At 67.2% G+C, this 114113-nt stretch carries 115 protein-coding genes and 2 pseudogenes (1 of these 117 running past the window's edge); 71 read left to right on the top strand and 46 right to left on the bottom strand.

The features are described from left to right. The 3 genes from A5764_RS17560 to A5764_RS17550 form a co-directional block, all read right to left on the bottom strand. Positions 1–253 carry the start of a cation-translocating P-type ATPase gene (locus A5764_RS17560; protein ID WP_067114809.1) on the bottom strand. The gene continues 4577 nt to the left of window position 1, outside the view, so 253 of the gene's 4830 nt are visible here — the first part of the coding sequence; its start codon is at positions 251–253; its stop codon lies beyond the left edge, outside the window. A gap of 379 nt (positions 254–632) precedes the next feature. Beyond that, on the bottom strand, positions 633–857 hold the full coding sequence (locus tag A5764_RS17555) for a hypothetical protein (protein ID WP_067114808.1): 225 nt from the start codon (positions 855–857) through the stop codon (positions 633–635). A gap of 43 nt (positions 858–900) precedes the next feature. Beyond that, positions 901–1275 (bottom strand): nuclear transport factor 2 family protein, encoded by a 375-nt coding sequence (locus A5764_RS17550; protein ID WP_067114875.1) that lies wholly within the window; start codon positions 1273–1275, stop codon positions 901–903. A gap of 77 nt (positions 1276–1352) precedes the next feature. On the opposite strand from A5764_RS17550, the gene A5764_RS17545 reads away from it, so the two are divergent. Both A5764_RS17545 and A5764_RS17540 read left to right on the top strand, forming a co-directional pair. After that, on the top strand, positions 1353–2219 hold the full coding sequence (locus A5764_RS17545; RefSeq protein ID WP_067114806.1) for a rhomboid family intramembrane serine protease: 867 nt from the start codon (positions 1353–1355) through the stop codon (positions 2217–2219). Then, positions 2216–2677: an SRPBCC family protein gene (locus A5764_RS17540; protein WP_067114804.1), complete on the top strand. Its 462-nt coding sequence runs from the start codon at positions 2216–2218 to the stop codon at positions 2675–2677. Before A5764_RS17545 ends, A5764_RS17540 begins: the two co-directional genes overlap by 4 nt. Here the strand turns inward: A5764_RS17540 and A5764_RS17535 are convergent, their stop codons facing one another. From A5764_RS17535 to A5764_RS17520, 4 genes are read right to left on the bottom strand one after another with little or no spacing between them, the layout of a single operon-like run. Continuing rightward, positions 2678–3460: an SDR family NAD(P)-dependent oxidoreductase gene (locus A5764_RS17535; protein WP_197501586.1), complete on the bottom strand. Its 783-nt coding sequence runs from the start codon at positions 3458–3460 to the stop codon at positions 2678–2680. 11 nt (positions 3461–3471) lie between these two features. Beyond that, positions 3472–5073, bottom strand: coding sequence for an AMP-binding protein (locus tag A5764_RS17530; RefSeq protein WP_067114794.1), 1602 nt, complete (start codon positions 5071–5073; stop codon positions 3472–3474). A 14-nt stretch (positions 5074–5087) separates the two neighbouring features. Then, positions 5088–5837 carry a GntR family transcriptional regulator gene (locus A5764_RS17525; RefSeq protein WP_067114792.1) on the bottom strand — a complete coding sequence of 250 codons (750 nt, stop codon included), beginning with the start codon at positions 5835–5837 and terminating at the stop codon, positions 5088–5090. A 1-nt stretch (position 5838) separates the two neighbouring features. Beyond that, on the bottom strand, positions 5839–7500 hold the full coding sequence (locus A5764_RS17520; protein WP_067114789.1) for an SMP-30/gluconolactonase/LRE family protein: 1662 nt from the start codon (positions 7498–7500) through the stop codon (positions 5839–5841). Between the two features lie 159 nt (positions 7501–7659). Here A5764_RS17520 and A5764_RS17515 point away from each other — a divergent pair, with 159 nt between their 5' ends. The 7 genes from A5764_RS17515 (at position 7660) to A5764_RS17485 (ending at position 17238) form a co-directional block, all read left to right on the top strand. Beyond that, positions 7660–8535 (top strand): SDR family NAD(P)-dependent oxidoreductase, encoded by an 876-nt coding sequence (locus tag A5764_RS17515; protein WP_067114787.1) that lies wholly within the window; start codon positions 7660–7662, stop codon positions 8533–8535. Beyond that, on the top strand, positions 8522–9886 hold the full coding sequence (locus A5764_RS17510) for an SRPBCC family protein (protein ID WP_067114785.1): 1365 nt from the start codon (positions 8522–8524) through the stop codon (positions 9884–9886). Before A5764_RS17515 ends, A5764_RS17510 begins: the two co-directional genes overlap by 14 nt. Before the next feature lie 3 nt (positions 9887–9889). Next, entirely contained in the window at positions 9890–11065 is a 1176-nt protein-coding gene (locus A5764_RS17505) for an LLM class flavin-dependent oxidoreductase (protein WP_067114783.1), read from the top strand. Beyond that, positions 11062–12915: an NAD(P)/FAD-dependent oxidoreductase gene (locus A5764_RS17500; RefSeq protein ID WP_067114782.1), complete on the top strand. Its 1854-nt coding sequence runs from the start codon at positions 11062–11064 to the stop codon at positions 12913–12915. The genes A5764_RS17505 and A5764_RS17500 overlap by 4 nt, the downstream gene beginning before the upstream one ends. A gap of 26 nt (positions 12916–12941) precedes the next feature. After that, positions 12942–13844 (top strand): SDR family NAD(P)-dependent oxidoreductase, encoded by a 903-nt coding sequence (locus A5764_RS17495; protein WP_067114871.1) that lies wholly within the window; start codon positions 12942–12944, stop codon positions 13842–13844. Beyond that, positions 13837–15033, top strand: coding sequence for a CaiB/BaiF CoA-transferase family protein (locus A5764_RS17490; protein ID WP_067114781.1), 1197 nt, complete (start codon positions 13837–13839; stop codon positions 15031–15033). Before A5764_RS17495 ends, A5764_RS17490 begins: the two co-directional genes overlap by 8 nt. A gap of 111 nt (positions 15034–15144) precedes the next feature. After that, positions 15145–17238: an acyltransferase family protein gene (locus A5764_RS17485; RefSeq protein WP_369807336.1), complete on the top strand. Its 2094-nt coding sequence runs from the start codon at positions 15145–15147 to the stop codon at positions 17236–17238. Between the two features lie 2 nt (positions 17239–17240). Here the strand turns inward: A5764_RS17485 and A5764_RS17480 are convergent, their stop codons facing one another. Further along, the gene (locus tag A5764_RS17480) at positions 17241–17900 is read right to left on the bottom strand and encodes a class I SAM-dependent methyltransferase (protein WP_067114870.1); all 660 of its coding nucleotides are present in this window, start codon (positions 17898–17900) and stop codon (positions 17241–17243) included. Positions 17901–18053: 153 nt separating this feature from the next. After that, positions 18054–18998: an NADP-dependent oxidoreductase gene (locus A5764_RS17475; RefSeq protein WP_067114869.1), complete on the bottom strand. Its 945-nt coding sequence runs from the start codon at positions 18996–18998 to the stop codon at positions 18054–18056. Positions 18999–19151: 153 nt separating this feature from the next. Here A5764_RS17475 and A5764_RS17470 point away from each other — a divergent pair, with 153 nt between their 5' ends. Then, a complete protein-coding gene (locus tag A5764_RS17470) occupies positions 19152–19778 on the top strand; it encodes a hypothetical protein (protein WP_067114779.1) in 627 nt (208 codons plus the stop codon). 122 nt (positions 19779–19900) lie between these two features. On the opposite strand, the gene A5764_RS17465 is transcribed toward A5764_RS17470, so the two are convergent. Then, positions 19901–20656 (bottom strand): L,D-transpeptidase family protein, encoded by a 756-nt coding sequence (locus tag A5764_RS17465; protein ID WP_067114777.1) that lies wholly within the window; start codon positions 20654–20656, stop codon positions 19901–19903. Between A5764_RS17465 and A5764_RS30120 the strand changes: the two are divergent. Then, positions 20655–21471 (top strand): annotated as a pseudogene (locus tag A5764_RS30120) (cysteine hydrolase family protein). The gene A5764_RS17465 and the pseudogene A5764_RS30120 overlap by 2 nt on opposite strands. 51 nt (positions 21472–21522) lie before the next feature. Further along, positions 21523–22455 (top strand): LysR family transcriptional regulator, encoded by a 933-nt coding sequence (locus tag A5764_RS17455; protein ID WP_067114775.1) that lies wholly within the window; start codon positions 21523–21525, stop codon positions 22453–22455. On the opposite strand, the gene oxc is transcribed toward A5764_RS17455, so the two are convergent. Then, positions 22439–24178: an oxalyl-CoA decarboxylase gene (gene oxc / locus A5764_RS17450; RefSeq protein ID WP_067114773.1), complete on the bottom strand. Its 1740-nt coding sequence runs from the start codon at positions 24176–24178 to the stop codon at positions 22439–22441. The two genes, A5764_RS17455 and oxc, sit on opposite strands and share 17 nt — an antisense overlap. A gap of 220 nt (positions 24179–24398) precedes the next feature. On the opposite strand from oxc, the gene A5764_RS17445 reads away from it, so the two are divergent. Continuing rightward, the gene (locus A5764_RS17445) at positions 24399–26015 is read left to right on the top strand and encodes a FadD7 family fatty acid--CoA ligase (RefSeq protein ID WP_067114867.1); all 1617 of its coding nucleotides are present in this window, start codon (positions 24399–24401) and stop codon (positions 26013–26015) included. Positions 26016–26120: 105 nt separating this feature from the next. Here A5764_RS17445 and A5764_RS17440 read toward each other — a convergent pair whose 3' ends face one another. Together A5764_RS17440 and A5764_RS17435 are read right to left on the bottom strand one after the other, a co-directional pair. After that, a complete protein-coding gene (locus tag A5764_RS17440; RefSeq protein ID WP_067114771.1) occupies positions 26121–28280 on the bottom strand; it encodes an elongation factor G-like protein EF-G2 in 2160 nt (719 codons plus the stop codon). Positions 28281–28475: 195 nt separating this feature from the next. Then, on the bottom strand, positions 28476–28883 hold the full coding sequence (locus A5764_RS17435; protein WP_067114769.1) for a TIGR03668 family PPOX class F420-dependent oxidoreductase: 408 nt from the start codon (positions 28881–28883) through the stop codon (positions 28476–28478). Between the two features lie 78 nt (positions 28884–28961). Between A5764_RS17435 and A5764_RS17430 the strand changes: the two genes are divergently transcribed. From A5764_RS17430 to A5764_RS17410, 5 genes are all read left to right on the top strand, one after another. Beyond that, the gene (locus tag A5764_RS17430; protein ID WP_067114767.1) at positions 28962–29414 is read left to right on the top strand and encodes a nuclear transport factor 2 family protein; all 453 of its coding nucleotides are present in this window, start codon (positions 28962–28964) and stop codon (positions 29412–29414) included. Between the two features lie 147 nt (positions 29415–29561). Next, entirely contained in the window at positions 29562–30599 is a 1038-nt protein-coding gene (locus tag A5764_RS17425) for a S1C family serine protease (protein WP_067114862.1), read from the top strand. A 121-nt stretch (positions 30600–30720) separates the two neighbouring features. Beyond that, positions 30721–32499, top strand: a complete 1779-nt coding sequence (gene treS / locus A5764_RS17420) for a maltose alpha-D-glucosyltransferase (protein WP_067114860.1) — start codon at positions 30721–30723, stop codon at positions 32497–32499. A gap of 152 nt (positions 32500–32651) precedes the next feature. Continuing rightward, a complete protein-coding gene (locus tag A5764_RS17415; protein ID WP_067114765.1) occupies positions 32652–34004 on the top strand; it encodes a maltokinase in 1353 nt (450 codons plus the stop codon). 27 nt (positions 34005–34031) lie between these two features. Further along, positions 34032–34745: a YoaK family protein gene (locus A5764_RS17410; RefSeq protein ID WP_067114763.1), complete on the top strand. Its 714-nt coding sequence runs from the start codon at positions 34032–34034 to the stop codon at positions 34743–34745. 35 nt (positions 34746–34780) lie between these two features. On the opposite strand, the gene ag85C is transcribed toward A5764_RS17410, so the two are convergent. The 6 genes from ag85C to A5764_RS28925 all read right to left on the bottom strand — a co-directional run bounded on the left by ag85C (position 34781) and on the right by A5764_RS28925 (position 38915). Then, complete coding sequence (gene ag85C, locus A5764_RS17405; RefSeq protein WP_067114761.1) at positions 34781–35782, bottom strand: diacylglycerol acyltransferase/mycolyltransferase Ag85C; 1002 nt, start codon at positions 35780–35782, stop codon at positions 34781–34783. A gap of 239 nt (positions 35783–36021) precedes the next feature. Further along, on the bottom strand, positions 36022–36852 hold the full coding sequence (locus A5764_RS17400) for an ABC transporter permease (RefSeq protein WP_067114759.1): 831 nt from the start codon (positions 36850–36852) through the stop codon (positions 36022–36024). Then, the gene (locus A5764_RS17395) at positions 36842–37678 is read right to left on the bottom strand and encodes an ATP-binding cassette domain-containing protein (protein WP_067114757.1); all 837 of its coding nucleotides are present in this window, start codon (positions 37676–37678) and stop codon (positions 36842–36844) included. The genes A5764_RS17400 and A5764_RS17395 overlap by 11 nt, the downstream gene beginning before the upstream one ends. After that, a complete protein-coding gene (locus A5764_RS17390) occupies positions 37675–38136 on the bottom strand; it encodes a MarR family winged helix-turn-helix transcriptional regulator (RefSeq protein ID WP_067114756.1) in 462 nt (153 codons plus the stop codon). Before A5764_RS17390 ends, A5764_RS17395 begins: the two co-directional genes overlap by 4 nt. Before the next feature lie 74 nt (positions 38137–38210). After that, positions 38211–38711 carry a metallophosphoesterase gene (locus tag A5764_RS17385; protein ID WP_067114755.1) on the bottom strand — a complete coding sequence of 167 codons (501 nt, stop codon included), beginning with the start codon at positions 38709–38711 and terminating at the stop codon, positions 38211–38213. A gap of 30 nt (positions 38712–38741) precedes the next feature. Beyond that, on the bottom strand, positions 38742–38915 hold the full coding sequence (locus tag A5764_RS28925; RefSeq protein WP_197501581.1) for a hypothetical protein: 174 nt from the start codon (positions 38913–38915) through the stop codon (positions 38742–38744). A gap of 106 nt (positions 38916–39021) precedes the next feature. Between A5764_RS28925 and A5764_RS17380 the strand changes: the two genes are divergently transcribed. Continuing rightward, the gene (locus A5764_RS17380) at positions 39022–39477 is read left to right on the top strand and encodes a MaoC family dehydratase (protein ID WP_067114754.1); all 456 of its coding nucleotides are present in this window, start codon (positions 39022–39024) and stop codon (positions 39475–39477) included. A gap of 82 nt (positions 39478–39559) precedes the next feature. Here the strand turns inward: A5764_RS17380 and A5764_RS17375 are convergent, their stop codons facing one another. Further along, positions 39560–40258 carry a GAF and ANTAR domain-containing protein gene (locus A5764_RS17375; RefSeq protein ID WP_067114747.1) on the bottom strand — a complete coding sequence of 233 codons (699 nt, stop codon included), beginning with the start codon at positions 40256–40258 and terminating at the stop codon, positions 39560–39562. 163 nt (positions 40259–40421) lie between these two features. On the opposite strand from A5764_RS17375, the gene A5764_RS17370 reads away from it, so the two are divergent. Beyond that, positions 40422–41318 carry a manganese catalase family protein gene (locus A5764_RS17370; protein ID WP_067114746.1) on the top strand — a complete coding sequence of 299 codons (897 nt, stop codon included), beginning with the start codon at positions 40422–40424 and terminating at the stop codon, positions 41316–41318. 64 nt (positions 41319–41382) lie between these two features. Here the strand turns inward: A5764_RS17370 and A5764_RS17365 are convergent, their stop codons facing one another. Both A5764_RS17365 and A5764_RS17360 read right to left on the bottom strand, forming a co-directional pair. Beyond that, positions 41383–41967 (bottom strand): hemerythrin domain-containing protein, encoded by a 585-nt coding sequence (locus A5764_RS17365; RefSeq protein WP_067114745.1) that lies wholly within the window; start codon positions 41965–41967, stop codon positions 41383–41385. 97 nt (positions 41968–42064) lie between these two features. Beyond that, the gene (locus A5764_RS17360; RefSeq protein ID WP_067114744.1) at positions 42065–43162 is read right to left on the bottom strand and encodes a F420-dependent hydroxymycolic acid dehydrogenase; all 1098 of its coding nucleotides are present in this window, start codon (positions 43160–43162) and stop codon (positions 42065–42067) included. Between the two features lie 87 nt (positions 43163–43249). On the opposite strand from A5764_RS17360, the gene A5764_RS17355 reads away from it, so the two are divergent. Then, a complete protein-coding gene (locus tag A5764_RS17355) occupies positions 43250–43855 on the top strand; it encodes a GNAT family N-acetyltransferase (RefSeq protein ID WP_067114743.1) in 606 nt (201 codons plus the stop codon). 46 nt (positions 43856–43901) lie between these two features. Continuing rightward, positions 43902–44261 (top strand): hypothetical protein, encoded by a 360-nt coding sequence (locus A5764_RS17350; protein WP_067114742.1) that lies wholly within the window; start codon positions 43902–43904, stop codon positions 44259–44261. 42 nt (positions 44262–44303) lie between these two features. Here the strand turns inward: A5764_RS17350 and A5764_RS17345 are convergent, their stop codons facing one another. Next, complete coding sequence (locus A5764_RS17345; RefSeq protein WP_197501578.1) at positions 44304–44990, bottom strand: TetR family transcriptional regulator; 687 nt, start codon at positions 44988–44990, stop codon at positions 44304–44306. Between the two features lie 58 nt (positions 44991–45048). Here A5764_RS17345 and A5764_RS17340 point away from each other — a divergent pair, with 58 nt between their 5' ends. The 4 genes from A5764_RS17340 (at position 45049) to A5764_RS17325 (ending at position 49011) form a co-directional block, all read left to right on the top strand. Further along, positions 45049–46143: a ferredoxin reductase gene (locus tag A5764_RS17340; RefSeq protein ID WP_067114741.1), complete on the top strand. Its 1095-nt coding sequence runs from the start codon at positions 45049–45051 to the stop codon at positions 46141–46143. Between the two features lie 135 nt (positions 46144–46278). Beyond that, positions 46279–47385 carry an acyl-CoA desaturase gene (locus tag A5764_RS17335; RefSeq protein ID WP_067114740.1) on the top strand — a complete coding sequence of 369 codons (1107 nt, stop codon included), beginning with the start codon at positions 46279–46281 and terminating at the stop codon, positions 47383–47385. Between the two features lie 67 nt (positions 47386–47452). Beyond that, positions 47453–47968, top strand: a complete 516-nt coding sequence (locus tag A5764_RS17330) for an SRPBCC family protein (protein ID WP_067114739.1) — start codon at positions 47453–47455, stop codon at positions 47966–47968. Then, a complete protein-coding gene (locus A5764_RS17325; protein WP_067114738.1) occupies positions 47968–49011 on the top strand; it encodes an LLM class flavin-dependent oxidoreductase in 1044 nt (347 codons plus the stop codon). The genes A5764_RS17330 and A5764_RS17325 overlap by 1 nt, the downstream gene beginning before the upstream one ends. 91 nt (positions 49012–49102) lie before the next feature. Here A5764_RS17325 and A5764_RS17320 read toward each other — a convergent pair whose 3' ends face one another. Then, a complete protein-coding gene (locus tag A5764_RS17320) occupies positions 49103–50215 on the bottom strand; it encodes a DUF1214 domain-containing protein (protein ID WP_067114737.1) in 1113 nt (370 codons plus the stop codon). Then, on the bottom strand, positions 50212–50787 hold the full coding sequence (locus tag A5764_RS17315) for a TetR/AcrR family transcriptional regulator (RefSeq protein WP_067114736.1): 576 nt from the start codon (positions 50785–50787) through the stop codon (positions 50212–50214). Before A5764_RS17315 ends, A5764_RS17320 begins: the two co-directional genes overlap by 4 nt. A gap of 28 nt (positions 50788–50815) precedes the next feature. On the opposite strand from A5764_RS17315, the gene A5764_RS17310 reads away from it, so the two are divergent. Beyond that, positions 50816–52057 carry a sulfotransferase gene (locus A5764_RS17310; protein WP_067114735.1) on the top strand — a complete coding sequence of 414 codons (1242 nt, stop codon included), beginning with the start codon at positions 50816–50818 and terminating at the stop codon, positions 52055–52057. A 27-nt stretch (positions 52058–52084) separates the two neighbouring features. Next, a complete protein-coding gene (locus tag A5764_RS17305) occupies positions 52085–52969 on the top strand; it encodes an alpha/beta fold hydrolase (RefSeq protein ID WP_067114734.1) in 885 nt (294 codons plus the stop codon). Here A5764_RS17305 and A5764_RS17300 read toward each other — a convergent pair. The 3 genes from A5764_RS17300 to A5764_RS17290 are packed head-to-tail and all read right to left on the bottom strand — an operon-like array spanning position 52959 to position 54883. Further along, positions 52959–54002 carry a zinc-binding dehydrogenase gene (locus A5764_RS17300; RefSeq protein WP_067114733.1) on the bottom strand — a complete coding sequence of 348 codons (1044 nt, stop codon included), beginning with the start codon at positions 54000–54002 and terminating at the stop codon, positions 52959–52961. The two genes, A5764_RS17305 and A5764_RS17300, sit on opposite strands and share 11 nt — an antisense overlap. 6 nt (positions 54003–54008) lie before the next feature. Next, complete coding sequence (locus A5764_RS17295; protein ID WP_067114732.1) at positions 54009–54221, bottom strand: molybdopterin-binding protein; 213 nt, start codon at positions 54219–54221, stop codon at positions 54009–54011. 56 nt (positions 54222–54277) lie between these two features. Next, positions 54278–54883, bottom strand: a complete 606-nt coding sequence (locus A5764_RS17290; RefSeq protein WP_067114731.1) for a TetR/AcrR family transcriptional regulator — start codon at positions 54881–54883, stop codon at positions 54278–54280. 142 nt (positions 54884–55025) lie between these two features. Between A5764_RS17290 and A5764_RS17285 the strand changes: the two genes are divergently transcribed. After that, complete coding sequence (locus A5764_RS17285) at positions 55026–56351, top strand: cytochrome P450 (protein ID WP_067114730.1); 1326 nt, start codon at positions 55026–55028, stop codon at positions 56349–56351. Between the two features lie 6 nt (positions 56352–56357). On the opposite strand, the gene msrA is transcribed toward A5764_RS17285, so the two are convergent. Further along, positions 56358–56873: a peptide-methionine (S)-S-oxide reductase MsrA gene (gene msrA / locus A5764_RS17280; RefSeq protein WP_067114729.1), complete on the bottom strand. Its 516-nt coding sequence runs from the start codon at positions 56871–56873 to the stop codon at positions 56358–56360. A 262-nt stretch (positions 56874–57135) separates the two neighbouring features. On the opposite strand from msrA, the gene A5764_RS17275 reads away from it, so the two are divergent. The 3 genes from A5764_RS17275 to A5764_RS17265 all read left to right on the top strand — a co-directional run bounded on the left by A5764_RS17275 (position 57136) and on the right by A5764_RS17265 (position 59107). Continuing rightward, positions 57136–57639 (top strand): nuclear transport factor 2 family protein, encoded by a 504-nt coding sequence (locus A5764_RS17275; protein WP_067114728.1) that lies wholly within the window; start codon positions 57136–57138, stop codon positions 57637–57639. Continuing rightward, positions 57640–58665, top strand: a complete 1026-nt coding sequence (locus A5764_RS17270; protein WP_067114727.1) for an NAD-dependent epimerase/dehydratase family protein — start codon at positions 57640–57642, stop codon at positions 58663–58665. 61 nt (positions 58666–58726) lie between these two features. Beyond that, entirely contained in the window at positions 58727–59107 is a 381-nt protein-coding gene (locus A5764_RS17265; RefSeq protein WP_067114726.1) for a DUF427 domain-containing protein, read from the top strand. Between the two features lie 4 nt (positions 59108–59111). Here A5764_RS17265 and A5764_RS17260 read toward each other — a convergent pair whose 3' ends face one another. Beyond that, positions 59112–59519, bottom strand: a complete 408-nt coding sequence (locus tag A5764_RS17260) for a nuclear transport factor 2 family protein (protein ID WP_067114725.1) — start codon at positions 59517–59519, stop codon at positions 59112–59114. Positions 59520–59600: 81 nt separating this feature from the next. Here A5764_RS17260 and A5764_RS17255 point away from each other — a divergent pair, with 81 nt between their 5' ends. Both A5764_RS17255 and dps read left to right on the top strand, forming a co-directional pair. Continuing rightward, a complete protein-coding gene (locus A5764_RS17255) occupies positions 59601–60515 on the top strand; it encodes a DNA-3-methyladenine glycosylase (protein WP_197501575.1) in 915 nt (304 codons plus the stop codon). Positions 60516–60602: 87 nt separating this feature from the next. After that, positions 60603–61151, top strand: coding sequence for a DNA starvation/stationary phase protection protein Dps (dps, locus tag A5764_RS17250; RefSeq protein WP_067114723.1), 549 nt, complete (start codon positions 60603–60605; stop codon positions 61149–61151). Here dps and A5764_RS17245 read toward each other — a convergent pair. Beyond that, positions 61148–62587, bottom strand: a complete 1440-nt coding sequence (locus A5764_RS17245) for a chloride channel protein (RefSeq protein ID WP_067114722.1) — start codon at positions 62585–62587, stop codon at positions 61148–61150. The genes dps and A5764_RS17245 overlap by 4 nt on opposite strands. A 96-nt stretch (positions 62588–62683) precedes the next feature. Here A5764_RS17245 and A5764_RS17240 point away from each other — a divergent pair, with 96 nt between their 5' ends. The 8 genes from A5764_RS17240 to A5764_RS17205 all read left to right on the top strand — a co-directional run bounded on the left by A5764_RS17240 (position 62684) and on the right by A5764_RS17205 (position 70721). Continuing rightward, positions 62684–63667: a pirin family protein gene (locus A5764_RS17240; RefSeq protein ID WP_067114721.1), complete on the top strand. Its 984-nt coding sequence runs from the start codon at positions 62684–62686 to the stop codon at positions 63665–63667. A 2-nt stretch (positions 63668–63669) separates the two neighbouring features. Further along, positions 63670–64305 carry a TetR/AcrR family transcriptional regulator gene (locus tag A5764_RS17235; RefSeq protein ID WP_067114720.1) on the top strand — a complete coding sequence of 212 codons (636 nt, stop codon included), beginning with the start codon at positions 63670–63672 and terminating at the stop codon, positions 64303–64305. An 81-nt stretch (positions 64306–64386) separates the two neighbouring features. Continuing rightward, entirely contained in the window at positions 64387–65349 is a 963-nt protein-coding gene (locus A5764_RS17230) for a class I SAM-dependent methyltransferase (RefSeq protein WP_067114719.1), read from the top strand. Positions 65350–65393: 44 nt separating this feature from the next. Next, positions 65394–66326, top strand: a complete 933-nt coding sequence (locus A5764_RS17225) for a class I SAM-dependent methyltransferase (protein ID WP_197501595.1) — start codon at positions 65394–65396, stop codon at positions 66324–66326. 68 nt (positions 66327–66394) lie between these two features. Continuing rightward, positions 66395–67261 (top strand): SAM-dependent methyltransferase, encoded by an 867-nt coding sequence (locus A5764_RS17220; RefSeq protein ID WP_082951765.1) that lies wholly within the window; start codon positions 66395–66397, stop codon positions 67259–67261. A gap of 132 nt (positions 67262–67393) precedes the next feature. Beyond that, positions 67394–68830, top strand: coding sequence for an aldehyde dehydrogenase family protein (locus A5764_RS17215; protein ID WP_067114716.1), 1437 nt, complete (start codon positions 67394–67396; stop codon positions 68828–68830). 56 nt (positions 68831–68886) lie between these two features. Further along, complete coding sequence (locus A5764_RS17210) at positions 68887–69747, top strand: SDR family oxidoreductase (RefSeq protein ID WP_067114715.1); 861 nt, start codon at positions 68887–68889, stop codon at positions 69745–69747. 5 nt (positions 69748–69752) lie between these two features. Continuing rightward, on the top strand, positions 69753–70721 hold the full coding sequence (locus A5764_RS17205; RefSeq protein ID WP_067114714.1) for an NADPH:quinone oxidoreductase family protein: 969 nt from the start codon (positions 69753–69755) through the stop codon (positions 70719–70721). A gap of 9 nt (positions 70722–70730) precedes the next feature. Here the strand turns inward: A5764_RS17205 and A5764_RS17200 are convergent, their stop codons facing one another. The 4 genes from A5764_RS17200 to A5764_RS17185 all read right to left on the bottom strand — a co-directional run bounded on the left by A5764_RS17200 (position 70731) and on the right by A5764_RS17185 (position 76582). Then, on the bottom strand, positions 70731–72488 hold the full coding sequence (locus A5764_RS17200; protein WP_067114856.1) for a PE-PPE domain-containing protein: 1758 nt from the start codon (positions 72486–72488) through the stop codon (positions 70731–70733). 216 nt (positions 72489–72704) lie between these two features. Next, on the bottom strand, positions 72705–74405 hold the full coding sequence (locus tag A5764_RS17195) for a PE-PPE domain-containing protein (RefSeq protein WP_067114713.1): 1701 nt from the start codon (positions 74403–74405) through the stop codon (positions 72705–72707). A gap of 115 nt (positions 74406–74520) precedes the next feature. Next, positions 74521–75369, bottom strand: coding sequence for a tyrosine-protein phosphatase (locus A5764_RS17190; RefSeq protein WP_067114712.1), 849 nt, complete (start codon positions 75367–75369; stop codon positions 74521–74523). Continuing rightward, a complete protein-coding gene (locus A5764_RS17185) occupies positions 75362–76582 on the bottom strand; it encodes an acyl-CoA dehydrogenase family protein (protein ID WP_067114854.1) in 1221 nt (406 codons plus the stop codon). The genes A5764_RS17190 and A5764_RS17185 overlap by 8 nt, the downstream gene beginning before the upstream one ends. Positions 76583–76747: 165 nt before the next feature. Between A5764_RS17185 and A5764_RS17180 the strand changes: the two genes are divergently transcribed. From A5764_RS17180 to A5764_RS17165, 4 genes are read left to right on the top strand one after another with little or no spacing between them, the layout of a single operon-like run. Next, positions 76748–77209 carry a nuclear transport factor 2 family protein gene (locus A5764_RS17180; RefSeq protein ID WP_067114852.1) on the top strand — a complete coding sequence of 154 codons (462 nt, stop codon included), beginning with the start codon at positions 76748–76750 and terminating at the stop codon, positions 77207–77209. 58 nt (positions 77210–77267) lie between these two features. Then, positions 77268–78416, top strand: coding sequence for a Re/Si-specific NAD(P)(+) transhydrogenase subunit alpha (locus A5764_RS17175; RefSeq protein WP_067114711.1), 1149 nt, complete (start codon positions 77268–77270; stop codon positions 78414–78416). Beyond that, the gene (locus A5764_RS17170; protein WP_067114710.1) at positions 78417–78764 is read left to right on the top strand and encodes an NAD(P) transhydrogenase subunit alpha; all 348 of its coding nucleotides are present in this window, start codon (positions 78417–78419) and stop codon (positions 78762–78764) included. Next, positions 78761–80185, top strand: coding sequence for an NAD(P)(+) transhydrogenase (Re/Si-specific) subunit beta (locus A5764_RS17165; RefSeq protein ID WP_067114709.1), 1425 nt, complete (start codon positions 78761–78763; stop codon positions 80183–80185). The genes A5764_RS17170 and A5764_RS17165 overlap by 4 nt, the downstream gene beginning before the upstream one ends. A 33-nt stretch (positions 80186–80218) precedes the next feature. Here A5764_RS17165 and A5764_RS28445 read toward each other — a convergent pair whose 3' ends face one another. Beyond that, a complete protein-coding gene (locus A5764_RS28445) occupies positions 80219–80344 on the bottom strand; it encodes a hypothetical protein (protein WP_142281383.1) in 126 nt (41 codons plus the stop codon). 163 nt (positions 80345–80507) lie between these two features. Here A5764_RS28445 and A5764_RS17160 point away from each other — a divergent pair, with 163 nt between their 5' ends. Then, positions 80508–81131 carry a TetR/AcrR family transcriptional regulator gene (locus A5764_RS17160; RefSeq protein WP_067114708.1) on the top strand — a complete coding sequence of 208 codons (624 nt, stop codon included), beginning with the start codon at positions 80508–80510 and terminating at the stop codon, positions 81129–81131. Between the two features lie 7 nt (positions 81132–81138). Here A5764_RS17160 and A5764_RS17155 read toward each other — a convergent pair whose 3' ends face one another. Then, positions 81139–82614: a PE-PPE domain-containing protein gene (locus A5764_RS17155; RefSeq protein WP_067114707.1), complete on the bottom strand. Its 1476-nt coding sequence runs from the start codon at positions 82612–82614 to the stop codon at positions 81139–81141. A gap of 139 nt (positions 82615–82753) precedes the next feature. Next, positions 82754–83647 (bottom strand): alpha/beta hydrolase, encoded by an 894-nt coding sequence (locus A5764_RS17150; RefSeq protein WP_067114850.1) that lies wholly within the window; start codon positions 83645–83647, stop codon positions 82754–82756. A 110-nt stretch (positions 83648–83757) separates the two neighbouring features. On the opposite strand from A5764_RS17150, the gene A5764_RS17145 reads away from it, so the two are divergent. Beyond that, positions 83758–84846: a diacylglycerol kinase gene (locus A5764_RS17145; protein WP_067114706.1), complete on the top strand. Its 1089-nt coding sequence runs from the start codon at positions 83758–83760 to the stop codon at positions 84844–84846. Positions 84847–84864: 18 nt separating this feature from the next. Then, complete coding sequence (locus A5764_RS17140) at positions 84865–85605, top strand: glucose 1-dehydrogenase (protein WP_067114705.1); 741 nt, start codon at positions 84865–84867, stop codon at positions 85603–85605. 17 nt (positions 85606–85622) lie between these two features. Here A5764_RS17140 and A5764_RS17135 read toward each other — a convergent pair whose 3' ends face one another. Continuing rightward, entirely contained in the window at positions 85623–86276 is a 654-nt protein-coding gene (locus A5764_RS17135) for a nitroreductase (RefSeq protein ID WP_067114704.1), read from the bottom strand. Positions 86277–86353: 77 nt separating this feature from the next. Here A5764_RS17135 and A5764_RS17130 point away from each other — a divergent pair, with 77 nt between their 5' ends. After that, positions 86354–87703 carry an FAD-binding oxidoreductase gene (locus A5764_RS17130; RefSeq protein ID WP_067114703.1) on the top strand — a complete coding sequence of 450 codons (1350 nt, stop codon included), beginning with the start codon at positions 86354–86356 and terminating at the stop codon, positions 87701–87703. 91 nt (positions 87704–87794) lie between these two features. Here A5764_RS17130 and A5764_RS17125 read toward each other — a convergent pair whose 3' ends face one another. From A5764_RS17125 to A5764_RS17110, 4 genes are read right to left on the bottom strand one after another with little or no spacing between them, the layout of a single operon-like run. Next, positions 87795–88337, bottom strand: a complete 543-nt coding sequence (locus A5764_RS17125; protein ID WP_067114702.1) for a TetR/AcrR family transcriptional regulator — start codon at positions 88335–88337, stop codon at positions 87795–87797. Between the two features lie 59 nt (positions 88338–88396). After that, the gene (locus A5764_RS17120) at positions 88397–89206 is read right to left on the bottom strand and encodes a thioesterase family protein (RefSeq protein WP_067114701.1); all 810 of its coding nucleotides are present in this window, start codon (positions 89204–89206) and stop codon (positions 88397–88399) included. Between the two features lie 21 nt (positions 89207–89227). After that, positions 89228–90055, bottom strand: a complete 828-nt coding sequence (locus A5764_RS17115) for an SMP-30/gluconolactonase/LRE family protein (RefSeq protein WP_067114700.1) — start codon at positions 90053–90055, stop codon at positions 89228–89230. Between the two features lie 48 nt (positions 90056–90103). Beyond that, positions 90104–90595, bottom strand: a complete 492-nt coding sequence (locus tag A5764_RS17110) for an SRPBCC family protein (protein WP_067114699.1) — start codon at positions 90593–90595, stop codon at positions 90104–90106. Between the two features lie 95 nt (positions 90596–90690). Here A5764_RS17110 and A5764_RS17105 point away from each other — a divergent pair, with 95 nt between their 5' ends. From A5764_RS17105 to A5764_RS17095, 3 genes are read left to right on the top strand one after another with little or no spacing between them, the layout of a single operon-like run. After that, positions 90691–91572 (top strand): acyl-CoA thioesterase II, encoded by an 882-nt coding sequence (locus tag A5764_RS17105; RefSeq protein ID WP_067114698.1) that lies wholly within the window; start codon positions 90691–90693, stop codon positions 91570–91572. Between the two features lie 16 nt (positions 91573–91588). Continuing rightward, a complete protein-coding gene (locus A5764_RS17100) occupies positions 91589–92509 on the top strand; it encodes an LLM class F420-dependent oxidoreductase (protein WP_067114697.1) in 921 nt (306 codons plus the stop codon). A gap of 18 nt (positions 92510–92527) precedes the next feature. Continuing rightward, entirely contained in the window at positions 92528–93703 is a 1176-nt protein-coding gene (locus A5764_RS17095; protein WP_067114696.1) for an acyl-CoA dehydrogenase family protein, read from the top strand. Positions 93704–93734: 31 nt separating this feature from the next. Here the strand turns inward: A5764_RS17095 and mdlC are convergent, their stop codons facing one another. Continuing rightward, the gene (gene mdlC, locus A5764_RS17090; RefSeq protein ID WP_067114695.1) at positions 93735–95336 is read right to left on the bottom strand and encodes a benzoylformate decarboxylase; all 1602 of its coding nucleotides are present in this window, start codon (positions 95334–95336) and stop codon (positions 93735–93737) included. 311 nt (positions 95337–95647) lie between these two features. Here mdlC and A5764_RS17085 point away from each other — a divergent pair, with 311 nt between their 5' ends. Then, the gene (locus A5764_RS17085) at positions 95648–97021 is read left to right on the top strand and encodes a helix-turn-helix transcriptional regulator (protein ID WP_067114694.1); all 1374 of its coding nucleotides are present in this window, start codon (positions 95648–95650) and stop codon (positions 97019–97021) included. Here A5764_RS17085 and A5764_RS17080 read toward each other — a convergent pair. After that, complete coding sequence (locus A5764_RS17080) at positions 97005–97679, bottom strand: DUF427 domain-containing protein (RefSeq protein WP_067114693.1); 675 nt, start codon at positions 97677–97679, stop codon at positions 97005–97007. The genes A5764_RS17085 and A5764_RS17080 overlap by 17 nt on opposite strands. A gap of 197 nt (positions 97680–97876) precedes the next feature. Between A5764_RS17080 and A5764_RS17075 the strand changes: the two genes are divergently transcribed. From A5764_RS17075 to A5764_RS17015, 13 genes are all read left to right on the top strand, one after another. Then, positions 97877–99055, top strand: coding sequence for a CaiB/BaiF CoA-transferase family protein (locus tag A5764_RS17075; RefSeq protein ID WP_067114848.1), 1179 nt, complete (start codon positions 97877–97879; stop codon positions 99053–99055). 123 nt (positions 99056–99178) lie between these two features. Then, positions 99179–99757, top strand: coding sequence for a hypothetical protein (locus tag A5764_RS17070; RefSeq protein WP_067114692.1), 579 nt, complete (start codon positions 99179–99181; stop codon positions 99755–99757). 3 nt (positions 99758–99760) lie between these two features. Further along, a complete protein-coding gene (locus A5764_RS17065) occupies positions 99761–100465 on the top strand; it encodes an NIPSNAP family protein (RefSeq protein WP_067114691.1) in 705 nt (234 codons plus the stop codon). Between the two features lie 17 nt (positions 100466–100482). Continuing rightward, positions 100483–101694, top strand: coding sequence for a cytochrome P450 (locus tag A5764_RS17060; RefSeq protein WP_067114846.1), 1212 nt, complete (start codon positions 100483–100485; stop codon positions 101692–101694). 1 nt (position 101695) lies between these two features. Further along, positions 101696–102673 (top strand): zinc-binding dehydrogenase, encoded by a 978-nt coding sequence (locus tag A5764_RS17055; protein ID WP_067114690.1) that lies wholly within the window; start codon positions 101696–101698, stop codon positions 102671–102673. Beyond that, a complete protein-coding gene (locus A5764_RS17050) occupies positions 102670–103428 on the top strand; it encodes an HpcH/HpaI aldolase/citrate lyase family protein (protein ID WP_067114689.1) in 759 nt (252 codons plus the stop codon). Before A5764_RS17055 ends, A5764_RS17050 begins: the two co-directional genes overlap by 4 nt. After that, a complete protein-coding gene (locus A5764_RS17045; protein ID WP_067114688.1) occupies positions 103425–103832 on the top strand; it encodes a nuclear transport factor 2 family protein in 408 nt (135 codons plus the stop codon). Before A5764_RS17050 ends, A5764_RS17045 begins: the two co-directional genes overlap by 4 nt. Beyond that, a complete protein-coding gene (locus A5764_RS17040; RefSeq protein ID WP_067114687.1) occupies positions 103829–104557 on the top strand; it encodes an SDR family NAD(P)-dependent oxidoreductase in 729 nt (242 codons plus the stop codon). The genes A5764_RS17045 and A5764_RS17040 overlap by 4 nt, the downstream gene beginning before the upstream one ends. Further along, entirely contained in the window at positions 104539–106065 is a 1527-nt protein-coding gene (locus A5764_RS17035) for an NAD(P)/FAD-dependent oxidoreductase (RefSeq protein WP_067114686.1), read from the top strand. Before A5764_RS17040 ends, A5764_RS17035 begins: the two co-directional genes overlap by 19 nt. Next, positions 106062–106991, top strand: coding sequence for an alpha/beta hydrolase (locus tag A5764_RS17030; RefSeq protein ID WP_067114685.1), 930 nt, complete (start codon positions 106062–106064; stop codon positions 106989–106991). The genes A5764_RS17035 and A5764_RS17030 overlap by 4 nt, the downstream gene beginning before the upstream one ends. A gap of 26 nt (positions 106992–107017) precedes the next feature. Next, complete coding sequence (locus tag A5764_RS17025) at positions 107018–108325, top strand: hydroxyacid-oxoacid transhydrogenase (protein ID WP_067114844.1); 1308 nt, start codon at positions 107018–107020, stop codon at positions 108323–108325. Positions 108326–108328: 3 nt separating this feature from the next. After that, positions 108329–108811 (top strand): thioesterase family protein, encoded by a 483-nt coding sequence (locus tag A5764_RS17020; RefSeq protein ID WP_067114684.1) that lies wholly within the window; start codon positions 108329–108331, stop codon positions 108809–108811. Positions 108812–108983: 172 nt separating this feature from the next. Beyond that, the gene (locus A5764_RS17015; RefSeq protein ID WP_067114683.1) at positions 108984–109424 is read left to right on the top strand and encodes an SRPBCC family protein; all 441 of its coding nucleotides are present in this window, start codon (positions 108984–108986) and stop codon (positions 109422–109424) included. 76 nt (positions 109425–109500) lie between these two features. On the opposite strand, the gene A5764_RS17010 is transcribed toward A5764_RS17015, so the two are convergent. Further along, the gene (locus A5764_RS17010; RefSeq protein WP_067114682.1) at positions 109501–110193 is read right to left on the bottom strand and encodes a GntR family transcriptional regulator; all 693 of its coding nucleotides are present in this window, start codon (positions 110191–110193) and stop codon (positions 109501–109503) included. Positions 110194–110342: 149 nt separating this feature from the next. On the opposite strand from A5764_RS17010, the gene fadD5 reads away from it, so the two are divergent. From fadD5 to A5764_RS16990, 4 genes and pseudogenes are all read left to right on the top strand, one after another. Next, on the top strand, positions 110343–111983 hold the full coding sequence (fadD5, locus tag A5764_RS17005) for a fatty-acid--CoA ligase FadD5 (protein WP_067114681.1): 1641 nt from the start codon (positions 110343–110345) through the stop codon (positions 111981–111983). 218 nt (positions 111984–112201) lie between these two features. After that, entirely contained in the window at positions 112202–113017 is an 816-nt protein-coding gene (locus A5764_RS17000; protein WP_067114680.1) for an ABC transporter permease, read from the top strand. A 1-nt stretch (position 113018) separates the two neighbouring features. Beyond that, the gene (locus tag A5764_RS16995; protein WP_067114679.1) at positions 113019–113888 is read left to right on the top strand and encodes an ABC transporter permease; all 870 of its coding nucleotides are present in this window, start codon (positions 113019–113021) and stop codon (positions 113886–113888) included. A gap of 77 nt (positions 113889–113965) precedes the next feature. Further along, a pseudogene (locus A5764_RS16990) lies at positions 113966–114113 on the top strand (MCE-family protein MCE1A); the annotation flags it as partial.

Genomic DNA, 114113 nt, shown 5'->3' with positions numbered 1-114113 from the left:
CGCGCCGCCCGCTCTGCCAGCGCACCGGCGGCGCGACGCCGTTGGAGCTGTCGGAGGTGACGCCTATCCCGATCGCGCGGCCCGTCGTTTGGGCCATCGAGTGAACCACCGGGCCGGCCAGCTCGGCGACCGGGCTGGTGAGCGTCTGCACGGTGCCGGCCGCGCCGGCCGCGGTCGACACGCCGGCCCGCAACACTTGTGCGGCCCCGCCCGCCTCGCCGGCGACGACGCTGGCCACACCAGGAATCTTCACTCCGTCACCCTTCGATTACGTCTACCGCGCCCAATGATCCTGGCGTGTCAGGGGCCTGTCCACAGATGCGCTCCAGGACGGCCACGCGATAACACCAACCATGTGTGGCGGGTCGATCCGCTCAGTTATCAGGGGTGCAATCGCGTCCCTGGCAGCAAGGTTACCGGTTTGAGGGCACGGTCAAACGTGTCGACGGGCACGCGCGGATGCGGACTTCGGGCAACAAGCCCTCGTCACCGGCGGCGGCCGCGACCGGCCGAGCGATTAGTATTGCGCGCCAACGGTTTTGGCATTTGCCGGAGCCGGCGCGCCTCGAATGGCGTGAATGCGCGGTAGCCGTCGAACGGCTACGTGTCGCGGCTTTGCGAGAGGAAAACGGCTACAAAATTCGGTGGTTGGCACGGCCGACGTGGTACCCGGCCGGAAAGGATTTCTCGATAACCTGCAACTGATGGTCCACTCTGGACTCGAGTTCGAGGACCACGCAGCTATCGCCGAGCGCTTTCGATTCGAGAACTATGTACCGCTGACCACAATCGGTGATCGGGTCGCCCGAGTGCAATTTCTCGACCGGCACCGTCTCCGGCGTTCCGTCTGGCTCCATCTATCACACGTTAGGTCAATTCCACGGGCGAGGGAATAGACCGCTAAGTGGGGCCGGCCTGTGGCTGTTTGAAGAAAACGCTGACGCGAGAGATCAGCCCGTCGTCGGCTTGCTCGAAGAGGATGCACTCGGGCCACGCGGCGGGGGCGCCGTCGATCTCAAACGCCTCGGTCAACTCGACGTAGGACAACCGGGCGTTCACGTGCGAAACCCGTTGCACCTGTAGCCGGTGGCCCTCGAGATTGGTGAGCACCTTGCGCAGATAGGCGACGTAGTGCTGCTTGCCCTCGACCACGTCGCAGAACGGGCCCTCACGGGTCAAGCCTTCGTCGGCAATCGTGGTGGCCAGGCCGTCCCAATCGTGTGCGGCCAGGCACTCCAAATAGCGCTCGACGATGCCGGCGCCGACTTCGGTCACCTCGGTGACTCCACGCCACACACAGTAAGGCACCGCGGCGGTCCGCAAAATACCGCGCCGCGGGCGAAAATGGTGCGGTGAGTGCACCCAGCGCGCCGGAATCGCCGGCCGAGGAGCCGACCTGTTACCGGCATCCCGGGCGCCAGACCTACGTGCGCTGCAACCGGTGCGAACGCTACATCTGCGGGGACTGCATGCGCGCCGCTGCCGTGGGTCACCAGTGCGTGGAGTGTGTGGAGGCCGGTGCCCGCTCGATCCGACAGCCGCGGACCCGCTTCGGGGGGCTGCAGCGGTCGGCCACGCCCGTGGTCACCTATGCGCTGATCGCGATCAACGTCGCGGTTTTCATCGCGCAAATGGCGTCGGGGAATTTCGAGCAGCAGCTCAGCCTGTGGCCACCGGCCGTCGCCGACGGTCAGTTGTACCGGCTGGCGACCGCGGCGTTTTTGCATTACGGCGCAACGCATTTGCTGTTCAACATGTGGGCGCTGTATGTCGTGGGCCCACCGCTCGAAATGTGGTTGGGCCGGTTGCGCTTCGGCGCGCTGTATGCGTTGAGCGGGCTGGGCGGGTCGGTACTGGTCTACCTGATCTCGCCGCTCAACACGGCGACGGCGGGCGCTTCGGGCGCGATCTTCGGCCTCTTCGGTGCCACGTTCGTGGTGGCGAAGCGGCTCACCCTCGACGTCCGCTGGGTGGTCGCGGTCATAGTCGTCAACCTGGTCTTCACGTTCGTCGTCCCGGCGATCAGTTCGCAACGGATCAGCTGGCAGGGGCACGTCGGCGGACTCGTCACGGGCGGACTGGTCGCCGTGGCCTACGTCTACCCGCCGCGGGAACGCCGCAACCAGATCCAGGCCGCGGCGACGATCCTCGTCTTGGCGGTGTTCGCCGCGCTGGTCTGGTGGCGCACAGCCGATCTCGTTACGGAACTGTCCCTGTGAGCTGGTGGCTGGCCCATGCCGAGCGGGCGCTGTCCGAAGATGTTCCGGCGCCGCCGGGCGCCGTCCGCGACTTCTACGTCGATCTCGACAACCTCAGGCTGGTGCATCCGCTGATCGTGTCCGTGCAGGCCACGTCGCGCACCGAAACGCCGGGCGGTTACTTGCAGAGCTACCAGGTGGTAGACCGAATTCCATTGGGCCCCTTGTCACTTCGGATCACCTACCGGGCACGGCTGCACGTCCAAGCTCACGGCGACGTCCTGACCGAGGCCGATCAGTCACCCGGCGTGCGCCTGCGCGGAACGGTGAGCTTCACGCCGATCGACGGCGGCACCAGGATCACCGAGCGAATCCGGATAGCCGCGCCCCGGCCGCTGGCGCCGGTGACCACGCGTGAGGCGGTCAAGGGGCACACCGCCATGCTGGCCGGGATCCGCCGGCACTTCGAATCCGCCTGATCAGCGCGGTGTCCACTCGGAATTCAGCGCCAAATCGGAGAGGTACTTCGTCGAGCTCCAACCGCCGTCGACGACGATCGTCTGGCCGTTGATGAAGGCGCCCCCCGGGGAACACAGGAACGCCACGGTGCTCGCAACGTCGTCGACCGTGCCCAACCGCTGATGCGGCGTCATCTCGATATTCATCCGCCGAAAGCGCTCATCCTGCAGACGATGCTCGGTCATCGGCGTCTGAATTACCCCGGGAGCCACCGCGTTACACCGGATTCCCTGTGCCCCGTATTGGCAGGCGATGTGGGTGGTGAGCGCCGTGAGCCCGCCCTTGGCCGCCGAGTAGGCGCCGCCGCGAAGGCCGCCGACGACCGCGAAGGTCGACGTGACGTTGATGATCGCCGAGCCGGGCCGCATGTGGGGCAGCACCTCACGGATCAGTCGAAACGGCGCTCGCAGCATGAGATCGAGGAAGTGGTCCAACGTTTCGTCGTCGGTCTCGTGCACCGGCTTGGGACTGCCGATCCCGGCGATGTTGATCAAGAAGTCGACGTGGCCCCATCTGTGGACGGCGAGGTCGGTGATTCGCTTCGGTGCGTCGTCGTCCTTCAGGTCCACGGCAAGCGTGGCGACCCGGTCCGGATCGCCGATGTTCCCGGCCAATTCGGCGAGCCTGTCCTGGTTCCTCCCGGTCACCAGCACCGCGATGCCCATCGCGGCCAGCTTTGCCGCGCAAGCCGAGCCGATGCCGCCGCTGGCCCCGGTTACGATCGCTACCTGCATTTCCTGCATTTCCGGCATTTTCAATGGCCTGCTTCCATCAGCGCCGCCTTGATCTGGTGCTTGAGTATCTTCCCCGCGTCGTTTTTGGGTAAGACGTCCCAAATGACCACCTGCTCGGGCGTTTTGAAGCGGGCCAAGCCGGCGTCCTCCAGGAAGCCGCGCAAGGACACGACGTCCGGGCCCGGTCTGGCCGTGGGAACGACCACGGCGCAGGCGCGCTCTCCGGTCCGCTCATCCGGCAGCCCGACGATGGCGATCTCGGCGATGCCCGGGTGGGTCGCCAGGATGTCCTCGACCTCCTTAGGTGAGATGTTCTCGCCGTTGCGGATGATGATGTCCTTGGCCCGCCCGGTCACCAGCAAGTAGTCGTCGTCGACCCAACGCCCAAGGTCTCCGGTGCGGAAATATCCCTCGGCATCAAAGGCTTCGGCCTCGTCGTCGCGGTGCTGATACCCGACCAGCATCTGCGGTCCGCGCGCGCGGATTTCGCCCGCGACGAGCTTGATGGCGGCCAGGCCGACGCGTCCGTCGGTGTCGGCGGCGCGATCGACGTCGCGGGGCGACCCGATCGTGGTGACCGGAACCTCTGTCGACCCGTAAACCCGGGTCACCGCCGCCCGCTCGAAATACGATGCGGCCCTGCGGATCAACGACGGCGACACCGAGGCGCCGCCACACACGAACAGCTTCAGGTCGGGCAGCCGCGTGCCGGCGCGCTGCGCGGCGGCGAGCAGTTGCTCTAAAAACGGCGTCGCCCCGGCCATGTGGGTGCACCGCTGCGCGAGCACGAGCCGGACCGCCTCGTCGGCGTCCCACCGGTCCATCAGCACAGCGGTCGTACCGAGCAGCAGCGGGCACTCGAAAGCGTAGATGGAGCCGCCGATGTGAGCGATCGGCGACGCGACCAGAAACGCGTCGCCCGGCTCGACCAGCCAATGATCACGGATCTGACGAATCAGCGCATGAATCGAATTATGGCTGTGCAGCACGCCTTTCGGGCGCCCGGTGGTCCCCGACGTGTAGAGGATCATGCGCACCGCGTCGGGGTCGACGGTGGGCAGCGGTCGCGGCGGCGCCGGTTCGTCGAGCAGCGAGGTAAACGGCGTCTGGCCGGCACCGGCATCCCCGCGGACCACCACCACCTCGGGCGGTGACTCCAGCTGAGCGGTCACCCGGGCCAGCATCGCGGTGTAGTCGTGGCGGCCGAAACGCGAGGGGACAAACACCACGCGGCTGTCGGCGTCCTCGAGGATGAAACGCAGTTCCCGGTCCCGCATCGACGGCAGGATGGGGTTGGCCACCATTCCGGCCAGCGTCGCGGCCAGGTAGACGACCGCGGCCTCATGCCAGTTGGGCAACATGAACGACACCACGCTGCCGGGCGGAACGCGGGCGTGCAGGGCGTGCGCCAGCGTCGTCGCCTGCTGGCACAGGGTGCGGCAGTCCACCCGCCGATCGCCGTCGACCACCGCCGGCCGTTGCGGCGTAAGTCGTGCTGCCTCGCGCAGCGAGCCGGCCAGGGTGCCGCGAACCCACCAGCCGCGCGCGTAGGCGTCGGCGGCGCGTTCGTCGTCCCAACGGACCGAACGTCCGGCGATCAGCTTTCGGTCGTTTCTCGGCATGGCGGTGATGCCAGCTAGCTTTTCATGCGCCGCATCGTCATCGAATGCCGGAAGCGCGACGCAGGATGGGTGTTGATCGTGACCTGGGCCACCTGCCGGTCAGACGTCGTGTAGGTGCGTCGCACCTGCAGCGCCGGCGTCCCGGCCTCGACGTCAAGGCCGCACGCCAACGCGGTTCCGATAAGCACCGCCGCGATTTCTTGATGGACCTCGACGATGCTCAGGCCGAACAGGTCTTCGATCAGGGGGAAGATCGGGCCCTCGTGGCGTTGGAGCAGCCTTCCCACCGCGGCGAACGCGCGGTTGATGTAGTACTCGGTGCGGCACAGCGCGGGCTCGGAAGGCTCCGCGCCGTCGGGCCGGCGAACTCCCCGGACGGTGAGCCACTGCTCGCCGCCGGCCAGCCCGGTCCGGGCGGCCAACTCGTCATCGAGGGTGACCATGGCGACGGATTCGATCGCGAAACGCGTGCCGGTGGCGAACGCCAGCAGGTCGTTGATCGACATGACGTGCTGGACATAGGAATCCGAGGTGGGCCGCGGCACGACGAGGGTTCCGGCGCGCGGCCGCGACGACACCAGATTGTCTTCACGCAACCGGCGCAGCGCCTCGCGAATGGTGTATCGGCTGACCGAAAATCGTTCGCAGAGCTCGTGTTCGGTCGGCAGTTGGGAGCCCACGGGATACACCCCGTCGACGATCTCTTTGCGCAGGGTGCGCGCGACCTGCAGGTAGCGATGGTCGACGACTTTGGCTTCTGACACTTCAGCGGTCCTTGGGTGCGTCGCGCCGTATCGCCAGCACGCTGCCCTCGGCGTCCGCCGAAACGTACAGCGTGCCGTCCGCGCCGGCGGCGATGCCGGCGAACGGCCCCTGCGGCCCGGAGAACGGCGGCATGCCGAGCAGCGGCTTGGGGAGCACGCCGGGTGGCGCGCCCACCGGCAGGTCCGACGCGATCAGGCGCCGCGTCCCGGCTTCCAGGTCGAACGCGACGAGTTCCTTGGCGCCGGCGTCTACGACGTAGAGCTGCCCGTCGAGCACGAGGATGCCCTGGGGCCGCTGCAACCCGTCCAGCACGGGACCGGTGCCGTCGAGCTTGGTCACCCGCCCCGCGGCGGCCTCGGCGACCAGACAGGCGCCGTCCGCAGTGATCGCCACCCCGACCGGGTCGGCGAGCCCGGAGGCCAGCACCTCGACACCGCCGGATCCGATCGACAGCACCCGACCGGCACCCAGTTCGGCGGCCACGACGGCGCCGCCGGGAGCGACGGCCACTCCGTAGAGCTGATCGAAACCCTCTGCCAGCACCGCACTTTCGTTGCTGGCCGGCCGGTAGCGGGCGACCTGGCCGTTGGATGTGGTGACGACGAACTCCCCGGCGCGCAGGCGGGCCAGCCCGCGCAGGAAGCCGGGATAGCCGGGGCTGAACAGCATTCCAGCGGTCCGCAGGATGCCGGGTCTGATGGGCGACGACCCGCTTCGCCCGGCTCCGCCGCGCTCGCGATCGTCGCCGGCGGCACGCAGGACGTAGAAGTAGGTTCCGTCGGCGATGTAGAGGCTCCCGTCGACATCGACGGCCAGGTCCAGCGGCCAATTCAGCCCACCCGGCAGCACCGTCCGGCACTCTCCGTCGCCGAGGATCTCGGTGATCTCGCCGGTGAAATTCGAAACGAACAGTCGTTCGCCGACGAAGGTGAGGTTGTCCAGGCCGGGATTCAGGGTCGCCAGCACGGTGCGCTCGCCGCTGCGGGGATCGATGCGCAGTACCTGGCCGCTGTGCACCTGCGTCGAGACGATGCGGCCGCTCGAATCGAATTTCACCGCGTCCGGGACGCCGAGGTCGCCGGCAACGCGTTGCGGGTCACCGCCGTCGGGGTCGATGCGCCAGATTTCGTTGGCGCCCATCAACGGGAAGTAGAGCATGCCGTCGGGGCCGACCTCCATGGCGTTGGGCGACGGCGCGTGCTCCAGCAGCACCCGCGGCGCGCCCCCGTTCGGGTCGAGTTCCAGCAGCCGCCCGCCCTCCCGGCACTCCCCGATGAACAACCGGCCCCGGTGGAAGGTGATCCCGTTGGCCGACGGCACGTCGTCGCGCAACACCCGGATGCGGCCGCCCGCGTCGAGCGCGCTCACCCGACCGTCCATCACTTCGGTCGCGTAGAGGTTGCCGTTCGGGTCGAAGGCGACGTCGTCGGGTGCCACGATTTCTGAGCCCTTGGCGCTGATCACATCCAGCCGCCCGGTCGCCACGTCGAGCGCGCTGATCTGGCTGCCGGTGACCTGGGCGATGTAGACGCGGCCGTCGGGGCCGGTGCGCAATCCGTTGGCACCGAACAACCGGCTGGGCGGGGTGAGCCTCGTCAGGCTCCAGCCATCCGCAAGGCGCGGCGGCCGCGCGGCCGAGTAGCGACCTGCATCCTGCGACAATCCGGTTCCCGCTCTCACCGCTCGCACGATAGCAACCGCCTATTAGTCCAGACAATAGAACGGGCGAACTAGAGCTTCGCCCTTGACGTGCACGGCATTGCCGGAGAATCATGCTTTCTAATGAGTGCACGTCATTATTTTGTCCGGACAATATAGCCGATGGATCGTAATCCTCTTGCGCTGGACGGGCGCGTCGTCGTCGTCTCGGGCGCTGCAGGCGGCGGCATCGGGACGGCCGTCACGCGCATGGTCGCCGAGGCGGGGGCGACCGTGGTCGCGGTGAGCCGCGGGCAAGACAACCTGGACCGGCACCTGGGCCCCCTACAGGCCGATGGTCTCTCGATAGTGCCGGTCGCGGCCGACGCTTCCACCGACGAGGGGGTGAGCGCCGCGCTCGAGGCGGTGCGGCGGACCGGGGGTGCGCTGCACGGCCTGGTCAATGTCGCGGGTGGGGCGGACCCGTCGACCTGGATGCCGTCGACCCGGGTGACGCGCAGCGACTGGCGAGAGCTGTTCAGCCGCAATCTGGAGACGATGTTCTTCATGAGCCAGGCTGTGGCCGCGGATCTGAAGCGGGGCAAGCGTCCGGGGTCGATCGTTTCCCTCTCGTCGATCAGCGGGATGAACACCGCGCCGTTCCACATCGCCTACGGCACGGCCAAGGCCGCGATCGCGGCGGTGACGCGCACCATGGCGCTCGAGCTGGCCCAGGACGGCATCCGGGTCAACGCCGTGGCCCCCGGCGTCACCAAGACGCCCGCGTCGGGCACCTACGTCGACGAGGATCCCGGGCGTGACCGTCGCGCCATCGCGATGGGGCGCCGCGGCTGCCCGGAGGAGGTGGCCGGCGCCATTGTGTTCCTGCTGTCGGATCTTTCGAGCTACATCACCGGGCAGACGCTGCTGGTGGACGGCGGCCTGAACCTCCGATGGGGGCACCTGGGCGCCGACAACACCTCCCTGTTCCTCAAGGACGAAACGTTCCGCGCGGCCATAACACGTTGGGAAAGCGAGGAATTGGATGGATGTGACTGACGGCCTGACCGCGCCGGTGGTGATCGGGGTGGACGCCTACATCTCCGCGGACTACGTCCGCGCCGAGCGCGACAAGTTGTGGCGCAAGGTGTGGCAACAAGTCGGGCGCGTCGAAGATCTACCCCGGGTGGGCAGTTACCTCACCTACGACATCCTCGACGATTCCATTCTGGTGGTGCGCACCGGACCCGACGCTTTCAAGGCGCACCACAACGTGTGCATGCACCGGGGCCGTCGCCTGGTCGACGCTCCCGATGGGGCCAAAAGTGCGTGCGGCCACAGGAAGTCGTTCGTGTGCGGGTTCCACGGCTGGACCTACGACCAGGACGGCACCTGCATCCACGTGCCGGAGAAGCAGGACTGGCAGGGTGCGCTGACGCCGGAGAACACGCATCTGGCGCCGGTCAGCGTCGACACCTGGGGCGGCTGGATCTGGATCAATATGGATCCGGCGTGCGAACCGCTGCGCGACTACCTCGAGCCCGCCGCCACCATGCTCGATCCCTTCGGGCTGCAGGACATGCGCTGCAAATGGCGCAAATGGCTGCATTTCGGGTGCAATTGGAAGGTCGCCATGGAGGCGTTCAACGAGACCTACCACGTCGCCACCACGCACCCGCAGTTCAACAAGTTCGGCAACTTTCGCGGCTGGGCGATGGCGCAGGGCAAGCACAGCAACATCGGCTACGACGCGCCGAAGGATCTGGAGGAAACGCAATCCAAGATCCGCCTGGGCACCGGAGCCGACCCCCGCGTCTCGACGGCCGAGATGCAGCTCTACACGCTGGCGGAAACCAACGCCACCACCACCAAGACGCTGGTGGAGGCGGCGCGCCGCCTGGTCGACGAGCTGCCCGAGGACGCGCCGGCCGGCCAGGTGCTCGAGCACTGGCTGTCCTCGGCGCGGCGGGACGATGCCGCCCGCGGCGTGGTGTGGCCGAGCATCGACCCCGAACACCTGGCCAAGAGCGGCACCGCGTGGCAGATATTTCCCAACTTCCAGATCGGGCAGGGCCTGACCACCGCGCTGTGCTACAGCGCCCGGCCATACGGCTACGACCCGGACAAGTGCATCTTCGAGGCCTCATGCTACGAGCTGTATCCCAAAGGGGAAGAGCCGCAGACCGAATGGGTGTACGCGCCGCCGGACGATCCGGGCTGGCGCAGCGTGCTGCCCCAGGACTTCTCCAACATGGCCGCCGTTCAGCAGGGGATGAAGTCTTTAGCCTTCGCCGGACCCAGGCCCAACCCCTACATGGAGCGCGCCACCGCAAACCTGCACCGCAACCTCGCCGAATACATGGGCACCGGTGCACCCCGTGAACTAGCTCGCCGACAGGAAGAGGTCTGATCGATGAAAGTCAATCTTGGGTTCGGATCGCACAACTCCCACGACTGGGATCGCGTGCTGGCCGGCGATTTCAGCAGCCCGCCCGCAACACCGGACGCCGAGTGCGTGCAGGCCACCCTCGCGATCGCCGATCTGGCCGAACCGCTCGGGTTCGACGGCATCTGGATGCCGGAGCACTGCGGAACACCATATGGCATGACGCCCAACCCGATTCAGGCGTTGAGCTATTTCGCCGGACGCACCGAACGGGTCAGCCTGGGCACCTTCGTCGTTGTCGCGCCGTGGTGGCATCCGGTCCGGCTGGCGCACCAGATCGCCTACCTCGACATCCTGTCCAACGGGCGCTACACGACGATCGGGATCGGCCGCGGGGTCTCGAAGGGAGAGTTCGACGCCGTCGGCGTGCCCCGTGAGGAGAGCCGGCAGCGGTTCAACGAAACCCTCGACGTCCTGCAGCTGGCGCTGTCGGGGGAGCGGTTCTCCTACGAGGGTGAGATCTTCAAGGTCCCCGAGATGTCGCTTCGCCCGGAGCCGCGCAGCCGCGACCTGTTTTCGCGGATCTACAGCTCGTCGTCGACCGCCGAGTCGCTGGAGATCCTGGCCCGGCGCGGCATGATTCCGCTGTTCGTGGGCAACAAGCCGATCGAGGATGCCGGACGAGAAGTGCAGAAGGTCAACACGTTCCGCAAGAAGGAAGGCCTGCCGCCCTGCCAGCCGAAGAACGTGATGTTCATGTACTGCACCAACGAGGATCCCGCCAGATCCGAGGAATGGATCTGGACCGCCAACCGCGACGTCACCGTGCACTACGGGTTCGCCGACGCGTCGAACTTCAAGGGTGTCAAGGGGTATGAAGCCTACGCGGCGCGGGAGGCCACCGCGACCGCGGTGCTCGCCTCCTCGGTCACCGGTGACCCGAAGGGCGGCCCGTCCAAGACCCCGGGCTACCACGCGTCCAATCTGCTGATCGGGACCCCGGAGGAGATCTTCAACCGCATCACCGCTGCGCAGGAGGCGTGCTCGTTCTGCGAGCTGACGATCGTTCCGCAGTTCGGCACGATGCCCTACGAAGAGGCGATGGCGAGCACGCGGTTGTTCGCGAAAGAGGTGCTGCCCGCCGTCCAGGAAATGAAGGCGCCCTTGCATCCCGCGGCGCTCCCGGAGGACGCCCTGGCATGACGGATCCGAACTGCCCGCCCACGCAGACGCCGGACGACATCGACATCGGCGCGCTGCGCGAAAAGTACCGTCGGGAGCGCGAAAAGCGGCTGCGCCCAGAGGGTTCCAAGCAGTACGTCGAACTCGTCGACGACTTTGCCGGATACTACGAAACCGACCCGCACTCGCCGCCGCTGGTTCGCGACCCCATCGTCCAGGACATCGACGTCGCCGTGCTGGGCGGCGGCTTCGGGGGCCTGCTGTGCGGGGCGTACCTGAAGAAGGCGGGAGTCGACGACGTCCGGATCATCGAGCTGGGCGGCGACTTCGGCGGCGTATGGTATTGGAACCGCTATCCCGGCATCCAGTGCGACAACGAATCCTATTGCTACGTGCCGCTGCTCGAGGAACTGAACTTCATCCCCTCCAAGAAGTTCGCCGACGGCGCCGAGATCTACGACCATTGCCGGCGCATCGGAAAGCACTACGGCCTATACGATTCCGCGATCTTCTCCACTCAGGTCCGCGAGTTGTACTGGGACGAGTCGATCAAGCGCTGGCGCGTCGGCACGGACCGCGGTGACGACATCCGGGCGCGGTTCGTGGTGATGGCGTCCGGTCCCTTCCACCGGCCGAAGCTGCCGGGGATTCCCGGGATCAAGGAATTCCGGGGGCACAGCTTCCACTCGTCGCGCTGGGACTACGGATACACCGGCGGGGACACCTCGGGCGGGCTGCACAAGCTCGCCGACAAGCGGATCGCCGTCGTCGGCACCGGGGCGACCGGCGTCCAGATCGTGCCCTTCCTGGGCCGGTACGCCAAGCATCTGTACGTCTTTCAGCGCACGCCGTCGTCGGTGGGCGCGCGCAACAACGCGGCGACCGACCCCGACTGGGTGAAGACGCTGCGCCCGGGCTGGCAAAAGGAGCGGCAGCGCAACTTCCATGCCTGGACGTTCGAGGGCATGGCGCTCGGTCAGCCCGACTACGTCTGTGACTTCTGGACCGAGCTCGGCCGCAACACCGCCGCGCGAGTCTTGGCCCTGGCCGATCCGGCGGCGATGACCCCGGAGCAATTCATGGCCATCCGGGAGGAAGAGGACTACAAGGTCATGGAGCGGCTGCGGCGCCGCGTCGAGAGCCTCGTCGGGGATCCGGACACCGCCGAGTCGCTCAAGCCGTACTACCGGTTCCTGTGCAAACGGCCGTGCACCAACGACGACTACCTGCAGACCTTCAACCGTCCGAATGTCACGCTGGTCGACGTGTCTTCGACCAAGGGCGTCGAGCGGGCGACAAAAAACGGGCTGATCGCCAATGGTGTTGAGTACGAGGTCGATTGCATCATCTACGCCAGCGGCTTCGAGATCACCACGGAGATCAGCCGGCGCTACTCCATCGACGCCGTCGAGGGACGCGACGGCGTGTCGCTCTTCGACCACTGGCGCGACGGCTACAAGACCTTGCACGGGATGACCAGCCGCGGCTTCCCCAACCAGTTCTTCACCGGATTCACCCAGGTCGGCATCTCGGCGAACATCGCCGCCAACTATGAGCTGCAGGGCGAGCACATCGCCTACATCATCTCCCAGGCGCTGGCCCGCGGTGCGGTCACCGTCGAGCCCAGCCAAGAGGCGCAAGACGAGTGGTGCAAAACGATCCGGGACACCGCGATCGACAACAGCCAGTTCGACTTGGAATGCACGCCAGGCTATTACAACAACGAAGGCGGGGGCGCCGGCATCAAGGATGGCGAGGGCATCCGCTCACACCTGGGCGAACCGTACGGTCCGGGCTTCTACGCCTTCGGTGAGCTGCTGGCGGAGTGGCGCGACAAAGGCGACCTGGATGGCCTGGTGCTGGGATCGTGACCCCTGAACTCAGATTCGACAACCGGGTGGCCGTGGTGACCGGCGCGGGCAGGGGACTGGGACGCGCCTACGCGCTGCTGCTAGCCTCCCGGGGCGCCAAGGTCGTGGTCAATGACACGGGCAGCGACCTCACCGGGGACGGCACGGACGCCGGTCCCGCACAACAGGTGGCGGCCGAGATTGCGGCGGCGGGCGGCGAAGCGGTCGCGTGCACCGAGTCGGTCGCGACGGCCGAGGGCGGCCGGGCGATCATCGACGCGGCGCTCGATCCCTACGGGCGGATCGACATCCTGATTCACAACGCCGGCAACGTGCGGCGCGCGTCGTTGCGGGAGATGAGCTACGAGGACTTCGATGCCGTCATCGACGTCCATCTGCGCGGCGCCTTCCACGTGGTGCGCCCCGCGTTCCCGCTCATGTGCGACGCCCACTACGGCCGCATCGTACTGACGTCGTCGATCGGCGGCCTGTACGGCAATCACGGCGTCGCGAACTATGCCGCCGCCAAGGCCGGCCTGGTGGGCCTGTCCAACGCCATCGCGCTCGAAGGCGCCGCGGAGGGTGTGCTGTGCAACGTGATCGTTCCGTCGGCCGTGACCAGAATGGCCGAGGGGCTCGACATTTCGGCGTATCCGCCGATGGGCGCCGAGCTGGTGGCGCCCGTGGTGGGCCTGCTGGCCCATGAAGCCTGCCCAGTGACCGGGGAGATGCTGGTCGCCATCGCCGGCCGGGTGGCCCGGGCGGTGGTCGCCGAGACGCCCGGGGTGCATCGCTCGTCGTGGTCCATCGAAGACGTGTCCGCACAGCTCGATGCGATCCGTTATCTCGATGCGCCGCTGGTGTTTCCCGTCGTGCCCGATGGCCATACCGACCACATCCGCTACAGCTTCGAGAGCGCGGCACGAAAGGAAGGCGCCCGCCATGTCTAGCCGCGCCAATCGCGCCGGCCCGCTCGCCGGCGTGCGCGTGGTGGATCTCACCGCGATGGTGATGGGACCCTATTGCACCCAGATCATGGCCGACATGGGCGCCGACGTGATCAAGGTCGAGCCCCCGCAGGGCGACGACACCCGCTACATCTCCGTGGGGCCGGTTCGGGGCATGGGCGGCGTCTTCGTCAACGTCAACCGCGGCAAGCGGGGCATCACCGCCGACCTGCAGTCCGAGGACGGAAAGTCGGTGCTGCGAGCGCTCATTGAGCAGGCCGACGTTTTCATTCACTCGATGCGGGCGAAGGCGGTGGCCAGGCTCGGATTCGGCTACGACGAGGTGGCGGCGATCAACCCCAGCATCGTCTACACCAACTGCTACGGGTACGGCCGGCGTGGGCCGAAGGCGGATCTGCCCGCCTACGACGACACCATCCAGGCGGCATGCGGGCTGCCGTACGTCCAAGAGCAGTTGACCGGCGAACCCAATTACGTCGGCACGATACTAGCCGACAAGGTTGCCGGTCTCACGGCGCTCTACGCCACCATGATGGCGCTGTTCCACCGCGAACGCACCGGCGAGGGCCAAGAGGTCGAAGTCGGCATGTTCGAGACGATGGCGTCCTTCATGCTGGTCGAACACGCCAACGGCGCCATGTTTGATCCGCCCCTGGGCCCCGCCGTTTACCCGCGCACGGTGGCCCCGAACCGGCGGCCTTATCGCACCAGCGACGGCTACATCGCCGCACTGATCTACAACGACAAGCATTGGGCCGCGTTCATGAAAGCCGTGCGACCCCCGTGGGCCAGCGACCTGTACGCCACGCTCGAGCGACGCGCGCGTCAGATCGACGCGGTGTACGCGTTGCTCGCCGAAACACTGGCGCAGCGAACCACCCACGAATGGCTCGAATTGTTCCGCGAACTGGAAATACCGGCCGCGGCGTTGTCAAGTCCGGCAACCTTGTTCGACGACGATCACCTCAACGCCGTCGGCTTTTTCGAGACCGTTGACACGCCGCACGGCCCCGTGCGATTCCCGGGTGTGCCGACCTGGTTTTCCCGGACGCCGGGTCGAGTCGCCGGTCCAGCCCCGGAGTTGGGCGCCGACACCGCAGAGGTCCTCGACGAGCTGGGACTGGGCCTCGTCGATGTGAACGTCGACGGGAAGCCGGCGGCACCGATCTAGGACCGCTCGGTACGGGAAAACCGTTGCGTGTCTTCGCGTGTCTTCTCCTGAATCAGGAGGCGTCGCCACTAGGCTGACTGCGATCTAGAGGAGGGGCAGCGACGTATCGGCATGGGCCAGGGCGGGTTAGTAGCGGACATTGAGCCGGGCGGGAGCGACCCCGCACCGGTGCCTTCTGCCGGGCGGCCGCGATGGGTTGCTCCCGTGCGTCGCGCCGGCCGCCTCGCCATCTGGGACCAACCGGAGCGACGCAGCGGCATTCCCGCGCTGGACGGCCTTCGCGCGATCGCCGTCGCGCTGGTGCTCGTCGGGCATGGCGGAATCCCCGGGGTGGCCGGCGGCTTCATCGGCGTCGACGTCTTCTTCGTGCTCAGCGGGTTCCTGATCACCTCGCTGTTGCTCGATGAGCTGCGACGCACCGGCCGCATTGAGCTGACCGGCTTTTGGATTCGGCGGGCGCGACGGCTGCTGCCGGCGCTGGTGTTGATGGTGCTCACCGTCGCCGCCGCCCGCGAACTGCTACCCAGCCAGGCCCTCGCCGGGTTGCGCAATGACGCCATCGCGGCCTTCCTGTGGGTGGCCAATTGGCGGTTCGTGGCCCAGAAGACCGACTATTTCACCCAGGGCGCTCCGCCGTCGCCGCTCCAGCACACCTGGTCGCTCGGGGTGGAGGAGCAGTATTACTTCGTCTGGCCGGTGCTGCTGATCGCGGTGACGCTGCTGCTGGCCGCGCGCGCGAGGCGCTACTTCAGGCGGACCACCGTGGGCGACGTGCGGTTCGTCACCTTCGTCATCGCGACCGTTGGCGCGCTGGCGTCCGCCGCTCTCGCCGTGGTCGTTGCGTCGGACAGCACGCGGGACCGGATCTATTTCGGCACCGACACCCGCGCGCAGGCGTTGTTGACCGGCGCCGCGGCAGCCGCACTGCTGGTGAGGGATTGGCCCTCGCTGAACCGCGGCTGGTGCCTGATCCGGACCCGATGGGCACGGCGGGTCGCCCGGGTGCTGCCGGTGATCGGTCTGGCGGGGCTTGCCGCGGCGACTCACTTCGCGACGGGCAGCGCCGGCGAGTTTCGCCACGGCCTGCTGATCGGGGTCGCGATCGCCTCCGTCCTGGTGGTGGCGCCCGTGGCGCTGGAGCAGCGCGGAGCGATCGCCCGCATCCTGGCCCTGCCCCCCTTGGTGTGGCTCGGCACCATCTCCTACGGCGTGTACCTGTGGCACTGGCCAATCTTCCTGGCCCTCAACGGCGAACGCACCGGATGGTCCGGGCTGCCGCTGTTCGCCGCCCGGTGCGGCGCCACGGTGGCGGTGGCCGCGGCGTCATGGTGGCTGATCGAACAACCCATTCGGCGCTGGCGACCCGCGCGGGTGCCGCTGTTGCCGCTGGCGGCCGCCACGGTGGCCAGCGCCGCGGCGGTCACACTGCTGGCGATTCCGGTGGGTACCGGACCGGCGTTGCGCGAGCCCGGGCTGCCGCCCGGTGTCTCGGCGGTGGCCGCGGTCTCCCCGTCGCCGCCGGGTGGCAGCCGCCCGGGGCCGCGGGATCCCAACCGACCGTTCACCGTTTCGGTGTTCGGCGATTCGATCGGGTGGACCTGGATGCACTACCTCCCGCCGACCCCGGGATTCGCGTTCGTCGACCACACCGTCATCGGCTGCAGCCTGGTGCGTGGCACGCCGTACCGGTACATCGGCCAAACCCTTGAGCAGCGGTCCGAATGCGACGGCTGGCCCATCAGGTGGTCGGCGCAGATGAACCGGGACCGGCCGGACGCCGCGCTGTTGATCATCGGCCGTTGGGAGACCGTCGATCGGGTCAACGAGGGTCAGTGGACCCACATCGGCGACCCGACTTTTGACGCCTACCTCAACGGTGAACTTGAGCGGGCCCTGAACATCGTGGGCTCCACCGGTGTTCGCGTGGTGGTGGCCACCGTGCCCTACAGCCGGGGCGGGGAAAAGCCGGACGGACGCCTGTACCCGGAGGACCAACCCGATCGGGTCAAACTCTGGAACACCATGCTGCGCAAGACGGTTGCCCACCATCCGAATGTCCAGATACTGGATCTGAACAAAAAGCTATGCCCGGACGGCGTTTACACCGCCAAGGTGGACGGCATCAAGGTGCGCAGTGACGGCGTCCACCTCACCCCGGAAGGCGTGAAGTGGCTGACGCCGTGGCTGGAGGAGTCGCTGCGGTAGGGCTAATCGCCTGCGCGGCAGCTGATTTCCATGCTGTCGCTTTCGCGGACCAGGAAGTTGAAGCTCACGTAGCCGTTGTCGGGGTTGCGCACCCGGTCGAGATAGGGCTGGGTGTCGGCGGCGCTGGTGTTGTCGGCGACCACCAACGCGCCCGTCGACAGGCGCGGTTCGAGCAGCTCGATCACCGGTAGGTAGAGATCCTTCCAGCCGTCGAGCAGGACGAACTCGACCGGTCCGTCGAAGCCGGCCAGCGTGGACAAGGCGTCCCCTTCCAGGACGGTGATCACATCGGCCAGACCGGTGTCGGCGAATGTTTGCTTGGCCGCGCTGATCTTGTCGGCGTTCAGCTCGGTGGTCACCACGCGGCCCGCGCCGTTGTCTCGCACCGCCGCCGCCAGATGAAGGGCCGAGATGCCGAACGACATCCCGAATTCCACCACCGTGGTCGGGCGGGTCGCCCGCACCAACGAATACAGCAGGCGCCCGGCCTCGGGTGTTACCGGGATGTAGAACTCGCTCATGGCGTCGGCACGCTCCTTCGCACTCATCGGCCGGTCGAAGTCGCCATGCCTCTCGCGCAGCCGCGACATCTGGTTCTTCGCTTCGGTATACATCCGGTCGAGGACGGTCGAGACCCTGGGATCCTGCAGAGTTATGGCCATGCCCTCGAGGGTAGGCCCTTGCCCCGGGCCGTGTTCGGCGGCGCCGAAGTGCGCGCTGTGGTGCACGTCTCGTTGATGAAACGAGTTTGATGGGCACCGGGTCCCTGTGCCGTCGGGCGGCGCGCGGCCACCGTCATAGTCGGCCAGGCAAGCTCACAACGAACCTTGGGGCAACAGCACGATTTTGCCGCGGGTGTGCCGCTTTTCGAGCTCTTCGAAGGCGTCGGCGACCCGATCGAGCGGATAGGTGGCTGCAATCTCGAAATCGATGGCGCCGGTGACGATCAGGTCGGCCATCTCGGCAAGCACTTCCGGAGTCGACGCGTCGGCGCTGCCTTCCGTCTTGGCGCCGACTTCACCCGCCTTCTGGAACGAGATGATGGTGTCGATTCGCTCCGGCGCCACGCCGAGATCCACGGCGAGCTGGACGTACTCGGGGCCGAACAGGTCGATGAACGCGTCGATGCCGTCCGGCGCCGCCTCGCGCAGCCGCGCCTCGAGGCCGTCACCGTAGGCGATCGGGGTGACACCATGCGCGCGCAGCCAGTCGGCGTTGCCCGGCCCTGCGATGCCGAGCACTCGTGCCTTGCGCGGCACCAACAGTTGCACAACGAGGCCGCCGACGCCGCCCGCGGCCGCCGACACGGCGACCGTCTCACCCGGTTGCGGCGCGACCGCGCGGACGGCAGCATAGGCCGTCACACCGACGACATAGAGCGAACCGGCCACTTCCCAACTCAATTGGGGAGGCTTGCGGATCAGTTGATCCACCGGAACGGCGGTGTGGGTGGCGTGACTGGATCGGCGGAAGCTGAAGCCCAGGACCTCGTCGCCGACGCGGAACTCGGTCACCCCGGGTCCTACGGCGGTCACCATGCCCGCGAGGTCGCTGCCCTCACCGGACGGAAAGGTGGCAGGGAACATCTGATGCATCGCCCCGGAGCGGATCGCAGCTTCGCCGGGGTTGATGCCGGCCGCACGGACCTCGACCACCACCTCACCGGGGCCCGGCGACGGCATGTCGACGTCGGCCACGTACAACACGTCACTGTCCCCATAACGGTCGAACCGCACCGCACGCGCCGCCGCACCCACCATCGTGCACTCCTCACCCCGCAACTCGCCCTGCCGCAACGCCAGCATAGGCACCGACCGGCGGGCATGTTCCCGGCGCCGGCCTTGTCCGGGTCGGCATTTCGCAGTAGCGTCAGGCGCCGCGGCGGAACTGTGCATTGACGTGGAAGGAATCCCATGGAGCTCACGCGGATCACCGTCGCCGGCTGGGCGGTCGCCACCATTGTGGTGGGCACCGCGACCACCGGCTGCGGCGACGACCACAACACCTCCTCATCGACGTCCTCGACGACATCCTCGAGCGCCACCTCGTCATCCGCCGGCTCGAGCGCGGTGACGAGCCCGTCGCCGGGACAACCCACCGACTACAGCTCGTTGCTGATCAAGCCCAGCGATATCGGCGGGGATCTCACCACCCCGCAGCCGCCGGTGCTGAACCCCAATAATGCGGCGGGCGTTGCGCAGCTTTTCGCCAGTGCCGACAACAGCCGCCGCATCGGGGACACGATCTTGATCGTGGCCGATCCCGCTGCCGCGGTGGCCGGCCTGGAGAACACCAAGGCCAATTACCGCGGGAAGGTCACCGGTGCCTGGCAGCCGGTGGATGTAGGTTCCAACGGGTCGATGATTTCCGGTAATTCGCCGGACAATTCGCAAGCGGTTACGGTGATGTTGTTCACCCAGGGCAAGGCGCTGGTCAATCTCGAATTCGACAGCGCGCCCAACGATCCGATCGATCCCGCCGTGGCGACCGACATCGGGCGCAAGCAAGCCGCAGCCATCAAGAACGGGTTGCCCGGCTAGGTCGCGGGCGGGGGCGGATTGTCTTGTCTCTCAACGTGAGCCGAACGTGGAGTTGTCGTGCCCGAATGTCGCGGAATTGCACAACAAGTCGACGCCGGCGGAGGGGTGCACCAGGCAGCGGGTCAGGCCACGACCTCGACGGGATCGCCGACGTTCACCTGGTTGAAGTACCAGGCCGCGTTGTCCGGGCTCAGGTTGATGCATCCGTGACTGACGTTGGCGTGGCCCTGCGAGTCAACCGACCAGGGGGCCGAGTGCACGTAGACGCCGCTGTTGGTGATCCGCACCGCGTACGACGCGGTGATCTTGTATCCCTCGGGTGAACTCAGCGGGATACCGATAGTGCGCGAGTCCATCACCACGGTGCGGTCCTTTTCCAGGGCGGTGAAGCTGCCGATCGGCGTCGGACGGCTGGGCTTGCCCATCGACGCCGGCATGGTGCGAAGAACCTCTCCGTTTCTGCTGACGGTGAACGTGTGCTCGGACAGGCTGGCGACACCGAGTAGCGCGTCACCGGTCTCAAAACCCGTGGTCAGGGCCTGCACCCCAACCGAAACGTGCGAGTGCGCGGGCCAGTAGTGGTTCGGAACCCACTGCACGACATTGTTCTCGACCCACTCGAAGTGTCCCGGCATATTACTGGGCGACGTGACGTGGATGGTCCGTTCGGCGCCGACGCGATCGGTCACCGGCGCGCGGAAGGTGACGACGACCGGGTGCGCCACGCCCACCACCGCTCCGCTAGCGGGCAAAACCGCGGCAACTCCGGGGAATGGCTCGGGTAGCGGGACGGCGGCCAGGCTACGGGTGCCGCTACCCAACGCGGCCATGCCGGCAAAAACCATCATCACGAATAGACAACGAACCGCTCGGCGCATGGCCCTCACCCTTCGCGATGGTGCAGTCAACACAACGGTATTCTACTGCCTGTCTACCCATTACGGCTTTCAGCAAACATTTGGCTGCTTTTTCGACTCGCCCCGGTAACGATCCGACCACCGGTTGCGTCCGATCCCGCCACGGGAGCCGGCAAGGAACAGACATGACCGCAAACGATCCCTGCATTCGTCCATCGGCGGGTTCGGCCGCATTGGTGCTGATCGACTGCAGCGCGATTTCGTGGACATGCCGGGTGGCGATGCCGCCATGCCGGTCGAGGGCACCTACGCCGCGATCCCGCGATGGCCCGGCTGGCGGCGGCCTTCCGGCAGCGGGGGCTTCCCTGTGCACGCAATCCGCCTGCACCGGGCCGATGGGTCGAACGTCGGCTTGGTGCGCCGCCGCTCGATAGAGCGGGGTGCGCGAATTGCGCTGCCGGGCAGCGCCGGTTCGCAGATCGCCGCGGAAGTGTTGCCCCGCGCTGATGAACTGGACTACGAATTGTTGCTGGCCGGCGGATGCCAGCAGATCGGACCTGCCGAGCACGTGATGTAAGCCGAGATGGGGTGCCTTCTACCGCACCGGCATTGAGCCGCACCTTCGCCAAAGCGGCAGCGACACCTTGGTTTTCGCGGGATGCGACTTCCCGACCTGCCCTTGTACGTCGATCTGCGAAGCGTCCGAACGCGACTTCCGGCTCCTGCTGGTTTCCGATGCGATCTCCGGCTTGTATGAGCGGGGCGTTCGAGAATGGCGCGGCATCGGGGTGGACGTCCTGGGATCGTCACAGACACCGGATTGGCTGGCGTCCTAGCGACGCGTTAGCCTCAGCGGGATCGGGACCCGGAGGCCGAGGAGGAGCGGGGTGCTTTTCCGTCAGTTGGAGTACTTCGTCGCGGTCGCCCAGGAGCGCCACTTCGCCAGGGCGGCCGAGAAGTGCTACGTTTCCCAACCCGCGCTGTCCGCCGCGATCGCCAAGCTGGAACGAGAGCTCAATGTCACACTGATCAACCGCGGGCACAGCTTCGAGGGCCTCACCCCCGAAGGGGAGCGATTGGTGGTGTGGGCCAAGCGAATTCTCGCCGAGCACGACGCGTTCAAGGCCGAGGTGCACGCCGTGCGGTCCGGCATCACGGGAACGCTTCGACTAGGCACGGTGCCGACCGCCTCCACGACCGCCTCCCTGGTCCTGTCGGCGTTCTGCTCGGAGCATCCGCTGGCGAAGGTGCAGATCCTTTCCCGGCTGGCGGCCACCGAGCTGTACCGGCGCCTGCGCGAGTTCGACCTGGACGCCGCCATCGTGCACATCGATCCCGACGACGGCCACGACATCAACCTGGTGCCGCTGTACGAGGAGCACTACGTGCTGCTGTCTTCGGCGGACATGCTGCCCTCCGGCGCGTCGACGCTGACTTGGCCGGAGGCCGCGCAATTGCCCTTGGCGTTGCTCACTGCCGAGATGCGGGACCGTCAGATCATTGACAAAGCCTTCGGCCGCCACGCCATCAGCGTTACGCCGCAAGTCGAGACCGACTCCGTCGCTTCGTTATTGGCGCAGGTCGCCACCGGCAACTGGGCCTGCATAGTCCCGCACACGTGGCTATGGACCTCACCGCTGGGCACCGACATCCGCGCGGTCGAAATGGTCGATCCGGTGGTACAGGCAGAAATAGCGCTGGCCACCAACTCCGGCGGGCCGGGCTCACCAATCGCCCGTGCGCTCACGGCGTCCGCGCAACAGCTGGCGCTGAACGAGTTCTTCGACGCGCAGCTGTTGGGCATTACCCGCCGGCGTTGAGCGCCGCCGGCGACGGTGCGGCGGCACTGGTCGGATTCAGGCTCGCCAGATGCCCGCTTTCCACTCCGGCCGCCGGGTCGAGCTGGCAGTCGATGATCGACGGGGCGCGGGCGGCGATCGCTTCGGCCAGCGCCGACCGCAGCTCCGACGGGCGCCTCACGTGATATCCCTTGCCGCCAAACGCCTCCGCGAGCAGCTCGTGACGCGCCCGCGCGTTGAGCACCGTGGGCGCCGGATCGCTTCCGGCCGGTGCTTCATCGCCGCGATAGACGCCGCCGTTGTTGAGGATGACGGCGGTCACCGGCAGCCGGTAGCGGCAGATCGTTTCGATTTCCATGCCGCTGAAGCCGAATGCGCTGTCGCCCTCAATCGCGACCACCGGCTTGCCGGTTTCGACCGCGGCAGCAATCGCGTAGCCCATACCGATACCCATCACGCCCCAGGTTCCGGTGTCCAGCCGGTGCCGGGGCAATTCCATCTCGATGACGTTGCGGGCCAGGTCCAGCGCGTTGGCGCCCTCGTTGACCACGTACACGTCCGGGTTGTCCTGCAGCACAGCGCGAATGGCGCCCAGCGCGTTGTAAAACCGCATGGGGTACGGGTCTTCGGCCAGCCGCTGGCGCATCTTGGCATCGTTGCGGGCCTTGCGGTCGGCCAGCTCGTCCGTCCATGCCGCGGGCGCGGCGATCGGATGGGTGGCCACCGCGTCGCATAGTGCGGCCAGCACCGAGCCGATGTCGCCGGCCAGCGGTGCCGCGATTGGCTGGTTGCTGTCGAACTCCGACGCCGCGACGTCGACTTGGATGAACTTGGCATCGGCCGACCACTGCGGTGACTCCCCGTGGCCGAGCAGCCAGTTCAGCCGGGCGCCGAGCAGCAACACCGCGTCGGCGCGCGCGATCGCCAGAGAGCGCGCGGCCGCGACCGACTGCGGGTGCGAGTCCGGCAGCACACCCTTGGCCATCGACATGGGCAGGAACGGAATGCCGGTCTGCTCCACGAATTTCCGAATCACGCCGTCGGCCTGCGCATAGGCGGCGCCCTTGCCCAGCACGATCAGCGGGCGCTGCGCCCGGCCGAGCGCGTCGAGCGCGCGAGCGACCGCCTCCGGCGCGGGCAGCTGCCGCGGCGCGGGGTCGACGACTCGCCAGACGGTGGCCGCCGCGGCCGAAGCGTCCATCGCCTGGCCCAGGACTTCACCGGGGATATCGAGGTACACACCGCCGGGTCGCCCGGAGACCGCGGTGCGAATGGCGCGCGCCACGCCGCGCCCGATGTCCTCGGCGCGGCCGATCCGATACGCCGCCTTCGTGAAAGGCCTTGCGGCGCCGAGCTGGTCGATGTCCTGGTAGTCACCCCGCTGCAGGTCCACCATCGCCCGATTGCTGGAGCCCGAGATCTGGATCACCGGAAAACAATTGGCGGTGGCGTTGGCCAGCGCCGGCAGGCCGTTGAGGAAGCCGGGGCCGGATGTCGTCAGGCACACGCCGGGCCGGCCCGTGAGAAACCCGGCGGCGGCGGCCGCGTTGCCGGCCGACGTCTCCTGCCGGAAGCCGATATAGCGGATGCCCGACGCCTGCGCGGTGCGGGCGAGGTCGGTGATCGGGATGCCGACGATTCCATAGATGGTGTTGATGTCGTTGGCCTTGAGCGCATCCACGACGAGGTGGAAGCCGTCGGTCAAGCGAATCGCTTCACCGGGAGATGCCGAAACTGTGTTCATGGTGGCGACTCCTCCTCTGCAGGTGGGGCAGTGCTTGCCTTGGTCATCACTGTGGTCCCGGTGCCCGCAGGTGTCCAAGACTAAGCCGCTATGCAGCCATTCACGCGGTCTATCGATAGTCGCCGATTATCGATAGTGAGCGGATCGGTATTGGACTGAAGCGACGCTGACGCGGCATGGTGCGAGCATGAGCTTTCGTGACGACGGAAGGAGCGCCGCGATGAGCACTGATTCGTCCACCGGCCGCGAGGCCGTTGAATCGCAGGGGACACCGGCGGGGAGCCAAAGCCCGCGCATCGCCGACCTTGTCGCGGCGGCGGGCGGCCAGCCTTCGGCGCCCGCGCTGGTGGTGAGCTCCGATCGCACACCGGTCAGCTACGGCGACCTCGCCCGACTGGCCGACCAGGTGGCCAAACAGCTGCGGAAGGGAGGCCTGCTGCCGGGCGAGCGGGTCGGGCTGCGTGCCGGTAGCAACGCCGAATTCGTCGTCGCTTTGTTGGCGGCATCACGGGCGGAGCTGATCGTAGTCCCGCTGGACCCGGCCCTGCCTGTCAGCGAACAGCGCACCCGGGTCGAGGCGGCGGGGGCGCGGGTGGTGCTCGTCGACGGTGAGGGGCACGACGACCGGCGCGAACCGGCGCTGCGGTGCTGGCCGATCGCAGTGACCGTCGGCCGCGACGGAGGCTCACACGAGCGTGCCGTCGAGGTGTCCGTGGACGCCGCGACGCCGCCCGCGCAAGGCGTTTCGGCCCCCGAGGGGCTGCGCGACGGCGACGCGATGATCATGTTCACCGGCGGAACCACCGGTGTCCCGAAGATGGTCCCCTGGACCCACCAAAACATCGCCGGCTCCGTGCGGGCCGTCATCGCCGGCTATGGGCTCGGGCCGCGGGACGCGCCGGTCGCGGTGATGCCGCTCTATCACGGTCACGGGCTCATCGCCGGACTGCTTGCCACCCTGGCATCCGGAGGGACGGTGCTGCTGCCCGCCCGTCGGCGGTTCTCGGCGCACACGTTCTGGGACGACATCGCCGCGGTGCGGGCCACTTGGTACACCGCCGTCCCGACCATTCACCAGATCCTGTTGGACCGCGCCGAGACCGAGCAACCGCCCAACGGTCGGACCGCGCTGCGCTTCATCCGCAGCTGCAGCGCGCCGCTCACCGCGGAAACGGCCCAGGCGTTGCGCGCCGCCTTTTCGGCGCCGGTGGTGTCTGCCTTCGGCATGACGGAGGCGACCCATCAGGTCGCCACTACCAGCGTCGGCCACGGTGAAAATGCCGCTGCCACACCGGGTCTGGTCGGGCGGTCGACCGGGCCCGACATCCGGATCGTAGGACCCGACGGCCAGCCGCTACCCGCGGAGGGCGTCGGGGAGGTATGGCTGCGCGGCCCCACCGTGGTGCGCGGCTACCTCGGTGACCCGGCGATCACGGCCGCCAACTTCACCGACGGATGGCTGCGCACGGGCGACCTCGGGTCGCTCTCGGCGGCCGGCGATCTGACCATCCGCGGCCGGATCAAGGAACTGATCAACCGCGGCGGGGAAAAGATTTCGCCGGAGCACGTCGAGGGCGTGCTGGCCAGCCACCCCAACGTCTTGGAGGTGGCCGTGTTCGGTCTGCCCGACAAGATGTACGGCGAGACGGTGGCCGCGGTCATCGTGCCCCGCAAGGCGCCCGCGCCGACCCCAGGCGAGCTGGCGGTGTTCTGCCGCGAGCGGCTGGCGGCCTTCGAGGTGCCGGCCGCCTTCGAGGAGGCCAGCGCGCTGCCGCATACTGCGAAAGGCTCGCTCGATCGCCGGGCGGTGGCCGAACAGTTCGGCCGCGGGGCGTGATGAGAACGCCCAGATTCCAATGACGGCTGTATTTTGGGCGCCGAGCACGACCATAACGGCAATCTCGTCGCGGTGGGATCAAGCTGCGAGGCGTGAGACGCGCTGTCAGGCAGAGGCTTTCACGCGCGCGGCGGCCGAGTCTGGCATGGGTTCGTAGCGGACGAACGAACGGGTGAACGACGCCGCCCCGTGCGCGAGCGAACGCAGATCGATCGCGTACCGGGTCAGCTCAACCTGTGGCACCTCGGCCTTGACCACCGTGCGTTCATGCCCCGCGGCTTCGGTACCGAGCACCCGGCCGCGACGCCCCGACAGGTCGCCCATCACCGCACCGACGTAGTGGTCGGGCACCAGCACCGAGATCTCGTCGAGCGGTTCGAGCAGGGTCACCTTCGTCGCGGCCGCCGCCTCCCGCAACGCCAGCGCGCCCGCCGCCTGGAACGCGAAGTCCGACGAATCGACGCTGTGGGCCTTGCCGTCGAACAGTGTGACCCGGATATCGACCACCGGATAACCCGCGTGCACACCCTTTTCCATTTGCGCGCGCACGCCCTTCTCTACGCTCGGGATGAAGTTCCGCGGCACCGCCCCGCCGACCACCTTGTCGACGAACTCGAACCCGGAACCCTCCGGCAGCGGCTCCACCTCGACGTCGCACACCGCGTACTGGCCGTGCCCGCCGGACTGCTTGATGTGGCGGCCGTGTCCTTTCGCCTTGCCGGCGAACGTTTCTCGCAGCGGCACGCGCAGGTCCACGGTGTCCACCGTGACGCCGTACCGGTTGGCCAGCGCGTCGAGGACAACGCCGGCATGGGCCTCGCCCATGCACCACAGCACGATCTGGTGCGTTTCCTGATTCTGCTCGATCCGCAGGGTCGGGTCTTCGGCCGCCAGCCGGCCCAACCCGACCGACAGCTTGTCTTCGTCGGTCTTGGCGTGCGCCTGAATCGCCACCGGAAGGAGCGGCTCGGGCATCGTCCACGGTTTCAGCACCAACGGCTCGGACTTGTCCGACAACGTGTCACCGGTTTCGGCCCGGCTCAGCTTGCCGATCGCGCAGATGTCACCGGCCACCACGGCGGCCGCCGGGCGTTGCTGTTTGCCGAGCGGGAAGGACAGGACTCCGATGCGCTCGTCTTCGTCGTGGTCGGGGTGCGAATGCCCATTGCCGTTGGTCGGGCCGAAAAACGACGCAAAATGGCCCGACACATGAACCGTCGTGTCGGGCCTGATGGTCCCGGAGAACAGCCGGACCAGGCTGACCCTGCCGACGTAAGGGTCTGACGTCGTCTTCACCACCTCCGCGAGCAACGGCGCGTCGGCGTCACATGCCAGCGTCGTGTGCGTAGCACCGTTGGGCGTAAAGACTTCGGGGAGTGGGTGTTCCATCGGAGACGGGAATCCCCGGGTGGCAACCTCGAGCAATTCCAGGGTGCCGACGCCGGTGCCGCTGCATACCGGGATCACCGGGAAGAACGAGCCCCGGGCAACGGCTTTCTCCAGGTCTGCGATGAGCACCGACTCGTCGATCGACTCGCCGCCGAGGTAACGGTCCATCAACGACTCGTCCTCGGATTCTTCGATGATCCCTTCGATCAGGGTGCCGCGCGCTTCCTCGACGCGTTCGGCGTCGGACGGGTCCGGCTCCTGCATGGTCCGCTTCCCGTCGGCGTACTGGTAGCGGGTTTGCGACAGCAGGCCGATCAGGCCGGCGCAGTTGTTTTGGGAGGTCGGCAGGTAAAGAGGTAAAACCTTGTCGCCGAAGGCCTCCTGCGCGGCGGCCAGTGCCTCCTGATAGTTCGCCCGGACGTGGTCGAGCTTGGTGATCACCACGGCGCGCGGCATGCCGACCTGGCTGCATTCCTGCCACAGCGACTTGGTCGGCTCGTCGACGCCCTCGTTCGCCGCGATCACGAAAAGCGCGCAATCGGCGGCCCGCAACCCCGCTCGCAGCTCCCCGACGAAGTCGGCGTACCCGGGTGTGTCGACCAGATTGATCTTGACGCCGTTGTGGGACAGGGAGGCCACGGCGACGCCCACGGACCGCTGTTGCCGGATCTCGGCATCGTCGTAGTCACAGACCGTGCTGCCCTCGGTGACCGATCCCGGCCTGGACAGCACCCCGGCGGCGACCAGGAGGGCCTCGACCAGGGTGGTCTTGCCGCCGCCCGAGGGCCCCACCAGGACCACATTACGAACATCGCCCGGCCCGTTCGCGGTGGGTGCGGCTCCGGCGCCCTGGGAAACGTTCGCCTTGTCCGCCATGACTTTCCTCCAGTTCTGCAGGTCGCTTGGCTCGCCCCGCGCGGGGAGCGGGTGCCCTCCCGCGGGGGCGCGGTGTGTTCTAGGCCACACGGCGCTCTAGGCAACTTTTCCCCCAACGGCCGCCTAACACAAGGCCACCGGTCAGCCACAATGGGGCCGGCCCGTCGTGGTTGGGGGCGCTAGACGTCGGGCGGGTCAGGCGTGCCAGCTGGACCAGCGGTCCACCGCGACCGCAATGACCGGTCCGTCCAATGGAACGGATTGGTACTGAGGGTATTTGGCGCGCAGCAAACGGTACCCGGCGTCCAATGCCTCGCCGCCGGAATGAATGGTGGCCACCCCGTCGGCGCGGACCCACCACAGCTGCGTCCAGTCGTCGGCGTAGTGATCGACGAGCACGCTCACCCGGGGATTGTTCTCGATGTTGGCCAGGCGGCGCAGCCGCCGCGTCGTTTTCGGTTTCGCGTCGACGGCGGTGTACACGACGTCACCGTCGACCGCGAACACCACCGGCACCTGGTGCGGCCTGCCGCCGGGCGTGATCGTGGCCAGCCGGGCGACCGGGGACCGCGCGAACCTGGCCTTCGGGTCGAATTCGCCCACCCGGTCAGCTTAGGAGCGCAAGCCGCCGCGGCGGCATCGTCGGCGCGCTCGAGCCGGATTGCGCGCTACGTTAACCGCATGCTGGCGGAGACGCAGATCACCAACCTCCTCTATCGTTACGCCGAATGCATCGACGCCGGGGATCTGGCGGGAGCGGCCGCCCTCTTCGAGCATGCCCGCATCCGCATCGGCGGTGAGGACACCATCGATGCGTCCCGGTTGCTGGGCATCTGGAAGTCACTGATCTTGCTTCACCCGGACGGGACACCGCGAACCAAGCACGTGACCACCAATCCGATCGTCGAGATCGACGAGGAAGCCGGCACCGCGAGTTGCCGCAGCTACTACACCGTGCTGCAGCAAGCCGACGAATTTCCGCTGCAAACCATCGTCACCGGCCGCTACCACGACCGATTCGAACGTGTCGACGGCCGCTGGCGTTTTTCCTACCGCGACCTCACCCTCATCGACATGGTCGGCGACGTCAGCCGCCACCTGGCGTATCCCATTGCGCCCGCGGGTACAGCATGACCGACGCTTCCGCAGGGTATAGGCATGAGGGCCTGACTACTGTGCTGGATAGCTACCTGCATTACGGTTATACGGACTAGGTCGCGCCGCCCAGACCCTCTGGCTGGGCGAGTTCTCGTTCTTATCGGGATGCAGGAGGTGACGGGGATGAGCAAATCGCACCACCGCTCAGTCTGGTGGTCATGGCTGGTCAGCGTGCTGGCCGTGACCGGGCTGGGGCTGGGCCTGGCCACTCCGCCGGCCTCCGCGTCGCCGCCCATGACGCCGCTCGACCCATCGGCGATCGTCGGGCAGGTCGGGCCGCAGGTGGTCAATATCAGCACCAAGTTCGGGTACAACAACGCGGTGGGTGCCGGAACCGGCATCGTCATCGACCCCGGTGGTGTCGTGCTGACCAACAATCACGTGATCTCGGGCGCCACCGACATCAGCGCGTTCGACGTCGGCAACGGCCAGACCTATGCCGTCGACGTGATCGGCTACAACCGGACCGCGGACGTGGCGGTCCTGCAGCTTCGCGGCGGGGGTGGGCTGCCCACCGCCAACATCGGAGGCGGGGTCTCGGTCGGCGAGCCGGTCGTGGCGCTGGGCAACGCCGGCGGCCAGGGCGGGACGCCGAGCGCGGTGGCCGGCAAAGTCCTCGCGCTGAACCAGACGGTCTCGGCAACCGACACCCTAACCGGCGCCGAAGAAACCCTCGGCGGGTTGATCCAGGCAGACGCCGCGATCCGGCCTGGTGACTCGGGCGGTCCCATGGTCAACAACAGCGGCCAGGTGATCGGCATGAACACCGCCGCTACCGACAGCTACAAGATGTCCGGCGGGCAGGGCTTCGCCATTCCGATCGGCACGGCGATGGGCGTCGCGGGGCAGATCCGGTCGGGTGCCGGATCGAACACGGTCCACATCGGCCCGACGGCCTTCCTCGGACTGGGCGTCACCGACAACGGCGGCAACGGGGCCCGGGTCGAACGCGTGGTGACCAGCGGTCCCGCCGCGGAGGTCGGGATTTCTCCCGGTGACGTCATCACCGCGCTCGACAACGCCCGCATCAACGGGGCCACGTCGATGACCGATGCGCTCGTCCCGCATCACCCCGGGGACAACATTGCCCTGCACTGGCGCACCAGGGGCGGCGAGGAGCGCACCAGCAACGTGACGCTGGCAGACGGGCCGCCGGCCTGACATCGAAAAGGATAATGCCCGGCTCCCATCCAATCCCCTTGCGGCACGCAGTAATTCATCGCATGTTGACGCGCGTGATTCCCAACTTGCCGCCTCGGGTACACGTGGCATCGTGGAATTGATGAACGACGCAAGAGACGCTGTCGAGCACCATCCCGCGGGGGGCAGTCACGTCGAGGGGGGCGTGGTCGAGCACCCCAGTTACGAGGATTTCGAGAACGCCGCCGCGCTGCCCGCCGACCCGACCTGGTTCAAGCACGCCGTCTTTTACGAGGTGCTGGTCCGGGCGTTCTTCGACGCCAACGCGGACGGGTCCGGTGACCTGCGCGGGCTCATCACGCAGCTGGACTACCTGCAGTGGTTGGGCATCGACTGCATCTGGCTGCCGCCGTTCTACGATTCGCCACTGCGCGACGGCGGTTACGACATCCGCGACTTTTACAAGGTGCTGCCCGAGTTCGGCACCGTCGACGATTTCGTCGCGCTGCTCGACGCCGCGCACGAGCGGGGCATCCGCGTGATCACCGACCTGGTGATGAACCACACCTCTGAGTCCCATCCCTGGTTCCAGGAGTCGCGCCGCGATCCCGACGGGCCGTATGGCGACTATTACGTGTGGAGCGACACCAGCGAGAAGTACTCCGACGCCCGGATCATCTTCGTCGACACCGAGGAGTCGAACTGGACCTTCGATCCGGTCCGCCGCCAGTTCTATTGGCACCGCTTCTTCTCCCACCAGCCGGACCTCAACTACGAGAACCCGGCCGTGCAGGAGGCGATGATCGACGTCATTCGCTTCTGGCTCGGCCTCGGGATCGACGGGTTCCGCCTGGACGCGGTGCCCTACCTGTTCGAGCGGGAGGGCACCAACTGCGAGAACCTGCCCGAGACGCATGCCTTCCTTAGGCGCGTTCGCAAGGTCGTCGACGACGAATTCCCGGGCCGGGTGCTGCTGGCCGAGGCGAATCAGTGGCCGGGCGACGTGGTCGAGTACTTCGGCGATCCCAGCACCGGCGGCGACGAGTGCCACATGGCTTTTCACTTCCCGCTGATGCCGCGCATCTTCATGGCGGTCCGCCGGGAGTCGCGCTTCCCGATCTCGGAGATCATGGCCCAGACGCCACCGATCCCCGACATGGCCCAATGGGGAATCTTCCTGCGCAACCACGACGAGTTGACGCTGGAAATGGTCACCGACGAAGAACGCGACTACATGTACTCCGAGTACGCCAAGGATCCGCGGATGAAGGCGAACGTCGGCATCCGCCGCCGATTGGCGCCGCTGCTGGACAACGACCGCAACCAGATCGAGTTGTTCACCGCACTACTGCTGTCGTTGCCGGGGTCGCCGGTGCTCTACTACGGCGACGAGATCGGCATGGGCGACGTGATCTGGCTGGGGGATCGCGACGGGGTGCGCACCCCGATGCAGTGGACACCGGACCGCAACGCCGGCTTCTCCAAGGCCAACCCGGGCCGGCTGTACCTGCCGCCCAGCCAGGACTCGGTTTACGGGTATCAGGCGGTAAACGTGGAGGCGCAACGCGACACCTCCACCTCGCTGCTCAACTTCACCCGGACGATGCTGACGGTGCGCCGCCGCCACCAGGCGTTCGCCACCGGCACCTTCCAAGAATTGGGCGGCTCCAACCCGTCGGTGCTGGCGTTCGTGCGCCAGGACGGAGACGACGGTGACACCGTGCTGTGCATCAACAACCTGTCGCGGTTTCCGCAGCCGATCGAGCTCAACCTGCAGCATTGGAGCGGCTGCACGCCGGTCGAGCTGACCGGGCATGTGGAGTTTCCGCGCGTCGGTCACCTGCCCTATCTGCTGACATTGCCGGGACACGGGTTCTACTGGTTCCAGTTAACTGGATGTGAGGAGGAGCGGCATCAATGACCGCGCCGGCGACGATGCAGCGCGAAGCGATGAGGAGGAGCGGCGCAGATGACCCCGCCGGCGACGATGCAGCGCGAAGCGATGAGGAGGAGCGGCGCAGATGACCCCGCCGGCGACGATGCAGAGCGAAGCGATGAGGAGGAGCGGCGCTTATGAATCAGCCAGCCAAGCTGCCGTGGTCTGAGTGGCTTCCGCAGCAACGTTGGTACGCCGGGCGCAATCGCGAGCTGTCCGCCGCCGAGGCCGCCGTGGTCGTCCCGCTGCGGGACGATCTCGACTTGGTGCTGGTCGATGCCAACTACGCGGACGGTCACTCGGAGCGCTACCAGGTGATCGTCAGGTGGGACTCCGCGCCGGTATCGGAGTACAGCACGGTGGCCACGATCGGCGCGGCAGACGATCGGACCGGATTTGACGCCCTCTACGACGCCGACGCGCCGCAATTCCTGCTGTCGTTGATCGACTCGGAGGCGGTCCGGAGCTCGTCGGACGTCGAGGTCAAGTTCACCAAGGAACCGGAAGTCGGGCTGCCGCTGGACGCGATGCCGCACGTCTCCGATGCCGAACAGAGCAACACCAGCGTGATCTTCGATCGCCGCGCCATCTTCAAGGTTTTTCGCCGGGTGAGCAGTGGGATCAACCCCGATATCGAGCTGAACCGGGTGCTGGCCCGCGCCGGCAACCCGCACGTGGCACGGCTGCTCGGTACCTACGAGATGCGCGCGCTCGGCGCCGATTCGCCGGACGAGGCGTGGCCGTTGGGCATGGTCACCGAGTTCGCGTCCAATGCCGCCGAAGGCTGGGCGATGGCCACCGCCAGCGTTCGCGACCTGTTCGCCGAGGGCGACTTGTATGCCTATGAGGTGGGCGGCGACTTCGCCGGCGAGGCCAACCGGCTCGGCGAAGCGGTTGCGTCGGTGCACGCGACGCTGGCCGAGACCCTCGGGACGGCGCAGGCACCGTTCCCGGTGGACACCGTGCGGGCACGGCTGTCGTCCACCGTGGCCAAGGTCCCCCAGCTGCAGGAGTACGCGGTGACGATCGAAGAGCGATTCGCCAAGCTCGCGGGCGAGATGATCACCGTTCAGCGGGTGCACGGTGACCTACACCTGGGGCAGGTGCTGCGCACCCCGGAGAGCTGGCTGCTGATCGACTTCGAAGGCGAACCCGGCCAGCCGCTCGACGAGCGCCGGGCGCCGGATTCACCGCTGCGCGACGTGGCCGGCGTCCTGCGTTCCTTCCAATACGCGGCCTACGGGCCGCTCGTCGACCAGGCCGACGACAAGCAGCTCGCCGCCCGGGCGCGGGAATGGGTCGAGCGCAATAGCGCCGCGTTCTGCGACGGCTATGCGGCCGTGTCCGGGACCGACCCCCGGGATTCGGCGCAGCTGCTGGCCGCCTACGAACTCGACAAGGCCGTCTACGAGGCCGGCTACGAAGCGCGGCACCGGCCCGGATGGTTGCCGATCCCGCTGCGTTCCATCGCCCGGCTGACCGCCGCCTAGGCCCGATATCTGAAAGCATGTCGTTCCGTGGCGAGTGAAATCTTCGATAGCGAGGCGAGGTTGTCGTGGCTGCTGGCCGGGCTGGCCGGTGTGCTCGGCGCCACCGCATTCACGCACTCGGCCGGATACTTCGTGACCTTCATGACCGGCAATGCCCAACGCGCCGCGCTGGGGTTCTTTCGGGGCGACGTGGTCCTGTCGATCACTGCGGGACTGCTCATACTGTGCTTTGTCGCCGGCGTCGTGATCGCATCGGTGTGCCGGCGGCATTTCTGGGTGGCGCACCCGCACGGCCCCACCATGCTGACCACCTTCAGCTTGCTGGCCGCCACCCTGGTGGACGTCATCGACGAGGGCTGGGAGGAAAACCTCCTGGACTTCGCGCCAATCATGCTGGTGGCCTTCGCAATCGGCTCTTTGAACACCTCATTCGTCAAGGATGGCGAGGTGTCGGTGCCGCTCAGCTATGTGACCGGAACACTGGTCAAGTTGGGGCAGGGCATCGAACGGCACATCGCCGGCGGAACGGCCGCGGACTGGCTCGGTTACTTTCTGCTGTTCACCAGCTTCGCCCTGGGCGCCATCGTGGGCGGCTGCATCAGCTTGGTCGTCAACGGGACCTGGATGCTGGTGGTCGCCACGGGGGTGTGCGCGGTGACCACCGGCTACACCTACTTCCACTCGGACCGGCGCTCGCTGCTCAAAGAGGAGTCGGCCAAAAAGCAACGGCAGCAGCGCTGACCGGTGCGCTGCTGCCGATGCCGCCTTTTCGTTGCTCAGGCGTTGTTGTTCGCGCCGAGCAGCACCTGCTGGATGTCGGGCTTCATGGCAACCAGCTGCTGGTTCCAGTAGGGCCACGAGTGGGTCCCGTTGGCCGGAAAGTTGAACGTTCCGTTGCGGCCGCCCGCGGCGACGTAGGTGTTCTGGAACTGCTGGTTGGTGCGCAGCGTGAGGCCTTCCAGGAACTTGGCCGGCATGTTGTCGCCGCCCATGTCGCTGGGGGTGCCGTTGCCGCAGTAGACCCAGATCCTGGTGTTGTTGGCGACCAGCCGCGGAATCTGGACCATCGGGTCGTTGCGCTTCCACGCCGGGTCGCTGGACGGACCCCACATGCTGTTGGCGTTGTAACCACCCGCGTCGTTCATCGCCAAACCGATCAGCGTCGGCCACCAGCCCTCAGAGGGGTTGAGGAATCCCGAAAGCGAAGCGGCGTAAGGGAATTGCTGCGGGTAGTACGCCGCCATTATCAGCGCGGAACCGCCGGACATCGACAGGCCCACCGCGGCGTTACCGGCCGGCGAAATCTGCTTGTTGGCCTGCAGCCAAAGGGGCATCTCCTGGGTCAGGAACGTCTCCCACTTGTAGGTGTAGTTCTGTCCGTTGCCCGACGAGGGCTGGTACCAGTTGCTGTAGAAACTGGACTGGCCACCGACCGGCATCACCACCGACAGGCCCGACTGGTAAAACTCCTCGAACGCCGGGGTGTTGATGTCCCAGCCGTTGTAGTCCTCCTGAGCCCGGAGTCCGTCGAGCAGGTACACGGCGTGCGGCCCGCCCCCCTCGAATTGAACCTTGATGTTGCGGCCCATCGACGGCGATGGCACCTGCAGGTATTCCACTGGAAGACCCGGCTTCGAGAACGCCCCCGCGGTAGCCGAACCGCCGACGGCGGCGACTAGACCGGACAACAGGGCAGCCCCTACAGCCGCGATCGCCAGCCGGCGCGGCATGCTTGCCGCCGCGCCACGCAACTTTCGGACCTCTTCGAAGAACGACATGGCTCTGCACCCATCCCAACTTTTCATCTGCCGCGCATCGCGGTCGAATCCGTTCGCAGGCAGTGAAACACAGGGGCGGGGTGCTATTCGGCTGTCGCGGCCGCGGTGGGAGATCGCGGTTGGCTAACGATTGGGCCTCGGCGGGGAATCGTCACAACCGGGTCACGATTGGCTCTCGGTACCATGTGGTTGACTTGAAACGCGATAGCGGATGCGCTATCACGGTGCGGCGCAACGGTCTACGCGACGAGGCGGCGCAAAAGCGTTGAGGCCGCACCGATTCCGGCCACCGCCGCGATTGCCAGCACGATGATGTCGGCCGGGTGGAACGGGGTTCCGATCAGCAGCGCCCGCAACGCGTCCACCTCGTAGCTGAGGGGGTTGACCTTGCTCAGCGCATGCAGCCAGGCGGGCATGGCGTCGACGGGGTAAAGCGCGTTGGACGCGAAGAACAGCGGCATGGTGATGGCTTGCCCGATCCCCATCAGGCGATCGCGGTTGCGGACCAGTCCGGCCAGCGTCATCGACAGGCAGGCGAAGAACGCGGCGCCGAGCATCACGGTGGCCATCGCCGCCAGGATCCGCAGCGGGTTGATGGTCAGACCGACATTCATCACGTAGGCCAGCGCCATCACGCCGACGACCTGGGCGACCGACCGCACCCCGGCCGCAAACGCCTTGCCGGTGACCAGCGCCGATGCCGGCGCCGGCGTCACCATGAGTTTGGCGAGGACCCCGGCGTCTCGATCCCAGATGATCTGGATGCCGTAAAAGATCGAGATGAACAGTGCCGACTGGGCGATGATCCCGGGTGCCAGGAAGGCCAGATAGGACACCTTCCCGGTGTTGATCACACGCAGGTGACTGAACGTGGTACCGAAGATCAACAGCCACAGCGCGGGTTGCACCATGCGCATGACGAGCTCGGTCCGGTCATGCTGCAGCTTCTGCAGTTCGACGATCGCGAATGCCACGATGCGGGCTACCGTCGCCTGGACTCGTTGCCAACCGCGCGGGGCGCGAACCAGGCTGGTTGTCACCTGGGCTTGGGTGGCGCTGTCAACTGGCACGGCTGGCAACCTTTCTGCTGGCGCGGATTTCACGGAAGCCGGACGACGCGGCCGATTCCGTTTCGCCCGACAGGTCTTCGGCCGCGTAGTGACGGAAGACGTCCTCGAGCGTGGCGCCGGGCGACACCTTGGATACGTGGGCCTTCAGCTTTGCGGGCGTCCCGACGGCCCGTAACACGCCGCGATGCATCAGCGCGACCCGGTCGCACAACGCGTCGGCCTCTTCCATGTAGTGGGTGGTCAGCAGCACGGTCATGCCGAACTGGGCCTGCATGCTCTGCACCTGGGTCCAGACGCCGTCGCGGGCGATCGGATCGAGCCCGACGGTTGGTTCGTCGAGCACCAGCAGCGACGGGCGGTTGACCAGCGCCTGCGCCACCTCCAGGCGGCGCACCATGCCGCCGGAGTAGGTGCCGGCCAGCCGGTCGGCCACGTCGAGCAGTTCCATCGCGTCCAGCGCCTGGTCCACCCGTTCGGCCCGGCAGGACCGCGGCACCCCGTACAACCGCGCGAACCACTGCACGTTCTGTCGGCCGGTCAGCGCGGCCTCGATCGACAGTTGTTGCGGCACATAGCCGATGTTGCTTCGGATGTCGATCGTCTGATCGCGGGCGTCCATGCCGAAAACGCGCAGTTCGCCCTGCTGTACCGGCGTCAGCGTGGTCAGCATGCGGACCAGCGTCGTCTTTCCGGCGCCGTTGGGTCCCAGCAGGCCCATCGTCTCGCCCGGCCGCACCTGCAAGGTCACGTCATCGACCGCGGTGAACTGGCCGTACCGGTAGGTCAAATTGCGGCAGTCGATCGCCATCGGTAGCCGTTCGCTCATGATCGACGCTCCTGTAATAGTCGGGTCACCGTGTCGAGGACTTCCAATCCCTTTGCCAGGTCCTCGATTTGGTCGTCGTTGAGTTGATCGAGCACATCGGACAGCAAGGCTCGTCGTGCGGCCCGAGACGCGTCGACGATCTGCTGGGTCGGCTCGGCGAGCCGCAGCTGGCCGACGCGGCGGTCGGTCTCGCCGACGGTGCGGATGAGCAAACCGTTGGCTACCAGCTTGGAGACCAGGGTCGAGGCGGTGTTGGGCACCAGCCCGAGCTCGGTGGCGGCGATGCTGACCGAGACTCCCGGTCGGCGCCCGACCAGCCACAACAACTCCGACTGCGCCTCGCTAAGCCGCGCCGAATCCAGCCCGCGGCTGGCTGACCTGCGCAGCTGCCGACGGAACCGGCCGACGACGCCGAACACCTCGGCGACCAGATCGGTGCTGGACTTCACTGCCTCCATATGTCTCTGTTTACGAGCTAAATATGTGTGCAGGCTGTGTGGAAGCTAGCTCCCAGCTACTTTGTCGCCCCGCTTTAAAGGCTATTTACGGGATGCAGGACCACGTCCGTCAGGACGCCGTTGTCGACGCTCGCGGTCATGTAGCTGCAGAACGGTTGCCGGCGACGGTCGGTGGGCGATCCTGGGTTGAGCAGGCGCAGACCGGTCTGCGCCGTGGTATCCCAGGGGATGTGGCTGTGGCCGAACACCAGGACGTCGCTGTCCGGGTAGAGCCGCGACATGCGCGCCTCGCGGCCCGCCGCGGCGCCGGTCTCGTGGACCACGGTCAAACGCAGGCCGTCCAGCGTGGCGTCGGCACGTTCGGGCAATCGCGCCCGCAACGCGGGGCCGTCGTTGTTCCCCCAACACGCGACCAGCCGAGCGGATCTGGCTTCCAGCTCGTCCAGCAATTCGGCCGACACCCAGTCGCCCGCGTGGACCACCACGTCCGCCCGCGCCACCTCGTCCCACACCGTTGCGGGCAGGTCGCGGGCGCGCCGGGGGACATGGGTATCGGCGACCAGCAGCAGCCTCACGCGCTCATCCTGCCCCGGCCGTGGCCGGCGTTAGCCCCGCTGGCTGCGCGCTTCGGCGCCCGTTTCGCCGGCATCGATGGCGTCATCGGGGCCCGTCGCCCCGACATAGGTGCCGTCGTCTTCACCGTCGGTGGCACGCGATCGCGACTCGTGGGTTTCGGGCTCGACATCCGATTCGCCCTTGTGGCCCTTCGATTCAGGCATCCCGTTCCTTCCGTGCGGCTCGCGACGTCACACGGGGTTCCCCTGAGGGTCGTTACGAAACCAAGCCGGCGCTATTGTTAGCAGCCGGAGCCAAGGAGAACACGCAATGCGCACCTTTGAATCAGTAGCCGATCTCGCCGCCGCGGCGGGCGAGACGATCGGGCAGAGCGACTGGGTGACGATCACTCAGGAGGATGTCAACCTGTTCGCCGATGCGACCGGCGATCACCAGTGGATCCACGTCGACCCGGAACGGGCGGCCGCCGGCCCGTTTGGCACAACCATCGCCCACGGGTTCATGACGCTGGCCCTGCTGCCGCGGCTGCAGCACCAGATCTACACCGTCAACGGCATCAAGCTCGCAATCAACTACGGGCTCAACAAGGTTCGCTTCCCCGCCCCGGTCCCCGTCGGCTCCCGGGTGCGCGCCCAGAGCACGCTGGTCAGCGTCGACGACCTCGGCAACGGCGCCACACAGGCGACGATGTCGACCGCCGTCGAGATCGAAGGGTCGCCCAAGCCGGCGTGCGTGGCCGAAAGCATCGTCCGCTACATTTCCTGACCGATCGCGAAACATAAATGGCTGCGCCGCTTTTCGGCGTGTCTTCACCGACGTTTACGTGTCGCGAACGCGCGTCGCGCGGTCAGTCGTCGCCGCGGGTGTCGATGACGCGCTGGGCGACATCGACGAGCTTGCCTTGGCTCTCCTGAGATAGCCGCCGCAGCAACTCAAACGCGCGCACATCGTCTACGCTGTATCGTTCCATGATGATGCCCTTGGCCTGGCCGATGCGGTCTCTGCTCGATAGCGCCGACAGCATCTGCTCCCCGTGGCGCCCGGCCAAAATCGCTGCGGCGGCATGCGCGGCGAACACGGATCCGATGGTCTCGGCTTCGGTATCCCACACATTCGCCTTGAAACTGAACAAATTCAGCGCGCCCGCCGTGCGCTCGGCCGTGTACAGCTTGAACGACAGGCTGCTCAGGACACCGCGCTCCACCGCCGCCGGTGCATAGCGGGGCCAGCGAGGCTCGCTGCGCAGATCATCGGTCCGCACGATCGTCTCGTTGAGGGCGGCATCGGCGCATGGGCCCTCGCCGAAGTCGTGCTGCAGCTTGTCGAGCTGCGCGACCAAGCTGTCGGTGTCCGCCAAGGATTCGAATTCCCCGCCCTTTTTCACCAGCAGCACACCCGCGATGTCCGCCGCCGGGATGAGTTGCACCGCTGTCGTGGTCACATCGGCGAGGATCTGCTCGAGCTGGCGCGGCGCGGCGATCTCGCGGGCAAGCTCGGCCATGCGCACGGCGAGCTCGTGCCTGGAAGTTAGGTCTGAAGGCTCCATAGGTCCGGATTCTGCACGATCCGGGCGCGATGCGTAACCCGCCCGGTGCTGGGATCGGCCGTGACGGTCAGCCGGTGACGGATTTGCTGTCGCGGCGTTTGGCCGTATAGGCCACGGGTACCCGGCGTCGACCGCAACTATCTCGACCCGCCAGGGAGGCCCAGTGTTCGTACACAACAAAGATCTTCAATTCGAGGTCCGAATCGACCGACCCGACCCACGGTTCGCGTCGCTGCTCATGGAGCAGTTCGGCGGCGCCAACGGCGAACTCACCGCGGCGCTGCAGTACTTCACCCAGGCCTTCGTGCTGCGGCAGAAAAACCCGAAAATGTATGACCTATTCATGGACGTCGCGACCGAGGAGCTCAGTCACCTGGAAATGGTCGGCTCGATGATCACGATGTTGCTCGATGGGCTCAACGACAACCTGAAAATAGCCAACGAGCGCTGTGACTGGATGCCGGCGGTGGCCAGCACTGACGGGCGAGACAGCATCATCCATTCGGTGGCCGTCAACCCGCTGTTCCTCGTGCTCAGCGGCGGCGGCCCGGACGTCAAGGACTCCGGAGGCAACAACTGGACCGGCGCCTACATCGACGCCAACGGCGATCCGACGGTGGATCTGCGCAACAACGTCGCCGCGGAATCGCGCGCAAAGGTCGTCTACGAGTACCTCAAGCAATTCACCGATGATCCCGGCGCGCAGGACACCCTGAGTTTTCTGATGACCCGCGAGGTGGCGCACTACCAGCAGTTCACCGCGGCGCTCAACGAGTTGCCGGTGAACTTCCCGCCGGGACAATTGCCGGGCGATCCGCGCTTCCAGAACGTGGCGTTCAACATGTCGAACGGCGGCGGGGAATCGATTCGCGGACCGTGGAACCAAGGGCAGGGCCCATGGCCCGAGGGCATGGAGTGGGAGTACGTGGAGAAGCCCGAACAGCAGTGGCTGGGCGGCACGACTCGGCAGAACAAAGGTGCCGAGCAGAACCCCCAGGGTTCACCCGCCGTTGAGGCAGAGAAGCCGTTCACGCACGAACAGCACACGCCGACAAGCTAATTGGGAACGAAGTGAAGGCCGGGCGTCGGGACGTTCGACGTCCGGCCTTCCAAAATGTGTTGCCTCAGTGAACCTGGGGGTCCGGCGGGTTGTCCTGCCCGCGGCCGGTGAGCGCGTCGCGCACGTGGTCCATGACCGCCGCGCCCATCCCCATCGTCTTGAGCACCGTCGGGTTGGGCGGGGTGGCCGGATGCGGTCGGGTCGGGGCGATCTTCTTTGCCTGCTCTAGCTTTTCGCCGATCTTCTCCAACTCCTCGCGGCTGATCGCCGCTTCGACCTGTGGCCACACCACGTCCTGTTCGTAGGCGATGTGTTCGCGGCCGGCGCTTACGAACTCCTGCAGCGCTTCGTGGTAATCCGGCTCCCCGGGCTTGCCGTCCTCCAGCCGTTGCAGCAGCTTCTTGCCGGCCTGCTCCTGCTCGATCGCCTTGTCGGCGAGCGCGTCGCCGTCCTCGAGCGCATCGCGCACCGCCGGCCAGAAGAACTGCTCTTCGATCGCCTCGTGCTGCGACTCGGCGATGATGAGGTTGTTGACCACGGTTTCCAGGCCACTGCTCTCGGCGCCCGAGCCCGACGGCGCTCCGTCGAGCGTCTCGAACAGGCCGAGCACACTTTTGTGGTCTTGGCGGAGAAACGTTAAAGCGTCCATACCTTGCCTTCCCAGTTGGCTTTTCACATTCGGAAGAGTGGCGTGCGGATACCCGGGGCGGTGGCGTTGAAACGGCTGCACCGTGGCCGTGTTCGGCTCAATGCAGCTTTGGCAAGACGTCGGCGCGGTAGAAGTTGATGGCGGCGATGGGATCGTCCTGAGGGAAATGCAGAAAGGGAATGGCCCCAGCGTCGAGAACCCTTTGCACGGCATCGATGTGGGGTTTGGGGTCGGTCCCAACGGCCCAGTCGCCCAGCACCTTGTCGATCGGGTTCGCTTCGGCGGCGCGCTGGATCTCGACGGGATCGGGCTGATCGACGGCCCCGGCGGTAAATCGCCACAATGCGGCGGCGCGGGCGGCCTCGTTGTTGTCGCCGACCACCGCGAAGAGTTCGGCGCGCTTTCCGAGGCTGGCGGCGTCGCGACCGGCGGCTTGTGCGCCCGCGGCGAAGGCGGCCAGCAGTTTCGAGTTGGTGAGTCCGCGAGCCTGGGTGATCCAGCCGTCGCCGTATTGACCCGCCAGTTTTGCGCTCTTTGGCCCGCCGGCGGCAACGAAGATCGGTGGCGGCGTGGCCGGGGTGTCGTAGAGCCTCAGGGCGTTCGTCTGAAAATAGCGGCCGGAGAACGAGATTCGTGAACCGCTCCACAGCTGGCGGATCAGTTCGATGGCCTCGATCAGCCGGTCATGACGCTCCCTGTAGTTGCCGTACTTGTTGGTGGTGGCCTGTTCGTTGAGTCGCTCCCCGGTCCCCACTCCCAGGAACACCCGTCCGGGGCTGAGGATCGCCAGCGAGGCGAAAGCCTGGGCCACCGTGGCGGGGTGATAGCGGTACGTCGGGCAGGTCACCCCGGTGCCGAACGAGACGCGGCTGGTGCTGTTGCCGACCAGGGCCAGGGTCAGCCAGGGAAACATCGAATGGCCCTCGTTGTCCTGCCAGGGCTGAATATGATCGCTGGCCCACACGTACTGAAAACCGGCTTGTTCGGCGGCCTGGGCCTGCGCCACCAGCCGATCGGTGCGGAATTGCTCGTGGGAGAGCACCACACCCACACCCTTGGCCGCCGGTGCGGGCGGACCGGTGGACTTGGCGCGGCCGGCTCCCGGGTTGCCGCAGCCCTCGGAAAACCCGAAGCCCCCGAGCACGCCCGCGCCGGCGGCCATCCGCCCGAACGCCCGCCGCGAGATCCCGGTCACCCGAACCGCATACCCGCCGCGCCACGCGCCACACCGGCTGGCCGCCTGGGAGGCGGCCGTCGGTGGGCACGCACTAGCCTGACGTGGGTGACCCCGCAGGCGCGCCCGGCGCTCAAAGCCGACATCCGCGAGCTGTCCCGCACGCTGGCCCGGGCCTTCTACGACGACCCGGTGATGGTCTGGCTGCTGCCGGATGACAAGGCGCGGACCGCGCAGCTATACCGGCTGTTCGCGACAATGACCCGTCACCACCATCTGTCGCGCGGCGGGGTCGAGGCGGCCGGCGACGGGCCAGCCATCGGTGCCGCGGCGCTGTGGGATCCGCCCAACCAATGGCAGGAAACGCGCTGGGGCCAGCTCGCGATGACGCCCACGTTCATCCGGGTCTTCGGCGCGCACTCGATGCGGGGGCGGGCGGTGCAGGAGCTGATGAAGCGCGTGCATCCCGAAGAACCGCACTGGTATCTGGCGGTGATCGGAAGCGACCCGTCGGTCCGCGGCCGAGGCTTCGGCCAGGCGCTGATGCGGTCGCGGCTGGACCGCTGTGACGCCGAGTACTGCCCGGCCTACCTCGAGTCGAGCAAGCCCGAAAACGTGCCGTACTACGAACGTTTCGGCTTCACCGTCACCCGCGAGATCGCGCTGCCCGATGGCGGCCCGCCGCTGTGGGCGATGTGGCGCGCGCCGCGATAACCGCTGGGCGCGTTTAGGTGCCCCAGGCGGCGGGCAACCGGTGCGCATGAGCGAAAACCCCCAAGCCGATGAGCTGGTGGACGCCGCCGACTTCCCCGAGGAGGGCGGTCCGGGCGACACCCTGAGCGCCAGCGAAGGCACCGACTCCGACGAGCTGCGCAACGACGACGGCGACATCGTCGTCGACCCGCCCGAGGGCTGGAGCGAAGCCGACCGGTTCGGAGTGACGGCGCGCGAAGCGCGAGAGGGCGAATCCCTCGACGACCGGCTGGCCGAGGAAGAGCCGGACGTATCCGTCGACGCCGTCGGCCCTATCGATGACGGTGGTCCCGGGCGCGCTCACCGGGGTCAGATCGACGGCACACCGGAAGACGGCGATTCGCTGTACGAGGTTGTCGACGAGTAATTAGTGCTCGGTTGTTCACTCGTAAGCATCAAGTGATGGTGCTTACGGGCTGCTTCGCCAGCCGGCTATTCCGATGGTGATCATCCGCAGCTGCTTGACCGCCGCGCGCCGGATGTCTTCCAGCGCCTCCGAGGTCTGCGCGTCCTCGATGGCTTCGGCGATGACGATCATGGAATTGACGAACAGGGTCGCCAGTACGTTCAGGTCCTCGGTGCTCCACGCGTTGAGGCCGTTGAAGCGCGCGAGGTCGGTGGCCAGCTCGGAGGTGATGAGCCGCAGCTCGGTGCGGATCGCGTAGCGCAGCACGGTTACCCCACCGGAGCGCTCACGATAGATGAACCGCCAGTGCTCGCGGCGTTCGGTGATGCTGGCGATGACGATTTCGACGGACGACTCGATCACCCGGTTCGGATCGAGCTTGCCGGCCCGCGCCCCGCGCAGGGTGTCGCGCAAGGTGCGAAAGGATTCGTCGATCAGCACCAGCCCGAGGGCCTCCATCGACTCGAAATGGCGGTAGAAGGCCGCCGGCACGATGCCGACCTCCCGCGTCACCTCGCGCAGGCTCAGGCTGGAAAAGCTGCGGTCCTGCAGCAGCTTCAGCGCCGCGGCGATGATGGCTCGCCGTGTCACCTCCTTGCGCTCCTCGCGCGACAGGCTTTCGCCCGAACGCACGCGGCCCGACCGATGCGGCCGTGAGCTAGGAGTACGGCTGTTCACTGTGTGAACCATACCACAAACAGGCACTAAACCCTTGACGACCTGCGGGCGGAGGACGCACGGTGTACATATGTTCACCCAAACACCCGCACGGAATCTCGCCCAAACCCTGCGGAAGCGAGTCTTGGGTTCAGACCTGCTGGACCTGCTCACCGGTCCCCACGGCGTGGATCGCTACACCGAGCTGGTGGCGCCGACGTGGACACTGGGCGAGGCCCGCGCCAAGGTCGTCGACGTCCGCCGGACCACGCCGCGCAGCGTCACCCTCACGCTCGCTCCGAACGAGGCCTTCACATCCGCGCATACCGTCAAAGCCGGCCAGTACGTCAACCTCACGGTCGACATCGACGGCCGCCGGCACACCCGCTGCTACTCACCGGCCAACGCCGAAGGCGGCGCCAACCTCGAGCTGACGATCGGTCAGCACGAGGGGGGGCTGGTGTCGAACTACCTGTACGAGCGGGCCCGCCGCGGCATGGTGGTTGGCCTGGCCGGTGTCGGTGGTGACTTCGTGTTGCCCAGCCGACGGCCGCAACGGATCCTGTTCGTCTCCGGCGGAAGCGGCATCACGCCGGTCATGGCGATGCTGCGCACGCTGGTCGACGAGGGTCATGCTGGAGAGGTCGCGTTCGTGCACTACGCCCGCACGCCGGAGGAAGCCTGCTACCGCGAGGAACTAGCAACCCACAAAGGTCTGCCTGGCGTGCGGGTTCTGCACGGCTACACCCGCTCCGACGGCGGTGACCTGGTTGGCCGCTTCGGACCGGAGCACCTGGCTGCGGCCATGCCCGCACCCGATGCGGTGTTCGTCTGCGGCCCAACGACATTGGTCGAGGCAGTGCGGGAGCACTGCGACAATGTCTACACCGAAAGCTTCGTGCCACCCGTGTTCGAAGCGCCGGCCAATCCGTCGGGTGGCCGAATAACATTCGCCGACAGCGGCATCGACGTCGTTGACGACGGCCGCTCGCTGTTGGAACAGGCCGAATCGGCCGGGCTCACGCCGCAGAACGGGTGCCGGATGGGCATTTGCCACACCTGCACCCGGCGCAAGACCGCCGGCACGGTGCGCAACCTGGTCACTGGCGCCGTCTCGACCTGCCCGGACGAGGACGTCCAGATCTGCGTGTCCGTCCCCGTCGGCGACATCGATCTATCCCTCTAGTGGCGATCGCAAGCGCGGCGAAGCCGGGCGCGGCGGGTCGTCACCATCCCTCTAGTGGCGATCGCAAGCGCGGCGAAGCCGGGCGCGGCGGGTCGTCACCATCCCTTTAGCTCTCACCGATATCGGGAGGAAGCCATGTCACACAACAAGATCACCATTACGCCTGCGCAGGCCGAGGAATTCGGCCGCGAACTCGACGCGATCAAGGAACGCGTGATGGCGGACCTCGGCGAAGAGGACGCCGAGTACATCCGCCGCGTCATCAAGGCCCAGCGTGCACTCGAAGTCGGCGGACGCGCGTTGCTGTTCCTGCCGCCGGCGTGGCTGCTGGGCACCGCGATGCTGGGCCTGTCGAAAATCCTGGACAACATGGAGATCGGTCACAACATCATGCACGGTCAATACGACTGGATGCGTGACCCGGCGATCTCCGGTCGCACGTTCGAGTGGGACACCGCCTGCCCCGCCGATCAATGGCGGCATTCGCACAACTACATGCACCACACCCACACCAACATCGTGGGGATGGACCGCGACATCGGCTACGGCATCCTGCGGATGAGCGAAGACCAGCGCTGGCACCCGTACTACCTGGGCAACCCGGTGTATGCGTTCCTGCTGATGGTGCTGTTCCAGTACGGCGTCGCGCTGCACGAACTGGAGACCGAGCGCATTCGCTCTGGAGAGATTCGGCTGGCCGACAAGCGCGGCGTGCTGCGGGACATCTGGAAGAAGACGCGGCGGCAGGCGCTGAAGGACTACGTCGCCTTCCCGTTGCTGGCCGGCCCGTTCGCCCCGTTCGTGTTTGCCGGCAACCTCTCGGCCAACCTGATGCGCAACGTGTGGTCGTACATGATCATCTTCTGCGGTCACTTCCCCGACGGCACTCAGGAATTCACCGCCGAGGAGACCAAGGACGAGTCCCGCGGCATGTGGTACTTCCGCCAGGTCCTCGGTTCGGCGAACCTGACCGGCGGCAAGATCTTCCATCTGCTGTCCGGCAACCTGTCGCACCAGATCGAGCACCACCTGTTCCCGGACATGCCGGCCCGCCGGTACCTCGAAATCGCTCCTGAGGTGCAAGAGATCTGCGAACGCTATGGCATCCCGTACAACCGCGGGCCGCTGGTGCGGCAGTTCGGCACCGTCGTCCGCAAGATCGTCAAGCTGAGCGTCCCGGACTCGTGGCTGGGCAAGCCCGCGGCGGACCAGCCGGCCGAGCGGGTGCCGGCCGCCGCCTGAGCCTGCGCTGACGGAGCCGAGCCGATTCGGGGCAGACGCAGCGGGCTCGGCGGAGCACAATGGGCCCGTGGAATGGACCGGCGCGCGATATGCAGACAAGCCAACGGTCGAGGCCTCAACCTGGATCGACGCCGACCCTGCCCGGGTCTGGAGCCTGATCTCCGACATCAAGCTGATGCCAACCCTGAGCAACGAGCTGCAATCGGTGGAGTGGGCCGACGGCGCCGACGCACCCCGCGTCGGCGCCCGGTTCGTCGGGCGCAACGAACACGACGCGTTCGGCCGGTGGAGCACCACCTCGCAGATCGTCGCGTGCGACCCGCCACGCGAATTCGCTTGGGCCGTCGGCGAAATCGGAAATCCGTCATCGACCTGGCGATTCAGGCTGACCCCTCGCGATGGTGGCACGGCCCTGAGTTATTGGATGCAGATGGGGCCGGGACGCTCGGGGTTGTCGGTGGCCATCGATTCGATGCCGGACAAGGAACAAAAGATCGTGTTCGTGCGGATGCGGGAATTCGAGGCCGCGATCGGCAAGACGCTGGCGGCGATCAAACGGCTGGCCGAACACGGGGTGCGTTGATGCGGACGGCCACCACGGTCGAGTTGTCGGGGGGCGCTGGCGAAACCGCCGAGTTTGTCGTCGAGGCGGAAAAGCTGGGCCTCGACGTGTGTTGGGTGGCCGAGGCATGGGGCTCGGACGGGCCGTCGGCGCTGGGTTACCTCGCGGCGCGCACCGAGCGGGTGCTGCTCGGTTCGGGCATCCTGCAGGTCGGGGTTCGGTCGCCGGTCATGGTTGCCCAGACGGCGATCACGTTGTCCAACCTGTCGAACGGGCGGTTCCTGCTCGGCCTGGGCGCGTCGGGTCCCCAGGTCATCGAGGGTCTGCACGGCGTGTCGTTCAGCCGACCGATGGCGCGCATTCGCGAGACGGTAGACATCGTGCGCCAGGCACTTGACGGGGCCAAGATTTCGTACTCCGGCAAGGAGTTTCAGATCCCCCGCCCCGGCGGCGAGGTGGTGCCGATGCGACTGTCGACGCGGCCCGAGCATCCCATTCCCCTCTATCTGGCCGCGCTGTCACCGGCGATGCTGCGGTTGACCGGACAGATCGCCGACGGCTGGCTGGGCACCAGCTTCGTTCCGGAAGGCGCCGCCGGCGCCTATTTCCGCCACCTCGACGACGGCCTGGCCGCCGCCGGTCGCGGGCGTGCCGACATCGACATCTGCCAGGGCGCCGAAGTCGCCTTCGCCTCGGACGAAAATCAGCTGCGCGACATGGTCGGGGCCCGCAAGAAGGAGCTGGCCTTCAGCCTCGGCGGCATGGGGTCGTCGGGCACGAATTTCTACAATCAGGCCTACAGCCGGCAGGGTTGGAACGAGGTTGCCGCCGCGGTGCGCGAGCGCTGGCAGCGCGGCGACCGCGACGGCGCGGCGGGCCTGGTGACCGACGAGATGGTGCTGGCCACCACGCTCATTGGGACGGAGGACATGGTGCGCGCCCGGCTTGCCGTCTGGCGCGACGCCGGCGTGAACACCGTGCGGCTGTACCCCGCCGGCGACACGCTGGACGCCAAGCTGGCCACCCTGGGCCGGGCCATCGAGCTGGTCCGCGGGGTCGAATGATTCACTCCGAGCGGCTGACTGTGGGGCCTATGCACCAATTCAAGGGCGGCTCGCGTACTTTAAAGCCCACAGTCGGCGGTCTGAGGCTGGTTCACGCCACGCGGGTCGGCGCTTCGGATGCCTTCACGAGTTCGACCTTGGGGCGCGCCGGCACCTCGTCGGCGAGGAACCACCGGAAGGCCAGATTGCCGCGCGGATAGCCTAGCGCCGTCACCGAATTCGGGTGGGCCGTCAATCCGCGGGACAACACGATGGTCACCGAACCGTCGCCGTTGGGCACGGCGCTATGGCCGTTGACGGAGCAGCGGGCGTCGGGGCCCTCCGCGGCGCCGTAAGTGGCCATGAACTGGTTCCACACCACCATGTTCCAGAATCGGCAGGACGGGGGCCGGTGCGTGATGACCAGCGCCTCGTCGTCGTCGAGCACGAAACTTCCGTAGGAATAGCACGCGTCGCGCGCCGACCAGCCGAAGTTCGCGTCCGGGACCTGGTACGGGTCGGCGAATTCGTTTGCCGTATGAGCGGTTTCGTGCCCGAGCGCGTGGCCGTCGTCTCCCCGGGTCCCGACGGGCAGGGGCACGATGGCAAACATGGTGCGCAGCCAGGTGGCGGCCGCCCGCAGGCGCGCGGCGGTCTCGGCGTCGCCGTGCCGTATCGGCTCGGGCGCGTCGAGCGCCTCGATGTGCCAGACAACCGGGCGCCCGGTCAGCGGGTCGGCCTGATAGTCGCGCGTCATCAGCACCGCGGCGTCCGGTGGCGGGGGGAATTCGAAGCTGAAGTTGCCGTCGGCATCGATGTCGAGGTCGCTGTCGCGGACGATCGCCACGACCCGGTCCGACCACGCACCCGGCGACGGCTCGTTGTAGGCGGTCACCGAGAAGTAGACGCTGTCGCCCTTGTTGCCACGGATGCGGTAGCGCCCCGCCGGATCGACCGGGCACATGAAGTAATAGGCGTCGGTGTTGTCGCCGCCCCATCGGCGGTCGCGACGGAACGGCGTGTTCACCGCGACGAACTGGGGCCGGCCGGGCTCGGTGAACAGGTAGCTGTCCAGCGCCACGCCCAGCGTGGTGGCGAGCATTCGGTAGCCGTCGGCGATGTGCCGGTCGTCGGTGACCGCACGGTGGCCCTCGAGGAACGACCGGTCGAGCTCCCCGACGGTCGCGAGCAGCTGTTGCCAAGCGGCGGTCGCCTCGTGCGTCATGCGCTGATTCCTTTCAGGAGCAAGGTGGTCGTGCGATCAACCCAGGCCTGGCCCAGGTCGGTGGGGCGCGTGAGCAGCGTGACCAAGGTCAGGCCGGCGACCGCCTCTGCCAGTTCCGCGGCGGTGACGTCGGCCCGGACCTCGCCGCGTGCCGCGGCCTTCTCTAGGCGCTCCGCGAGGCCACCGGTGATGACGCCGGCGAACCGCTCCAGGAGCGCCGAATGCAACGTCGGATCCGCCGCCATCTCGCCGACCAGCCCCGGCAGTGCCGCCGTGGCCGCCGGTGTCGAGAGGAATTCCATTGTCCGGCGCACCATCTCGCGCAGGTCCTCGGTCAGCGACCCGGTGTCCGGGACCGCGGTCGCCGCGCCGATCGGGAAGACCGCTTCGTGCACGAGGTGCGCCTTGCTGGGCCACCGCCGGTAGATGGCGGGCTTGCTGGTGCCCGCCCGCTTGGCAATGGCGGAGACCAACAACCCGGAGTAACCCGTTTCGGCGAGAAGCTCGACCGTCGCGCGAAGCACGGCGGCGTCGATGCGCGGGTCACGGGGTCGACCAAAATCAACAACCATTACGAAACTCAGAGTAACATAAGTCCCTATGACCGACACCGGCGTCGTCATCCTCGACGACCTAGCCCAACCCCGATTCAGCGCCGAGGCGCAGCAGATCCTCGACATGATGGCCGCGATGGCACCCGACTGTCCGCTGGATGCCGACGCGCTGCACGTCCGGGCCAGCGCGGATACCGGCCTTCACGATTTTGGTCCCGACGACTACCGCGAACGGCTCGACGTGTACCTCGACGCGCTGCGTGACATCGAGGGCCTGCACGCGGCGGGGGTGGTCAACTTCTACGGTCAGCTGCTGCAGTTGCTCAAAAACCGGCTTTTGTTGACCGATCTGTTGAGCCGTCATCCGGAAATCGACGACATCGAGTTGGAACCGCCGGTCGTGATCGCCGGTCTGCCCCGCACCGGGACCACCCACTTGCACAACTTGCTGGCCGCGCCGTCCACCTTCCGCACCATGCCGTACTGGGAAAGCGTGGAACCATTTCCGCTGCCGAATGAGGTTGGGGTGGAGCCGGATCCGCGGCGCGCGCGGATGGACGTGGCGGTCGCGGTGATCAACACAGTGATGCCTCATTTCGCGCTGATGCACGAGATGACCACCGATCACGTGCACGAAGAAATCCAGCTGCTGGCCAACGACGTCTCCACGATGCTCTTCGAGACGCTGGCCGAAGTGCCGCATTGGCGCGACCACTACGCCGCCCACGACCAGGCGCCCCACTACCGATACCTTGCCCGGCAACTGAAAGCGCTGCAGTTTTTGCGCGGTGGGCGGCGGTGGTTACTCAAGTCGCCCCAGCACCTCGAGCAGGTGCCGGTGTTGGATCGGGTCTTCCCGGGCAGCATTGTCGTGTTCACCCACCGCGACCCGGTGCCGGTGGCGTTGTCGATGATCGCGATGATCACCTACTCCGCGCGGATGCACCGCTCACCCGTGCCGGTGGAACAGATCGCGGCTTACTGGATCGACCGCCTGGACCGGATGCTCACGGCACTCGTCCGCGATCGCGACACCATCGGTCCGGATCGCTCGATCGACGTACGCTTCGACGACTTCATGGCAGACGAACTCGGTGTCGCCGAGCGGGTGTACGGCCTGGCCGGCGAGCCCTTCAGCGAGCCGGCGCGCGCGGAGATCGCCGGCTACCTGGCGGGCCACCGGCGCGGCCGCCTGGGAAGCGTCCAGACGTCGCCCGAGATGTTCGGGCTGACGACGGAGGGCCTGCGCGACCGCTTCGCGCCCTACGTCGAGCGGTTCCTGGCCTAGGAGCGGCATCGAGTACCTTTTCAACACATGGTCGCAATGCCCGCGCTGGACGGCGTCGAACACAGGTACGTGGAACTGGGTGACGGCGTAACGATCCACGTCGCAGACGCCGGCCCCGCGCACGGCCCGGCTGTGATGCTGGTGCACGGCTTTCCCCAGAACTGGTGGGAGTGGCACGAATTGATCGGCCCGCTGGCCGCAGACGGGTATCGGGTGCTGTGCCCCGACCTGCGTGGCGCGGGCTGGAGCTCGGCGCCCCGCTCCAGCTACCTGAAAAACGACATGGCCGACGATCTGGCCTCGGTCCTGGACCGGCTGGGCGTCGCGACGGTCAAACTCGCCGGCCACGACTGGGGCGGGCCGGTCGCGTTCACCATGATGCTGCGCCACCCCGAGAAGGTGACCGGCTTCTTCGGCATGAACACCGTCGCGCCCTGGGTAAAGCCCGACCTGTCGCTGCTGCGCAATCTGTGGCGGTTCTGGTACCAAATCCCGATACTGCTGCCGGTGATCGGTCCGCGGGTGATCGGTGATCCCAAGGCCCGGTTCTACCGGTCGCTGGCGTCCTGGCTCGGCGGTGGATACCTGGTGCCCGACGACGACGTCCGCTTCTACATCGAGTGCATGCGCCAGCCCGGGCATGCGATCGCCGGCTCGCGGTGGTACCGGACGTTTATCACCAGGGAGTTGGTGCGCTGGCTGCGCGGCGAATACAACGACGCCCGCGTTGAGGTGCCGGTCCGCTGGCTGAGTGGCACGAAAGACCCGGTGCTCACACCGGACCTGCTGGACGGATATGGCGACCGCATCAGCGATTTCGAGCTCGAGCTGGTCGACGGCGCCGGCCACTGGATCGTCGAGCAGCGACCCGAGCTGGTGCTCGATCGACTCAGGGCGTTTCTCAGGGCCTGACCAGAATCCGGACGGGGTTGCCGTCTTGGCGCTCGAGCTTCTCGATGCCCAGCGGCAGGTCTTCGAGCGGGACGATCTCACTGACCGAACGCGAAAGATCAAGGCGCCCAGTCGAAACCAGCTTCGCCAGGGTCTCGATGTCAACGTTTTGATAACCGAGGTGGCCGAGCACCTGCTTGCGCGTCAACCCGAACAGAGAAGTGGGCCCGATGGTCGGGGCCTCCGCGCTCATCCCGACGCCCACCAGCCGGCCCCCGGGGGTCAGGCAATCGAGCGCCTGCTCGAACGTCGCCTTCAGGCCCACGGCGTCGAAGGCGACGTCGAGCAGCCGGCCGCCGGTGATCTCGGCGACCTTGTCCTTGAACCCGTCCTCGCGGGAGTTGAATGCATAATCCGCGCCGACCGCGAGGGCTCGGTCCAAGACGGCCGGGTTGATGTCGACCGCGATCACCGGTACCGCGCCCACCAGTCGGGAGAGCTGGACGATGTGGGTGCCGACACCGCCGACGCCCCACACCCCAACGGATTCCCCCACTGCCACCTTTCCCGTCCGGACGACGGCTCCGAACGGCGTCGACACGGCGTCGGCCAGGATCGCGGCCTGCTCCAGCGGAACGTTGTCCGGGACTCGGGTCAGTCCGGCGGCCTGTGCCAGGGTGTATTCGGCCCACGCGCCGTCGTAGGCGAAGGCCATCAATTGGATCCGCAGGCAGTTCACGACATCGCCACGGCGGCAGTTGGCGCACCGCCCGCAGGGCCGGCCGGCGGCAACCACGACCCGGTCGCCCTCGGCCCAGCCGGTCACGTCCGGGCCCAGCTTTGCGATGGTGCCCGACGCTTCATGGCCCTGCGTGACCGCCGGCCTCTGGGCCGGGAAGGTTCCGTTGATCAGGCTGAGGTCCGAGTGGCAGATCCCGCAGAAGGCGACCTTGACCAGAACTTCACCGGGTCCCGGCTGTGGGATCGGGACGTCTTCCAGCGCAACCCTTTTGGTGTCCGCGTAGAAGCGCTCGGCGCGCATCGTCAGCGCCATGGCGGGCTAATCAACGCCAATCGTGACTTCGGTGGATTTGATGAACACCGTCGCGGGCTGCCCCTCCTTGAGACCGAGCTCGAGCGCCGCGTCCTTGGTGACCGACGCCGTGACGATCTGATCGCCGCCGTCCAGCTTCACTCTGACGATGGCCATCACGCTGCCGAGGTCGACCTCGGTGATCGTTCCACTGAGCTGGTTTCGGGTCGATAGCCGCATCGCAATCCTCCGTTGGGTTTTGGGGTCGGCAATTGAGCCTAGCCGGGCGACGATGCCTAGTGTCGAGGGCCGAGCAGGGCTACCGACGCGTCCACGGCCGGTTCGACGATTTCTCGGACGGGCCGGCCGTCCTCTACCGCCACGGCGGTCAATTCGCGCAGGCCGCCCAGCAAGATCACGGCCAGCGGCGCGGTGAGCGGCGGCAGCTCCGCGCGCCGGAACCCCGGGCTGGCGCTGAGGCCGATCAGCAGGTCGGACAGCAATTGCTGCCCGCGGCGCCGGACCGGACGCTCGACGCCACCCAGCGAGGGAAGTTCACGAATCCAGCTCAAGGTGATGGCCGGGCGGGACTCGATATGCCCGACGTAGGCTTCGACGGCCTGACGGATCTGCCGGTGCCAGTCGGCTTCGGGATCGACTGCGGCAGCAATCTTTTCGCCGAGCCGCTCGATGTCGGTCCGCAGCAGCTCCAGGAAGCACTCTTCCTTGCTGGCGAACTGGCCATAGAAGGTGCGCTTGGACGTGCGGGCGTGGCGGACGATGTCGGCGACCGTGCTGGCGCGGTAGCCGCGCTCACCGATCGAGGTGGCCAAGCCGTCGAGCAGCCGAAGCCGAAACGGATCGACCTCGCCGAGAACCGCTTCGTCAGCCGCCGCTGTCACCGCAGATGTCACGGCCGGCGCCCCTTTCGATGAGCACGGCACCCTTGTCAGGTCTGGTACCACAGAGTACCGTATCCGGAAAGCGTTTGGTACACCGCAGTACCACCACTCCGTTCCGGGGTAGACAGGGAGCAGCAACGCCATGAGCGAACTAGTCACCGCCCCGCCGGCGGCTTCCGCCGTCAGATTGCCTCCGGCGAGCCGGCTCCCAAAGTTCGCTCAGGGCTTGGTTTTTGCGATCTCACGACGGCGGATGATGCAACGGTTGGCTCGCCGCTACGGCAATGCCTTCACGTTGCACCTCCCGGTTTACGGGCCGGCGGTGGTGGTCGCCGATCCGCAGTTGGCCAAGCAGGTCTTCACCACCAGCCCTGAGGAGCTTGGCAACATCCAACCCAACCTGAGCAGGTTTTTCGGGCCCGGCTCGGTGTTCGCGCTCGACTTCGACGACCACCGCAGGCGGCGCCGGCTGTTGGCGCCGCCGTTCCACGGCAAGAGCATGAAGAACTACGAGGGCATCATCGAGGAAGAGACGCTGCGCGAAATCGCTGACTGGCCGGAAGGCCGGCCTTTCGCGACGGTGCCGCCGATGATGCGGATCACCCTCAACGCCATCCTGCGTGCGGTCTTCGGGGCCGAGGGCGCGGAGCTCGACGAGCTGCGCCGGCTCATCCCGCCGTGGGTCACCCTGGGCTCGCGCATGGCCGCCCTGCCGAAACCCGAACGGACATATGGCCGGTTGACCCCGTGGGGCCGGCTGGCCGGGTGGCGGCGCCAATACGACGTGGTCGTCGACAGGTTGATCGACGCCGAACGGGCGGATCCGCAGTTCGACGAACGGACCGACGTGCTGGCGCTGCTGCTGCGCAGCACCTACGAAGACGGTTCGGCTATGTCGCGCAAGGACATTGGTGACGAGCTACTCACGTTGCTGGCAGCCGGCCACGAAACCACCGCGTCCACGCTGGGCTGGGCATTCGAGCGGATCAGCCGCCATCCCGATTTGTTGACCGCACTTGTCGAGGAGGCCGACGGCGCCGGCAACGAGCTGCGCCAGGCGACGATCCTGGAGGTGCAGCGGGCCAGGACGGTGATCGATCTCGCGGGTCGCCGCGTCTATCCGAAGGCGTTCCAGCTTGGCGAGTGGGTGATTCCCCGCGGGCATTCGATCATCGTCGCCATCGGACTGATACACGGCAATCCGAACGTTTTCCCGGATCCCGAGCGCTTCGACCCCCAGCGCTACATCGGCAGCAAGCCATCCACCTTCAGCTGGATCCCATTCGGTGGTGGGACCCGCCGGTGTGTGGGAGCGGCCTTCGCCAATATGGAGATGGACGTCGTGCTCCGAACGGTGTTGCGGCACTTCGCCATTGAGACCACGGATAGGCCCGGAGAGGGCTGGCACGGGCGGGGCGTCGCGTTCATTCCCAAGGATGGCGGGCGCATCGTGGTCCGCCGACGCTGAATAGGCTTATTGGCCGGCCGTCGCCCTGCGCGGCAATTTCCAGCCGGGCCGCACGTAGTGGCACGTGTACCCGGTGGGGTAGCGCTCCAGGTAATCCTGGTGCTCGGGCTCGGCCTCCCAAAAGTCACCGGCCGGACTGACCTCGGTGACGACCTTGCCGGGCCATAGGCCCGACGCGTCGACGTCGGCGATGGTGTCCAGCGCGATCCGCTTCTGCTCGTCGTCGACGTAGAAGATGGCCGACCGGTAGCTCGGTCCCAAGTCGTTGCCCTGCCGGTTCTTCGTTGTCGGATCGTGGATCTGGAAGAAGAACTCCAGCAGCGCGCGGTAATCGGTGACGGACGGGTCGTAGACGATCTCGATGGCCTCGGCGTGCGTGCCGTGGTTGCGGTAGGTCGCGTTGGGGACGTCGCCGCCGGTGTAACCCACCCGGGTCGAGATGACGCCGGGCTGCTTGCGGATCAGGTCCTGCATTCCCCAGAAGCAGCCGCCGGCCAGGATCGCTTTGTCGTGCGCCGTCATGCTTGTTCCTCCTTGCCGCCGTCTGGCCACCCCGCCGTGGGGTGCAACCTGAAGCGATCCCCCGATTATCCCGCATAACTGCCGTGGTTGCGGGCCGCCGGCCGCCGAAGCCGGCCAGCAGCGGTGCCGAGCGTGAAGCTGTCGCGAGTTCGGCGCGCGAAACTCGCAACAGCTTCACGCTCGGTTGGCGGGCAGTGGCGCGGCCCGCGACCCCGGCGAACCAATGCTCGACAACGTCAATAGAACGTGTTCTAGTTTTGGCGTGACCACGCAAGAGTTCTCCCGGAGCGAGCTCGCTTCTGCGTTTCAGCAGTTCGAGGCGACGGTGGCGCGGGCGGCCGAAACCCGGGATTGGGACGCCTGGGTGCAGCAGTACACGCCCGACGTGCTCTACATCGAGCACGCCGCGGGCACCATGCGCGGTCGCGATCAGGTGCGCGACTGGATTCAGCAGACGATGACAACCTTCCCTGGCAGCCACATGGTGGCGTTCCCGACGCTGTGGTCGGTCATCGACGAGCCGACCGGGCGGGTCATTCTCGAACTGGACAACCCGATGCGCGACCCCGGAGATGGCAGCGTCATCAGCGCGACCAACATCACGATCATCACCTATGCCGGCGACGGCCAGTGGAGCCGCGAAGAAGACATCTACAACCCGCTGCGCTTCCTGCGCGCGGGGCTGAAGTGGTGCCGCAAGGCGGAGGAACTCGGCACGCTCGACGAGGACGCCGCGCGCTGGATGCAGCAATACGGAGGAGCCTAAGTGAGCCCCAAACCCAAACTGGTTATCGGCGCCAACGGATTTCTGGGTTCGCATGTGACCCGCCAGCTCGTGGCCGACGGATTCGACGTGCGCGCGATGGTGCGAGCCACCGCCAACACCCGCGCCATCGACGACCTCGAGGTCAGCCGCTTTCATGGCGACGTGTTCGACACCGTCACGCTGCGCGAGGCGATGGACGGCGTCGACGACGTGTATTACTGCGTCGTCGACACGCGCGCCTGGTTGCGCGACCCGTCGCCGCTGTTCCGCACCAACGTCGAGGGCCTGCGCAACGTCCTGGACGTGGCCGTCCAAGAGCCCGGGTTGCGCCGGTTCGTCTTCACCAGCACCTACGCGACGGTGGGCCGGCGGCACGGGCACGTGGCGACCGAAGACGACGTCATCGAGCCGCACGGGCTGACCCCGTACGTCCAATCCCGGGTACAGGCCGAGGACTTGGTGATGCGCTACGTGGCCGACGCCGGGTTGCCCGCGGTTGCGATGTGCGTCTCAACGACTTACGGCAGCGGCGACTGGGGCCGCACCCCGCATGGTGCATTCATCGCCGGCGCGGTCTTCGGCAAGCTGCCCTTCCTGATGGACGGCATCCAACTGGAGGTCGTCGGCGTCGACGATGCCGCCCGGGCCATGATCCTGGCCGCCGAGCGCGGACGCAACGGCGAACGGTACCTGATCTCCGAACGGATGATCGCGCTGAAAGACGTGGTGCGGATCGCGGCCGACGAGACTGGCGTGCCGGCGCCGCGCCGCTCGATTTCGATGCCGACGCTGTATGCCCTCGGGGCGCTGGGCAGCCTGCGGGCCCGCCTCACCGGCAAAGACGCCGAACTCAGCCTCGCGTCGGTGCGAATGATGCGCGCCGAAGCCCCCGTCGACCACAACAAGGCGGTACGCGAGTTGGGCTGGCAGCCCCGCCCGGTCGAGGAATCGATCCGCGAGGCGGCCCGGTTTTGGGCCGCGATGCGCACCGCCCGGAAAAATAGTGCCCCCGCCCAAGCCGAATAGGGAAGCCCCGCTCGGCGCCCGGTGTTACACATGACACCTGCGTGAAGAGGAGAACTCACCCATGAGCCACCGCCAAGTCCTAGAACCCAACGCCGGACACCCCATCACCGTCGAGCCCACGCGCGGACGGGTGCAGGTTCGCGTCAACGGAGAGCTGGTTGCGGACACCACCGAGGCATTGGAATTGCGCGAGGCGACTTTGCCTGCGGTGCAATACATTCCGCTAAGCGATGTGGTCGAAGACCGGCTGACCCGCACCGACACCAGCACCTACTGCCCGTTCAAAGGTGACGCCAGCTACTACAGCGTTACCACCTCGGCCGGCGACACCGTCGACGACGTGATCTGGACGTACGAACAGCCCTACCCGGCCGTCGCGGCGATCGCGGGCCACGTCGCCTTCTACCCCAACAAGGCCGAAATCAGCGTCTCGGACTCCTAGCGGCTCAATAGGCCCGATTTGCCGAGTCGGGTAGCGCCGCTGCGGTCGCGCGGGTGTCGCTGTATTCGCGCATGGAGACGATCAGGCCGTCGCGGGTTTCGATGATGCATGCGAACGGGCTGTCGAATTCGACGCCGTCGGTGCTGGTGCCCGAGGCGTTTGCCTCCACCACCACCGTGTCTCCCTCGCTGATGCAGCGAAGCAGATCGATGGTGATCTCAAGGGTCTGTTTGCGCCAGATGATCGCCTTGCGCATTGTGTCCTTGTCAAAGGAAACGCGGGTGTAAATGCTCCAGTACGTGAAGTCGTCGCTGAGCAGCGTGAAGCCCTCGTCCAAGTCGCCCCCCTCGCTCATGCTCTGCAGGAACATCCAGGCGAGCTCGGTGTGAGGGCCGTCAAATGGCGTCATCACATCGCAATACTGTCGTGGCAAACGAGTAGCGGTCAATCAGCAGCTTCGTAGAACTGGCTGTGACTTCGTGGATGAGACGAGTTGGTGAAGAGCGCACGCACTGTCACGTTCCCCGGGGCGGCCAGCTTCGGGCACACTTTGGCCCCCTTGCGCCGGGGTCCGCGGGACCCGTGCTTCCGCCTCCCCGGCGACGGCACCATTTGGCGAACCAGCCTGCTCCCCACCGGGCCGGTCACGGCGCGGATCAGCCGCGCGGCCCCGAACGCCGCCCACTGCGTCGCATGGGGCGACGGCGCGCAGGAGTTTCTCGAGATGCTGCCCGCGACGCTGGGCGCCGACGACGACGCGTCTGATTTCGCGCCGCGGGACCCGACGATCGCCGCCGCCCACCGACGGGTTCCGCACCTGCGGTTGGGCCGAACCGGATTGGTGCTCGAGGCGCTGGTCCCGGCGATCATCGAACAGCGGGTGCCCGGCGCCGACGCCTTCCGATCGTGGCGCCTGCTGGTGTCCAAGTACGGCACGCCGGCGCCGGGGCCGGCGCCGGCGGGGATGCGGGTGCCGCCATCGGCCGAGGCGTGGCGGCACATCCCGTCGTGGGAGTTCCACCGCGCCAACGTCGACCCCGGGCGGGCCCGGTCGGTGGTGGCTTGCGCGCGGCGGGCGGCCTCCCTGGAACGGCTGACGTCACGTCCGCCTGAGCAGGCCCGCGACGCGCTCACGTCGTTGCCCGGGGTGGGTGTGTGGACAGCCGCCGAGACCGCGCAGCGGGCCTTCGGCGACGCCGACGCGCTATCGGTGGGCGACTACCACATCCCGAAGATGATCGGCTGGACGCTGCTTGGCCGCCCGGTCGACGACGCGGGGATGCTCGAGCTGCTCGAACCGATGCGGCCGCACCGCCACCGGGTGGTTCGGTTGCTCGAAGCCAGCGGCCTGGCACGCGAACCCCGGCGCGGGGCGCGGCTCCCCGTTCAGCACATCAGCCGGCTTTGACCGCTGTGGCCTTGCGCCCGCTGGGTTTCCAGCATCGGTCATCGGGTAACCAACGTCGGAGACGTGACGAAACCAGGGAGAGTTCGTATGACACAGTTCACCATTCCCGGACTGACCGATAAGCAGGCGGCGCGCCTGACCGAGCTGCTGCAAAAGCAACTGAGCACCTACAACGATCTGCACCTGACGCTGAAGCACATTCACTGGAATGTGGTGGGCCCCAACTTCATTGGCGTGCACGAGATGATCGACCCGCAGGTGGAGGCGGTCCGCGGCTTCGCCGACGACGTCGCCGAGCGCATCGCGGCGCTTGGGGGGTCGCCTCAGGGCACGCCGGGTGCCATCCTCAAGGACCGCACCTGGGACGACTATTCCGTAGGCCGCGACTGCGTCCAGTCCCATCTGGCCGCGCTGGACCTGGTCTACACGGGTGTGATCGAAGACATCCGCAAATACATCGAAGAGACCGAGGAGCTCGATCCGGTCACCCAGGACATGTTGATCGACCAGGCGGCCGACTTGGAGAAGTTCCAGTGGTTCGTCCGCGCGCACCTGGAGAACTCGGGCGGGCAGCTGACCCACGAGGGCTCGGCCACCGAGCAGGATGCGGCTAGCAGCGCGCGCCAGCAGTCCTAAGCGGGGGGCGCCTCGCCGGCCCGTTCCGCCGCGGCGGTCTCCCGATTGAGCCGTTGCGCCTCGTAGATGGTGACGTTGGTGCGCGACATCAGCAACGCCGCGATTCCGACGGCCAGGATGGCCCCCGGCACTACGGAGAACGAGCCGGTCATCTCCGCGACCATGATCATGATTGCCAGCGGAGCCCGGGCGACGCTGCCGAAGCAGGTCATCATCCCGACGACGACGAAGATTCCCGGCTCGTGCGGAATGCCGGGCAGCCCGAACAGCTCGCCCAGCCGCCACACTGCGGCTCCCACGAAGGCGCCGATCACGATTCCGGGGCCGAAGAGGCCGCCGGATCCGCCGGAGCCGATGGACAGCGAGGTGGCGGCGATCTTGGCGATCGGTAGCACGATGATGATCCACAACGGGATCGCCAGAAGCGAGTTCCGGTCGGCCGCCAACTGCGCCCAGCCGTAGCCGCTGCTCAGGATCTGCGGAATCGCCAGTCCCAGCAGGCCGACCGCCAGTCCGCCCAACGCCGGCTTGAGTATCGGCCCGCCGGGCAGCCCGCGGGTGAGGCGCACCGAGGCGTGGAAGGTGCGGGCATACAGGTAGCCCACCGCGGCCGCGACCACGCCGATCACCACGAACCACAGCAGTGGGCCGGCCTTCTCGAACCGGTACTCGGCGTCGATGTAGCCGAACAGCGGATCGAACCCGAGGAAGGCCCCTAGCACCGCGTAGGCGGTTCCCGAGGTGATGAAACCCGGCAGCAGGCAGCGGTAGTCGAAGTCGTCGCGGTAGGTGATCGACGCGGCCAGCACGGCCCCGCCCAGCGGCGCGGCGAAGATCGCGCCGATGCCGGCGCCGATGCCCAGCGCCACGGCGATGCGGCCGTCCTCGTCGGACAGGTTCAGCCGCCGGGCCAGCAACGAGCAGAAGCCGGCGGAGATCTGCGCCGTCGGGCCCTCCCGGCCGGCCGAACCGCCGGAGCCGATCGTCAGTGCGCTTGCCGCCATCTTGACCAGCACCGCCCGGAACCGGATGGCGCGGGGATCGGTGTGCACCGCTTCGATGGCCTGGTCGGTGCCGTGACCGGTGGCCTCCGGGGCGAGCTTCGCCACCAGCAATGCCGACAGCAGCGCGCCGCCCGTCGTCACCAGCGGGATCGCCCACGGGCGGATGAAGCCGGCCGAGCCGTGGCCGCCACCCTCCCCCACGGGCCTCGGAATGTGGTAGCCCGCCAGGTAGCCGAGGAGGAACTCGCCGGTGTATTTCAGCACGACATAAAAGACCACGGCGCCGAGGCCGGCGACGAACCCGATGATGACGCCGAGCAGCAGCCACTTCTGCAGGTAGCCCGACTTCCTGATCGACGCCCCGAATCGTCCACCCGCGGCCGCGGCCGGGGCGACCGCGGGCGCGGGGTCGTCACCCTCCGGTTCGCTCACGTCCCCAATCCAAGCATCCAGGCGTCCCGTGACAACCGGGGGGAATAACCGGACTTTGGTCCGGTTATATGGGTATCCTAACTGAGGAGGGACGAATTGCCTGCTGTCACCGCAGACACATTAACGCTGGCGCGGATCGCGCCGCCCGAGCCCGCCGACACCGAACGGCCGGTCCGATCGATCACTGCCGGACCCCGCGGTTATGAGGGCGAGGGCTTCCCGGTGGTCCGCGCGTTCGCCGGCGTCAGCGCCGCCGCCCTGGATCCCTTCGTGCACATGGACCAGATGGGGGAGGTCGACTACCAGCCGGGCGAACCCAGGGGCACCGATTGGCATCCGCACCGGGGTTTCGAGACCGTCACCTACATGATCGACGGCAAGTTCGCCCACCAGGATTCGCACGGCGGCGGCGGCCTGATCGCCGACGGCGCGACCCAATGGATGACGGCCGGTTCGGGCATCCTGCACATCGAGACGCCGCCCGCCGAACTGGTCGAAAGCGGTGGCCTGTTTCACGGCGTCCAGCTATGGGTGAACCTGCCGAAGAAAGACAAATTTGCGCCGCCCCGCTATCAGGCCATCGAAGGCCACGACGCCACCTTGCTCGCGTCCGACGATGGCGGAGCTCTGGTCCGCATCATCGCCGGCGAGATTGGCGGTCACCGCGGCCCCGGCATCACCCACACGCCGATCACGCTGGCGCACGTCACGATCGAAAACGGGGCCCGGCTCAACATTCCATGGCGACGCGATTTCAATGCATTGGGGTACGTGTTGTCCGGCAGCGGATACGTCGGTCCGGCCGCTCACCCGATTCGCTCGGGCCAGTTGGCCGTGCTCGGTCGCGGCGACCGGATCACCGTCGGGGCGCATCGGGTCCAGGACTCGTCTCGGACGTCGGCCACTGATGTGCTGCTGCTGGGCGGACAGCCGATTCGCGAGCCGGTATTCCACTATGGACCTTTCGTGATGAACACACGTGTGGAATTGCTCGAGGCGCTGCAGGACTACCAAGCCGGAAAGTTCGGCAGCATTCCGCCGAATGCTTTAATGCCGCACCACGGTGGTGGCACAATTTAGTAATGTCGCCCACGGCGAGTCGCAGGCCCGGAAGGCCGCCTGCCGCCAAGGCAGACGAGACGCGCCAGCGGATTATGCAAGCGGCTCGCCTGGTGTTTAGCGAACGTGGCTATGACGGGGCGACGTTCCAGGGGATCGCCATACGGGCCGACCTGACCCGACCCGCGATCAACCACTACTTTTCCACCAAGCGGTTGCTGTATCGGGAGGTGTTGGAGCAGACCAACGCGCTGGTCATCGGGGAAGGCATCCGACAGGCGGAACGCGAGAGCACTCTGGTGGGGCGTCTGACGGCGTTCATCTCCGCCGCGGTGCGCGCAAATTCCGACAATCCCGCCGTCTCCGCGTTTCTGGTTACCGCCGTGCTGGAATCGCAACGGCATCCGGAATTAAGCGGTGCCCAAATCGACTCGGTGCGAATTAGCCGGGAATTTCTGACGACCGCCGTCAACGACGCAATCGAGGGTCGAGAGGTCGCTCCGGATATCGACGCCTCCGCATTGGTCGAGACACTAATCGTCGTGCTGTGCGGCGTCGGATTCTATGCCGGCTACATCCGCAGCTATGAAGAGATCCTGGGGATCAGCGACGTGCTGCGCCGGCTGCTGGAAGGCGCCCTCGGACGGTCCCAGACCTAAGCGGTCCGCGCCGACCAAACCCAGTGAGATCGGGCACAAAGCGTATAGGCTAACTAACTTATTCGGTAGCATGGTTCCGACATGACTGACCTGGACGCCTCGTTACCGCCTTCATTACGAACCGCCGGCGACAGCTGGACCATCACCGAACTCGTCGGCGCCACCGCGCTGGGCGTCGCCGCGGCCCGTGCCGCCGAGACAGCCGGACCCACCCCTCTGATCCGTGACGAGTTCGCCCGGACGTTGGTGTCCGCGGCCGGCCCAGCGTGGGCCCGGCTGACCGACCCCGAGCTGGCCTGGTTGGACGGCGACGAGCAAGGGCAGCGGGCGCATCGCCTCGGCATCGACTATCAGGCCGTGCGCACACATTTCTTCGACGAATATTTCGCCGACGCCACTGAAGCCTCTGCCGACGGGATCCGGCAGGTGGTGATCCTGGCCGCCGGCCTTGACTCCCGGGCCTATCGGCTGGATTGGCCGGCCGGCACCACGGTCTATGAAATCGACCAGCCCAAGGTGCTGGCGTACAAGGCCGGAATCCTGGAATCGCAGGGCGCGGCCCCCACGGCCGTGCGGCGACCGGTCCCGGTGGACCTGCGCGACGACTGGCCGGCGGCCCTGACGGCCGCCGGATTCGACCGCACCCAGCCGACCGCGTGGCTTGCCGAGGGCCTGCTGCCCTATCTGCCGAGCGACGCTCAAGACCGCCTCTTCGAGAAGTTCACCGCCCTCAGCGCGCCGGGCAGCCAGGTCGCCATCGAGGCGTTCGGCATGAACTCGTCCAGCAACACCCAACGGTGGCGCCGGATGCGAGAGCGACTCGGCCTGGACGTGAACGTCGAGGCGCTGACGTTCCACGAGCCCGACCGTTCCGATGCCGCTCAGTGGCTGACTGACCACGGCTGGCACGTTCAGGTCGTCAACAACCGCGAGGAGATGGCTCGGCTGGGCCGCGCCGTACCGGAAGACCTGACCGACGGTGCGGTCCGCAGCACCTTCCTGCGGGCGCGTCTCGGCGGCGCCCGCCCGACTTCCGATTCCTGACGTCCGCCCTTAGATCGATTTCAAGGAGCAAAGCGATGAGCTCACTGCGCACCCACGACGACACCTGGGACATCAAGACCAGCGTCGGCACCACCGCGGTGATGGTGGCCGCCGCGCGGGCGGTCGAATCCGAGCAACCCGACGCCCTGATCCGCGATCCGTACGCCAAGCTTCTGGTCACCAACGCCGGCGCCGGCGTTTTGTGGGAGGCCATGCTCGATCCCGAGGTCGCGGCCAAGGTGGAGAAGCTCGACTCCGAATCCGCCGCGCACATCCAGCACATGCGCGGTTACCAGGCGGTGCGGACGAACTTCTTCGACACCTACTTCAACGACGCCGTCGCCGACGGGATCCGGCAGATCGTGATCCTCGCGTCGGGCCTCGATTCCCGCGCCTACCGCCTGGACTGGCCGGCCGGCACCACGGTGTATGAGATCGACCAGCCCCAGGTGTTGGTCTACAAGTCCACGACGCTGGCGGAAAACGGTGTGACGCCGTCGGCCGATCGCCGAGAGGTCGCCATCGACCTGCGTCAGGACTGGCCGGCGGCGCTGCGTGCCGCGGGGTTTGATCCGTCGGCGCGGACCGCGTGGCTGGCCGAGGGTCTGTTGATGTACCTGCCCGCCGAGGCTCAGGACCGGTTGTTCACCCTGATCGGCCAGCTGAGCCCGGCCGGCAGCCGCGTGTCGGCCGAAACCGCGCCCGCGCACGCCGACGAGCGGCGACAGCAGATGCGCGAGCGGTTCAAGAAGGTCGCCGACGAGATCGGCTTGGAGGAGAGCATCGACGTCGGGGAGCTGATGTATCGCGACGACGACCGCGCGGACGTCACAGAGTGGCTCAACGAGCATGGTTGGCGCGCGCGGGCGCAGCGCTCGACCGACGAGATGCGTCGGCTGGGCCGCTGGATCGAGGGTGTCGCGCTGGCAGACGACAAGGACGCATTCTCCGACTTCGTTATTGCGGAGCGGCTGTAGTGGCAGTCAGCCGACGCACCGCCGACGACTCCTGGGACATCGCCACCAGCGTCGGCGCCACTGCGGTGATGGTCGCGCTCGCCCGTGCCGCCGAGACGGCCGGCGCCGATCCGCTGATCCGCGACCAGTTCGCCCAGGTGCTGGTATCTACTCCCGAACTCGAGGGGGTTCGGGAGCAGGTGGCGGCGTGGTGGGCCGGTCCCGATGAAGATGATGACGCGGATTTCACCGTCGACTCCCAGCACATGATCAATTACCAGGCGGTGCGCACCCACTTCTTTGACGCGTACTTCGCCGAGGCCACCGAGTCGGGCGTCCGGCAGGTGGTGATTCTGGCCGCCGGCCTGGATTCGCGTGCCTACCGGCTGGACTGGCCGGCCGGCACCGTCGTCTACGAGATCGACCTGCCCAAGGTGCTTCAGTACAAGGCCGAGACGCTCGCCGGCCACGGCGCTACCCCTGTCGCCGACCGGCGACCGGTGCCGGTCGACCTGCGCCACGACTGGCCCCGGGCGCTGCGCGACGCCGGGTTCGACGCCGCCCGTCCCACCGCGTGGCTTGCCGAAGGGCTGTTGCCGTTCCTGCCGGCGGCCGCGCAGGAGGCCATGTTCGCCTCGATCGACAAGCTGAGCGGATCGGGCAGCCGGGTGGCCGTCGAAATGTTCGGGGTCGACCAAGCCAAGCGCCGCGAGGCTGAGCAGAAGTGGCAAGAGCTGCGGGCCAAGCGCGAGGCGCGCGGCCAAGACACCTCGTTCAACCCGTTCGATCTGTGGTTCGACGACGAGGGCCGCCCCGAAGCCGCCGACTGGTTCGGCGCGCACGGGTGGACGACGCGCACGGTCAATGCGCGCGACGAGGCCCTGCGGCTAGGCCGCGCCCCGCAATCCGAGGACCGGCCGTTCACGAACAGCTTTGTGACGGCCATCAAACCCTGAGCCGATCCCTTCTCGACCAGGATCTTCCTTACTGCTCACCCAACCGGATGGTTAGGATCGCGGTTATCACCCATGAATGCCCGCGACCGTAGCGGTGGGCAAGCTCATGGAAGGTGCACAAGGGAAGGGACAATGATGACCACCGAATCGGTTGCACCGACGACATCCGAATCCGCGAATGGGACCCCGTCCAAGACGGCCGCGGTCGACATCCCCGCGACGGTGGATCGGCTCCGCAAGACCTTCGCCGGCGGCCGCACCCGCGACATCGAGTGGCGCAAACAGCAGTTGCTGCAATTGGCGAAGCTGATGGAGGAGAACGAGGACGCGATCGCCGCCGCGCTGGCCGAGGATCTGGACCGCAGCAAGTTCGAGGCCTACATCGCTGACATCGCCACCACCGCCGGTGAGGCGAAGTACGCCGCCAAGCGGGTGCGCCGGTGGACGCGCCGCAGGTACCAATTGCTGGAGGTGCCGCAGCTGCCAGGCCGCGGCTGGATCGAGTACGAGCCCTACGGCACCGTGCTGATCATCGGCGCCTGGAACTACCCGTTCTACCTGACCTTGGGCCCGGCGGTCGGGGCGATCGCCGCGGGAAACGCCGTCATCCTCAAGCCCTCGGAGATCGCGGCGGCGTCCGCGCACTTGATGGCCGAGCTGGTGCCGCGCTACCTCGACAACGACGCCATCGCCGTGGTCGAGGGCGACGGCGCAACCAGCCAGGAGCTCATCGCGCAGGGCATGGATCGGGTGCTGTTCACCGGCGGCACCGAGATCGGACGCAAGGTCTACGAAGGCGCGGCGCCGCACCTGACCCCGTGCACGCTGGAGCTCGGCGGCAAGAGCCCGGTGATCGTGGCGGCCGACGCCGACGTCGACGTGGCGGCCAAGCGGATCGCCTGGATGAAACTGCTGAACGCCGGGCAGACATGCGTCGCACCCGATTACGTTTTGGCGGACGCGAGGATTCGCGATGAGCTGGTGAGCAAGATCGGCGCTGCCATCATGAAGTTCACCTCCGACAAGCCGAACGGCGTGCGGATCGTCAACCAGCGGCAGTTCGACCGCATCAGCGGCTACCTCTCCAGCGGGGACGGCAAGGTCACCGTCGGCGGCGACTGTGACGCCTCGACCCTGCGCATCAAGCCCGCCGTGGTCGTCGACCCGGACCCGGACGGGCCGCTGATGCAGAATGAGATCTTCGGGCCGGTGCTGCCGGTGGTCACCGTCCAATCCCTGGACGACGCAATACGTTTCGTCAATTCGCGGGCAAAGCCGTTGGCTGCGTACCTGTTTACCAAGGCTCGCGAAACCCGCGAGCGGGTGATCAAGGAGGTGTCGGCCGGCGGCATGCTGGTCAACCACATCGCCTTCCAGGTGTCCACGGCCAAGCTGCCGTTCGGCGGTGTCGGCGCGTCGGGTATGGGCGCCTACCACGGCAAATACGGATTCGAGGAGTTCAGCCACCGCAAGTCGGTGCTGACCAAACCGACGCGGCCCGACCTGTCCAGTTTCATCTACCCGCCGTACACCAACCGCGCCTTCAAGATGGCGCGCCGAATGTTCTGATACCGCTACGCCAAATCACCTGCTAGGAACTATCTTTCACCGTAGAGAGGAAGCTGATGCCCGGAGTGCAGGATCGCGTCATCGTCGTCACCGGAGCGGGTGGTGGACTGGGCCGTGAATACGCCCTGACCCTCGCCCGGGAGGGTGCGAGCGTCGTCGTCAACGACCTCGGCGGATCCCGCGACGGCACCGGCGCCGGTCACAACATGGCCGACCACGTCGTCAACGAGATCAAGGAGGCCGGTGGTCGCGCGGCCGCCAACTACGACAGCGTCGCCGAGCCCGAGGGCGCCGAGAACATCATCAAGACCGCGCTCGACGAGTTCGGCGCCGTGCACGGCGTGGTCAGCAACGCCGGGATCCTGCGGGACGGCACCTTCCACAAGATGTCGTTCGAGAACTGGGATGCCGTGCTCAAGGTGCACCTGTACGGCGGGTACAACGTCATCCGCGCCGCGTGGCCGCATTTCCGTGAGCAAAGCTACGGCCGGGTCGTCGTCGCCACCTCCACCAGCGGGCTGTTCGGCAACTTCGGCCAGACCAACTACGGCGCGGCCAAGCTCGGACTCGTCGGCATGATCAACACGCTGGCGCTCGAGGGGGCCAAGTACAACATCCACGCCAACGCCCTCGCCCCGATCGCGGCGACCCGGATGACCCAGGACATCCTGCCGCCCGAGGTGCTGGAGAAGCTGACGCCGGAGTTCGTCGCGCCTGTGGTCGCCTATCTGTGCACCGAGGAAAACGCGGACAACGGTTCGATTTTCGTGGTCGGCGGTGGCAAGGTCCAGCGCGTCGCCCTGTTCGAGAATCAGGGCGTCAACTTCGACCAGCCGCCGTCGGTGCAGGACGTCGCCGACCACTGGTCGGAGATAACCGACCTCTCCGCAGCGCAAAAGGCCGGCTTCAAGCTGTAACGGCAATGAAAGCCTGTGTGGTGAAAAGGCTGTCCGGTCCGGACGGCCTCGTGTACACCGACATCGACGACGTCGGCGGCGACGACAACCACGTCGTGATCGACGTGCGGGCCGCCGGCGTCTGCTTTCCGGACCTGCTGCTGGCCAAGGGCGAGTACCAGCTGAAGCTGCCCCCACCGTTCGTGCCCGGCATGGAGGCCGCGGGGGTGGTGCGCTCGGCCCCGGCGGGGTCGGGTTTCCGCGTCGGCGAACGGGTTTCGGCGTTCGGAATTTTGGGCGCCTATGCCGAGCAGGTGGCCGTTCCGGTGCCCAACGTGATGCGCAGCCCCGCGGAACTCGACGATGCCGAAGCGGTTTCGCTATTGGTCAACTACAACACCATGTATTTCGCGCTGGCGCGCCGCGCCGCGATGCGGCCGGGCGACACGGTACTGGTGCTGGGTTCCGCCGGCGGGGTGGGCACGGCGGCGATCCAGGTCGCCAAGGCGATGGGTGCGAAAAAGGTGGTCGGCGTCGTACACCGGGAGGCCGCGGCCGACTACGTCGCCGCGCTCGGCGCCGACCTGGTGTTGCCACTCGCCGACGGCTGGGCCGACCAGGTGCGGGACTACACCGACGGGCGCGGCGTGGACATCGTCGTCGATCCCATCGGGGGCCCTGCCTTCGACGACGCGATCAGGGTGCTGGCGATCGACGGCAAGCTGCTGGTGATCGGCTTCGCCGCGGGCGGCATTCCGACCGTCAAGGTCAACCGCCTGCTGCTGCGCAACGTCAGCGTGGTCGGCGTGGCCTGGGGCGAGTATCTGAACAAGGTTCCCGGCTCGGCTGCCCTGTTCGCGTGGGGGCTGAGCCAGCTGGTTTTCCTGGGGCTCAAACCGCCTCCGCCGCAACGCTTTCCGCTCTCAGAGGGCCAGACCGCGTTGCAGACTTTGGCCGACGGCGGTGTGCTCGGAAAGGTCGTGCTCGAACCCTAGGCTCGGTTCTCAGTCGATTCCAGGGTTGGGGTGGCCGGTCAAGATCGTGTCGAGCGAGTTCTCGATGGAGAGGAATTCGAACCCGCCCGCGAGCGTGGTCAATCCGACGTTCGCCGCGATCGGATCGCCGAAAGCATCCATCAGACCCTGAATCGGGTTGCCGCTGACCGCTTCCGAGATGCCGTTCAGGAACAGGTTGACGTCGTAAGACGGAATGGACACGACGAGGGCCGTCCCGATGTCCGCCGTCGGAAGCAGCGTCGAGTATGCCGTGGAGAAGTCGGTGGTCAAGGTGCCGACGATATTCGTGTTGGCCGACTGGATGCCCGCGATGATGTCGTTGATCGACGGAATGGACGTCAGGGTAGGCAGGGTCAGTGGGGCACCGCCGGTTGATCCAGAGCCCGGAAGCAGGCTCGTCAGGCTCGACAGCGAAAGGGACGGCGGTGAGGTTGGCACCATGGCAGACAGGTCGCCGGCGAAGGCGCCGATCCCCTGCTGGGTGCCGCTGACCAGAAGGGGCCCCAGGGCTGTGGTGGCGCTGAGCGGCGGCAAGAACCCGAACGGCGTTTGAATGTTCGCCGGTCCCGTCGAGAACCCGAAGTTCGGGTCGCCATAGCCCCAGTTGACCAGATACCGCAGGTCCGGTTGCACCAGGTCGGCAAGCGGGTTTCCGATCAACGGGAGGGCACGCAGCGGCTCCAGCAGGGGCAGGTTTGCCGTGGGAATCATGTAGTAGTCGGTCAGGCTGCCGCTGGTGCCGAGGCTTTCTGATCCGGGCAACAAGAAACCCTGTCCAACTTGTGTTGGCGTGAGCTCGGGATAGGTGCCGTGCACGAAGACGATGCCGGCAAGGGCATTGAGGTCGGAGAGGAAATCGATGGGATACTGCGGGAAGTCGGCGAAGCCGTCGTACTCGAGCGTGTAGATCGTGGTGTGGAAGAGATCGCTTGGCGTCGACGTGCCGAATGTGACCCCTAGGCTCGGCAGGCTCAAACCGGGGAAGCGGGCGAACAGGCCGCCGTTGGGATTGCTTGGATCGCCGATCAGGGTGAAGAAGAGTTGGTTGGCGGTATAGCCGGCGTTATGGAGCTGCGGCATCGCTACCGATGCGATGATCGCGCTCTGCGAGTAGCCGAACACGCCCAGGGACGAGGCGCCGGCGGCGAAGGATTGGGAGATCGCGGTTTCAAGCGAGGTGACGCCGCGGGCCAGCGAGATGTCCAGCGTGAGGTCTTTGGTGCCGGTGAAGGGATACAAGCCCTCCGCGGTGGTCACGGCATTGATGAACGGTGTCAAGGGTGTGTTGTTGGGGGTGTACCTGCCCAAGTACAGTGCGCGCACGGCCGCAATGTAGCTCGGTGTCGGGTTGGGAAAGCCGCTTGCGCCCATGACCAGGATCTGGCTGACCTGTGGGTCTGCCGGCGGGCTGAAGCCGAACACGGGGGCGGCCGAGGCGCCGCCGCTGAGGCCGAGCGAGGCGGCGATCTGAGCTTCGGCTTGCGCGTACGTGTTTCCGGCGGCGGCCAGCGTCGCAGCGAACTCGTTGTGGAATGCGGTCGCCTGGGTGAGGAGCGCCTGATATTCCTGACCGAATGTGCCGAAGAACTGGGCGGTGATGGCCGACACCTCGTCTTCGGCGGCCGCCGCCAGAGTGGTCGTCGGGCCGGCCGCGGCCGCCCGGGCCTCGTCGATCGCCGAACTGATTGCAGAAGCATCCTGTGCGGCCGTCGCCAAAATCTGGGGCTGCGTGATCAGGGTCGTCATCGGCTTTTCCCTTCCGGACACAGGGGCTCTGGTGGCGGAACCGACGAGGCTGACAAGCCCGTTGACCTGGCGCATCGCTGAAACCGGCACGAGTAGCTTAGAGCGATCGCCCCAGCGTGCGTGGCTTTTTGCGCTATCGGTTTTGCGTGTCTTCCCTGGTGCCGTCGGGGGATGACAAAACGCACTATGCCGGTCGTTTCGGCTGGAGGTTAAGCGTCAGGGAATCAGGGACACGAAGGCTTTGATGGTGTCTGCCGCCGCTCCCGCGAGGACCAATCCTTCGACACCACCTGCGACGGTGAGCAGCCCCGCGCTCGCGGCGAGCGGATCGCCGATCGCGTGGATGAGCCCAACAGGGTCACCGCCCGCCGCTTGCGCTATCCCATTCACGAACAGGTTGAAGTCGTAGACCGGGATGGCGGTCACCGTGGCATTGAGGATGTCCGCGGTCGGAAGCAGCACGGAGTAGCCGTCGGCGGCCGCCTGACTGATGGCGTTGACGACATGGGTGTCGGTCGTTTCCAGCGACTGGACGAAGCCGCCGATCGACGACGGCGACAGCAGTGTGGTGGGCGACGGCAACGAAATCGACAGGGAGTGCGAAATGTCCGGCAGCGAAAGGCCCGACGCCCCCTCGGCCATGAAATCACTTGCAGCGGAGGCGATTCCTTGCTGTGCACCGATGACCAGGTCGCCGGGCAGGACGGTTGTTGCGCTCAGCGGCGGGAACAGCCCGAACGGGGTGGGCACATTGGCCGGCCCGGTCGAATAGCCATAGGCCGGGTTCCCGTAGCCCCAGTTGACGAGATAGGTCAGGTCCGGTTGGAGAAGATCGGCCAGCGGGGTACCCACGAACGGTACGTAACGCAGCGGGTCCAACAGCGGCAGATTCGGTGTCATCCCCATGAAGTAGGTGGTGTGGCCGGTGTACGTCGATTCGACGGGCAATTGAACAAAGGAGGTCGTCGTTGGATCGATCTTCGGATACGTGGGGTGCACAAAGGCGATGCCCGCCACCGCATTGAGGTCCGACAGGATGTCGATCGGGTACTGCGGGAAGTCGGCGAAGCCGTCGTATTCGAGCGAGAAGATGTTGGTCGTCCACGGCGTGTTCGCGGGCGTCGCGCCGTAGAAGTCCAGGCCGAGGCTGGGGAGGAAAAGGCCCGCAAAGCGTTCCAGGAGGCCGCCGTTGGGATTCATCGGATCGGCCAACAGATTGAAGTAGAGCTGGTTGCTCGGCGGCGGGGTCGCGCTGGCCAGAAGCTGCTGCATCTCAATCGAGGCGATGATCGAGCTCTGCGAGTAGCTCTGCACGAGAACGGTGTTGCCGGCCGCGATCTGCTGCTTGATCGCGGCATCGAGAATCTCTACGCCCTGGCTCACTGAAATGTTGAGGGGCAAGCTTCTGACACCGGTAAGCGGATACAGGCCTTCGGGAGTGAAGAGCGCCTCCACGCTGCCCCAAGTAAAGCCGCCCTGGGTGGCCCACTTGAGCACGCCGTTTATGTATGTCGGGCTCGGTATCGGGTTTCCGCTGCCGCCTAAGACGATGGCAACGTCGACGGCCGGGTCCGTCAGCGCCGACGTCGCGCTCACGGCCGCCCCCGCCGCGCCGGTGCCGCCGAGCGCGTTCGAAGCCGCGGCCTCGGCCGCCGCATACGCGCCGCCGGCGGCGGCGAGCGCTTGGACGAATTGGCTGTGAAATTGCGTGGCCTGCGCGACGGCGGCCTGATACTCCTGGCCGCAGAGGCCGAACAGCTTCGTGACGGCCGCCGACACCTCGTCGGCGGCCGGCGCCAAGAAGCCGGATGTCGGCCCCGCCGCGGCTGCCTTCGCCGCGTTGATCGCCGAACCAATCTGTTCGACGTTCGCGGCAACCGCCGCGATGGACTCCGGCTCAGTGATCAGGAACGTCATCGACCCCTCCTCCGTGACGAAAGAGCGTCCCCGGTCTAAATCGCGGACTGGCCGACGCGGCCAACGATGTGGCCGTAGTCAGCGTAGAGCGGTGCCCCCAGTGGGGATGCCGTTTTCAGGCGAGGAGCGCGTCGCGCAGGCGATCCACGTCGGCCTCGGTGATGCCGGCGTCGTCGAGGTAGCCGCCCAGCGACCCGAATTCCTCGTCGATCGTTAGGCGGGCCGCGGCCAGATACTCGGGTCGGACTCCGAGGACCCCGTCGGACAGCCGGGCTTCGGTGAAGGTCACCACCTCCGGGGTCAGCTCGGTATCGCCGCGCTGCTGGATCATTTCGTAGATGTGGGTACGTAGTTCGGGCACGGCGTCGTTGCTGCGCAAGAAGTCGGCGACGATCGTGTCGCGGTCGATGCCGACCGCCTCCAAGACGGTCGCGATGACGAAGCCGGTGCGGTCCTTGCCCGCGAAGCAGTGCGTGAGCACCGGGCGGCCGGCGGCCAGGAGCGTGACGACGCGGCGCAGCGCGCGCTGCGCTCCGTTGCGGGTGGGGAACTGGCGGTACTCGTCGGTCATGAAGCGGACCGCGGCCTCGTTGACGGGCTCGCCCGACCCGTCGGATTCGCCACCGTCGCCCTTTAGCAGCCGCTGAAACGCCTCTTCGTGCGGCGCCGCACCGCCGGCCTGCTCGTCCTCGGCTTGCTGGTCGGACAAGTCGGGAAACGGCAGCAGGTGGATCTCGACGCCGTCGGGCACCAGTCCGGGACCGCGCCGGGCCACCTCGCGGGACGCGCGCAGGTCGGCGACATCGGTGATGCCCAGCCGGCGCAGCGTTGCCCGGCCGTCGTCGTCGAGGCGGCTCAGCTCGCTGGACCGGAACAACCGTCCCGGCCGCAAGGCCGTCGCGCCGTCGGCGACGTCACGAAAGTTCCACGCGCCCGGCAGTTCCCGCACGGCTGCCTCAGCCATGCTGGGTAACCGCCGCGGCGAGCGCGGACTGCTCCCGACCGACCTCGGCGCGCGCGATGGTCCGCATGTGCACCTCGTCGGGTCCGTCGAAGATCCGCATCGCGCGGTGCCATCCGTAGAGCCGGGCCAGCACGGTGTCGTCGCTGACGCCGGCCGCCCCGTGCACCTGGATGGCGCGGTCGATGACGTCGCAGGCCACCCGCGGGGCCACCGCCTTGATCTGCGAGACCAGCAGGTGGGCGGCCTTGTTGCCATGCTGGTCGATCGTCCATGCCGCCTTCTCGCACAACAGCCTGGCCTGGTCGATCTCATTGCGGCACTTGGCAATTGATTCCCGAACCACGCCTTGTTCGGCCAGCGGGCGGCCGAAGGCCACCCGGTTGTTGGCTCGGTGAACCATGAGGGCTAGCGCGCGTTCGGCCCCGCCCAGCGCGCGCATGCAGTGGTGAATGCGCCCGGGCCCCAGCCGGGCCTGGGCGATCGCGAAGCCGGAGCCTTCCTCACCGAGCAGGTTGGTGACCGGCACCCGGACGTTGTCGTAGACGATCTCGCAGTGCCCGTGCTGGTCCTGCCAGCCGAACACCGGTGTCGAGCGAACCACCGTCACGCCCGGGATGTCGATCGGCACCAGGACCATCGACTGCTGCTGGTGGCTCGCCGCCTCGGGGTTGGTGCGGCCCATCACGATCAGGATCTTGCAGCGCGGGTCCGCCGCGCCCGAGGTCCACCACTTGCGCCCGTTGATCACGTAGTCGGCGCCGTCGCGCACGATCGAGGTTTCGATGTTGCGGGCGTCGCTGCTGGCGACCGCGGGCTCGGTCATCGAAAAGGCGCTGCGGATCTCGCCATTCAGCAACGGCTCGAGCCACCGCTTGCGCTGCTCCTCGGTGGCGAACAGGTGCAGGGTCTCCATGTTGCCGGTATCGGGCGCCGCGCAGTTGAGCGCCTCGGGCGCGATCTCCAGGCTCCAGCCGGTGATCTCGGCCAGCGGCGCGTACTCGAGGTTGCTCAGCCCCGACTCGGCCGGCAGGAACAGGTTCCACAGGCCGGCCGCTTTGGCCTTGGTTTTCAGGTCCTCGAGCACCGGCGGGACGGTGTGGTCGCCTGCGCCGGCTTCGTGGCGGTATTTGTCGTATTCGGCCTCGGCCGGGAAGACGTATTCGGTCATGAAGTCGGACAGCCGCTTGTGGTAGTCGCTCGCTTTGGCCGACATCGCGAAGTCCATGACCGTCACGATAATTCACGCGCTCTGACGCGTCGCTTCAGGTCACCGGCGCGAAGCTCGGGGATACCGCCAGATATAAGAGGTCGCGAGCGGCCGCGGCGTGTCGTGACAGACGTTTATGTGTCGCGATTCCCATCGCGCACGATGTACGTCGTGACCGAATCTCGCCCGCCCTTCCCGCCGTTCACGCTCGACACCGCCATGCAGAAGGTCCAGGCCGCCGAGGACGCCGGGAACACCCGCGACCCCCACCGCGTCAGCCTCGCCTACACGCCCGATTCGCAGTGGCGAAACCGCGACGAACACGTCGTCGGCCGCGACGAGATCGTCGCGTTTCTGACCCGCAAGTGGGAACGCGAGCTCGACTATTCGCTGCGCAAGAGCATGTGGGACTTTCACGACAACCGCATCGCCGTGCGGTTCCAGTACGAGTGCCACGACCACGCCGGCCAGTGGTACCGCAGCTACGGCAACGAGCTGTGGGAGTTCACCCCGTCGGGGTTGATGGCGCGCCGCGAGGCCAGCATCAACGACGTGCCGATCGACGAGTCCGAGCGCCGCTACTTCGGGCCCAGGCCGGCGTCGGAGCACGGTCAAGAGATTCCGCTCTGGTAGCGGCCGATAGGGTGTCTGCGGCAAGCCGGTAGAAGTAAGGAAAGTAGATGTACGCGCCATGACAGATCCGCAGACGACCGTGGGCGTAGTCGCCGAGTCCGGGACCGACGAACGGCGCGTCGCGCTGGTGCCGAAGGCGGTCGCGTCGCTGGTCAATAGCGGCCTGGCGGTGGTGGTCGAGTCGGGTGCGGGCGAGGGTGCGCTGCTTCCCGACGACCTCTATAGCCAGGCCGGGGCGACGATCGGGGACGCCTGGGCCGCCGACGTGGTCGTCAAGGTCGCGCCGCCGACCGCCGACGAGGTCCGCCGGTTGCGCAGCGGGCAGACCCTGATCGGCTTCCTGGCGCCGCGCAACGCCGACAACTCGATCGGTGCGCTCACCGAGGCGGGGGTGCAGGCGTTCGCGCTCGAGGCCATCCCGCGCATCTCGCGGGCGCAGGCGATGGACGCGTTGTCGTCGCAGGGCAACGTGGCCGGCTATAAGGCGGTGCTGCTGGCCGCCTCCGAGTCGACCCGCTTCTTCCCCATGCTGACGACGGCGGCGGGCACCGTGAAGCCGGCCTCCGTGCTGGTGCTCGGCGTCGGGGTGGCCGGGCTGCAGGCGCTGGCCACCGCCAAACGGCTGGGCGCGCGGACCTCCGGGTACGACGTGCGTCCGGAGGTGGCCGACCAGGTGCGGTCGGTGGGGGCGCAGTGGCTCGACGTCGGCATTGATGCGTCCGGTGAGGGCGGGTACGCCCGCGAGCTCACCGAGGAGGAGCGCGCCCAGCAGCAGGAGGCCCTGGAAAAGGCGATCAGCGGGTTCGACGTGGTGATCACCACCGCGCTGGTGCCCGGACGGCCCGCGCCGCGGCTGGTGACCGCCGCGGCGGTGGAGGCGATGAAGCCCGGCAGCGTGGTGGTGGATCTGGCCGGGGAAACCGGCGGCAACTGCGAGCTGACCGAGCCCGGCAAGACGGTGGTCAAGCACGACGTCACCATCGCCGCCCCGCTGAACCTGCCGGCGACCATGCCCGAGCACGCCAGCGAGCTCTACAGCAAGAACATCACGGCGCTGCTGGAGCTGTTGATCAAGGACGGCAAGCTGGCCCCCGACTTCGACGACGAGGTGGTCGCGGCGGCCTGTGTCACCCGCCCGCGCGGTGGCGACGACGCAGTGCGTAGCGATGCGGAGGAGCGGCGCCAGACCATCGGAGAGGACTCCTAGATGTACGACGAGCTGTTGCAAAACCTGGCGATCCTGGTGCTGTCCGGGTTCGTCGGGTTCGCGGTCATCTCCAAGGTGCCCAACACGCTGCACACCCCGCTGATGTCGGGCACCAACGCCATCCACGGCATCGTGGTGCTGGGCGCGCTGGTGGTGTTCGGGGCGGTCGAGCACCCGTCGCTCGCGGTGCAGATCATCCTGTTCGTGGCGGTGGTTTTCGGCACGCTGAACGTCATCGGCGGTTTCATCGTCACCGACCGGATGCTGGGCATGTTCAAGGGCAAAAAGCCTGTCGCAGCCGGGAAGGCCGAGAAGACGGAAGCGACCCAGGAGTCAGTGGCCAAATGAACTACCTGGTCACCGTCCTCTACATCATCGCGTTCGCGCTCTTCATTTACGGCTTGATGGGCCTGACCGGGCCCAAGACCGCGGTGCGCGGAAACCTGATCGCCGCGGTGGGCATGGCCATCGCGGTGGGCGCAACGCTGATCAAGATCCGCCACACCGATCAATGGGTGCTGATCATCGCCGGCCTGGTGGTGGGTGTGGTGCTGGGCGTCCCGCCGGCGCGGTTGACGAAGATGACGGCCATGCCGCAGCTCGTGGCGTTCTTCAACGGCGTCGGCGGCGGCACGGTCGCGCTCATCGCGCTGTCGGAATTCATTGAGACGACGGGTTTTTCGGCCTTTCAGCACGGCGAGTCGCCGACCGCGCACATCGTGGTGGCGTCGTTGTTCGCCGCGATCATCGGGTCGATCTCGTTTTGGGGCTCGATCATCGCCTTCGGCAAGCTGCAGGAGATCATCTCCGGCTCACCCATCGGCTTCGGCAGGGCCCAGCAACCGATCAACCTGCTGCTGCTGGCCGCGGCCGTCGCCGCCGCGGTGGTCATCGGCGTGCACGCGCATCCGGGCAGCGGCGGGGTGTCGCTGTGGTGGATGATCGGCCTGCTGGCGGCCGCCGGGGTGCTCGGGCTGATGGTGGTGCTGCCCATCGGCGGCGCCGACATGCCGGTGGTCATCTCGCTGCTGAACGCCATGACCGGGCTGTCGGCGGCGGCGGCGGGTTTGGCGCTGAACAACACCGCGATGATCGTCGCCGGCATGATCGTCGGCGCGTCCGGCTCCATCCTGACCAACCTGATGGCCAAGGCGATGAACCGGTCCATCCCCGCGATCGTGGCGGGCGGTTTCGGCGGCGGCGGCGTGGCCCCGACCGGCGACGGCGGCGGCGACAAGCACGTCAGGTCAACGTCGGCCTCCGATGCGGCGATCCAGATGGCCTACGCCAACCAGGTGATCGTGGTGCCGGGCTACGGCTTGGCCGTCGCGCAGGCCCAGCACGCCGTCAAGGACCTGGCCAACCTGCTCGAAGAGCGCGGCGTGCCGGTGAAATACGCGATCCACCCTGTCGCCGGCCGGATGCCGGGCCACATGAACGTGCTGCTGGCCGAGGCCGAGGTCGACTACGACGCCATGAAAGACATGGACGACATCAACGACGAGTTCGGCCGGACCGACGTCACCGTCGTCATCGGCGCCAACGACGTCACCAACCCCGCGGCCCGCAATGAGGCGTCCAGCCCGATCTACGGCATGCCGATCCTCAACGTGGACAAGTCCAAGTCGGTGATCGTGCTCAAGCGGTCCATGAACTCGGGCTTCGCCGGCATCGACAACCCGCTGTTTTATGCCGAGGGCACCACGATGCTGTTCGGGGACGCGAAGAAGTCGGTGACCGAGGTCGCCGAGGAATTAAAGGCGCTATAGCTTTGACCGGCGTCGGCGGGTCGACGTTGGTTCTTAAACGGGCGGGTAGGGGGGCGGCGGGTAGCCGTTGCCGTCGACGACGCCGCGCAGACCCCACGGCACGTAGCGCATGAAGAACTCGATCTCGTCGCTCATGTCGTAGTCCGGACTCGGATCCATTTCCCCACCTCTCGACTCGCGACTCAGTTCGACTCAGAAGTCTAGTCCCATGGGCGGCGCCGCGACAGGAGCCCGTGGCCTTAAACTGTCCAACCAGTTGATTGATACTTTGCCTTGCCGCGGGGCGCGCCGCCCCTGCGCGCCGTGACGATAGAGAGTACCGATGCCATCCGAGAACGGGCTAACGCGCCGCGAGGAGTTGCTGGCCGTTGCCACCAAACTGTTCGCCGCCCGCGGCTACCACGGCACCCGGATGGACGACGTCGCCGACGTGATCGGGCTGAACAAGGCCACGGTCTACCACTACTACGCCAGCAAGTCGCTGATCTTGTTCGACATCTACCGCCAGGCGGCCGAGGGCACCCTGGCCGCCGTGCACGACGACCCCTCGTGGACCGCCCGCGAAGCCCTCTACCAGTACACGGTCCGCCTGCTCACCGGCATCGCGGCCAACCCCGAGCGGGCAGCCGTGTACTTCCAGGAGCAGCCCTACATCACCGAATGGTTCACCGCCGACCAGGTCGCCGAGGTCCGCGAGAAGGAGGCCCAGGTCTACGAGCACGTGCACGGGCTCATCGACCGCGGGATCGCCAGCGGCGAGTTCTTCGAATGCGACTCGCATGTGGTGGCGCTGGGCTACATCGGGATGACGCTGGGCAGCTACCGGTGGCTGCGACCGCACGGGCGGCGCACCGCCAAGGAAATCGCGGCCGAGTTCAGCACCGCGCTGCTGCGGGGCCTCATCCGCGACGAATCGGTCCGCCAGGATTCCCCGCTCGGCCTGTAGCGGCGGCTCAGGGGAAGACGGGCGGCGGAATGATGTGCAGTACGTTGCCGACGGTCCCACTGAGCAGGGAGAGCAGCGTGGTGCTCGACTGGCCCAGGGAGATGTTCAGGCCGGGATTGATGGAGGGGACCCATGGGTAGGCGTTGGGGAAGTAGGACGGCGACAGCAATCCGGATTCCACCCCGATTTCCACCGCGGCGCCGTACGGGCCCTGCACAGTACCCAGCGCCAGGTCGGGGATGATCGTCAGCGGGTTGGGTATCTCGAACAGCCCGGCCGGGGTGGGGATATTCGCATAGTCGGCGCCGGGCCCGAAACCGGTGTAGCCCAGGTCGACCAGCACCCGCAGGTCCGGCTGGAAGATGTCGGCGATCGGGGGACCGGCGAAGGGGATTGCGCGGATCGGCTGCAGCAGCGGCAGGTTCTGGGTCATGAGCATGTAGTAGTGGGTGTCGCCGGTGTAGCCCGGGGACGTCGGCAACGGCACCGCGTTGGCGACCTGCGTGGCCGTCATCAGCGGATACGTGTTGTGCACGAAGAAGTAGCCCATGAGGGCATTGAGGTCTGAGACGAGATTGAGCGGGTATTGCGGCAGGTCGGCGATGCCGTCGTATTGGGCGGTGTAAATCGTGGTGGGGTAGGGGCTGTTCGGCGGGGTCGCGCCGTTGAATGCCGTGTCCAGCAACGGGATGTAGAAGCCGGGGAAACGTTCGAGGATGCCCCCGACGGGGTTATTGGGATCGCCGATCAACATGAAGGAAAGCTGCCCCTGATAGGGGGAGCCCGCCGCCATCAGAGCGTTGATTTCGTTGGTGGCGATCGTGGCGCTCTGGGAATAGCCGAAAACGACGGCGCTATTGTTCGGCTGGTTGAACAGTAGCGAATTGATTGCGGTGTTCAGCCGGGCGACGCCGGCGGTGACCGACTGGCCGAACGTCATATTGCCGAGGCCGGGTGTCACCGGCCAGAACTGCTCGGACGTAAACAGGGCCTGCGGGATGGCGGTGGGGAACAGGGGCTTGATGAAGGAGTTGTAGACGCTGTTCAGGTAGATCGGGTCGGGCTGCGGGTTATTGGTGCCGCCCATGATCAACGCGTAGAGCGGGTCCCCGGACGGGGAGCTGAGCGTGGTCGCCAGTGCGCTGAAGCCCGACCCGCCGGCGACGGGCGCTGGCCCCAACAGCGTTTGCGCCAGCGCCGCGTTTGCGGCCTCGGCCTGCGCGTAGGTGTTGGCCGCGGCCATCAAGGCCGCGGTGAACTGGCCGTGAAAAGTCGCCGCTTGGGAGACGAGCGCTTGGTATTCCTGGCCGTAGCCGGCGAATAACTTGGCGATCGCCGCCGATACCTCATCGTCGGCCGCCGCCAGCAAACCGGTTGTCGGGCCCGCCGCGTCAGCACTCGCCGCCCGTATCGCCGAACCGATGCTTTCCACATCGGCGGCCGTAGATGTCAACACCTCAGGGGCGGTTATTAAATACGACATCTCCCCCTCCTTCCCCACGAACCCCTGCCCTGCAAAAGCCGGACTTATCCGCAACCGTGGGTATTAGGTATTGACAGAGAGTAGATCCGTCCCGCCAGGAAGGCTGGGGTTTTAGGCAAGTTTGTCCGCCGTTAAGCGGTCAACCTTTGAGGTGCCTGTTCAGGAAGGCGAGCTGGTCGGCGACCACGCGCTCGAACGCGTCGCCGACATAGATGTCGAAGTGCCCCTCGGGGTACATTCTGACTTCGCCCCGCGGAGCCTTGGCCGCATAGCGCAGGGTGGGGACCGCGGGAGCCACCGAGTCGGATTCGCAGATGCAGAACAGGATTGGGCAGGCGATCTTCGCGGTCAACCGGCCCGGGCGGTAGGTGACGATCCGCAACGCCAGCCGGGCGGCGACCTCGTTGGGCACCGTTTGGTCGTCGGGCACCAGCCGCAGATAGCCCGCATACGCATCGGGCGTGTTCATCAAGGCGACCTCGCCCGGGTTACCCGCCGCGGGCACCGTCACCGGAGCTCTGCCCAACCGCGCCGCGACCACATCGCGCGCCGCCAGCATACCGAGGCGCGCGAAGATCAACGGGCTGAGCGTGCGCGCCGAAGCGACGCCGTCGGTGAACGGGCACTGGGCCACCGCGGCCCTGATGCCCGGCACGCGGGCCGCCGTGGCGATCACATGCCCGCCGCCAAAGGAGGTGCCCCACACCCCGATTCGATCGCGATCGACGCCGTCCAGGGTGTGCGCATAAGCCACCGCCGCGGCCCAGTCCGCGAGCTGCATGCCGATGTCGAGCAGCTGCCGCGGTTCGCCTTCGCTATCCCCGAAGTTGCGATAGTCGAACACCAGGCAGGCATAGCCGGCGGCGCTGAAACGTTCGGCGTAGGCGTCCAGCCGCATGGTGCGCACCGCCCCGAGGCCGTGCGCCATCACGAGCAGCGGGGCCGGGCCGCCCGCGCCGTTTGACGGCCGGTACAGCCACGCGCTGACCCGGTCGCCGCCGGAGGTGAATCGGACGTCCTCGCGTTGTGCCATGAGCGTTTCCATTCTGCATCCCCGGGCGTGCGCCGGGCGCGGTAGGCGTCTCACAAATTGTGGACTACTGTCTAGAAAAGTTTCTGAGCGTTCGAGGGACGGAGACTCTCATGGCTATCCGCGTCGCCCACGTCGGTACCGGAAACGTCGGACGGCTGGCCCTCACGGAGCTCGTCACCAATCCGCAGTTCGAGCTGACCGGGCTGTGCGTGTCGTCGCCGCAGAAGGTGGGCAAGGACGCCGGGACGCTGTGCGGGGCCGGCTTAGATACCGGCATCGCCGCCGTCGACGACCTGGACGCCGTGCTGGCCACCGGGCCCGAGTGCGTCGTCTACTGCGCCATGGGCGACACCCGGCTACCGGAGGCGATGGCCGACGTCATGCGGATCCTTGCCGCCGGCTTCAACGTCGTCGGATCCTCGCCGGGGCTGCTGCAATACCCCTGGGGCGTCATGCCCGACAAGTACATCGCCCGAGTGGAAGGCGCCGCCCAACAAGGCAATTCGAGCATCTTCATCAACGGTGTCGACCCCGGATTCATCAACGACCTCCTTCCGTTCGCGCTCGCCGGGACCTGCCAGCGCATCGAGCAGGTGCGCTGCATGGAGATCGCCGACTATGGGAGCTATGACGGCCCAGAGGTCATGCACTACATGGGATTCGGCCGGCCGCTGGACGATGTGCCGATGCTGCTGCAGCCCGGGGTGCTCAGCATCGCCTGGGGAGCGGCGATCCGCCAGCTGGCGGCGGGCCTGGGCATCGAGATCGACGAGATCAGCGACTCATATCAGCGCGAGCCCGCGCCCGAGGACTTCGACATCGCGGTCGGACGCGTGGCCAAGGGGACCGCGGCCGCGCTGCAGTTCGAGATCCGCGGCATGGTCGACGGCCGCCCCGCCATCGTGATCGAGCACATCACCCGGCTGCGGCCCGATCTGCGGCCCGACTGGCCGCAGCCGGCGGCCGGCGGCGGCTCGTACCGCATCGAGATCGTCGGGGAACCGTCCTACGCCGTGGACATCGTTCCCAGCAGCCGCAAGGGCGACCACAATCACGCCGCGATCGTCGGCGCCGCGGGCCGCATCGTCAACGCCATCCCCGCGGTGATCGCCGCGCCGCCCGGGATCCGGACCACGCTCGACCTGCCGCTGGTCACCGGCAAGGGCCTTTACGCGCCAAACGACCTGGTAGTCACCTAAACGAAAGGAGGCCCTTCGGTGGGACGGGTAGACGGCAAAGTTGCACTCATCAGTGGCGGTGCCCGGGGGATGGGCGCCTCACACGCGCGGTTGCTCGTCGAGGAGGGCGCCAAGGTGGTGATCGGCGACATCCTCGACGACGAAGGCAAAGCGCTGGCGGACGAAATCGGAGACGCGGTGCGCTACGTCCACCTCGACGTCACGCAGCCCGACCAGTGGGACGCCGCCGTCGCGACGGCGACAGCCGAATTCGGAAAGCTTGACGTGCTGGTCAACAACGCCGGAATCGTGGCACTCGGGCAGCTGAAGAATTTCGATCTGGCCAAGTGGCAGAAGGTGATTGACGTCAACCTGACCGGCACGTTCCTCGGGATGCGGGTGGCCGTCGAGCCGATGATCGCGGCCGGGGGCGGCTCGATCATCAACGTCTCGTCCATCGAGGGGCTGCGCGGCGCGCCGGCCGTCCACCCGTACGTCGCGTCGAAGTGGGCGGTGCGCGGCCTGGCCAAGTCCGCCGCGCTGGAGTTGGCGCCGTTGAACATCCGGGTGAACTCCGTCCACCCTGGCTTCATCCGCACCCCGATGACCGCCAAGCTGCCCGAAGACATGGTCAAGGTCCCGATGGGCCGCCCGGGCGAGGCGCGGGAAGTGTCGACGTTCGTGCTGTTCCTGGCCAGCGACGAGTCGTCGTACGCGACGGGAAGCGAGTTCGTCATGGACGGCGGCCTGGTCACCGACGTGCCGCACAAGGAGTTCTAAAGAGCCATCCGAAAGCCTTAGTCGTCCAAGAACACCGCGTTCTGTTCGATCGGCTGTCGCCCGACGCGGATGTGGTTCGCACGGAAGTCCGGGTCGGCATACCCGACCGCCAGGCCGCACAGAATCGTGAACTCCGCCGGGACGCCCAGCTGCTCGCGGATGACGTCGGGATAGCCCATGATCGACGCCTGAACGCAGGTGCCCAGCCCGCGAGCGGTGAGCGCGAGCACCAAGGTCTGTAGAAACATCCCGACGCCGACGCTGTCCACCAACCCCAGCTCGTGATGCATGCACACGATGCCGGCCAACGGAGCGCGGAAGAACTCCCAGTTGCGCAGCACCGCAGTGCGCCGGGCCGCCAGATCGTCGCGTGCGATGCCCATCGAGCCGTAGACCACCGCGCCCGTTTCACTCCGATAGTGGGCGAACGCCGCCGGCAGCGGCGGGATCTTGGGCGGCCCGGAAAGGGCTGCCTCGAGCAGCGCTGCGACCAGCCGCTCCCGTGCCGCCCCGGAAGCGAAGAACACGTGCCACGGTTGAACGTTCGAGTTCGACGGCGCGCAAATCGCCAGTTCGAGCGCTTCGTCAACCAATTCCCGTGGCACAGGGCGATCGGGCAGAAACATCCTGATCGAATGGCGTTGCCTGATCACTTCCTCAAGGTCGTACATCGGCGCTCCTCGCGTCCGCACTGGATTGCAGCAATCCCCTTCGCTCGACACGCTTGAGCGGTGCTATAACCGCCAGCATGGCAGACAGCCTGGAGGACCTGAAAAGTATTGTCGGATCGAATCACGTGCTCACCGATCCCGACGTGCTGGCCGGTCGCAGTGTCGACCACACCGGGCGCTACCGCGGGCGGGCCAGCGCGCTGGTGCGGCCGGGATCCGCCGAGCAGGTCGCCGAGGTGCTGCGACTGTGCCGCGACGCCGGGGCGCACGTCACCGTGCAGGGCGGCCGCACCTCGCTGGTTGCCGGCACCGTCCCCGAACACGACGACGTGTTGCTGTCCACCGAACGCCTGTGCGCCCTCGGGGATGTCGACACCGTGGAGCGCCGCATCGAGGTCGGTTCCGGAGCTGCTCTGGCCGCGGTCCAAAAGGCCGTAGCCGCAGCGGGTTTGGTGTTCGGTGTGGACCTGGCCGCCCGCGACACCGCCACGGTCGGCGGCATGGCCTCGACCAACGCCGGCGGGCTGCGCACGGTTCGCTACGGCAACATGGGCGAGCAAGTCGTCGGCCTGGAGGTCGCGCTGCCCGACGGTTCGCTGCTGCGCCGGCACAGCATGGTGCGTCGCGACAACACCGGCTACGACCTGCCGGCGCTGTTCGTCGGCGCCGAAGGCACCCTCGGTGTCATCACGTCCCTGGACCTGCGCCTGCACCCGACGCCGTCGCACCGGGTGACGGCGGTCTGCGGGTTCGCCGACCTCGAGGCACTGGTCGACGCCGGGCGGGCGTTTCGTGACGTGGACGGGATCGCGGCGCTGGAGTTGATCGACGGCCGGGCCGCCGCGCTGACGGCCGAGCACCTCGGGCTGGGTGCGCCGGTGACGGCTGACTGGCTGCTGTTGGTCGAGCTTGCCGCCGACCACGACCAGACCGATCGGCTCGCCGACCTACTTGACGGTGTGCGGTTGTGCCGGGAGCCCGCGGTGGGCGTGGATGTGGCTGCGCAGCAACGATTGTGGCGCGTTCGCGAGTCCCTGGCCGAGGTGCTCGGCGTGTACGGGCCGCCGCTGAAGTTCGACGTGTCGCTGCCGCTGTCGGCGATCAGCGGGTTCGCCCGCGACGCCGTCGCGCTCATCCACGCGCGCGTCGCCGAGGCGGTGCCGGTGCTGTTCGGTCACATCGGCGAGGGCAACCTGCACCTCAACGTGCTGCGCTGCACGCCGGACGGCGAGCGGGCGGTGTACGGGCCGATGATGGACCTCATCGCTGCGTGCGGGGGCAACGTCAGTTCCGAGCACGGCGTCGGCAGCCGCAAGCGGCCCTATCTCGGGATGTCGCGAGAACCGGCCGACATCGCCGCGATGCGGGCGGTCAAGGCAGCCTTCGACCCGACCGGATATCTCAACGCGGCGGTCTTGTTCGACTGACCTTTGGCCGCGAGGGTGCGTAGTTGTACGCGCTATACGGCGTGTCGGCGTACAGACACGCACGCTCGCGGCGAGTTTCGCGGGGGATCGGCTAACCAGATGACGGCTTGATCCCGACGGCGTGGCGCAGCTGTTCCAGGAATTCGTCGGCGTCGTCGCTGCGAACGATGTAGTGCGAGATGGCGATCCGGATCACGGTCGCCGCTTTCACCGCGGCGTTGGGTCCGGAAAGATGCCGTTGCAGACCGTCGCGCATCTGCGGGATGACGCGAGAAAACTGGGCGATGGTGTGCTCGGGTTCCACGTCGACCATCCGCACGCCCGAGTACGAATGCTGGAACTCGACGATGAATCGCAGCACGGCGTCCAGCTTGTCGGCGCCCTTCAGCCCGGAGGTGGCCTTGACCAGGCCTGTTTCGAAGATCTGCCGCTCGTATTGTGAGAACGCCGACAGCAAGTCCTCTTTGGAGGCGAACCAGCGGTAGAGCGTGGGGCGCGACACCCCGGCCTGGGTAGCCACGTCCGACAGACTGAGCTTGGTCGTGCCGTTGCGGCCGAGCACCTCCGCGGTGGCGTCGAGGATGCGCTGGCGCGTCGAGGTGTCAGGCTCTATCGCGGGGGCCGGAACGCTCATATCTGAAACCTTACGAAGTATCGCCGAACTGTCACATTCTTTTCGCTTCCCGGCCAGGCTCAGGGGCGCCGGCGCACCAGCACGCACTGCTGGATCGCCCCGACCGCGCCGCGCTCGTCGAACAGAGTGCCGACCGTGGTGCCGACGCCGTCCGGCCCGTAGTTCGTCTCGGCGCGAATCCCGACCCACCGGCCCTCGGGGACGCGGAACACGTGCACCGCCAGGTCGGTGTTGAGGAAAGTCCACTTGGTGATGTCGATTTTGCTGCCGATCCCGTTGGCGCAGTCGGCCACCGCGAACAGTCGCTCGAACGGGGTCATCGTCTGGCCCTTGACGAGGTCGACGGTCGGCGTGATCCACGATTCCCCCGGGCCCTCGTTCAGGGGCGGGGTCAACCATCGCCAGTCCAGGCTGTGCACGTAGTTGCGATCCCAATCCTTGGCCAGGTCGCGGCTTCGGGCCTCGGCCAGCGGCCCGGGTGGCGGCGCCCCCGCGTGGGCCAGCGACTCGGTGTCGAGCCGCTGCAGGCGCCACCCGCTGGCCCGGGCGACGGGCCGCGGCCGGCGATCGGGACCCAGCCCCTGCATTTCGGCGGTCACCAGCTCGATCTGTTTGCCGCTGCGTTTCAGCCGCGGGCGGACCCACACACCGCCGTCGGCGGGCACCGGCCCCAGCAGGTCGACGACGACCCGGCTGAGGCGCGTGTCGTCGCGCTGTTCGCACCGCTCCAGCGCGCGAACCAACAACGCCGACACGGGCGCGGCGTGCTGTATCGCCGCCGACCAGGTGCTGCGCACCAGGTCGGTGGCATTGAACTTCTCGCCCAGCGGATCGGCGTCATCGATCAGCTCGTAATAGGAATCCGTCACTCGTCCGCCTCTCCGCGGGGTCTAGGGCAGGCCGGCGCCGGGCGTGGTCACGGTCACGGCGTCCAGCCGCGACAGCCGGGTGCCCACCAGGCGCTGGGGATAGGCGTCCGTGCTGGACAGCAGAAACAGCGTGCGGCGCTGCGGGCCGCCAAGGGCGCACGCGATGGCCACCCGCTCGCCCATGTCGATGCGGTCGGTGACGGCGCCGCCTTCGGTGATCCGCTCGAACTGGTGGGCCAGCGTCATCGAGGCCCACACCGCGCCCTCCGCGTCGAGGGCGATGCCGTCGGGCGGCCCGTCGAGGCCCTCGGCGAAGACGCGGCGGTCGGTGAGCCCGCCGTCATCGCCGATGGTGAAGGCGCTGAGCCGCCGGCCGGTGGATTCGGCCACAATCAACGTCTTTCGGTCGGGTGTGATCACCATGCCGTTGGGGAAGTCGAGGTCGCCCGCGACAATAGTGGCCCTGGTCGCGCCGTCGTCCGGGTCGAGCCTGATGATGACGCCACCCGAGAACGCCTGGCATCCGATGTAGGCGCGCCCCGCGTCGTCGACGACCATGTCGCCCAGGTTGGCCGGGGCGACCTCGGCGAGATCGGCGACGGTGGCGACGGCTTCGCCGTCGTAGCGCAACACCTGCCGGTCTTCGGTCGAGGCGATCAGCAGCGAGCCGTCGGGACGAAAACCCAGGCCCGACGGGGAGTGGCCGGGCAGCGGCACTGTGGTCACCGAGCCGCGCATGTCCGCGGTGTGCACGGCCTCGCCCAGCATGTCGGAGAACCACAGCAGGCCCTCGAACCAGCGCGGGCCCTCGCCGAAGCAGAATCCGTTGGCCAGGGGCTCGGGAATCATCCGCTCACGCCTGACAAACCCTCCGCATTACAAAACATCGCAAAAGTGTCACGCACCGCCGGTACCGGTGTCAATCTCGCCCAGTTCGCGCGCGACGGCCGCGTGGTATGCGTCGATCCTGGCGGGGTTGGCCTGCTGAAAAAGCTGGTCCGGCAGCGGAGCGTTTTTGGACGCCTCGATCGTCATGGTCCGGGAGAACAGCGTGATGTCGTGGCCGGGGTTGGTGAACCGGTACGACACGGTGATCCGGCCCTCGAGGCCGCCGTTCCCGTCGCGGTCGTGGCCTAGGCGGCCGACGGAATTGAAGACGAATAGCGTCGGCCGGTCGGCGATCGCCAGCTGCCAGCCAAAGATCCGGTCGCCGTCCGGGCCGGCTTCCTCCCAGGTGTCGCCGACCTTGAGCGGGAGCTGTGGCAGCTTGCCGATGTGCGCGCTGCCGGGATAGGTCTTGGTCCAGTTAGCCGGATTGGTGACGAAGTCGTACACGGCCTCGGCGGACTGGGTGAAGGCGGTCTCCGAGGTGCTGGTCACGATGCCCAATTGCGTTGCCTCCCTGTGTCTGTTAGCCAAGCTTTACAAATCCTACTCAAAGTGTCACGCTGAGCCGTGAGCTGCTAGCGAGAGGTGGAGCGGACTTGACCACAGAATCTGAGCAGACCGAGTGGACGGTGCATGGTCTGCTGGATCTGTTCGACGTGCAGGCCGACGGGCAAGACCGGTTCACCGGCGACACCGGCATCGCAGCTGGTGACGACCGGCAGGTTGTGGAAGGCACCCAGGTGCTCGCGCAGGCGATTGTCGCGGTGGCCAAACGTTTCCCGGACAAGTCGGTGCGCTCGGCACACGCGGTGTTCTCTCGTGCGATCGTCGTCGGGCCGCCGATCGAGCTTGTCCTGGACGTCGTGGCCGAGGGCCGGTCCACCGCTACCGCGGTCGTCGCGGTGCATCAGAACGGTCGCCGCTGCCTGAGCATCACGGCGCTGGCCGACGTCCCGACCGGCGACGTCATCCGCCACCACCTGCCGCGGCCCGAGGTCGCGCCGCCGGCGGATGCCAACGTTTCCGAGATGCCGATGATCGGGCGGGAGCTGCGGCTGGTCGACGTCGTCGACGTCAACAGCCCCGACGAGGTCGGGCCGCCGGAGCTGTACGCGTGGCTGCGCTACGACCCCATCCCGTCGCGTGACGACTTGGCCAAGGCGCTGGTCGCGTACTTCACCGGCCATCTGGGGATCTCCACCACCATGCGCGCGCACCCCGGGATCGGCACCAGCCAGGCGCACCTCACCGTGTCGACCGCCCCGATGAGCATTTCCGTTGCGTTCCACGAGCCGGTGCACTGGGACGGCTGGCTGCTCTACACGCATGAGAGCACCCAGGTGGGCGCGGGGATGTCGTACGTCCGCGGCACCGTGCACAGCGAGGAGGGCGAGCTGCTGGCCTCCTTCGCCCAAGAGGCGTTGATCCGCCCGCTGCGCACCACCGACACCTCGATCGACGCCCGCTCGCGGTTCTGATCCACAGGACGCGGTCATGCGCTTCACCATCACCCACCCCATGCACAGCCATCCGTACAACCCGGAACTGGCGGCGGGGGAGGGCATTGCGACCGTGGCGGCGGCGGCCGAGGCGGCCGGCTTTCACGGCTTCGGCTTCACCGACCACCCCGCACCCTCGCAGCGCTGGCTGGAAGCCGGCGGGCATGACGCCCTGGATCCCTTTGTGGCGCTGGGCTTCGCGGCGGCCAGGACGACGGCGCTGCGGCTGATCCCCAACATCGTGGTGCTGCCGTATCGAAACCCGTTCGTGGTGGCCAAGTCCGGCGCGACGCTGGACCTGCTCTCGGGCGGCCGATTCACGCTGGCGGTCGGGGTGGGTTACCTGAAGCGCGAGTTCGCGGCGCTGGGCGTCAACTACGACGAGCGCGCCGAGCTCTTCGAGGAAGCGCTGCAGGTGATCCGCGCCATCTGGACCGATGACGACATCTCGTTCGAGGGAAGGCATTTCAGTGCGCGCGGGATCACCGCGCACCCGCGCCCGATCAGCCGGCCGCACCCGCCGATCTGGATCGGCGGCAACACGGCGGCCGCCCGCCAGCGGGTGGCGCTGTACGGCGATGGCTGGTGTCCGTTTCCCGCCCCGCCCCAACTCGCGCAGACGGCCGGCACCGCCGTCATCGACTCGGTGCAGCGTCTCAGCGACGGGATCGAGGATCTGCGACGCCGATGCGATGCGGCGGGCCGGGATTGGTCGGCGATCGACGTCACGTTCGCCAACTTCGACGGCGGCAGCCCAGCGGACGACTCCTTCGACCCCGACGCCTACCTCGACGGCCTGGAGAAGCTGGCGAAGCTGGGGGTGACGTGGGTGAGCGTCGGACTGCCGGGCGACAGCATCGCGCACACGCTCGAAACCCTCGAGCGTTTCGGTGACCTCGTGGTCGACGCGGCCTAGATGGATTAAAGACGCCGCATGGACTTTTCCCGCGTAGCACTCTCGCCCAAGGATCGGGAATTCTTCGATCAATTCCGGGAGTTCATCACCGAACACGTCACCGACGAGGTGCGCCGGCGTGATCGTGAGACCGGTGAAAACTTCAGTGAGCAACTGCATTTGGCGTTGGGCGAAGCGGGCTATCTGACTTCGGATTTCGAGCTGGAGTCCGAAGGCGGATTCGATGCGGTGCGCCGCCGGATCTTCCACCTCGAGATCGGACGTGCCCATGCCCCATGGTTCCACTGGGGCACCACGGCAGTCGTCGCCCGATTAGTGAAGCAGTTCGGCGCGCCAGAGCTCGTCGACGCGGTGTTGCCGGGCGTGCTGTCCGGTGAGATCCGGCTGTGCCTGGGCTACACCGAGCCCGAGGGCGGCTCCGACGTCGCGACCTGCAAGACCCGAGCCGTGCGTGACGGCGACGGATGGATCATCAACGGCTCCAAGATGTTCACCTCCAACGCGCAGAACGCCAAGTATGTCTTCCTGCTCACCAACACTGACCCGCAGGGACGAAAACACAAGAACCTGACCATGTTTCTGGTACCGCTGGATTCGGAGGGCATCGAGATCCAGGGCATTCGGACACTCGACGGCGACCGCACCAACATCGTCTATTACAGCGATGTACGCGTCGATGACCGATACCGGATCGGTGAGGTGAACGGCGGCTGGACGGTGATGCGGTTCGCGCTCGACGCGGAGCACGGTGTCACCGACCCTGCAGAGCATGGCCTGCAGAACATTTCGATGATGTCGGAGCACGGACACCTGATGGCCGAGGCGGCCGACGGGGTCGCTGCGATCCTCTCCACCCCGGATGCCGACGGGCGGCGCCCGATCGACGACGAGGCGACGAAATACCGGCTCGGGCGCAGCATGGCCCGCATTGAAGCGGCGGTCTCCACCCCCGGCATGTACGGTCGCGTGGCGCTTATTCAGACAATGCGTGACGTGTCACCGGAATTGATGGACATGTTGGGTGCGGCGTCGGCATTGCCCACCGATACTCCGGGTTCGGCCGACGACGGCGCCATCGAGTTCATCTTCCGCCACGGTGTGCCCGCGGGGATCTACGGCGGCACCATGGAGGTCTTCCGCAACATGATCGCCCAGCACGAGCTGAAGCTGGGACGTCCTAGCTACGGTGGTTGAACGGCTGTCATCTGGCAATCGCTACGGTGAATCAGCCGGCGACCGGCGTCGTGCGCGCATTGATCAGGGTGGGTCGCCGTCGATCGGCGATGCCGCTTTTCACTAACTCGATGACCTCGTCCGTGGTGTGCGCTTCGTGGGCATCCACGCCGTAGCTAGCCGCTGTTGCCACAACGTCGAGCCCCGGTACGTCGAGCCCGGGTACGCCCGGCGTCTTCTCCCACACGCCGAACTCTTTGACAACACCGTATTCGGCGTTAGAGGCGACCACGATGGTGACCGGAAGCTGGTATTGCGCGGCTGTCCACAACGCGGTGATCGCGTACTGCATCGACCCATCACCGATTAACGCCACAACGGGACGATCCGGGGCTGCCAACTGAGCGCCAATGGATGCGGGTAGCCCAAAGCCGAGCCCACCGCCCGAAGCCGATAGATGCGAGAATTGGTGACCCGGTCGAATGCTGTTCGTGATGGCGACCTCATTGCTGCCCGCTTCGCTGACCCATAGCGTTTCCGGCGGTGCGGCTCGCCCAACCGCCGTCCACAATGCTTCCGGCTTGAAGGGCACCTGCTCGTGTTGGAGATCGGGGACCGGAGCTCGCGGCGCAGGGCTGGACCGCTGGGCCGGTGTTGCCGCCGCGAGTAACGCACGGGCTGCGCTGGCCAGGTCGGCGACGATCGCATCTCCGACGGGGGCGCGGGCGGCTTCGTCGGGATCGTTTGTGATGTGAATCAGACTTGCGCCTTCGGGGAGATAAGGTCCGGGCACGTGCGGGTAGTACCGGAAGACCGGGGCTCCGATGACCAACAGCAGATCATGTCCGGTCAGCATCCGGGAGATCCAGCCTGCACCGGGCGGCAAGATGCCTTGATACAGCGGGTGATTCTCGGGAAATCCACTCCACCCGGTCAACGGTGCAGTCCACACGACTGACTGGGTCCGTTCGGCCAGTCCGATCACCGCGTCCCACGCGCCATACCGTTCGACGTCGCCGCCGACTATCAAAGCCGGCGACTTCGCGGACTCCAATCGCCCGCTGATCTGCTGAGCGAGCTCTGCGGGGAAGCCCGTCGCGTGGATCACTGAGCGGTTGCGGATGGCGGCGATATCGATGGTCTGTGCGTCGTCGAGTTCGAGGGGCATGTCATCCATTGGTAGCGAGACGAACACCGGACCCATCGGCGGCGTGGTCGCCAGATGGATGGCACGGGCCAGCACCGCGGGAGCCTCACTTGCGACAGCGGGTTCGGCTGCCCACTTCACGAAAGGTCTGGGCACAATGGTGGGTTCGGCGTTGGTAAGTAGGCAGTACTGGTTCTGCATTGTTCGCCGCTGGTTTCCAGCCGTCACGATCAATGGGGTCTTGTTGACGAATGCGTTGTATAGCTGTCCTTGAGCGTTGCCCATTCCAGGGGCGGTATGCAGATTCACCAGAGCGGGTCTACCGGTGACCTGTGCATACGCGTCAGCCATCCCCACCGGCACCATCTCCTGCAGCCCCAACAGATAGCGAAAATCATCTGGAAAGTCTTGCAAGAGAGCCAATTCCGACGAACCGGGATTGCCGAAGAAGGTGGTCAGATTGTGTGCGCGGAGCAAGTCGAGGATTGCGTTGCGGACAGTGGTCATGCTGCCTCCAGATGTCTTGCGCCCCCCGGCGAACGGCGCCCGCCTTGCCCACCTAGATCATGAATGCAACGCCTGGACTCAGAATCCTCAAGACCTGGTAGTCCGCTGGCAATCAACAGCCGAGTCTGATCTGACGGTCGGCGATACACTTTCGGCATGATTTACGCCCGGGTCCGGGGCGGGCGCGAAGCCGCGCGCTGATGGATCCCGCGGAGCACGCACCATTGGTCGGGCGAGGCCGTGCCTTACCTTCAGTTCTGCGCGGCGAGATGATGTTCACATCCAAGTGCGGTAGCGACGCTGCCGCAGCATTGCTGGAGCTGGCCGACGGGTACGCGGCGAGTGCTGCCCCACTGGCGCGCGAGCTGTATCTCGAGGCATTGTCGGCTGTCCTATTCGCCGGCCGCCTCTCCGGCGGCAACGGCATAGCCGACGTGGCCATGGCCGCCAAGGCCGCACCTGGGGCGCAGGAGCCTCCACGCCCATCCGACCGCTTGCTGGATGGACTGACGACCTTGATCATCGAAGGTCCGCGCGCCGGGGTGGGGCCCGTTCGACAGGCGGTAGACGGTTTCTGCCGCGCGGATGAGTCGGGTCCTGACGACGGAACGCGATGGCTGTGGCTTGCGTGCCACGCTGCCATCATCGCTTGGGATCATCGGGCCTGGCAGCTGCTGCCCGCTCGGCAAGTCACGCTAGCTCGGGTGGCCGAGGATCGACGTGTGCTGCCCGTAGCGCTCCACTCGCTGGCGGCGGCGCTGACGTGGAGTGGTGACTTCGAAGCGTCTCGGGAACTGATCACGGAGGCCAACTCGATTACGACCGCGACGGCAACGACGGTATTTCCCTACGCCGCGCTTCCGCTCGCCGCGTGGCGAGGTGACCAGCGGCAGACGGAGCGACTGATTCAGGCAGGCACGCACTACGCGGTTGCCCGGGGCGAGGGAATGGGTTTGGCGTCAATCGGGTTGGCGACCGCACTTCTGTGCAACGGACTCGGACACTACGACCGTGCCCTCGTCGCGGCCCGGAAAGGTATCGAGCACCCGCAAGAGTTGTGGACGAACTTTTTCCTGCCCGAGCTGATTGAAGCGGCAACACGTTGTGGGCAGCTCGGCGAGGCCGCCGACGCCCTCGAGCTGCTGGCGGAGAGCGCTCTTCCTGCTGGGACCGATTGGGCTCTGGGAATTTACGGGTACTCGCGGGCACTAGTCACCAGTGGCAGGTCCGCTGAACTGCTCTATCACGAGGCGATCGAGCGCTTGGACTGCACCAATTTGCGCCCAGCCATCGCCCGGGCGCGGCTCGTCTACGGAGAATGGCTGCGCCGCGAACGACGGCCACGTGACGCCCGAGCTCAGCTGCGAGTCGCGTTTGAAACGTTTACCGATATCGGCATGGCGGCCTACGCCGAGCGAACTCGACTGGAGCTCGAGGCCACTGGTCAGCAAATGCCCGAAAAGCCCGGTTTATCAAGGGGGTCCGGCCTAACTCCGCGGGAGTCCCAGATCGCCACTATGGCCGCTGGCGGGGCCACCAACGCCGAGATCGGCGCGCAGCTGTTCATCAGCGCCAACACGGTCGCGTACCACTTACGCAAGGTATTCACCAAGCTCGACGTCACCGCACGCCGCCAACTCGCCGGTACGCTGAGAGAGCAATCGAGTCCTAGCTACGGCGGCTAGCGGGCAATTCTGCGATCACGTCCGCGCGAGCGGCGTCGAAACTCAGAAAACCTTTGATGGGAAGGCTTTCCGGCGGCGGATCCGGATAGCTCCAGGCGACGTCGTCGACGTCACCCGCGGACCAGTACGTCGCGAACCCCTTGTAGTTGCAATAGCTCTCAGTTTCCGAGCGGCGCAGCAGATCGGTGCGTACCAGCGCAGGATCGACGTAGAGGCGGGGCTCGAGCGCGGTCTCGAACAGGATCACCGTGTCGTGGGTGTCCACCAGCGTGGTGCCGGCGACCGCGACGCGCAGGTGTCGCTTCGTGGGGCGGCAGTCGACGCGGTGGTACGGGTTCGGCGGGTAGTAGACCAGCCTGCGGCCCTCTTCGAGCCACTCGTCCACCGCGTCCCAGGCCACGTGCACAAACCCCGGCGCCTCCGGCTCGGGTTCGACAGGCAGGTCGCCGACCTCGTCGATCGGGAAGACGTAGCTGAGCGGACGACCGCGGCGGTGCACCAACAGCGCCCGCTCGGTGTCGATCACCAACCGCCCGCCTTGCATGGCCTGCACGCGCCGCGGATGCGGCTCGACGTAGACCACATCGTCGGGCACCGGAGGCGAGAACCGCCCGGCCGGGTCGGAGCTGAGCGGACCACGTCCGGCGACCAGCGTCATGGTGACGAGCCTTGCAGCTGCGCCGCCGGTTATCCACTCGCTGCATTGAGCGTGCGGTGGCGGCGATGGGTGTGCAGTGGCGGCGGAGCGGGCCGGCGTGTCGTCGCCCTGGACACACAACGAACGCCCAGAGCGCACACTCAACGGCGCCCTGCCGACCATCCGCCGCTGTAGAACGGCTGGTTAGGGTGGCAACCATGGCCGGACCGGTAGAAGGCATCAAGGTCGTCGAGCTCGGGGTCTGGGTGGCCGGCCCGGCCGCCGCGGGCATCCTGGCCGACTGGGGCGCCGACGTCATCAAGATCGAGCCGCCCACCGGCGACCCAGGGCGCCTGTTCGGCCGGATGCTGGGCTGCGACCTGGGCGTCAACCCGCCGTTCGAAATGGACAATCGATCCAAGCGCAGTGTCGTCTTGGACCTCAGCACCGACGCCGGCCGCGACATTGCCTTCGAATTGCTCTGCGACGCAGACGTTTTCCTGACCAACGTGCGCGCGGGCGCGTTGCAGCGGCTCGGGCTGGACTTCGCGTCGGTGAATGCCCGCCACCCCCGCCTGGTCTACGGCCTGATCACCGGCTACGGCGAGACCGGGCCCGACGCCGACCGCGCCGCCTACGACGTGGCCGCCTTCTGGTCCCGCGCCGGCGTCGCCCACCTGCTAACCCGGCCCGGCGACACGCCCCCCTTTCAGCGCGGCGGCATGGGCGACCACTCGGCCGGCATGACCCTGGCGGCCGCCGTGTGCGCGGCACTGCTCGCCCGCGAGCGCACCGGCACGGGCCAGCTGGTGACCACCTCGCTGTATCGCCAGGGCGCCTACACCGTCAGCTTCGACCTCAACACCTACCTGCTGACCGGCCAGCCCATCGCGATCGGCCAGCGCGAATCGATGGGCAACCCGTGCATGAACAACTACGCCGCCGGCGATGGGCGGCGGTTCTGGATCGTCGGCCTCGAGGGCGACCGGCACTGGCCCCCGTTGTGTCGGGCGGTGGGCCGTCCCGAGTGGCTGACCGACCCCCGCTACAGCGATGCTCGCGCCCGCGCCACCAACGCGATGCCGCTCATCGCCGAGTTGGACGAGATCTTCGCGACCCGCCCGCTGGACGAGTGGGCGCAGATCTTCGCCGGCGAGCCGGACTTCTTCTGGTCGCCGGTCAACACGCTGGAGGACGTGGTGGCTGACGAGCAGTTCCACGCCGCCGGCGGAATCGTGTATGTGCCCGACGAAGCTGAAGCACGAGCCGGCGTCGCGATGGTGGCCACACCGGCGGACTTCCATGGCACGCCCTGGGCGCCGCGTTCAATCGCACCGCAACTGGGGCAGCACACCGACGAGGTGCTCGCCGAACTCGAGGCCCGCCGCGGCCCCTGACCGGTCCGCCGGAGCTTTACAAATTTCCGCGAAAGTGTCACGCTGTCCCGTGAGGACAAGCCCACTGACAAGCGCTGTAGATTACGCCACGCATCCCTGAATGCGGCGGTGAGGAACGGATCGATGGTCACTCCAACGTTCGACATTGGCCACAACAGCCGGGTTACCGCCGCGCGGGTGACCCGGGCAGGCGGTGAGTGTCTGCGATATCGGCTGGACGTCGTCGCGGCCAGCGCCGCCGACGTCGCGCAGTTCGCCGGGGGTTGGCTCTACGACCGGGTGATGGCCGGGTGGGAGGTGACCGCGCTGCTCATGCACGACTGCGATACCCGCCCCCTGCGCATCCTCGGGGTGCGAGCATTTGAGCCCGAGGCGCGGTTCGCGCTGACGGGATCGACCAGCCAGACGCTGGCGGTGAGCGCCGAGGCGTTCGACGCCGATCCCCGCGTGCGGGACAGGGTGCTCAAGTCCCTCGACGACCGCCTGACCGAAGTGGCCCTGTGGGGCGAGGGGTGGCCGCTGGGAGTCAATCGCACGATGACCGGCGCCCAGCACGTGCTCAGCGCGGCGGCTCGCAGATTCAAGCGCTACGCACTGGCGGCCGCCGGGATCCAAAGTGACTCAATCGATTCCACCGAGACGTTGCTGTGTGACGCGGCGCCCGGTTCGCCGGTGGATTCGGGGCTGGTCCGGCTCGACTAGCCCATGAAGAAGTACTACAGCCACACACTGCTCTACCTGCACGAGACCATCTCGCTGGGATCCGGCACAAGCGACCGCTTCACCGAGATCTTCACCGACACCTACCGGCCGATGATGGACGAGCTCGGCGCCAGGCTGTTCGCGATCTGGGAAACCGCCCCCTACAACGGGCACTGGCCGCAGGTGACGATCATCTGGGAGATCGACGGGTTCGCCGAGTACGCAAGGATCGGCGCCGCGCAGGCGCGCGGCGGCAGTCATCAGGCCGCGGCCGGCAAATGGTCGGCGTTTCTGGCCGACATCGGCGCCTCGGGGGAGGGCCGCATCATGTACCCCGGGCCCAGCAACAAGACACTGGCGCAGCTGACCGAGGCGAATTTCGCTGCGCCCGTGGTGATTCAGGAGATCATGCAGACGAAGCCAGGACGCCAAGACGACTACATCCGCGAGCTGGAGCGCCTCTACGTCCCGTGGTCGGAGCGCACGGGCAAGCGCTGGCTCGGTTCGTTCACCACGACTTTTCGCTATAACGAGGTCATCCACTACTGGGCGCTGGACGGCGGCTGGGAATGCTTCGCCAATCACTACCCGTCCTGGAAGGAGAGCCCACCGGCCGAGATCGTCACCTGGATGAGCGTGGCGCCCGCCCTGCGCGACGGCTGGGAGGACTCGATTCTGCAGGCCCTACCGCCGTCGCCACTGCAATGAGCACCCCGGCCGCACCGGTGGACTTCGCCTACGACCCGTTCGACGCGCAGGTGATGGCAAACCCATTGCCCTACTACCAAATTCTGCGCGACCACCATCCCGTGTACTACATGCCGCAGTGGGACACCTTCGCCGTGTCCCGATTCGACGACGTCTGGCGGGTGCTGGAGGTCAACGACGGCACCTTCGTCGCGTCGGAAGGGACGCTGCCCGCGGCGACGGTGCTGGCCGAGCACAACAGCGGGCCGGTCGACGACCCGCCGTTGCATCCGCTGCCGTTCCACGCGGTGTTCGACACCGACCTGTACAGCGAGATCCGCCGCGCACATTCCGCGCCGCTGCGGCCGAGGGCCGTCGTCGGGCTGGAGGCCAGGATCCGCGCGCTGGCCAACGAGCGGCTCGACCTGCTGTTGCCGCGCGGCTCGTTCGACCTGACCCAGGACTACGGCGGCATCGTGGTGGCCTCCGTCGTGTGCGAACTACTCGGCATCCCAATCGATCTCGCGCCGCAGGTGCTGGCTGCAGTCAATGCAGGCAGCCTCGCCGAGCCCGGCGTCGGTGTGGAGGTCGCCGAGGCGCGGCCCAACTACATGGAGTTCTTGGTGCCGTCGGTCCAGCGCCGCCGCGCGGGCTCGTCGGGGGAGGCGCTGCCGGTCGTTGACGGCCTGCTGGGCTACCGCCTGCCCGACGGCAGCGCGCTGGATGACGTCGAAGTGGCCACCCAGATGCTGTGCATCTTCATCGGCGGCACGGAAACGGTGCCCAAGATCGTCGCCCACGGGCTGTGGGAGCTCAGCCGGCGGCCCGACCAGCTGGCCGCGGTGCGCGCCGACCCGCAAAACAACGTGCCGCTCGCGCGCGAGGAGATGATTCGATACTGTGCGCCGGCGCAGTGGTTCGCCCGAACGGCGCGCAAGCCCTTCACCATTCACGGCGAGACGATCCGCCCCGGCCAGCGCGTCATCACGCTGCTCGCCTCAGCCAACCGCGACGAGCGCGAGTACCCCGAGCCCGACGAGTTCGTCTGGAACCGGCCCATCCGTCGCTCGCTGGCCTTCGGCCGGGGCCAGCATTTCTGCGTCGGCTATCACTTGGCCCGGCTGGAAGTCGCTGTGCTGCTGTCCGAATGGCTTCGTCGCGTGCCGGACTACGCGATCCAGGCCGAGGCCGCCACGCGGATGCCATCCAGCTTCCAATGGGGATGGAACAACATCCCGGTGGAGGTCTGACGTGTGGTCCTACCGGATCATCGCCCCCTATTCGTTCCAGCGGACATCGATCCCTGACACCACGCCCGACCGGCTGGACGACGGCCAGGTGCTGCTGCGGTTCCTGGCCGCCGGCGTCTGCGGCAGCGACCTGCCGGCCTTTCGCGGTGCGCGGGGGCGGCTTCCGGGCGACGACGGGAAAAGCGCCGCCGAAAAGGACGGGTTCCCGATCCACGAGGTGGCCGGCGAGGTGATCGCCAGCCGGCATCCCGACCACCGCCCCGGCGACCGCGTGGTGGGCTGGGCCTCCGGGTTCGACGGACTGATGGAACGAGTGATCAGCGACGGCAACATGCTGGTGGGCTACGATCCGGCGCTGAGCCCGGCGGAGGCCATCGGCCTGCAACCGCTGGCGTGCGTCATCTATGCCTGCGAACAACTGCCGGACCTGGCCGGCGGGCACGTGGCGATCATTGGCCAAGGGTCGATCGGCCTGCTGTTCTCCTACGTCGCCAAGGCGGCCGGCGCGCGTCGCGTCACCGGGGTCGATCCCGTCGACCGCCAAAGCCACGCAACGGCATTCGGGGTCGACGACGCGGTGTGTGCCACCAGCGACCGGTGGGTGAGCCAACTCGCCCCAGACGACCGCGCCGACGTCGTCATCGAAGCCGTCGGCCACCAGGTGGCCACCCTCGGCCACGCCATCGAAGCCGCCACCCCCGGGGGCACCGTCTTCTACTTCGGCGTCGCCGACGACGACGCCTACCCGATCAGCATGCGGATGATGCTGCGCAAGAACCTGACGCTGAAATCCGGTGTGACGCTTGGCCGGCGGCGGGTCTTGGAGCTTGCCGGCAAGTTCGCCGACGAGCATCCCGAGCTGCTCGCCACCTACCTCACGCACACCTTCGGCGTCCAAGACGTTCGAGACGTGCAGGCCGCGTTCGACCTGGCCTGCCGGCCCGATCCCGAGCGCATCAAGATCGCGATCGCGCAATGACGGTGCCGGAGAGCAACTTTGCGCGTGCGCTGAACCGCACCGATCCGATATGGGGCGGCTGGATCACCGTGCCGACGCTGCTCGGGCCGGAGGAATTCGCCCGGGCCGGCTACGACTACGTCGGTTTCGACGCCCAGCACGGCTACCTCGACGACGCCGACATCGCCCGCATCTTGCGGCGCATCGAGCACGTGCCCATCGGCGCCGTGGTGCGGCTGCCCAACGCCGACGCGGCGCCCATCGGGCGGGTGGCCGACGCGCGCGCCGACGCCGTCCTCATCGCGATGGTCGAGTCGGCCGAGCAGGCCGCCGCCGCGGTGGCCGCCATCCGCTACCCGCCGCTCGGCGTGCGCAGCTTCGGCCCGCTGCGCGCCAGCCTCGGTCACCGCATCGCCGACCTACAGTCCCGGGTGAGGGTGTTCGCCATGATCGAGACGGCCGCGGCGCTGTCCGGGCTCAGCCGGATCTGCGCTGTCGACGGCCTGGCCGGGCTCTATGTCGGTCCCGCCGATCTGGCGATCTCGATGGGCGTGGAAGCCGTTGGCGCAACCAAACATCCCGCTGTCCTGGACGCCGTCGTCCGGATACACCGGGCGGCCACCGATGCGGGGCTGCTCACCGGCATCCATGCGGGCGACGGGACGACGGGCCGCGCCATGGCGCGGTTGGGATTCCAGATGATCACGCTGGCGCCCGAATCGCAGGCGCTGCGGCGCGGAGCGGCGGAGCACCTCCGGGAGGCGACCGGACCGTGACCGACGACGAAGCAGCGATCCGCGGGCTGATCGCGGACTACGCGCTCGCCCTAGACGCCGGAGACGTCGACGCGTGCGTCGAACTGTTCACCGCCGACGCCGAATTCTGCGTCTACGGCAAGTCGTTCGCCGGCCAGCAGGGGATCGGGGCGATGTTCCGGGATGCACCCCGCGGGCTGCACCTGACCGGAGTGTCCCGGATCGACGTCAACGACGACACCGCGACCGCCCGGTCGCAGGTGTTGTTCGTCCGGGCCGGCGACCTGCACCTGCGGCCCACCCTGTACGACGACGAACTGGTCCGCGACCCCGCAGCCAGCGGGCGGTGGCGTTTCCGGCGGCGGCGCTGCCAGTTCGTCACCAGTTACGGCCTATCCGACAGCCCCGAGGTTCCGTCATCATGAATCAGCGTGTCGCACTGGTGACCGGCGCGGCCGGCGGACAGGGCTGGGCCATTGCCAAACGACTGCGGGCGGAGGGTTTTTCGGTGGCCGCCTGCGACCGGCGGGCCGACGACCTGGCCGCCGCGGTGAACGAACTCGGCGACGACGGGCTGATCGGCATTCCGCTGGACGTCACCTCCCAGCAGCAGTGGGAGACGGCCGTGAGCGCGGTGGTCGATCGTTTCGGCTCGGTGCGCACCCTGGTCAACGGTGCCGGCGTCCTGCACCGGGCGTCGCTGGCCGACGAGACCGCCGAGGCCTTCGAAAACGCCTGGCGGATCAATTGTTTGGGCGCGTTCCTCGGCATTCAGGCGACGTTCGAGCAGCTCCGCTCGGCGGCGCACGCGGCCATCGTCAACATCTGCAGCACCGGCGCGATCCGTCCCTTCCCACGGCACTGCGCGTACGGCTCCTCGAAATGGGCGCTTCGGGGCCTGACCCAAAACGCCGCCGCCGAGCTGGCCCCGTTCGGCATCCGGGTCAACGCCGTCTTTCCCGGGCCCATCGCGACCCCGATGCTCGACGACGCCACCCAGTTGCGGCTCGCCGCGTCATCGGCGTTCGGACGCATCGGCCAACCGGGCGAAATCGCCGACGCCGTCGCGTTCCTGGTGTCCGAACAGGCGTCGTTCATCACCGGCTCCGAGCTGGTCGTCGACGGTGGACAATGCGTGCAAACGCGATGAAGATCGGCATCATCGGCGCGGGGCCGGGCGGCCTGGCCCTGGGAATCCTGCTGTCGCGCGCGGGTTTTCGCGACTTCACCATCTTTGACCGCGAGGACGACGTCGGCGGCACCTGGCGGATCAACACCTATCCCGGGCTGGCCTGCGACGTCAAGTCGCATCTCTACTCGTACTCGTTCGACCTGAACCCGCACTGGTCGCGGCTGTGGTCGGCGCAGCCCGAGATCCTGGCCTACTTCCAGCGCTGCGCCGACAGATACCGCCTGCGGCCGCACCTGAGGCTGCGCACCGAAATCCGTTCCGCGCACTGGGAGGACGACGCGGGCCGGTGGTGTCTGACCACAACCGACGGCGAGCGGCACCATTTCGACGTCGTGGTGTCTGCCGTGGGCCTGTTCACCCGGCCGCTCTACCCGGACCTGGTCGAAGAGGAACCGTTCACCGGAACCGTGATGCACTCATCGCGTTGGGATCACACGGTGCCGCTCGAGGGCGCCCGGGTTGCGGTGCTTGGCACCGGATCGACGGCGTCGCAGCTGGTGCCGGAATTGGCGAAGGTGGCCGCCAAGGTGTACTCGGTGCAGCGCTCACCGACCTGGATACTGCCCAAGCCGGACCGCCATTACACCCGCCGGGAGCGCTGGGCTTTCGCCCACATCCCGTTCGCCAAAAAGCTCTACCGCACCCGGCTGTGGCTGCGCAGCGAATCCAACATCGCGGTGATCGAGCACGGCAGCGAGAAGACCCAACAGTTCACCGCGGTCGCCCTGAGCATGCTCGAAAAGACCGTCGCAGACGAGGAATTGCGCCGCAAGCTGACCCCGGACCACCCGATGGGCTGCAAGCGGCTGGTGTTCTCCTCGGACTACCTGCCGGCCCTGACTCGGCCCAACGTCGAGGTGGTCAGCAGCCCGGCGCGATGCCTACGCGCGCGCAGCCTGGTCACCGAGGACGGCACCGAACGCGAGGTCGACGTCGTCGTGTGCGCCACCGGCTACGCAGCGGCCGACTACCTGGGCCAGCTGGAAGTCTCCGGTGAGCGCGGAACGACGCTGCGCGAGGTGTGGCGCGACGGGGCGCACGCCTATCTCGGCATGGCGGTTCCCGGATTCCCGAACTTCTTCATGCTGTACGGACCCAATACCAACGTGGGCTCCAACAGCGTGATCTTCATGCTCGAAGCCCAGGCGCGCTACATCGTGCAGGCGTTGAAATATCTGCGGCGCAAGAACAAGGCGTACGTCGCGGTGCGCCCGCGGGCGATGGAGGAGTTCATGGCCAAGGTCGACCGCTGGATGGTCGGCACCGTGTGGACCACCCAGTGCAGCAACTACTTCCGCGCGCCCAACGGGCGCGTGGTCACGCAGTGGCCCCGCAGCGCCCGTAGCTTCTGGAGGATGACGCGCAGATTCAGGCCCGCCGACTTCGCCTTCGCGCCGCCTGCCACGCCCGGCCACGCCGCCGACGCCGGTTCCGGAGTCGCGGCGCTGGACGGGCAGCCGCGATGACCGAGCTGGACGGCTGGGCGCGCCTTCAGCCCGCGCTGCGCGCCGTCGCCACGATGCGCACCGACTTTTCACCGGCCGCGATCCAGCTCATGCGTGATCCCTTCGACCAGCGCCGCCGGGAGGCCGCCGCGCACACCGACGCACATGGCGTGCACATCGATGACGCCAGCGTCGCCACCGACGCCGGCGGCGTAGCCGTGCGGATCTATCGCGGTGGGGGGTCGTCGGCGCCCGCGGTGGTGTACTGCCATGCCGGCGGATTCGCGCTGGGAAACCTCGACACCGACCACCGGCAGTGCGTGGAACTTGCGTGCCGCGGCCGCTGCACCGTTGTGTCGGTGGACTACCGGCTGGCTCCCGAGCACCCCTATCCGGCCGCCCTGGACGACGCGGCCGCGGTGCTGCGATGGGTGGCGGCCAACGCGGCGGCGGAACTCGGCATCGATCCGGCGCGCCTAGCGGTGGCGGGCAGCAGCGCCGGCGCCACCCTGGCCGCGTGCCTGGCACACGGCGCCGCCGACGGGTCGCTGCCGGCGCTCTCGTTCCAGCTGCTGCACCAGCCGGTGCTGGACGACCGCCAGACGGCGTCGAAGGCGGAGTTTGGCGCCAGCCCGGCCTTCGACGGCGAGGCAGCGGGCCTGATGTGGCGCTATTACCTGGGGGCAGACGGGGGACCCGCGGCCGCCGTGCCCGCACGCCGAACCCGATTAAGCGGTGTGGCACCGGCTTTGATCACCTGTGCCGAGATCGATCCCTTTCGCGACGAAGCGGTCGACTACGCGCTGAAGCTGCTTCGCGCCGGCGTCTCCACCGAGCTGCATGTGTTTCCGGGAACCTGTCACGGATTCGACTCGCTGCTGCCCGATTGGTCTGAGTCCGAGCGATTGTTCACCCTGCAGGGTCAGGCCCTCCGCCGCGCCTGCTGAAGCTGATCCGCCCTAGGATGGCACCGATGGTGTGCTGCAATGTCCCGATTGCCGCTGGGGAGTGCGACGGAGCCTTCACCGTCGACGCGTCGCGGGTGACTTTCGGGCGCGGTTGCCTGGCGGAGGTGGGTGACAGAGCCGGCGCCCTTGGGCTGCGGCGGGTGGCGTTGTTCTCCGACGCCGCCGTAGCCGAACTGCCCATCTTCGCCAAGACGCACGAGTCGCTCGTCGCGGCCGGACTGGACGTCGTCGCCTATACCGACGTACACGTCGAGCCCACCGACGCGTCCTTCCGGGACGCGGCGCGTTTCGCGCGAGAGCTGAACCCCGATGGCTACGTATCGCTGGGCGGCGGCTCCGTCATCGACACCTGCAAGGCCGCCAATCTGTACGCCACCTATCCCGCTGACCTGTTGACCTATGTCAACGCGCCGATCGGCGAGAGCAAACCCGTACCTGGTCCGCTCAAGCCGCACATCGCATGCCCCACCACGGCGGGCACCGGCAGCGAGGTAACGGGCATCGCGATCTTCGACTTTCTGTCGCTGAAGGCCAAGACGGGCATCGCTTCTCACGCGCTGCGTCCCACCGAGGCACTCGTCGACCCCGACTGCACCGCGAGCCTGCCTCCCGAGGTCGTCGCCTCGGCGGGGCTCGATGTGCTGTCTCACGCTTTGGAGTCCTACACCGCGCGGCCCTACGTCCAGCGGCGCGCTCCCGAACGGCCCAGCCTGCGACCCATGAGCCAGGGCGCCAATCCGTGGAGCGACATGGGCTGCCGGGAGGCGTTGCGCCAGCTGGGACAGTTCTTGAAGCGTGCGGTGGACGACGCCTCCGACGGCGAGGCCCGTGAGCAGATGATGTGGGCCGCAACGCTCGCGGGCATCGCGTTTGGCAACGCGGGCGTGCACGCACCGCATGGCATGGCCTACGCGGTGGCAGGGCTGGTACGGGACTTCCGCCCCTCGGGCTACCCGGCCGATGAGCCGCTCGTACCGCATGGCATGGCCGTCATCCTCAACGCACCGTCGTCGTTCCGGTTCACGGCGGAGGTCAGCCCGGAGCGGCATCTGGAGGGTGCACGGCTGCTCGGCGCCGACACGCGGGACGCCGGTGTGAAGGACGCGGGCGAGGTGCTCGCCAACGAACTCATCCGCATCATGCGGGCGGTCGGCATGCCGAATGGGCTGAGCGGTGTGGGCTACACCGACGATGACGCGGCGGCCCTGACCGAGGGCGCTTACCCTCAGCAGCGTCTCCTGCAGAACGCTCCGCGAGAGATGAGCAAACCGGTTCTGGCGGACCTGTTTCGGCAGGCCATGCGGTACTGGTAGCCCATGAGTTCAGGCCCGTCCGTTCCCACGGTTCCGCCCGCGCCGGACAAGCTCACCAGCGAAGACTTCCCCGTGCTGTGGCCGGTGGGAACCCGGTGGGCCGACAACGACATGTTCGGCCACCTCAACAACGCCGTCTACTACCAGCTGTTCGACACCGCGATCAACGCGTGGATCAACACCAGCACCGGGCTTGACCCGCTCACCACCCCGGCGCTGGGCATCGTCGCCGAGTCGGGCTGCCGCTACTTCTCCGAACTGCAGTTCCCCGAACGTCTCGCGGTGGGGCTCGCCGTGACCCGGCTTGGCCGCAGTAGCGTCACTTACCGGCTCGGGGTGTTCCGGGGCGCCGAGCGAGTCGAGGCGCAACCGATCACCGCGCTGGGGCACTGGGTGCACGTCTACGTCGATCGCGTCATCCGCAAGCCCGTGCCGATTCCCGACGCCATTCGCTCGCTGCTGTCGACGGCCTGCGTGGAGGGCTAGCCCCGATGGCGGCGACCCGCTGCGCCCGGCTTCGCCGCGCTTGCGATCACCGCTAGCCCCGATGGCGGCAACCCGCTGCGCCCGGCTTCGCCGCGTTTGCGATCGCCGGCTAGCCGAAATCGCGCTCAGGGCGGCCGGTTTCGCCCCTGTCCACCCCCGCTATGCTTCGCCAATGCCAGTTTTGAGCAAGACAGTCGAGGTCAGCTCCGACGCCGCATCGATCATGGGCATCGTCGCGGATTTCGAGCGTTACCCGGAGTGGAACGAGGGGATCAAGGGCCTGTGGGTGCTCGCCCGCTACGACGACGGGCGTCCCAGCCAGCTGCGGCTCGACACCGACGTCAATGGCATGCAGGGCACCTTCATCCAGGCCGTCTACTACCCGGGGGAAAACCAGATACAGACCGTGCTGCAGCAGGGCGACCTGTTCTCCAAGCAGGAGCAGCTGTTCAGCGTCGTCGAGACCGGCGCCTCGAGCCTGCTGACGGTGGACATGGACGTCGAGACCACCATGCCGGTGCCCGCGCCGATGGTGAAGCAACTCCTCAACAACGTGCTCGACCACCTCGCGAACAACCTCAAGCAGCGCGCCGAGCAGCTGGCCACCAATTAGGAGGCTGGCCACCAATTAGGAAGATGGTGGCGACCCGGCTTTGCCCGGCTGCGCCGCCCTCACGATCGCCACGGGCTCAGCCGAAGACGCCGGTGCGGTCGAGCATCACGGTCAGCCGGTCCGCCGCGTCACTGAACTGCCAGACCGCGTGCTCGATCACGGCGGCGGAATCGCGCCGGCGCAGGGCGGCCACCAACTGCCGGTGGTTCTCCACCGCGGCCGCCCCCCACTCCGGATCGGCCGCATACACCAGCAGCGGCGCGTACCGGGCGGCGTTCAAAAGGAACCATGCCAGCTTGATCCGGCCGCTGGCCTGATTGAAGACGCGATGAAAAGCGAACTCGATACCCGCGATGGTCTCGGCGTCGCTGGAGCCGACGGCCGCCGCAAGGGCGTCCGTGATGCGGGCAAGCTCGTCGATCTCGGCGTCGGTGATGTGGTCGGTGGCGGCGGCCGCCAGCTCCTTGGCGATCGTTGCCTGCAGCCAGAAGATGTCCTCGATGTCTTGCCGGGTCAGCGGCAGCACGACGTGGCCGCGGTGCGGCTCGAGCTGCACCATGCCCTCGCCGCGCAGTTTCAGCAGGGCCTCCCGCACCGGCGTGATGCTGACCCCGAGCTCGGCCGCCGTCTCGTCGAGGCGGATGAAGGTGCCCGGGCGCAACCTCCCCGACATGATGGCCGCCCGCAGGTGGCCGGCGACCTCGTCGGACAACTGCGCCCGGCGCAGCGGCCGCCGGGTCCTCGGCTGCGCAGATGTCGGTGCGTTCACGCGGGCTGTCTGGGCTTTCACGGGCTCGGGGGCGCTTGGCCGGGTCTTGTCAGGGGGGCGTCAAAGCCATAGTGTGACCCACACAACACCATGTTTTATCAAATATCAACCTGGCGCAAGCGGTGCAAGAGGTGAAGGGGAGGCGTTAGTTGACCGCACAGTTGGCCAGCCCTCTGACACAGGACACCGAGCAGCCCTACCTGGCTCGGCGGCAGAACTGGGTCAACCAACTCGAACGGCACGCGCTGATGCAGCCGAACGCGACGGCGCTGCGGTTCTTGGGCAACACCGTCACATGGGGCGACTTGCATCGCCGCGTCACCGCGTTGGCCGACGCGCTGAGCCGTCGCGGGGTGGGCTTCGGCGACCGGGTGATGATCCTGATGCTGAACCGCACCGAATTCGTCGAGTCGGTGCTGGCCATCAACTCCCTGGGGGCCATCGCGGTCCCGCTGAACTTTCGGCTCACCTCCGCCGAAATCGTCTTCCTGGTCGAGGACTGCGAAGCGCGCGTGCTGATCACCGAAGCGGTGCTTGCCCCGGTGGCCACCGGCGTCCGGGACATCCAGCCGTCGCTCGACACGATCGTCGTGGCCGGGGCTCCGACCGACGACAGCGTCTTCGGCTACGAAGACCTCATCAACGAGCCCGGAGATCCGCACGGGCCCGTGGACATCCCGAACGATTCGCCGGCCCTCATCATGTACACCTCGGGCACCACGGGCCGCCCCAAGGGCGCGGTGCTCACCCACACCAACTTGACCGGCCAGACGATGACCGGCCTCTACACCAACGGCGCCGACCTCAACAGCGACGTCGGCTTCGTCGGTGTTCCGTTCTTTCACATCGCCGGAATCGGCAACCTGCTGGTCGCGATGCTGCTCGGCACCCCTACCGTGATCTATCCGCTGGGCGCGTTCGACCCCGGCCGGTTGCTCGATGTGCTGGCGGCCGAAAAGGTCACCGGCATCTTCCTGGTACCGGCTCAGTGGCAGGCGGTGTGCGCCGAGCAGCGGGCACGGCCGCGCGAGCTGAGGCTGCGGGTGATGTTGTGGGGGGCCGCCCCGGCGCCGGATGCGCTGCTTCGGGAGATGTCGGCGATTTTCCCCGGGACCCAGATCCTGGCCGCTTTCGGCCAGACAGAGATGTCGCCGGTGACGTGCATGCTGCTCGGCGAGGACGCGATCCGCAAACGCGGCTCGGTCGGCAGGGTGATCCCAACGGTGGCCGCCCGCGTCGTCGACGAGAACATGAACGACGTCCCCGTCGGTGAGGTCGGCGAGATCGTGTACCGCGCACCCACGTTGATGAGCGGCTACTGGAACAACCCGGAGGCCACGGCGGAGGCCTTCGCGGGCGATTGGTTCCACTCCGGAGACCTCGTCCGGATGGACGACGAGGGCTACGTCTGGGTGGTGGACCGCAAGAAGGACATGATCATCTCCGGCGGGGAGAACATCTACTGCGCCGAGGTGGAGAACGTGCTCGCGGGCCATCCCCAGATCGTCGAGGTGGCCGTCATCGGGCGGGCGCACGAGAAGTGGGGCGAGGTGCCCATCGCGGTCGCGGCGGTGACCGGCGACGAGTTGCGGCTCGACGACCTGGCAGAGTTCCTCGCCGAGCGGCTGGCGCGCTACAAGCATCCCAAGGCGCTCGAGATCGTCGATGCGCTGCCCCGCAATCCCGCCGGGAAGGTGCTCAAAACTGAACTGAGAGTGCGCTACGGGGCCGCGAACATGACCGAAACCGACAGTGCTGCAACGGATTCAGCTGCAAGGGAGGGGGGCTGACGGACACTGTAACGTTTGCTCGCGCTTCACGAAGGGTTAATTGTGCGGATGCAGTTCACACGTGAAGGGCCATCGGGTACATTCCTGTGGTCTCCGTTACTACTTGCGGGTAGGGAGCCGATGGTCACACACGAAGGGGTAGCAACGAGGGGGCGACGCGTGCGACACAGTCCGCCGCGGGACCACCTTGCGCGCGGTGCCGGGGTAAGGGGGAAGCGGTGACTTCGACGTCGACAGATCGACGCGGCCCCTACTTGGTGGGTTACCTGCGTGATCAGCTGGAGGCGCCGCTGACCCTCGTCGGTGGATTCTTCCGGATGTGCGTGTTGACCGGAAAAGCCCTGTTCCGCTGGCCATTCCAGTGGCGGGAGTTCGTCCTGCAGTGCTGGTTCATCATGCGGGTGGCTTTCCTGCCGACCATCATGGTCTCGATCCCGCTGACCGTCCTGCTCATCTTCACCCTCAACGTTCTGCTCGCCCAGTTCGGTGCGGCCGACCTCTCCGGCGCCGGCGCGGCGATCGGTGCGGTCACCCAGCTCGGCCCACTGACCACGGTGCTGGTGGTGGCCGGCGCCGGCTCGACGGCAATCTGCGCGGATCTGGGCGCGCGCACCATCCGTGAAGAGATCGACGCGATGGAGGTGCTCGGCATCGACCCGATCCACCGGCTGGTGGTGCCCCGGGTGATCGCCGCAACCCTGGTCGCCACGCTGCTCAACGGCCTGGTGATCACCGTCGGCCTGGTGGGCGGCTACCTCTTCGGCGTCTACCTGCAAAACGTGTCCGGCGGCGCTTACCTGGCCACCCTTACCACCATCACCGGCCTGCCCGAGGTGATCATCGCGACGGTCAAGGCCGCGGTATTCGGCCTCATCGCCGGGTTGGTCGGCTGCTTCCGCGGGCTGACCGTGCGCGGCGGCTCCAAGGGGCTGGGCACCGCCGTGAACGAAACCGTGGTGCTCTGCGTGGTCGCGCTGTACGCGGTGAACGTGGTGCTGACCACTATTGGTGTGCGATTCGGGACGGGGCGCTGACATGTCGACCGGTGCCGTAGTCCGCGCCCGCTTCCCGAGGGCGGTCGAAAACCTCAACCGCTATGGCGGGGCGTTCGGCCGCGGGCTCGACGACATCGGCCGGATGGCCTGGTTCGGCGGGTCGTGCCTGGCGAACATCCCCCACGCCCTGCGCAACTACCGCAAGGAGACGCTGCGGTTGATCGCCCAGATCGGCATGGGCACCGGGGCCATGGCCGTCATCGGCGGGACGGTGGCGATCGTCGGCTTTGTGACCCTGTCCGGTAGCTCGCTGGTCGCCATCCAGGGGTTTGCGTCCCTGGGGAACATCGGCGTCGAGGCGTTCACCGGGTTCTTCGCCGCGCTGATCAACGTGCGCATCGCCGCCCCCGTGGTCACCGGCATCTCCATGGCCGCCACCGTCGGCGCCGGCGCGACTGCGGAGCTGGGAGCCATGCGGATCGCCGAAGAGATCGACGCCCTGGAGGTAATGGGGGTCAAGTCGATCTCGTTCCTGGGCACCACCCGGATCATGGCCGGGCTGGTGGTGATCATTCCGCTCTACGCGCTGGCGATGATCATGTCGTTCTTGTCCCCGCAGATCACCACGACCGTGATCTACGGCCAATCCCACGGCACCTACGAGCACTACTTCCGAACTTTCCTGCGCCCCGACGACGTGTTCTGGTCGTTCGTGGAGGCCATCATCATCACCGCGGTGGTCATGATTACCCACTGCTACTACGGCTACAACGCCGGCGGCGGGCCCGTCGGCGTGGGTGAGGCCGTCGGTCGATCGATGCGCTTCTCACTGGTGTCGGTGCAGGTTGTTGTACTGGCCGCCGCGTTGGCGCTCTACGGCGTCAACCCCAACTTCGCGCTCACGGTGTAGCCGCCATGTCCACCACGTCCGGGCCCGCGCAGATCAACCCGCCGAGAAACCCGCCGTACAAGTGGGCCGGTGTCGCGATGCTGGTCGTCGCCGCCGTGGTGCTGGTGTTGGTGTACGGGCAGTTCCGGGGGGATTTCACGCCGAAGGCGAAGTTGACGATGGTGGCGTCGCGGGCCGGGTTGGTGATGGATCCGGGGTCGAAGGTCACCTATAACGGGGTGGAGA

Origin of the sequence: Mycobacterium sp. 852002-51057_SCH5723018, assembly GCF_001667035.1 — a bacterium.
Lineage (GTDB): Bacteria > Actinomycetota > Actinomycetes > Mycobacteriales > Mycobacteriaceae > Mycobacterium.
This window is presented reverse-complemented; position numbering and strand designations above follow the sequence as displayed.

Coding starts and splice junctions, on each gene's coding strand:
- A5764_RS17555 (WP_067114808.1), bottom strand. CDS start 857: ATGGAGCCAGACGGAACGCCGGAGACGGTGCCGGTCGAGAAATTGCAC.
- A5764_RS17535 (WP_197501586.1), bottom strand. CDS start 3,460: ATGCAGGAAATGCAGGTAGCGATCGTAACCGGGGCCAGCGGCGGCATC.
- A5764_RS17530 (WP_067114794.1), bottom strand. CDS start 5,073: ATGCCGAGAAACGACCGAAAGCTGATCGCCGGACGTTCGGTCCGTTGG.
- A5764_RS17515 (WP_067114787.1), top strand. CDS start 7,660: ATGGATCGTAATCCTCTTGCGCTGGACGGGCGCGTCGTCGTCGTCTCG.
- A5764_RS17510 (WP_067114785.1), top strand. CDS start 8,522: ATGGATGTGACTGACGGCCTGACCGCGCCGGTGGTGATCGGGGTGGAC.
- A5764_RS17505 (WP_067114783.1), top strand. CDS start 9,890: ATGAAAGTCAATCTTGGGTTCGGATCGCACAACTCCCACGACTGGGAT.
- A5764_RS17500 (WP_067114782.1), top strand. CDS start 11,062: ATGACGGATCCGAACTGCCCGCCCACGCAGACGCCGGACGACATCGAC.
- A5764_RS17490 (WP_067114781.1), top strand. CDS start 13,837: ATGTCTAGCCGCGCCAATCGCGCCGGCCCGCTCGCCGGCGTGCGCGTG.
- A5764_RS17485 (WP_369807336.1), top strand. CDS start 15,145: ATGGGCCAGGGCGGGTTAGTAGCGGACATTGAGCCGGGCGGGAGCGAC.
- A5764_RS17480 (WP_067114870.1), bottom strand. CDS start 17,900: ATGGCCATAACTCTGCAGGATCCCAGGGTCTCGACCGTCCTCGACCGG.
- A5764_RS17475 (WP_067114869.1), bottom strand. CDS start 18,998: ATGGTGGGTGCGGCGGCGCGTGCGGTGCGGTTCGACCGTTATGGGGAC.
- A5764_RS17470 (WP_067114779.1), top strand. CDS start 19,152: ATGGAGCTCACGCGGATCACCGTCGCCGGCTGGGCGGTCGCCACCATT.
- A5764_RS17465 (WP_067114777.1), bottom strand. CDS start 20,656: ATGCGCCGAGCGGTTCGTTGTCTATTCGTGATGATGGTTTTTGCCGGC.
- oxc (WP_067114773.1), bottom strand. CDS start 24,178: ATGAACACAGTTTCGGCATCTCCCGGTGAAGCGATTCGCTTGACCGAC.
- A5764_RS17445 (WP_067114867.1), top strand. CDS start 24,399: ATGAGCACTGATTCGTCCACCGGCCGCGAGGCCGTTGAATCGCAGGGG.
- A5764_RS17440 (WP_067114771.1), bottom strand. CDS start 28,280: ATGGCGGACAAGGCGAACGTTTCCCAGGGCGCCGGAGCCGCACCCACC.
- A5764_RS17430 (WP_067114767.1), top strand. CDS start 28,962: ATGCTGGCGGAGACGCAGATCACCAACCTCCTCTATCGTTACGCCGAA.
- A5764_RS17425 (WP_067114862.1), top strand. CDS start 29,562: ATGAGCAAATCGCACCACCGCTCAGTCTGGTGGTCATGGCTGGTCAGC.
- treS (WP_067114860.1), top strand. CDS start 30,721: ATGAACGACGCAAGAGACGCTGTCGAGCACCATCCCGCGGGGGGCAGT.
- A5764_RS17415 (WP_067114765.1), top strand. CDS start 32,652: ATGAATCAGCCAGCCAAGCTGCCGTGGTCTGAGTGGCTTCCGCAGCAA.
- ag85C (WP_067114761.1), bottom strand. CDS start 35,782: ATGTCGTTCTTCGAAGAGGTCCGAAAGTTGCGTGGCGCGGCGGCAAGC.
- A5764_RS17395 (WP_067114757.1), bottom strand. CDS start 37,678: ATGAGCGAACGGCTACCGATGGCGATCGACTGCCGCAATTTGACCTAC.
- A5764_RS17390 (WP_067114756.1), bottom strand. CDS start 38,136: ATGGAGGCAGTGAAGTCCAGCACCGATCTGGTCGCCGAGGTGTTCGGC.
- A5764_RS28925 (WP_197501581.1), bottom strand. CDS start 38,915: ATGCCTGAATCGAAGGGCCACAAGGGCGAATCGGATGTCGAGCCCGAA.
- A5764_RS17380 (WP_067114754.1), top strand. CDS start 39,022: ATGCGCACCTTTGAATCAGTAGCCGATCTCGCCGCCGCGGCGGGCGAG.
- A5764_RS17375 (WP_067114747.1), bottom strand. CDS start 40,258: ATGGAGCCTTCAGACCTAACTTCCAGGCACGAGCTCGCCGTGCGCATG.
- A5764_RS17365 (WP_067114745.1), bottom strand. CDS start 41,967: ATGGACGCTTTAACGTTTCTCCGCCAAGACCACAAAAGTGTGCTCGGC.
- A5764_RS17350 (WP_067114742.1), top strand. CDS start 43,902: ATGAGCGAAAACCCCCAAGCCGATGAGCTGGTGGACGCCGCCGACTTC.
- A5764_RS17345 (WP_197501578.1), bottom strand. CDS start 44,990: ATGGTTCACACAGTGAACAGCCGTACTCCTAGCTCACGGCCGCATCGG.
- A5764_RS17340 (WP_067114741.1), top strand. CDS start 45,049: ATGTTCACCCAAACACCCGCACGGAATCTCGCCCAAACCCTGCGGAAG.
- A5764_RS17335 (WP_067114740.1), top strand. CDS start 46,279: ATGTCACACAACAAGATCACCATTACGCCTGCGCAGGCCGAGGAATTC.
- A5764_RS17325 (WP_067114738.1), top strand. CDS start 47,968: ATGCGGACGGCCACCACGGTCGAGTTGTCGGGGGGCGCTGGCGAAACC.
- A5764_RS17320 (WP_067114737.1), bottom strand. CDS start 50,215: ATGACGCACGAGGCGACCGCCGCTTGGCAACAGCTGCTCGCGACCGTC.
- A5764_RS17315 (WP_067114736.1), bottom strand. CDS start 50,787: ATGGTTGTTGATTTTGGTCGACCCCGTGACCCGCGCATCGACGCCGCC.
- A5764_RS17310 (WP_067114735.1), top strand. CDS start 50,816: ATGACCGACACCGGCGTCGTCATCCTCGACGACCTAGCCCAACCCCGA.
- A5764_RS17305 (WP_067114734.1), top strand. CDS start 52,085: ATGGTCGCAATGCCCGCGCTGGACGGCGTCGAACACAGGTACGTGGAA.
- A5764_RS17300 (WP_067114733.1), bottom strand. CDS start 54,002: ATGGCGCTGACGATGCGCGCCGAGCGCTTCTACGCGGACACCAAAAGG.
- A5764_RS17295 (WP_067114732.1), bottom strand. CDS start 54,221: ATGCGGCTATCGACCCGAAACCAGCTCAGTGGAACGATCACCGAGGTC.
- A5764_RS17285 (WP_067114730.1), top strand. CDS start 55,026: ATGAGCGAACTAGTCACCGCCCCGCCGGCGGCTTCCGCCGTCAGATTG.
- msrA (WP_067114729.1), bottom strand. CDS start 56,873: ATGACGGCGCACGACAAAGCGATCCTGGCCGGCGGCTGCTTCTGGGGA.
- A5764_RS17265 (WP_067114726.1), top strand. CDS start 58,727: ATGAGCCACCGCCAAGTCCTAGAACCCAACGCCGGACACCCCATCACC.
- dps (WP_067114723.1), top strand. CDS start 60,603: ATGACACAGTTCACCATTCCCGGACTGACCGATAAGCAGGCGGCGCGC.
- A5764_RS17235 (WP_067114720.1), top strand. CDS start 63,670: ATGTCGCCCACGGCGAGTCGCAGGCCCGGAAGGCCGCCTGCCGCCAAG.
- A5764_RS17230 (WP_067114719.1), top strand. CDS start 64,387: ATGACTGACCTGGACGCCTCGTTACCGCCTTCATTACGAACCGCCGGC.
- A5764_RS17220 (WP_082951765.1), top strand. CDS start 66,395: ATGGTCGCGCTCGCCCGTGCCGCCGAGACGGCCGGCGCCGATCCGCTG.
- A5764_RS17215 (WP_067114716.1), top strand. CDS start 67,394: ATGATGACCACCGAATCGGTTGCACCGACGACATCCGAATCCGCGAAT.
- A5764_RS17210 (WP_067114715.1), top strand. CDS start 68,887: ATGCCCGGAGTGCAGGATCGCGTCATCGTCGTCACCGGAGCGGGTGGT.
- A5764_RS17205 (WP_067114714.1), top strand. CDS start 69,753: ATGAAAGCCTGTGTGGTGAAAAGGCTGTCCGGTCCGGACGGCCTCGTG.
- A5764_RS17200 (WP_067114856.1), bottom strand. CDS start 72,488: ATGACGACCCTGATCACGCAGCCCCAGATTTTGGCGACGGCCGCACAG.
- A5764_RS17195 (WP_067114713.1), bottom strand. CDS start 74,405: ATGACGTTCCTGATCACTGAGCCGGAGTCCATCGCGGCGGTTGCCGCG.
- A5764_RS17190 (WP_067114712.1), bottom strand. CDS start 75,369: ATGGCTGAGGCAGCCGTGCGGGAACTGCCGGGCGCGTGGAACTTTCGT.
- A5764_RS17185 (WP_067114854.1), bottom strand. CDS start 76,582: ATGTCGGCCAAAGCGAGCGACTACCACAAGCGGCTGTCCGACTTCATG.
- A5764_RS17175 (WP_067114711.1), top strand. CDS start 77,268: ATGACAGATCCGCAGACGACCGTGGGCGTAGTCGCCGAGTCCGGGACC.
- A5764_RS17170 (WP_067114710.1), top strand. CDS start 78,417: ATGTACGACGAGCTGTTGCAAAACCTGGCGATCCTGGTGCTGTCCGGG.
- A5764_RS17165 (WP_067114709.1), top strand. CDS start 78,761: ATGAACTACCTGGTCACCGTCCTCTACATCATCGCGTTCGCGCTCTTC.
- A5764_RS28445 (WP_142281383.1), bottom strand. CDS start 80,344: ATGGATCCGAGTCCGGACTACGACATGAGCGACGAGATCGAGTTCTTC.
- A5764_RS17160 (WP_067114708.1), top strand. CDS start 80,508: ATGCCATCCGAGAACGGGCTAACGCGCCGCGAGGAGTTGCTGGCCGTT.
- A5764_RS17155 (WP_067114707.1), bottom strand. CDS start 82,614: ATGTCGTATTTAATAACCGCCCCTGAGGTGTTGACATCTACGGCCGCC.
- A5764_RS17150 (WP_067114850.1), bottom strand. CDS start 83,647: ATGGCACAACGCGAGGACGTCCGATTCACCTCCGGCGGCGACCGGGTC.
- A5764_RS17145 (WP_067114706.1), top strand. CDS start 83,758: ATGGCTATCCGCGTCGCCCACGTCGGTACCGGAAACGTCGGACGGCTG.
- A5764_RS17135 (WP_067114704.1), bottom strand. CDS start 86,276: ATGTACGACCTTGAGGAAGTGATCAGGCAACGCCATTCGATCAGGATG.
- A5764_RS17130 (WP_067114703.1), top strand. CDS start 86,354: ATGGCAGACAGCCTGGAGGACCTGAAAAGTATTGTCGGATCGAATCAC.
- A5764_RS17125 (WP_067114702.1), bottom strand. CDS start 88,337: ATGAGCGTTCCGGCCCCCGCGATAGAGCCTGACACCTCGACGCGCCAG.
- A5764_RS17115 (WP_067114700.1), bottom strand. CDS start 90,055: ATGATTCCCGAGCCCCTGGCCAACGGATTCTGCTTCGGCGAGGGCCCG.
- A5764_RS17100 (WP_067114697.1), top strand. CDS start 91,589: ATGCGCTTCACCATCACCCACCCCATGCACAGCCATCCGTACAACCCG.
- A5764_RS17095 (WP_067114696.1), top strand. CDS start 92,528: ATGGACTTTTCCCGCGTAGCACTCTCGCCCAAGGATCGGGAATTCTTC.
- mdlC (WP_067114695.1), bottom strand. CDS start 95,336: ATGACCACTGTCCGCAACGCAATCCTCGACTTGCTCCGCGCACACAAT.
- A5764_RS17080 (WP_067114693.1), bottom strand. CDS start 97,679: ATGACGCTGGTCGCCGGACGTGGTCCGCTCAGCTCCGACCCGGCCGGG.
- A5764_RS17075 (WP_067114848.1), top strand. CDS start 97,877: ATGGCCGGACCGGTAGAAGGCATCAAGGTCGTCGAGCTCGGGGTCTGG.
- A5764_RS17070 (WP_067114692.1), top strand. CDS start 99,179: ATGGTCACTCCAACGTTCGACATTGGCCACAACAGCCGGGTTACCGCC.
- A5764_RS17065 (WP_067114691.1), top strand. CDS start 99,761: ATGAAGAAGTACTACAGCCACACACTGCTCTACCTGCACGAGACCATC.
- A5764_RS17050 (WP_067114689.1), top strand. CDS start 102,670: ATGACGGTGCCGGAGAGCAACTTTGCGCGTGCGCTGAACCGCACCGAT.
- A5764_RS17040 (WP_067114687.1), top strand. CDS start 103,829: ATGAATCAGCGTGTCGCACTGGTGACCGGCGCGGCCGGCGGACAGGGC.
- A5764_RS17035 (WP_067114686.1), top strand. CDS start 104,539: ATGCGTGCAAACGCGATGAAGATCGGCATCATCGGCGCGGGGCCGGGC.
- A5764_RS17030 (WP_067114685.1), top strand. CDS start 106,062: ATGACCGAGCTGGACGGCTGGGCGCGCCTTCAGCCCGCGCTGCGCGCC.
- A5764_RS17025 (WP_067114844.1), top strand. CDS start 107,018: ATGGTGTGCTGCAATGTCCCGATTGCCGCTGGGGAGTGCGACGGAGCC.
- A5764_RS17020 (WP_067114684.1), top strand. CDS start 108,329: ATGAGTTCAGGCCCGTCCGTTCCCACGGTTCCGCCCGCGCCGGACAAG.
- A5764_RS17015 (WP_067114683.1), top strand. CDS start 108,984: ATGCCAGTTTTGAGCAAGACAGTCGAGGTCAGCTCCGACGCCGCATCG.
- A5764_RS16995 (WP_067114679.1), top strand. CDS start 113,019: ATGTCGACCGGTGCCGTAGTCCGCGCCCGCTTCCCGAGGGCGGTCGAA.